Raw genomic sequence first — 115,343 nt, 5'->3', positions numbered from 1 at the left:
AGTCCAGGGGTGCAAAGACGATTTCGCGATGGCAACCGTCACCCTGGCCGTCCCTGGCGAATCTGTGGTAGGCCACAATCCAGTCGTCCCGGCCCGGCACACGGGTGATGCAGTGGTGCCCAGTGGCCAGAATCCCCTTGGCATGATCGGCCTTTATCAGAATCTGGGGCGCGGTCCAGGGCCCATCCAGCGATGGCGCGCTGGACCAGCGGATCCGGTAGCTCGGATCCCTGGTATCGTTCTCCGACCAGGAGGCATAGTAGGTGTCCCCACGTCGGCAGATGGTGACGGCCTCGCGGAAGTTGTCAGGCACGGCGGAGCGCACTGAGCCGTCTTCCAGACGCAGGCCGTCCGGACTCAGCCGCGCCATGTAGGCACGGCCATTGCCCCAGAGCAGATAGGGCACATCACCGTCATCCACAAAGACCGAGGGATCGATGGGCAGGCAATCGTAGTCCCCCCGGGCGACGAATGGCTCCTGGGCCGCCCGGAAGGGACCGGTTGGCCCAGGAGCGACGGCCTGGCCTATCTGCCCGTCGGCCACAAAATACAGGATGCAGCGTCCCCGGCGCACCAACAGGCAGGGAGCCCAGGCACCCTGTCCCCCATGCCACCAGGGAACCTGGTCCAGGTCCAGGATTTTTCTGCGGGTCCAGTGGCACAGGTCCCCTGATTCATAGACGTAGAAGGCATGCGAGGACCATTCAGGCAGACCATCCTCGGTGCAATAGAGGTACCAGCGGTCCCCGATCATGACCAGATCCGGGTCCGCGCAGTAGCGATGCAGGGGGTTGCTCGCCAATCCCGTCCCCTCCGACCCTTGATGTGCGCTTGCGAATTCCTCCATGGACTTTGACTCCGATCCTTCATGAATGCGGCGGCCGGAACCTCCGACCGCCGCCATTGACTACGACCTTCCGATGGGCCGCCTTACCCCTTGACCGCGCCGGCAACCAGTCCGGAGACGATCCACTTCTGGCAGAAGATGAAGAAGACGAAGACCGGAATCAGGGCCAGGACCGTAATGGTCATGAAGCTTGGCCAATCTGTGGTGAACTGGCCGACTGCGTTGTAGACCTGCAGAACGATGGTGCGCAGGTTGGAGCTGCTGATGAAGACGTTGGCCGTCATGAAGTCGTTCCAGGTCGACATGGTCTGGAAGACCACCACCGTGGTCAGGATGGGCCTGATCAGGGGCAGCACGATGCTCCGGAAGATCCTTAGGGGGCCGGCCCCGTCGATCCTGGCGGCCTCGATGACCTCGAAGGGCAGGGACTGCATGTAGCCCACGATCAGAAAGTAGCAGAAGACCGCCCCGCCCAGGTACATGATGATCAGACCCAGGAGCGTGTTGACCAGCCCCACGCTGGACTCCATCCGGTAGAGGGGAATCAGGGTGGACTGGGTGGGAATGACGAAGGCGATCATGAGGATCACCCCGATGACCGAGGTGAAGATCGACTTGCGCAGAATCATCCCGTAGGCAGCCAGAGCTCCGATCAGCACCTGAAAGAGGACGCCGAAGAAGGTGACGATCAGGGTGTTGACCAGGCTGCGGACGATGGGCACCGTGGCGAAGGCCCGCGTGTAGTTGCGCAGCGTCCACTGCTTGGGCAGACCCAGTGGATTGGTGGCCATATCGGGCACGGTCTTGAAGGTGTTGATCAGGATGTACCAGAGGGGCACGGCGCAGATCAGAGCGATGATTAGGACCACCACGCTTCTGATCACCGAACGCCGCCGTTCCCGCTGGCTCAGAGTCAGGGTCGAGCTCTTGCTGCTGCTCATTGGAACCTCCTGGAAATCAGGCTGGCGGCCCCCATCTGAGCGAAGACCACCAGGGCCGTGGCCACGGTGAACAGGACCGCCAGGGCCGAGCCCAGCCCGTACTGGGACTGGCCGATACCCTGCTGAATGATGGATTGGGTCACCGTATAGGTGGAGTACCCGGGGCCGCCCTTGGTCATGGTGTAGGGCAGGTCGTAGACCTTGAGGCCTCCTGACATAAGCAGGAAGCTGGAGGTGACGATGCCTGGGATCAGCTGGGGCAGGGTGATGTGGACGAACTGCTGGCGGCTGCTTGCCCCGTCCACCGTGGCCTGCTCATAGAGGTCTCCGGGAATGGACTGCAGAAAGGCCAGGTAGAGTGTGGCATGCCAGCCGATCTGCGCCCAGACTGCTATGAAGATGACGCAGCACCGGGCCAGGGTCGAATTGGACAGCCAGGGCACCGGTCCCAGGCCGAAGACGCCCAGGATGGTGTTGAAGACACCTGACTTCATGGGCGAGAAGATGTACTTCCAGACCATGCCCATGATGGCCAGCGAAGGCACACTGAAGAAGAAGAACAGGGAACGGGCGAAGTTGCGGCCCCAGAACTTCCGGTTCAGGGTGACGGCCAGGGGGATGGCGAAGATGGTCACCAGGACCGTCTGGGCCACGGCATACAGGATGGTGAACACCAGACCCTGCATGGTCGAGGAATCGGTGAACACGCTGTGATAGTTCTTCCAGCCCACATAGTGCATGTTCAGGCTGTAGCCGTTGAAGTCGGTCACCGAGTAGATGATGGTCTGCACCAGCGGCACCGCGAAGAGGATGACGAAGACGGCCAGGATGGGCAGGAGGAACCAGAAAGAGGTCAGATCCTGCCGCAGGCCGACCATGCGCCGCCGATGGGCGTTGGCACGTTCTGCCGAGGATTGGGAAGCCATGTTCCAGCCCTTCCTACTTGACCGAGGCCATCTTGTCGTCAATGGCCTTGGCCCACTGATCCAGATTGATGGACCCCTGCACCAGCTGCTGGGTCTCGGACTGGCGGACCGTGGTCAGCACATCAGGCTTGGCATAGAAGTTCATCAACAGGAAGTAATGGCCCGGCTGCACGTTGGCCCGATAGACCTGCTCGTACTCGGGCTTGACCTTGGCCTTGAACCCCTGGACGGTGATGGCATCCCCGTTGTCGGCCGAACGCTGCAGGGCCCAGTGGCTGTCCATGAAGGTCAGGAACTTCCGGGCGGCCTTGAGCTTGTCGCCCTTGAGATGGGAGTAGATGGCGTAGGCGGGCGATGGCGATCCCTGGGCATAGTTGACCATGCCCTTCTCCATGAGCGGCATGGGGGCCATGCCATACTTGAGCCCGGCCTGGCCGATGGATGGCAGGTCCCAGGGGCCGGTGCAGATCATGGCCACCTGGCCATTGATGAACTGGGTCTTCATGTCGTCGCCGCTGATGCCGACCGTGTCCCGGGTGACCAGGCCCTGGTCATAGAGCTTCATCCAGGCCGCAGCCGCCTCGCGTTGGTCACTGCCGGGCTTTTGAGGGCGACGGTCGATCAGACCGGTCACATCGACCTTGTCCCTGTCGAACTGCGAGCCCATGAAGGCATCGGGAATCCTGCTGGGGCCATCGGCGATGGTCTCCAGGAAGGGCGTGACCCCGGCGGCCTTGAGCTTCTTGCACAGCTGCAGGAACCCGTCCCAGGTCTCCGGAACCTCCTTGGCGCCAGCCTTGGCCAGCAGGTCCTTGTTGTAGACGATGCCGGAGGCCCAGGAGGACACGGACATACCGTAGACCTTGCCCTCATGACTGACGAAGTCCTTGTTGGCCTGGGAGATGTTGCGCATGAAGGGCTCGTTGGTCAGGTCCCGCACGTAGCCGTTCTTGATCAGGTCAGCCTTGTTCTCGGAGGTGATGATGAACACATCCGGGGCCTGGTTGCCGACCAGTCGGGTCTGCAGGGTCTGGATGTACTCGGGGGTCGGAGGCGAGTAGCTGAAGTCCACCTTGATCCCCGGGTTCTGTTGCTCGAATTGGTCGATATATGGCCTCATGACCTGTTCATTGTTCCATGACAGGAAGGTCAACGTGGTCTTGGACCCACCAGCGCCACCAGCCCCGCAGGCACCCATGGCCGACACCAACATGCCGACCCCCAACGCCGCTGCTATGCCCTTCCATGCTCGCTTCAGCTTCATGACTCCTCCTTGCAATCAATCCTCTGAACATCCGTCCGGGCTGTTCAACGTCGAGACCCGGGAATTGACACGATTCAACTGCTGTCACAATATGGTATAGCACGTTGGTTGAATCGTGTCAATTATATGTCGACAAGGCCACCCGGGTGCCTAAGATGATGGCTGAACCCCGGGAAAGGTGCGAGATGGTGACGATGAGCGATGTGGCCAAGGAGGCGCAGGTCTCCCGGGCCACTGCCTCCTATGCCCTTCGAGGCGATAGGCGCATAGCGGATGACACCAGGCGCAGGGTCCTGCTTGCCGCCCACAAGCTCCGCTACTCGGCCAACCTGTCGGCCAGAAGCCTGCGCTCAGGCAAGAGCGGCATCATTGGCGTGGCCATCTTCGAGCTGGACAAGCCTTACCCTTCGCAGATGAGCGCGGCCATCTCCCGGCAGATCAATGCCCACGGCATGCAGGCCATCATCCAGCAGACCTCCAACTCCAAACAGGACGAGGTCTCCATCCTCCGACATGTGACCAGCCAACTCTGCGACGGCACCATCTTCAGCCCAGGCAGCATCACCAATGAGGAGATGCAGGAGCTGGCCGATGGCAAGCCTCTGGTCCTGCTGGACGACCCCTCAGCCGAGCCGGTCTTCGATTCGGTCATGACGGCCGGATTCGAGGGAGCCGCCATGGCCGTGCGGCACCTACTGGACTGCGGATGCCGACGGATAGGCGTGGTGGGTGCCGACATGGCGGACAGCACCGATCCGGTCCAACGGCACTCGGTCCGTGGCCGCAGGGTGGCCGGCTGCCTGAAGACCCTGAAGGCCGCAGGAATCAAGGCCCAATCTAAGGATTTTCTGTCCCTGGACCGCTGGGACGGGGAAATGGCCCGCGACCTGGGCCATCATCTGGCCGACACGTCCGACCTGCCCTTTGACGGCATCTTCTGCATGACCGACTCCCTGGCCCTGGGCCTGATCCGAGGACTGCACGAATGCGGCGTGGAGGTTCCCCGGGACTTGGCCGTTGTGGGATTCGACGGCATCCAGGAGGGAGAGTCCTATATACCTTCGCTGACCACCATCAGCACCGACAAGGAGGACCTGGCCCGCAAGGCGGTGGATGCCCTCCTGGCCCGTCTGCAGGGCGAGGACGATGATCGTCCTCCCACCCGGACGACTGCCGACTGCCGGCTGGTGGTCCGGGAATCCACAGCCAGGATCCGCTGACAGGATGGCAAAAGGGTCCGCACTGCCGTCTCAGCGGCTGTACGGACCCTTGCGATTCCGGCGAGAAGCTCAGTCCTGCTTGATCTCGGACTTGTCCTCGGCCCAGAGGGTGTGGAAGGCGCCTGGCTGATCCACGCGCCCATAGGTGTGGGCGCCGAAGAGGTCGCGCTGCCCCTGGATCAGGGCGGCGGGGAGCCTATCGGAACGCAGCCCGTCGTAGTAGGACAGCGAGCTGGCGAAGACGGGGATGGGGATGCCGGCCTGGGTGGCGCGGGCCACGACACGCCGCCAGGAATCCTGGGCCTGCTCGACCGCCTGCTTGAAGAAGGGGTCGAAGAGCAGTGAGCCCGGCTCACGGCCAGAGGCGTAAGCATCGGAGATCCGGTTCAGGAACTTGGCCCGGATGATGCAGCCGCCACGCCAGATGCGGGCGATGGCCCCCATGTCCAGCTTCCAGCCATAGACCTGGGCGCCCTCCTGCATCTCGTTGAATCCCTGGGCATAGGCCACGATCTTGGAAGCGTAGAGAGCCTGGCGAATATCCTCGATGAAGGACTTGCGGGCCTCGGAATCGGCGGCCAGGTCGGCCATGACGGCCTTGGGCTGCGGACCCTTCAGGCCCTCCTGGGCAGCCTGGCTGCGCAGCTCGGGCGAGGAGGACAGCCCCCGTGCGAAGACGGCCTCGCCGATGCCGGTCACGGGCACGGCCAAATCCAGCGCGGTCTGCACGGTCCAGGTGCCGGTGCCCTTCATGCCAGCCTGGTCGGTGACGATGTCAATGAAGGGCTTGCCGGTGGCGGCATCGGTGTGGTGCAGCACCTCGGCGGTGATCTGCACCAGGTAGGAGTTCAGATCCCCCTGGTTCCACTCCTCGAAGACCTGGGCGATGGCCTCGGGCTCCATGCCCAGGCCCCGGCGCATCAGGTCATAGGACTCGGCGATCACCTGCATATCGGCGTATTCGATGCCGTTGTGGACCATCTTGACGAAGTGGCCCGCCCCATCGGTGCCGATGTGGGTGACGCAGGGTTCACCATCGACCTTGGCTGCGATGGACTCCAGGATGGGCCCCAGGGTCTTCCAGGACTCATCGGTCCCACCGGGCATCATGGAGGGTCCCAAGAGGGCGCCCTGCTCACCGCCTGAGACGCCACAGCCCACGAAGTGCAGCCCACGGGCCCTGATGGCCTTTTCACGGCGGATGGTGTCCTTGAAGTAGGCGTTGCCGGCATCCACGATGATGTCGCCCGGCTCCATGAGGTCGGCCAGATCATTGATCATCTGGTCGGTGGGATCCCCGGCCTTGACCATGATGATGGCCGTGCGGGGCTTGGTCAGCGAGGCCACGAACTCCTGCAGGGTCTTGGCCGGAACAAAACGGCCCTCCTGGCCATGATCGTGGATCAGGGTCTCGGTACGCGAATAGTGGCGGTTGTAGACCGCTACAGTATTGCCGTGCCGTGCCAGGTTCCTGGACAGGCTGGCACCCATGGCGGCCAGACCCACGACTCCGATATTGGCTTGAGCTTGTGTCATCACATCACCTTTCGACGGTAGCCCGGAAAGGCCGGGCACCAGGTTCCATGCCGTCAATTCTATGGCCCGGACCCGATTTGAGCCAGGCTGGATAGGGTGAGATTCCACTCACTCAGCCCTTGTGATGCTTGCCGCCCTTGATCTTGCGGGATGGCAGGACCACGCGCGTCAGCTTGGGAACCGCCCGCGTGGAGACGAACAGGGGCTGTACTTCCACGATGGGGTTGTAGGGAGCCAGGCCGAACCACTTGATCGGCGAGCCAGCCACCTTGCGGATGGCGTACTTGACCTTCAACGAGAAGGCGCCGCGGGAGTCGATCTTGGACTCGGGCATCAGGGCCTTGTGGACCAGCACATAGGTGACTGTGCCGATCTGCGGGTCCTCGTCCACCTTGGGGTAGATGGAGGGCTGCTTGGGCAGTTCGCCGCTGTCGATCAGCTCGTGCATGATCTGGTGCAGGTAGGTGGCCACATTCTGGTCCACCTTGAAACCCAGCCTCATGCGCACGCGGAAGAGGTAGTTGGTGCCGAAGTTCTCCACCGAGTACTTGCGGGTGTAGGGGGCGTCCGTGGTCTGGACCGAGACGGCCCACCAGGCCCGGGCCCGCTTGGGTCGGTTGGCGAAGATGGAGAAGAAGATGTCGGTGTCCAGCCGCCGCATCTCCGCGTCCGAGGTCAGATAGACCAGGTTGTCCGCATAGTAAGGGACGCGGAAGTCGTTGTGGAGCATCTCCAGGGCGGGCAGGCACTCCTTGGCCGTCATATGCCGCCGCTGCGAGCGCTCCACCTTGGTGCCCACGTCCCAGGTGTACATGATGTAGAGGATGGCCGCGGTCAGCAGCATGGTGAACCAGCCACCGTGCATGAACTTGGCCATGGAGGCCATGAAGAAGAGAATCTGGATGGCCAGGAAGACCAGGGCGAAGAGCAGGGAGAGCGCCCTCTTGCCGTCGTGCCAGATATAGTCGGCCAGCAGGACGGTTGTAGTGATCATGGTCACCGTCAGGGCCAATCCGTAGGCGGCCGAAATGTGCTCGGAATCCTTGAAGATGGCCAGAACCGTCAGCGTGGCCGCGCACAGGACCCAGTTGATGGTGGGGATGTAGAGCTGGCCGCGGGTACGCGCCGGATAGCGCACCTGCAGGTGGGGCATCCAGTTGAGGCCGGTGGCCTCCGAAACCATGGTGAAGGCGCCCGTGATGAGGGCCTGTGAGGCGATGACACCGGCCGTCACCGACAGGAGGACCGCCACGTAACGCACGGTGGTGGGCATCATCTGGAAGAACGGGTTGAGCCCGTCCACACCCTGCAGGGCCTTATTGTCGCTGTTGCGCAGGATCCAGGCCCCCTGGCCGAAGTAGTTGAAGACCAGGGCGACGTTGATGAAGGGCCAGGTGGCGTAGATGTTGCCACGGCCCACGTGGCCCATATCGGAATAGAGAGCCTCGGCTCCCGTGGTCGACAGAAAGACCGTGCCCATGATGGTCAGACCCACCGGATTCTGCGGGCTGAAGAGGAAACGGATCCCGTAGACCGGATTCAGGGCCTCGAAGATGGACCAGTCGTTGCCGATGCAGTAGATGCCTATCAGGGCCAGGAAGGCGAACCAGACCATGACTACGCTGCCGAAGACCTTGCCGATCCGCTCGGTTCCACGCGACTGGACCGCAAACAGGATCAGGATGATCACGAAGGTGATGACCATGGTCAGATTTCCGTTTTCACGGAAGATCGGAGTCAGCACAGGGATGGTCTTGAGGCCTTCGACTGCCGAGGATATGGAGACCGCCGGAGTCAGCACCGAGTCAGCCAGGAAGGCTGCGCCGCCGACCATGGCAGGGATGGCCAGCCATTTGCCGTAGTGCCGGACCAGGGTGTACAGGGCAAAGATGCCGCCCTCGCCCTTGTTGTCGATGCGCATGGCCACCAGAACGTATTTGACCGTGGTGATCAGCGTGATGGACCAGAAGACCAGGGAGAGCATGCCAAGCACGGCCGCCCTGTCCACACGGGCCATGCCGCCCTGCCCGGCCACGAAGGCCTGCATGGTGTACAGGGGCGAGGTGCCGATGTCGCCGTAGACCACGCCCAGGGCCACGATGCACATGCCCAGGCTGATCCTGTCCGGCGAGGACTGCACCCGCCGCCACCAGCGGCCCAGAGGACCCTTTGGCGGGGTGCGGCGACGCTGGGCCGCCCGCTGGGCCTCGCGCCGAACCCGCTTGAGCTCGTTCTCCTCCTCGCGCGTGCGGGATTTGGCTGAGATCTTGGGAGCCTTGGTAAAGCTCTCCGGAGGAAGTATCGATTCTTTCGTCAGCCGACCCTTACGAGAGGCCGCCGTCGGCTTCGCCGCTTTTTCACCGGATAACCGGGGTGGTTCGTCAGCGCCCCTGCCATCATCCTGAGCCGCCAACTCATGCCGCTCATCCGCCATAGAGCCCTCCATCGGCCAATGCCTTCACTCATCTACTTCCGGGTGCCGTATGTTGCTGTTTGCGCACACGTGCGACGACAACCGTAGCACTCTCCCCCCACACTTGGCAGGGGCGATTCAGACCGCGACACACCATTAGCTTAATCCCGGTCCGGCACCGTCCGTCCAGCATCCCTCACAGGCCGTAAACCCGGCGCGTGGTGGCTGCCGTCGCTTTGGCCACCTGTTCCAGGGGGCGGTCCAAGGCATCGGCCATGGCACGCAGGGTGTAGGGAATCATGTAGGGGGAGTTGGTGCGTCCCCGGTAGGGCATGGGACTCAGGTAGGGTGCATCGGTCTCCACCATGATGTGGTCCATGCCGACCACGGACAGGGCCTGCCGGATTCCCTCGTTGCCCTTATAGGAGACAGTCCCCGAGAAACTCAGATACCAGCCATGCTCGGCAGCCACCTGGGCCATCCGTGCATCCCCCGAATAGGAGTGGAAGATTGTGCGCCCGGGAGCGCCGTCCTCCAGCAGGGTCTCAATGACCTGGCGGTGGGCGTCGCGGTCGTGGATCTGCATGGGCAGGTCCAGCTCCTTGGCCAGGGCGATGTGATCACGGAAGGCCTGCCGCTGGATCTCTTCGGCCCCCTGACCGGTCCGGAAGAGGTCCATGCCCGTCTCCCCGATGGCCACCACCTGATCGGGATATGCGCGAGCCAGGCGGGCGACCTCCTCAAGCGCCTGCTCGAAGGTGACCTCATGCCAGGGCTGATATTTCAGTGGCAGACCGTCCGGTCCCGGCACGCCCCGATGGCCGTGAAGAACAGCCTCATTGGGGTGGATGGCCAGGGCCGCGTGAACCACCCCGGGATGGGCCAGGGCCAGGTCCACAGCCGTCTGCAGGTGGGGCAGCTCGCAGCCCACGTCGATGGCCCCTATCACGCCCACAGCCCGGGCCCTTGCCAGCTGCTGGTCGACCGTGCGGACGGGGACCGGATCCTGCCCGCGCTCCCTAGCCTGCCAATCCATCTCCTGGGCGAAGGGGACCACGGAGGCCATGTGAGTGTGATCGTCGATGACTCCAATGCCTTCGGGCAGCGGCTCGGGGTCGGGAGCCCAGCTGCGGTCGCGATGATGCCTGCTCATGGTCCACAGTCTAGGAACCCGTGCGGCCCAAACCACGACCCGCCCGGACGGCCGCTCCGCCAAAGGGAGGGTCGGCAGCTAGAATCGCCCATGACGGCCCCGGAACGGCCGGAACGGAAGAGCGAAGAAGCGCCCGTCGTCCGTCCCGCCAGTCCCCCGCCGTTGCGGTACCGTTGCCGTAAGCAGGAAAGGTGAAACATGTCTACGGATTGGCAACCCTCGTTGGAGGCGACAAGCGCCTACCTCTTCGTCCACTTCACCGGCCACGAACAGGCTGAGACGGACGAGCAGCTCTACTTCGCCCTCAGCCGCGATGGCCTGCATTGGCATGACCTCCGGGCCCTGGGAGACCCGGTGCTGACCTGGAGCGAGGGCGAGGGCGGCGTGCGCGACCCCTATGTCGTCCGGGGACCAGACGGCCTCTTCCACATCATCGCCACCGATCTGTCCGTCTACCACAGGGGCGGCTGGCAGGAGGGCCGGGCCACCGTGAACGGATCCACCGGCCTGGTCATCTGGGATTCGCCTGATCTGGCCCACTGGGGCAGGCCCCGCCTGGTGGATGTGGCCTCGGCCATTCCCAGGGCCGGCATGGCCTGGGCACCGGAGGCCTGCTGGGATGCCGACAGGGAGCAATGGATAGTCTTCTGGGCCACGGCGGCGGCCGACAGCGCCGAAGATCCGGCTGCAGCCGATCTGGCCAACGAGCTGGGTGACGGCATCAACATGTACTACGCCACCAGCACCGATCTGATCACCTTCTCCCGCCCGGTCAAGTGGATCGACCGCAGCGACGGAATCATCGACACGACCATGCTCAAGGCACCCGACGGCTGGTGGTACCGGGCCTCCAAGGATGACCAGATCACCCTGGAACGCACGCACAACCCCTATGCGGTCACCCATGAGCTGGTGCGCACGGACGACGATCAGGCCTGGTCATATCTGTCCAACCTGACCGACATCTTCGGCCAGGGACGCTACTCCTCACGCTATCTGGAGGGCCCCGAGCTCTTCCTCTACAACGATGCCGATGCCGCTGGACCTGACGGACGGGCCATGCCCTTCGGCCTGATCTGCGACCAGTTCGCGGAGGGCCGGGGCTACCTGCCCTTCCGCTCGGCGGATTTGTCATCCAGGCGGCGACAGGACTGGGCCTTGGTCACGGACATGGACTTCGGTCGGTTGACCAAGCGCCACGGCTCCATCATGCCCATCACTCAGAGCGAGTATCGGGTTTTGAAGCGGACCCTGACCCGCTGAACGGCTTCTCGGCAGGTTCGGGCACGCGTGAGTCCGTGCCTGTCAGTCGTGCCCACATGGGCGTAACGGCAATCCCCTCTCCATCCCATGCAGGTATATGAATAAATACTCGCCGACTCAGCCGAAGTCCATGTAGTCGACGAAGGCCCGGATGTAGGATACGGTGTCGGCTACGTTGCTCAGCCCCAGGATGGCATGATCGGGTAGCCCGGGCACCTGCCTCCAGCGTGATGATCGGGAGAGATCCAGACCCATGGCATGGGACGGATTCGATACCTGCCGGCCCCTGGAATCCACCAGAACGCCCTGGCCAGCCAATCGCCGCAGGTCGCCGTCCTTCAATCCTTGCGAGGGCTTAGCCACCAGCCCGCGCTCACACAGGGTCGGAAAGAGGTCCGTGGGGGCGATCACCATGTTGATCTGACCCGCAGTGACCTGGGTCAGGGCCTTGGCCGAATCGTCGTAGCCCTGGCCATTCAGGGTCAGGGTCGCCTCCATGTCGACCAGCCGACCATCCTTGATTCCCCGGTCGCGCATGAATCCCTGTTTGAGCCGGTCGAACCCCTCCTCCTGGGCGCTCATGTTGAAGCCCTGGACTGAAATAAGCGGGTCCGGCGGCCTGGTCAGTCTGGTGACGACCAGGCTGACCAGAAGGGCCAGTACCAGACCAGCGGTCAGAATACCCGGAAGGAAGTGCTGGGCGAAGTAGGGCCAACGCTTGGCCGGCGGCAATTGCCTGAAGATGGTCCACTTGGACTGACCGGCGTGGGGATCCGCCGATGCCAGAACCCCCAGGGCATCCTCCTGGTCGGAGCTCAGCCCATACTGATCATCCTGACGCTCATCCATGCCTGACCTCCCCGTCCACGACGCTCACCAGCCCAGTTTAGATTCGGAACAAACAAGGGGCCGACGGAGGGTGGTCATCCCCCGTCGGCCCCTTAGGCATCAAGCACAGCGACCCATCCCTCAACGGGCCCTGTACCTGGTGCCGATGATGTCTGCCTCGTCGCTCACTTGATGCCCGTCATGGCGATGCCCTGCACGAAGCTCTTCTGAATGAAGAAGAAGACGATCAGCAGAGGCAGCGCCGAGATCAGGGCGCCTGCCATGACCACGCCGTAAGGCGTGACCGATGAGCCATGGCCGGTCAGCATGGCCAGACCGGCGGTGATGGTCCTGGTCTCCGGGCGGCTGGTCATGATCAATGGCCAGAGCAGGTCGTTCCAGTTGCCCATGAAGTTGAACATGGTCACCACCAGCACCGCGGACTTGGCGTTAGGCAGGATGATCTGCCAGAAGATGCGGAACTCACCGGCACCGTCGATGCGGGCCGCGTTGTCCAGATCCTTGGGCAGGGAGATGAAGAACTGCCGCAGCAGGAAGATGCCGCCCACATCAGCCAGCCTGGGGATGATGATGCCCCAGTAGGAGTTGACCAGACCCATGCTTGCCAGCAGCTTGTAGACCGGGATCAGCAGGGCCATGGCAGGAATCATCATGGTGGCGATCAGGATTCCCAGCAGGAAGCCGCGCCCCTTGAAGTCGATCCTGGAGAGCCCGTAGGCGGCCAGGGAGTCGAAGAAGACCGAGAAGACCGTCACGGCTCCGGCGAATATCACCGTGTTCATCAGCTGCTTGCCGATGGGCATCCGCTGGAAGAGCGAGGTGTAGTTGTCCAGGGTGAATGAGGAGGGAATCACCTTGGGCGGCCAGGTCTGGGTCAGCTTGTTGGGTGTGAAGGAGGTGATCAGCACAATCAACAAGGGGAAGATGATGATCACCGTCATCAGGATCAGCAGGAAGTAGGTCAGGACCCTGGCCACCATGTGCCTGGCATGGGCCCTCCTGAGCAGCTTATCGTGCTCGATTGCGGTAGGAGTCGACTGGCTCATCCGATTTCCTCCTTCTCATGCTTGTTGTTCCATACCAGCTGGATGACACCGATGATCAGCGTCATGATCAGCAGGACATAGGACAGGGCGGATGCATAGCCCATCTTGCCGTTGCCGAAGGCCTCGGTGTAGATACGGTAGACGATGGTCTCCGTGGCGCGGTCGGGGCCTCCGGAGGTCAGGATGAAGACCTGGTCGAAGACCTGGAAGGATCCGATCAGTCCGAAGATGACTACGTAGTTGAAGGTGGGCAGCAGACCGGGCAGGGTGATGTGCAGGAAGCGCTGCCAGGCGTTGGCCCCATCCAGGGAGGCCGCCTCGTACAGGTCCGGGTTGATCCCCTGCAGACCGGCCAGGAAAATGACCATGAAATAGCCGAAGTTCTTCCAGACGGTGATGAAGATGATGGTGGCCAAGGCCGTGGACTTGGTTCCCAGCAGATCCATGTGCTGGATGCCGAAGAGCACCTTGCCCCAATAAGGTATAAGACCCAGGGAGGGCGAGAGGATGAAGCTCCAGGCTATGGAGGCCACAGTCAGCGAGATGATGTAGGGCATGAACAGGCAGGTGCGGAAGAAACCGACCCCCTTGATGTCCTTGCGGTTGAGCAACAGGGCGAAAGCCAGGGCCACGATGACCACCAGCGGCGCGTAGGCGACCGCGTAGATGACCGTGTTGCGGAAGTCGGTCCAGAAGTCCGCGTTCGTGAAAAGCTCGGCATAGTTGTGCAGACCGACAAAGATGCCCTTGCGGTTGATGCGGTCTGTAGTCAGCGAGGTGAAGAAGGTCTTGATGGTCGGGTAAAAGACGAAGACCGACAGGACGATCAGGGCCGGGGCTATGAAGCTCAGCCCAATCCGGATATTGCGCCTTGAAAGGGTTTTCTTGTTGTCCTTGATGACCGCGTCGGCGCCCTGCGCGGGTGGGATCCCAGTGGTAGTGGACATAAGTACTCCAAAGTGCCGCCCGGACGCCGGGCCCGGGCGACGGTCAGCCATGAGGAGACCGGTCGGCGGCACTACTGGCCGCCAGACCGGCTCCTCAGGGGTGGATGGTCAATCAGTCCTCAGCCTTGTACTCGTCCAGATACTTCTGGATCTTGTTGGAGGCTTTGGACAGCGAGGCGGAAATGTCATCGTCGGTACGGGCGGTGTTCTGGGTCACCGAATCCAGGGTGGCCGAGATATCCCCGAAGCCGCCCTTGAGGCCGGCGATGCCGATGTAGGAGTTGTCCGTGTTCTCGGAGACCTTGGCGATCAGGGGGCGCTTGGAGAGCTCTTCGGTGGTCACGGTCTTGTTGTTCGGCGGATAGGCGGAGCCCAGGGACCACATGACCTGATTGTCATGGTTGTTGTAGTACTTGAAGAAGGCGTAGATGCCCTTCTTCTTGGCCTCGTCCTTGACCTGCGAGGTGACCCACCAATACAGGCCGGTTGAACCGGTGTTGGAGCCCTTCCTGCCGTCAGGGTAGACATAGGTGCCGTCTCCGTTGGGCACGGGGAACAGATCGTGATTGATGCCCTTGTCGGTGGCTGCCTGGTCCTCCCAGGGGCCGACGATGACCATGGCGGACTGGCCGGACTCGAAGGACTCGCGTGCAGCGGTGTCATCCATGCCGGTCTTGGAGTAACCGCCCTTGTAGAACTCGCGCATTTTCTGCAGGAAGGCCTTGTTCTGCTCGGAGTTGATGGTGACCTTGCCCTTGGTGTCGTAAAGACCTGTGCCGTTGCCCTTCATGAAGGCCGCCCATCCGGAGTCGGACAGGGCCATGCCGTACTGGGAACCGTCACCCTTGGTCAGCTTCTTGGCCACATCCAGGAGCTGGTCCCATGTCTTGGGATAGTCCTGATCGGTCAGACCGGCAGCCTTCCACATATCGGTGTTGTACCAGACGGTGGTGGGCGCGTAGCCCATGGGGACCGCGCACTGCTGCTTCTTGCCATCAATGGTGAACTCGGTCTGCTTGGTCACGTTGGGCAGGTAGTTCTTGGTCTCGTTGGAGGGATCGTCATAGAAGTCCTGCACGCACTGGAAGGTGCCGTCGATGGACCAACCCTGGCCGTTGTCGGCGCCGGTGGTGACGAAGTCGGGGCCGTCGCCCGAGGTGACCTTGGTGACCATGGTCTCGCCGATGGTGCTCCAGGGCTGCAGCTGGGCGTCGATGTGGTACTTCTTCTGCGACTTGTTGAAGTTCTCGACGATCTTCTTCAGAGTCTTGCCATCGGCCTCGGAGAATCCGTGCCACATGACGATGTTGGTGACGCCGTCCTTGCCCTTGGCATCCTTGCCACCACTGCCGGAACCGCAGGCCGAGAGCCCCACGGTGCTGAGCGTGGCAAGCGCGATTGCGGCTACCGCAGCCTTTCTGATTGCCTTCATTGTCTCTGTCCTTTCGACATCAAGCAACGGTTACAAAGGAACCGATGACGACCGGAACAACCATGTCCTGCCCATCTGGTCCAATGGCTTGCATCGCCTGGTCACGCTCCCAGATACGTGAACGTAGCCCACGCCTTTGTAAACCGACATCTTTCTAACGTTGCAAATTATATAATACTCACTTCTCCAACGATGTACAAGCGTGTCGGGCATGGCCCGGCAATGCCCTCAATGACTGCCATCGGGAGGCAGGATCCGACGGCTCGTCGGGGTCCACCGATCGTCAGGCAGAGGCCTTCCGAAGTCCGGGCCATGGTCGGTCCAGGTGACCAGTCCCACCCTGGCATGGCGGTTGGGATCGAAGAGTGGGTCCCCTTCGATATGCGTGTAGTTACGGGCATGGTAGATCATCAGGTCCTGGCTGCCGTCCTCGCTGACCGTGAAGCAATTGTGGCCGGGCCCGTACTGGTGGTTCTCCTCAGCCGTTTTGAAGACGGGATGATCGCTCTTGGTCCAGGAGGCCGGATCCAGCAGGTCGGCATCCTCACGGGCGGTCAGCATGCCCACTGCGTAGGGGACCCCGGTGCCTGAGGCTGAGTAGGTCAGATAGATCATGCCCTGGTGAAGCAGAACGGCCGGCCCCTCGTTGACCTTGAAATCGATGCATTCCCAGTCATATTCGGGTTTGGAGAGCAGGACAGGATCGGTGGCCAACGTCCAGGGATCGGCCATACGGGCGATGTAGAGATTGGAATTGCCCTCGATGGCCGGATCCTTCTGGGCCCAGATCAGGTACTGATTGCCCCCGATCACCGTTGTGGTGGCATCCAGGGAGAAGGAATCGATCGGGGTATGGATCTGCCCCTTCTCGGTCCACTCGCCATCCATGGGGTCTTCGCCGGTATTCTCCAGTACGTACATGCGGTGGGTGGGCAGATCGGCAGAGCCGAAGTCCTCCTCTGCAGCCGCAAAGTAGATGTACCAGGCCCCATTGATCCGGTGGAGTTCGGGCGCCCAGATGTACCTGCTCATGGGACCGGACTCGTGCTTGCGCCAGATGGTGCGCTCAGGGGCGGCCTGCAGGTCGTCCAGCCTGGCGGCGGCGCGCAGGATGATCCTGTCGTAGGCCGGGTAGGAGGCGGTGAAATAGTAGAGGTCCCTGTGCTTGATGACCCAGGGATCGGCCCGCTGGAGTACCAGGGGATTGTGGTATGCGCTCATCATGTGTTCCTATCACGAAGACAGAGGTACTGGTCTGTATGACCAATATACAACGTTGAATATTAACGGGCCGCCACCCTCCGCCGGGCGAACGAAGTTGAAGGCGGAGGGTGGCTTGTGCAGCGGGCCCGTTCGGGTTCAGCCCCGGGCTCGGCGAATGGCGGTGAACACCAGTGCGCCCAGCCCCAGGACAAGTGCCGCAGATGCAGCAGCGACGGGAGCCGACAGGGCCGATCCGGTCAAGGGCAGGCGACCGGCCTTGCCTTCCTTGCCGAACCGACCTGCGGGTGCAGGAGTGGGGTCCGCGGCGGGAACAGTCGCATGATTGGCATCGCCATCGGCCTCCTCTTGAACCTTGGCATCGGTCAGGGGACGCGAACCCCAGATTGCCGCGGCACCTGCTGCCCTGGAGACATCGGCACCGGCATCGGTGAAGACATCGCCGCCCAGCCCTGAGAAGAAGACGACCGGATGGCCCTGCTCATCAAGCTGTCGGCCCAGCCTGGCCCGATAGACGCCGTGCAACAGGGTGCCCGGATCCGCCGAGTCCACCTTGATGGTCAGATTGCCGGCGGTCGCCTTCCAGGAGCCCTGCACCTGGCCGCCCAGCCGACCGCCGGCCAGCAGGCTCACTGACACCGACCGGTAGATGGCCGGGCTGGACAGACCGGACCCCGCATAGTAACGGACCGGATCATGGACCACCACCTGGTAGTCGCCGACCACCTGGCTGGCGGAGACCCTGCCCACCGAGTCCCGGTATTCGAAGGGCGTCATGACCAGCCATCCGTCAGGGGTCTGCACCATCTGCTTGACCCGGACCTGATGTTCTTCCAGGTTGCCCTCAGCACGCACGAAGCGTGTGTGGTAAACGTTAAATACACGATCGTCGTCAACCAACAGAGCGTTGCCCCCCTGGGAGGTCAGCACCTGGTCCTGTCCGGGCTGGGCGAAGGAGGAGTCGATACGCAGGCCCCGGTTGGCATCCAGATCATTCATTGCACGCCCATAGACGGCCGGCTTGCCGTTCTGGTCCAGGTAGGGGCCGGTGATGGAACGGGAACGGAATTCACGCATCTGGTAGCCCCCGGTCTGCCCGAGTCCGCCGTAGGAAAGCATCAGATACCACCAGTCGCCCTGATGGACCAGGGCGGTGCCTTCGCCTGAGTTGCCGAAGCCTCCGGCGAGTTTGTGCCCGTAGTAGGCGTCGGACTTGTTGGCCTGGGTGGGGTAGGTGGTGGAGTAGTCGCGCAGCCCGGTCTTGGGGTCCAGGCGAATCATCCAGATGCCGCCGAACCAGGAGCCGAAGCTCATCCACAGGCCCCCCTGCCCGTCATCCTTGACACAGGCGTCAATCGCATTGATACCCGTATCCGTGAGGCTGGCATAGCGCGACAGATCGGCATTGGGCCCCAGCACCTTGGGCACGTCGGTGGCCGCCACGTTGGACTTCTGGAAGCCGGAGTAGACCACCGGTCCCACCAGGCTCCAGTCCCCCTCGATGTCGTCGGCGGTCAGCAGGACGATGACCGACTTCTGGAAGGGGAATCCTCCCCCGTTCAGGCTCAGGTACATGCACCACTTCTTCATGGTGGCGTTGTAGTAGACCTCGGGCGCCCACATGTTGCCGGTCACGTCCGGATTGGAGGACTGCTTGGGCCATGCCTTCCAGATGGGATCCAGAATGCGCTGGTAATCCCGGCTCAGATTGTTGGTGAACGGCTCCCAATGCTTGAGGTCGGTGCTGCGGGCCCAGGCCCGATGCGATCCGAAGACGTAGTAGCGCCCTCCGGCCTTGACCACGGAGGGGTCATGTACGGAGACGCGCGAGTAGGCGTTCTGACCGTCCTTGGAGGTGCCCCTGACAACAAGCCGGTAGTCCTGCTGGATGGCTTTGGCCTTCAGGGAGGACCTCGAGGCCCTGTTCGCCTGCAGCCGGGCCGTCAGCGTAACGGGGACATCACGCTTGCCGGGGACCACATGCGCCCTGCCCGTGGCCGCATTGACGCTGACCGTTCCGGGAGCCGAAGAGGTCCACCTTACCGATGCGACACTAGTTGAGACCGGCAGGTTGAAATCACCATCCACGGCTGCAGGGACCGCCAGTGATGTGGCCTGCTGGTCGATCAGATCCCCCAGGTCCTCCGAGGGCAGGGTGGCGACGATCTGGTCGGCATCCAGGGCCTGCGGATAGACGGCGAATGACTGCACTGAGCCATGGAAGAGCGCGTCGCCTATGCCGGGGTATCGGGACTGGCCGATTACGTTGTGGCGGTGGTCGCCGAAGGCGGCGGGATTGACCGTGGCCTTGCCCTCAGCCACCTGCAGGCCGTTGATGTAGAGCCGGACCATGTTGTTCTTGCCATCGATGGTGGCAGTCAAGGTGGAGAAGCGGTCATCGGGCAGGTTCTTGGATGCCGGCAGATAGGTCTCGCCCTGGCCGTTGGCCTTGGAAGTGATGGAGGTGTACAGGGAGGTGTGGGTGGAGACGGTCCAGGAGCCGACGGCCTGCTGGCCTGTCCCCCCCAGCGACCAGAGGTAGGTCCAGGGGCCTGAGGCGTTGAAACTGTCGTTGCGCACGCGGATGGACACCGTGGCGTTGGCGCGTCCGCTCAGTATGTCATCAGGAAGTTTGACATAGGTGGTTCCATCGAACAGGAGCGCATCGTCGGTCTTGACTGCCCCTGTCGGCCGACCATCGGCGTCCAGGATGCGGGCCGGGCCGAAGGATGAGCCTGAGACGGTATTTTCTGCCTCCTTGGCTCCTGGAGCGAGGGCCGAAAAATCGTAGCCGAGCAGGGGCTGGGGCTGACTGGCCGACATCCTGGTTGTGGCGCTGCCGTCGGCTTGGGACTGATCCGCCCAGGCTGGGGATGCGACTGTGCCGCCCGCCAGTATCATGCCCATGAGGGCCGCCGCTGCAACCCCTCCTCGACCTCGTCGTCCTGCGTCTGATGACGATTGATGACGCATGTTCACACCTTTCCATATAGGCATCGGAGCGACTGCGCTCCGACCGGCAGGCCTCCATGGTCAGCCGATGCCGCCTCAAATCATTCGAGAACGTCTTCAGTATATTACAACGTTAGAAATCAAGAAACCAGGAACACTCGAAAAAGAACATCAGCAATCAGACGGCGATTTCGTTTCCGGGCAGGGCACGGGTTGAATTGCGGACCACCAGCGAGGAGGATACCTTGCGGAAGACGTGCTCGCCTTCCTTGGTAGTCAGCGGCTGCACCCCGTTGATCCTGTCCTTGAGAACACGGACCGAGAGCCTGGCCACGGCCTTGAGCCCGGGCGAGATGCTGGTCAACGAGGGCGACAGATACTGGGAATCGTCCGAATTGTCGAAGCCGATGACCGAGATGTCGTCCGGCACCGACATACCGTGCATTTGTATGGAATGCAGGACCCCTGCCGCCAGCATGTCGTTCAGGGCCACCACACCGTCGGGGACGATGCCCTGGTCCAGCAAGGAGTTCATGGCATTGACCCCGTCGATGCGGTGCCACATGCGCGATGGGGCCACCAGCCGGGGATCGTAGTCCAGGCCGGCCTCCTCCAGACCCTGTCTGTACCCCTCCAGGCGAAGGGCGGCCGAACCCAGCTTCTCGCCGGGGTGGGTGCCGATGACCGCCACCCGACGGCAGCCTGTGCTGATCAGATAGGCGGTGGCGTGCTTGGCTCCCTCCACGTTCTCCGTGGCCACATGATCAAACTGATCACTGAAGATCCGCTCCCCCACGACCACCAGGGGGTAATCCACCCGCAGCTGGTCCAGGTCGTCCATGCCCAGCTCCAGGGGGCTGTAGATGAGGCCGTCGATCATGGATCGCTGGGAACCGTGCAGGGCCTCGATTTCACCCTCGCGCGAGTAGAGGGTGGGCTCCACCAGCACCCTCATGCCCAGTTTCTTGGCCTCCTCGATGACCAGGGAGGAGAGCTGAGCAAAGTAGGGCATGGCCAGATCCGGTATGGCCAGGGAGATCATTCCCGTGTAGCCCAACCGCAGGTTTCTGGCCGGCACGTTGACCCGGTAGCCCAACTCCTCTATGGCCTTGTTGACCTTGCCTCTGGTGGCCTCGGAGACGAATTCGTAGTCATTGACCACGTTGGAGACGGTCTTGACCGACACTCCTGCTGCCTGGGCCACATCCTTCATGGTCGGGGTGGAACCACGTCCTGTGCCGGGGGAAGCGGCTAAACTCATAAGACCCTGACCTCCAAGGTTACCGTGGCGCGGGTGGGGTCGAGCTCCTCATCCGTCTGCATATCCAATACGGGCATCCCCTCAGCAGACCAATGTACCCGCCTTACCTGACTGTCGCGGCCAAGGTAGCGGTCCTGATCATGCTCGGCATTATGGAAGACGTAGATCATGGTGTCGTCCTCGTCCTGGGACCACATACCGTGGCCGGTGCCCAGCTGCCAATGGCCATTGTACTTCCCGGACTTCTGTAATGGGTAGTCCAGCTTCTTCCACACGCCGGGATCGCATAGATCGGCCCCGACTCCGGCCGGTGCGGTCACCAGTCCGGTGGTGTAGTCGATGCCCACCAGGGAGCCGGAATAGATCAGGAAGATCCGGCCATCGTGGACCACGGCGTTGGGCCCTTCGGCAATCATGTTGTCCCAGGCGAACTCGGGGACGATGATCTGCCGTGGCGTGCTGGTCAGACGGTCGGGGCGGGCCGGGTCGAAGGCGGCGATCCAGACCGATCCCAGCTGCTGCCAGGCGTAATACCAGCGGCCGGTATCGTGCAGGACCGTCATGTCCAGGCTGATGCGCTGGATGGGATTGAGAGGAGTGCCGTCAGCCCGCAGGATGGGTCGGGGGCTGTCCCAGTTCTCAGGCCGGCGAGGGTCCAGATCCCGGCCCTGGTCGTCGCGGCGCAGCTGCATGATGTGGCAGCAGCCCGTCCACATGTCCGGCTTTCCGGCCCGATCATTGGCGGTCCCGTCCGGGTTGGTCCGCGGACCATCGAAGCAAGGCATGAAGAGGATGGAGAGCCTGCCGCCGATCAGGTGGATCTCCGGGGCCCAGAAGCAGCCGGTCATGACCCGGCCCTCGCTGTTGCGATCGCCCCTGCGCAGCAGGTCCACCTCCTTTTCATGGCCGCCGGCCTGATCGCTCAGGCCCTCGATGGTGTCGGCCACCCGCAGGGGCATGTGCGTGTGCCCGTTCAAGGGGTCGACGCAGTTGCCATCCGCATCCTCGGTGGCGATGAACATGAACAGGCGCTGGCCTCTCCAGGACCAGCGGAAAATGGAGGGATCAGCACGCTGCCGGGCGAAGGGGACCGGGTAGGCCGTCTGCCGGATCCGTCCGCCGATCAGCCTGGTCTCTCCAGAATCCAGGCGACCCTGGGCCAGGTCGCTGGTCAGACTGTCCAACTGGCTCTGGTCCCAATCCACCCCGCGCAGGGCGGTGGACCCGTCGCTGTAGAGGAGCCGTGCCTGGACCTGACGGACCGGCTCCAGGCCGTCGCCCCGGGACACCTGAACCGGATCCACCTGCACGCCGGTGTTATAGATGCGCCCGAACCGTTCCAGCAGACCCCGCTCGCAATCGGCGCTGACCCGCACCACATTGCCGGCCAGAATGCCCTTCATACCGCAGTCCTCCTCCAGGGCGCGCCGGCGATCCGGGGGCAGGGGGTCACCCTGGGCCAGGGAATCGTCATCCTCCAGGACCTTCATGTCGGCCACCATGCCCATCTGCGTCGGGTCGTCCACCGTGGCCGTGCACAGCCGCCCGCGGTCGTCGTCCCAGTAGAGTCGGCAGCCCTGGCCATCGTCCAGAAGCCGCGCCCTGGGCCGGTGGACCCCATGGGCTCCCAGGATATGGACCTGCGGCAGCCGTCGATAGGTCAACAGATCCGGGGAAAGAGCCGTCAGGAAGGAGTCGGCCTGAGAACCGTCCGGCTGGCCACCCCTGGCCGTCCTGGTGGCCAGAATGACGAAGGTACCGTCCCTCAGGGGCAGCAGGAAGGGGTCAATCAGACTCTTCAGAATCAGATCCTGCCCTGGAACCACCGCCAGTTCCTGAGCCGCCTGCGATGCCTGGTGAGCGTCCAGTCCAGGGTTGTGCCCGCCCTCTTGCGGCGCCGCCTCGCCAGGTAGGGCGGCCCCTGCCGTGCAGGCGCCACGGGCGCTATCCGGCACAGCCTTGGTGGGCACAGCCGCAGCGAAGAAGATGCCGTAGTCGCCGTTCAGGGGCTCCCAACGGCCGGTCGCCCGCGATCGCAGCGCCAGGTGCATGCTCAGGGCGACATCCTCGTTGTTGGCCTCCTGCCGATCAGTGGGATGCCGGGTGTAGCACATGAGTGCAACCCCATCCCCAGATTCTCGTCCACCGTCCAGAGCATCCTCACCCATGACGATTCCTTCCATCCGGCTTGCCGGCTTCAACGCCGGCGACTATCGTTTCTAACGATAGAAATTATACATGGAGGTCAGTCCCCCCGACGCCCGATGCCCGCATGGATGAGGCCGGGCTGTTCGCTCATCCGAACCGACTCGGCAAGGTCGGCCATGCGCCACGGGTCGTCATCGATGTCGATCGGGCTGCCTTCACGGAAAGCGAGGAACCATGAGAAGACCCAAACGCACCGGACGGGCCATGAAGGCCCTGACTGCCCTGACGGCGGGTCTGGCGATGCTGTTGTCGGGGGCCTTGGCCGCCTGCTCGAACCAGCAGCCGTCAGCCAGCGGCGCAAAAGCCTCCACCACCCAGGAACCCAAGCGCGTCTCGGTCCACGACCCCTCCGTGGTTCGCTCCGGCAAGAGCTACTACGTCTTCGGCTCGCACCGGGCCTATGCCCGCAGCACGGATCTGGTCAACTGGACCCCCTTCACCAACAACCTGAGCCGCGATTACAAGAAGATCTTTGCCAAGATATGGAAGGACTGGCCCAAGCAGTCCTCCAATCCGGATGTGACCGGCAACATGTGGGCGCCCGATGTCTACTACAACGCCACCATGAAGAAGTGGTGCATGTACCTGAGCCTGAACGGGGCCGAGCATCGTTCGGTCATCGTCCTGCTGACCGCCGACCGGGTGGACGGCGACTGGACTTATGTGGGACCGGTGGTCTACTCCGGCTTCACCCGGGCCAACTACATGAGCACCGACGTTCCCAAGGTGCTGGGCTCGGACCCGGAGCTGGACCGCTATCAGTCCTACACGGATACGGGTATCAATGCGATTGACGCCTGTGTCAAGGATGACGGGCAGGGTGGCCTGTGGATGAGCTTCGGCTCCTGGTTCGGCGGCATCTGGATGATCCGCCTGGACCCCAAGACCGGGCTGCGCGACTACTCCACCACCTACCCCACCCAGGCCAACCAGTCCGACGCCTACTACGGGCACAAACTCGCCGGAGGCTTCGGCAACTCAGGCGAAGGATCGGCGCTGCTGCACACCAACGGCCACTGGTACCTCTTCCTCTCCTACGGCAAGCTGGTGCAGACCGGGGGCTACCAGATGCGGATGTTCCGCTCGGACTCCATCACCGGCCCCTACCTGGACCAGCGGGGCAACCCGGCCATCGCCACCAGCGGCGAGGCCGACAACTGGACCAGTGAGACAGGCATCCGCCTGATGGGCTCCTACCAGTGGAGCGGAGACAAGAAGGGCGACATCGAGGTCTCGCAGGGTGGGAACACGGCCCTGCACGACAAGGACGGCCGGGACTACGTGGTCTATCACACCAGGTTCTCCGACCGCAAGGAGGAGCATCAGATCCGTGTCCGGCAGCTGATGCCCACGGCAGACGGGTGGCTGGTGGCTGCCCCCTATGAGTATCTGGGCACCAAGGCCGGCGGCCCTTACAACGCCAAGGACGAGGCCGGCACCTATGAGCTGGTGGAGCATGATCCGACCATCTTCTTCAAGGGACCGCGCAAGGTGACCGACACTCACAGCACCCGATACCGGGGCGTGGTCAAGGCCGTGGACATCCGCCTGGAGCCCGGCGGCCAGGTGACCGGAGCGCGCCAGGGCCACTGGCAGGTCGACGACCGGGGACGGTTGTCCATGGACCTCCAGGAGGAAGACGGGACCGTGACCTACCAGGGCGTCTTCGTCCGGTTGCCCAGGGACAAGGACCACCGCAAGGTCATGACCTTCAGCGCCCTGGGCAACAACGTCTGCATCTGGGGCTCCAAGCGCTGATCGCCTCAGCGGGGATCCAGAGCCACCCAGACCACGCCGTGTGCAGGCACCAGGGCCACCAGATCCCGGTCGGCACCCTGTCCTTCCAGGCTGACCTGGGCGGACTCAGTGGCCCGGCCCTGCCACAGGTCGACCGGGGTCCAGGCCCTATCCGCCCTATCCAGACCCACCAGGGAGGATAGGGCCGTCCTGACCCGCCGGGGGCGATCCCCGGTCCAGAAGACAGCCGCATAGACCCCGCCGGCATGGGCCGAGGGGGTTCCGTCGGCCCAGTCGCTGGCCAGGGCTCTCCAGACGATCTCCTCGCCTAAGGTCTTCGTGCCTTGTTCATCCCCGCCCTCGACCGGCTCCCGGATGATCTCACCGTTGTCGGCCGAACCGGCGGTAACCTCCTCCAGGGCCGGGTTGTCCAGCAGCGACAGGGTGTCCTCATCGCTGCTGGGAAGGTCGCCGCCCACCATCAACGGCGAGCGCCCCATGGCCCAAAGGGTCAGCATGGTGCGCTGCTCGTCGGCTGTCAGGAGGCTGGACCGGTCCCCGCCCCGCTCGGCCCGCAGTCCGATATGCCCAAGAGGCAGCATGTCCGCATCAGCCCAGTGGCCTGTGCTCTGCAGAGGCGCCCAGCGGGCCAGACGGGCGAACTGGGCGTAAAGGTCCTGCCAGCGATCCCAGAGGTCGTCCGAAATCCGCCAGAGCTGGGCGTGATCCCGCAGGAAGCCAAGGTGGGTGGTGGGCACCCGGGTGCCAGGTGACAGGGAGAGGGTCATGGAATGCCCATGGGCCTGCTCGGCCTTGCGTATAGCCCGGGCGTAGGCGTCGATCTCCCGGTCCATGAAGGGGGCCTGCATATCGTCCACCTTCAGGTAGTCCACCCCCCAACGGGCGAACTGGTCAACCTGGGCGTCGTACCAGGCCTGGGCTCCCGGATGGGACTGGTCCAGACCGTAATTGTCGGGATTCCACGCACAGACATGGGTGGTGTCGGCAACCTGGGCGGCTGTATAGGAGGTGCCGAGGACGGGCAGGTCCCGCTCGACCGCCAGCCTGGGGATGCCCCGCATGACATGGATGCCGAAGCGCAAACCCAGATCGTGGATCCGCGCGGCCAGAGGGGCGAACCCCTGACCGTCGGCCGCCGACGGGAACCGGACCGGATCCGGCAGCTGCCGGCCATAGTCATCCAGGACCAGAGGCGCCTTGGCGTTGTAGCCATGGGCCCTGGCGGTCGGGTCGTACCAGGCGATGTCTATGACGACCGTGTCCCAGCCCACCGGGAGCAGCCTGTCGCGCATGACCCGCGCGTTGTCAAGCACCTCCTGCTCGGTGACGGTGGTCCCGTAGCTGTCCCAGCTGTTCCACCCCATTGGTGGTCTCCAGGCCTTGTCCATGTCGTGCTCCTTTCTCAGTGCTTTGTTTCAGTCCTGCTGCGCCAGAGGGCGCAGACGTTCGTATTCCTGCCGGGTCAGGGACAGGACCCCTCCGTGCTTGGTATGGGGGCGCAGGTGGAAGTCCTGCTCCCGGGCGTAGCCGAACCCGGCATCCGGATCATCGCTGACCATGGGCCTGTAGCCCACTGAGGGGATCACATCCACCAGCAGGTACCAACGGTTACGGGCATGATCGGCGTAGAGGGCAGGACCCTCCACGCCCGAGGGGTTGCCGTCGGCGCACCAGTTGGCGCCGATCCGCTCCTGGATGGTGGTCCACCGGGCCTGTGGCAGCCACCAGCGAGGATCGTCGGTGCTGTCCAGCCAGATGCCCCTGCCATAGCCGTTGTCCTTGGTGGCCCGGTAGGTGCGCAGTCCGCCCCCAGGCAGAGGACGCTGGACCATGGTGGTGTCGATGGCATTGCGACCGGTATCGATAAGGACTCCGCCATAGCGGAAGTGCTCCTGGGTGAAGTCGGTGGTCGCCCCCCAGAGCACCCGGTCGTAGGCGGACGGATCGGCATGGTCAGGATCATCCTGGTCAAAGAGCCTGGATGACCAGTAGAGGACGAAAGCCCCCTGTCCCGGCCCCTCATAGTCGGGCACCCATAGGCACTCCGGCGCCCAGGCCATACCCAACGGGACCTTGCTGCCGTCCTGGTGCAAGGACACATCCAGTGGCCAGGGGCCCGACCAATGAATCAGGTCGTCGGTGGACCAGATCATCAGCTTGGTGCTGCCATGGCGGGACCAGTGATCCCAGCCGCTGCCCTGCGACCGATCGCCGCCGAACACCCGTAGATCTGTGGCCATGACATAGACCCGGCCGTTGCGCGGATCACGCACCATGTAGGGATCCCGCAGGCCGGTGGTGCCCAGGTGCGAGGTCAGCAGCGGCCTGCCCCCGTACAGCGGATCCCAGCTCAGAGGGTCATCGCCTCGCGACAGGTCGAAGTAGAGGCGCTCGGCATACCCCTGGGGGTCTTCGATGAAGTGCACCATCAGATACCCGTAAGGGTCGGTTCCCTCGACGTCCTTGTGAACCTTGTCGCTCAACATCTGCTCCTTTGCCCTAGTTGCCGATCCTGTCGGTCTTGACTTGTCACTCGCTATTTTACAACGATGTAATACTGCTGGTCGGGACCATCCGTGACGCATAGGTCAGTCTTCTATCGCGCAGAGGCGGCCGGATCCTGCTGAACCTGGCTGCCCTGTTCCGCATCATCGCCGGGCTGTGCCGATTGCGCCTGGTCGCCGTTGGCAGTGCGGATCATGGCATACTGGGACTCGTGCAGCCGGTAGTAGGCACCTCGCTTGGCCAGGAGCTCCTGGTGGGTGCCGTGCTCCACAATCTGCCCGTGATCGATGTAGAAGATCTGGTCCGCATTCTCGATGGTGGACAACCGGTGGGCGATGACGAAGGAGGTCCGCCCCTTGAGCAGGTGGGCCAGTCCGGCCTGGAGGGCCTCCTCGGTGCGGGTGTCGATGCTGCTGGTCGCCTCGTCCAGGATCAGGATGCGGGGGTCGGCCAGCAGAACCCTGGCAAAGGCGATCAGCTGCCGTTGACCTGCGGAGAGGGTGGATCCGCGCTCCTCGACCTTGGTATCGTAGCCGTCGGGCAGCTCCATGATGAACTCATGGGCGTGGACGGCCTTGGCGGCCTCCTCGATCTGCTGGTCGGTGGCATCCAGACGGCCATAGCGGATGTTCTCGCGCACGTTGCCGGTGAAGATGAAAGTGTCCTGAAGCATGACCCCCATCTGCCGGCGCAGGGAGGCCAGGGTCACGTCGCGCACGTCATGCCCGTCCACGCAGACGCTGCCCTCGGTCACGTCGTAGAAGCGCGAGAGAAGGTTGACGATGGTGGTCTTGCCGGCACCCGTGGGCCCCACCAGGGCGACCGTGCTGCCTGCCGGCACATGGAAGTCCACCAGGTTGAGGATGTTGCGGCCTCCGGGCTCGTACTTGAATACCACGTCGTTGAAGTCCACCCTGCCCTCGACCGGCGGCAGCTCCATGGCCCCCGGGCGGTCCTCGATCTCCGGGTGGACGTCCAGGGTCTCGAAGATACGCTCCAGGTAGGCCGAGCAGGTGATCAGCTGGTTGTAGAAGTTGCCGATGTTGATGATGGGGTTCCAGAAGTTGTTGGCATAGCCGACAAAGGCGATCAGCATGCCCGTGGTCACCTGCACGCCGCCCAGGCCGGTGATCCCCAGATAGTAGATCAGTGCGATGGTGATGGTGGAGATGTTCTGCACTCCCGGCCACATCAGGTACTGGATGTGCACGGCCCGCATCCAGGAGCTACGAACCTGCCCCTGCTGCTCCTGGAAGGTGTGGAATTGCTCGCGCTCCCTGACGAAGGTCTGCGTGGTCTTGACCCCTGCGATGGACTCATGGATGTAGGCGTTCAGATTGCTCTGCTTGTTGGACAGGCGCTGGTAGGCCCGCCGCTGGAATCGCTGGAGTACCAGCACATAGAGCACCAGCAGGGGCATGAGGACCAGGGACCAGAGGGTCAGCCTCCAGTCGATGACGAACATGACCACCAGGGTCAGCAGGAAGGTGAAGATGTCCGCGATCACGTTGATCAGACCCGAGCTCAGGGTATCCGAGAGGGTGTTGACGTAGTTGACCACCCTGATCAGGATCTTGCCGTGGGGTCTGGAATCGAAGTAGGAGAAGGGCAGGGTCTGGATGTGGGTGAAGAGGTCCCGGCGCATGTCCTTGAGCATGAGCTGGCCCACCTGGGTGATGGCCACGGTCCGGTACCGCAGGAGGAGCTCGTAGACCACGATGGCCAGCAGGAAGACCGCGCCCAGGGTGAAGAGCCGGACCGGGTCCTTGGAGGGGATGACCGTATCGATCATGGTCTTGGTCATGTAGGGAATGGCCACGGCGATGGCGCTCATGGACAGGACCGCCGCAAGGATGATCACCCCCTGGCGCAGATAGGGCTTCAGATAGGCCCCTATACGCTTGATGTCACCGAAGTCGATCTGCTCCTCCAGGTCCTCGTCCTCGCGGAAGGTGTTCCTGCGCGCGGTGCCCGCCGAACGTTGCTTTTGCTGCTTCATCGTCTCACCTTGCCATGCCTGCTGATGTGTCAGAATCCCGCCGACTGCCCGGATTGCAGCCCAAGCTGCTTGCGGTAGATCCGGTAGTAGCGGCCGTGGGCGTGGACCAGATCCTCATGGGACCCGCGTTCTACGATCCTGCCGTGGTCCAGGACCAGAATCAGGTCGGAATCCTTGATGGAGGAGATCCTGTGGGCGATGGTGACCATGGTCCTGGTGCCCTCCATCTCCTGCAGATGCCGCTGGATGGTGGCCTCGGTCTCCATGTCGACGGCCGATGTGGTGTCGTCCATGATCAGGATGGCCGGGTCGTCAGCCAGGGCCCGGGCCAGGCTGAGCCGCTGCTTCTGGCCGCCCGACAGGCCCACGCCGCGCTCGCCCACCACGGTGTCGTAGCCCTCGGGCATCCGGTTGATGAAGGAGTCGGCTCCGGCCATGGAGGCCATGGTCCTGACGTACTGCTCGTCGTCGCGCTGGGCTCCGAAGGCGATGTTGTCGCCGATGGTGTCCGAGAAGAGGAAGGTGTCCTGGGCCACGATGTTGACCTGCCGCCGCAGCAGGTCCAGGGGCCACTGCCTGGCGTCGATCCCGTCGATGAGCACATGGCCCACGGTTGGGTCGTAGAAGCGGGCCACCAGGCTGACCAGGGTGGACTTGCCCGAGCCGGTCTCCCCCAGTATGCCCAGCCGGGTGCCGGCCGCCACGTGGAAGTCGATGTCCTTGAGGATGGGGGTCTCCGGATCGTCGGGGAAGGCGAAACTGACGTGGTCGAAGCGGATGTCTCCGCGGATCCTGACCGGGTCCTCGGTCTGCTCGCCGTTGACCTTGGCACGGACCGTGGCCGCCTGGACCACGCCGGCCTGGGCGTTCTTGCGCTCGACGATCCTGGGTTCGGCCGTCAGCAGCCGACGGATCTTGACGCAGGAGGCGTTGAAGCGCTCCACGTCGTTGATCAGCCAGCCGGACTGGCGCACCGGGCCGTCGATCATCCACAGGAAGCTGTTGAAGGAGACCAGGGCTCCCAGTGTCATCTGCTGGCGGATGACCAGCCAACCGCCCAGGATCAGGGTGATCAGCTGGAGCATGTAGGAGCAGCCGTCCAGCCAGGGCATGTAGGTGCGGCTGTTGCGGGCGGAGTCCATGTTGCGCTGCATGTAGTCATCGTTGTGCCGATCGAACTTCTCGGTCTCATAAGGCTCGCGGACGAAGGCCTTGACCACCCGGTTGCCCTCGATGTTCTCCTCGACCATGGAGTTGAGGGATGCCAGTGAGTTGCGGATGGCGTAGAAGAGCGGGTGGGCGTGCTTGGAAAGCTGCCAGGTGAAGTAGAAGAGGAATGGGGTCACAGCCAGCAGGGCCAGGGCCAGCCGCCATTCGATGGCGAACATGACGGCCAAGGACCCGGCGAAGAGGCAGACGGCATCCAGGATGTTGTAGGAGACCCAGGAGACGAAGTGGCGGATGGCATCGGTGTCCGAGGTCATCCGGCTCATGATGTCGCCGTTGCGGGTGTGGTTGAAGTAGGTGAAGTCCATGTCGTGGAGCTTCTCGTACTCGTCGCTGACCAGCCGATAGATGGTGTTCTGGCCGAATCGCTCCATGAACATCTGGTAGCCATAGCGGCAGACACTGCGCCCAAGGGTGACGGCTATCATGGCGAAACAAAGCCTGGGCAGCCGATCCTCATGCCCCTGGCCAATGACCTGGTCCACGATCATGCCCGCCAAAATGGGCATAAGCATGACCAGGACCTTGTCCGCCGCAAAAAGCAGGAGGGCGGCGGCGATTCTACCGGCGTCCGGCCTGCAATAGGGGAGGATCCATCGAAGGTTGCTGCTGTGCTGATTCTTTGCAGAATCGACGTACATTGGAGGACACCCTCACGTTCCCTGTTGAACTTCTCTGATCTGGTCTCTTCTCATTGCCGTGACCGTCCGGGAGAGTGACTGACCGATGGTGACGCCCGGCTATGTTCCTCGCCTCTGCAACGCCGCGCGTGTCCGCCCTGGATTCGTCAAGCGTTGCCTATTCTATTGGAGCCTCAACCAGATGCAACCCCGGATCCCGGCGTGTCTAGGCCCGGAATCCAGAGGTCATATGTGGCGTGGATGCCCCTGGACCAGAAGGTCCAACTCAGGTCCTGACAAGCGCTTCAGATCGACACCGTCTGTTGTTACGGCAACCCGGAACCTGGTACCCCGCACCTCCAGCTCGTAGGTCAGCGAGCGCCAGGCTGAAGGCAGATGGGGGTCGATGCTCAACCCGGTTCCGCCGGTGTCACGCAGGCCCCCGAAGCCGCAGACCAGGCTGGACCAGACGCCTCCGCAGGCGGCCAGGTGGATGCCGTCGGTCGTATTGGCATGCAGGTCGTCCACGTCCGTAAACAAGGACCGACGGAAGTACTGCATGGCCAGCTGGTCATGCCCCACCTCGGCGGCGAGGATGGACTGGGAGGCTGCAGACAGGGTCGAATCCCCGGTGGTCAGCGGATCGTAATAGTCGAAGTCAGCCAGCTTCTGCTCCGGAGTGAACCAGGAGCTGAGCAGGTAGAGGGCCATGACCACGTCGGTCTGCTTGAGCACCTTGTGCCGGTAAATGACCAGCGGATGGTAGTGCAGCAGCAGGGGCCTGGCCGTGAACTGGTCGAAGTGCCAGCGGGGGCGTTGCATGAACTGGGCATCCTGGGCATGGACCCCCTCCTGATCGTCGAAGGGGACGAACATGGCCTCGGCCGCACGAGACCACTTGGCGGCCTCCTCATCGTCGAAGTGCAGCCTTTGACGGATGGCGCCGATCAGATCCGGGTGCTTCTCACACAGGTGTTGGTAGGCCTTGTAAGCGGCCAGGAGGTTGAACCGGGCCATCTGGTTGGTGTAGAGGTTGTCGTCAACCAGGACCGTGTACTCGTCCGGGCCGGTCACGCAGTGGATGTGGAAGCGGCCGTCCTCCTTGTAGCGCCCCAGGCCCATCCAGAGACGGGCCGTCTCCACCAGGACGTCGATGCCCTCGGCCTGCAGGAAGTCTTCATCGCCGGTGACCTGCACATACTGGGCCACCGCGTAGGCGATGTCGGCATCAATGTGGTACTGGGCCGTGCCCGTAGGGAAGTAGGCGGAGGCCTCCTCGCCGTCAATGGTCCTCCAGGGGAAGAGGGCACCGTTCAGGTTGAGCGCGCAGGCCCTGCGCCTGGCGGCAGGCAGCATCAGGTAGCGGTAGTGAAGGACGGCTCTTGCCCGGGCAGGCGCCGAATAGATCAGGAAGGGGAGAATGTAGATTTCAGTGTCCCAAAAGTAGTGGCCGCTGTAGCCGGATCCGCTCAGGCCCTTGGCACCCACGCCGTTCTCAATCTGGGCCGTGGACTGGGCCAGCTGGAAGAGTTCCCAACGCACCATCTGCTGGGTGCGACCGCCATCCTCGGCCTGGATGCGGATATCCTGCCGCTCCCAGAACCGGTCCAGCCATTCCCGTTGGCGTCGCTCCAGCTCATCCAGGGAAAGGGTGCTGACCTCCTCCAGCCGATCGCGGCAGTCCTCGACCAGATTCCTGGTACCCTCGCCCCGGGTCTGCACGACCAGACCGTTGCCGCTGGTGCCGGCCGGAAGAATGGGGTGGCTGCGGTAGACGGCGTAACGGACCAGTCTGGTGGAACCGCCCTTGGGCACATCCATGCGCCAGCCGGAGCCTTCAACAGGGCGTCCGTCCCTGAACTGCCTGACGCCCAGGGCCAGGCTGAGCCGTGAATTATTGCATCGGAAGACCCTGCAATCCGCACTCAGCTCGCCATAGACCGCATTGTCCAATACCTCGTGGATTCCGCAGCCGTCCACAAAGGTCGATTTGCGGGGGTCGCTGGAGTTGACATGGCGGGGGTTGTCGGCGTTGACCGGTCCCTCGACCACCACAGCCATGTCCCGGTCAGGCGACTCGACAGTCAGCGTGCAGACGCTCAGGCTGCGGTCATACAGGCAGACCATGCGGGTGAGCACGGTCTTCAGGTGGATGCCGTGGCCCAGATCGTACAGATTGGTGGTGGTCGCGATTCCTGTTCGGAAGTCCAGACGCTGCGTGGTCTTCTCCGGCCGACCCAGGGGCAGCCCCTCCACCTTGAGGGTGAAGTCCGAGGCATCGGGCACCCCCTGGATCAGCTGGCCCACCTTGGCATATCCGTAGGCACTTTCGGGATGGGCTATCCGGAAGGTGTCATGGAAGCCGCTTAAGAAAGTACCGTTGCCCAGGCAACGTTCCCCGCCGCCTTCACCTCTGACACCGACAGAACCGTTGGTGACCGAAAAGACCGTGGCGCTGACCGCGTCGGGCCGACCGACCTCGCTGAGCCCCCAGTCCTCCACAGGGAAGCGATCCTCATCCAGACCGGGATCCTCCCCCTGCCCGCGCTCGCTGGCATCGTCGTCGATCAGCTCGATCAGCTGGTCCACCACCAGGTCCGCACCCGCCTTGAGCAGCTGCTCGCGACCGGCGCCCCTGTCCACGCCCACAACCAGGCCGAACCTGCCCGCGTGACCGGCGGCCACACCAGAGATGGCATCCTCGACCACAACAGCATCCTCATTGCGCAGTCCGAGCACCTTGGCCGCATAGGCGTAGGTATCCGGGGCAGGTTTGCCCTGCAGACCCATCTCGTCCTTGAGATTGCCGTCCACCACAGTGTCGAAGTATCCGGCGATCCCGGCAGCCTGGAGGACCTGGGCCGTGTTGCGCGAACTGGACACCACAGCCAGACGCTTCTTGTCGGTGCGCAGGTGCCTGAGCAGATCCACCGTGTCCGGGTAGGGATCGATGCCCTTCTGCTTCAGCATGCGCTCAAAGGTCATGTTCTTGCGATTGCCGTATCCGCAGACGGTGTCCAGCTGCGGATCGTCATCAGGGTTGCCCCAGTCCAGCTCAATGCCCCTGCTGCGCAGCAGGGCGTCGACACCGTCATAGCGGGGCCGGCCATCCACATAGGCGTAATAGTCCTGCTCCGTGTAGGCCGGGACGTTCGCGGGCAGGACCTGATCGAACAACGCCTTCCAGGCGGCCTTGTGCAGGATGGTCGTGGGCACCAGCACCCCGTCCAGATCAAAGAGCACACAGGCGAATTGGGCAACCTTCATGGTTACACATCCTATGAGTCTTCCATGACGAAAGAACCCGGCGGTTCGAAGAACCACCGGGCGAGAAGAGAGAGAAGAAGGGGTTCAGTTATCGGGGCCGCATGACCCCCATCGGCCAGTATTTCAACCGACAGAACAAATATAACCAGCGCTACCTTGGAGGAAGTGCCCGAAAACCTCAAAGTTCTCTGTGAATCATGAACTGGGGCCCGAGCTCACATTCGGGCGCGTCGGCCGCTACTTGCCCTGGTCGCCCAACTTGGCCTGCTCAGCCTCGAACCTGGCGCGCTCCCTGGCCTTGCGACGGTCCAGCTGCTCCTGGAAGCGGTCCAGCTCCTCCTGCACGGCTTCCTTGGGGATGCGCGGGAAGATGGGTGTGGGCCGATCAATCGGCGTACCGTCCCTGAGGGGCTCGCGCGCCCAAGGATGGACCGTCTCCCCCAGCCGGTAGTCGCCGGTGATGATGGGATAGTGGAAATCGGACCGATCCAGGTCGTCAACCTCCTCGACACGGGGCAGGGGCGAGAAGGTGCCCTTGCCACCCATGGTCTCCCAGACCCGCTGAGAGGCATGAGGCAGGAAGGGGGCCAGCATGGTATTGGCGTCCAGCACGGCCTGGGCTGCGGTATGCAGGACGGCAGCCAGTCGGTTCTGGTCATCCTTGATTTTCCAGGGCTCCTGGGCAGAGATGTACTTGTTGATGTCTCCCACCAGAGCCATGGCCTCGACCAGGGCGGCCTTCTGGCGATGATTCTCGATCAGGGAGCCCACAGTATCGAAGGCCTGCAGGCTGCGGTCCAGCAGGGCATTGTCCTCCTCGGTCAGCCAGTCCTCCTCGATGCGGGGGATGCTGCCGAAGTCCTTGTTGAGCAGGTTGGCCACGCGGTTGACCAGGTTGCCCCAGGAGGCGGCCAGCTCCTCGTTGTTGTGCCGGACGAACTCAGCCCAGGTGAAGTCCGAGTCCGAAGTCTCCGGCCCGGCGATGGAAATGTAGTAGCGGACTGCATCGACCGGATAGCGTGCCAGGATGTCCTTGACGTAGATGACGATGCCCCTGGAGGAGCTGAACTTCTTGCCCTCCATGGTCATGAACTCGCTGGCCACCACCTGCTCGGGCAGGTTGAGTTCGCCGTAGGATCCCGGCTGCCCGCCCTTGGACCCCTGGCCGTTGTAGGCCAGAATCTCCGAGGGCCAGATCTGCGAGTGGAAGGTGATGTTGTCCTTGCCCATGAAGTAGTAGCCCAGGGCCTTGGGGTCATTCCACCACTTGCGCCAGGCCTCGGGGTCCCCCTGACGGCGGGCCCATTCGATGGATGCCGACAGGTAGCCGATGACGGCGTCGAACCAGACGTAAAGCTTCTTGTTGGGATCGTCGACCCAGCCGTCCACGGGCACGGGAATCCCCCAGTCGATGTCGCGCGTGATGGCCCGCGGCTTGACCTCCTTGAACAGCCCCAAGGAGAAGTTGAGCACATTGCTGCGCCAGCCCTTCCGGGTCTTCAGCCAAGCAAGGTTGGCCTCGGCCAGAGCGGGAAGATCCAGGAAGAAGTGCCTGGACTCCTCAAACCGGGGCGTCTCCCCATTGATCTTGGACACAGGGTTGATCAGCTCATCCGGATCCAGCTCGTTGCCGCAGTTGTCGCACTGGTCGCCGCGAGCGCCATCAGCGCCACAAATGGGGCAGGTCCCCTCAATATAGCGGTCCGGCAGGGTCCGGCCGGTGGAAGGAGAGATGGCCACCTTCTGCTGTCCCTCATAGATGTAGCCATTTGCACGGCACTGGCGGAAAAGCTCCTGCACCACCTTCTCATGATTGCCGGTCGTGGTCCTGGTGAAGAGGTCATAGCTGAGCCCCAGATCGCACAGATCCTTGACGATGACCCGATTATAACGGTCGGCGATCTCCTGAGGACCCACTCCTTCGGCGTCAGCCTCCACCAGGATGGGAGTGCCATGCTCGTCGGTCCCCGAAACCATAAGGACATCATTGCCCTTCATGCGTTCGTAGCGTGCATAGACGTCCGAGGGAACGCCGAACCCAGCGACGTGGCCGATGTGACGGGGCCCATTCGCGTAGGGCCAGGCGACGGAAACAAGGATATGACTCATACCAGCAAGATTATCGACTCAGGCCTACAATCCCCCCGCTCGTCCACAGGACTGCCACCGAGCAAGCGAATTATCCACAAATGCACAAATTCGGCCCTCTCCCAGGCAAATCCGGACAGGACCATTTACAGTCGAACCATGAATCGAGAACACGCGCTCGGGGGAGCGCCGTGGACGCCTACCACTGCCGTTGGCGCCAGCCACCCCCCTAGAGCTACCACCAAGCCGCCAAGTCGACCACTACAAGCCGGTGGAGCGCCGACGCATACCCGCAGCCGTCCTTCCACGGCCGAATTTGGGGTCCCGATCCCCGAACCCGAACCGCTGCCCAGTCTGATCCGAACCGAGGATCTGCCCGGTCCACTCAGCCTCAGTCTGCTGGTCAAGGAGGGAATCGTGACTTGTCTGGACCAATCCTGCTGCTATCTGAACGAACAGGCTGAGGGACTCTACGGTCGCGCCTCCATCGTCACGCCCATGGTGCCTTACGGCGCAGCGGCGTGCGGCGGTCTGGCACTCTGGATATGGATCAACGGCCAATTTCCCGATGCGCTGGACATCATCTCCAACTCCCACTTCCGCACGCCGGTTCACGGCAGGCCCCTGCGACCCCACCAGCGACAGCTGGATGCCCGCTACCTGATGAAGCTCGGGAAGCTCTGGGTGACTTCGCCGCTCTGGACGGCCTGTGATCTGGCCTGCGATTCATCGGGGCAATGCAACGGCGAGGAGACCATGACGGTCTTGCATGAACTCATGGAGCGGTATCAGGTCAGCTGCGGATCCTGCGAGAAGCTCCTGTCCTCCAACCCGCGCTGGCCTGGCCACGCTCAAGGGCTGGAGACCATAAGACGGCTCAAGGCGATCCTATGAATCAACCGATGGGAGGTGGCCAACGCGGGCATGGCCATCATCGACTCCGGGGCCGGGACCGGGACCGTCGTGGATTCTCCGCCGCTGAACGCATGGCCCGGCTCGCGACTGCCGTCAGCAACCGGCCACACCCCTGCACGGAAGACGATTTGAACCGAGATGATTCCATTGGCCTGGAACCGATGGCCGAGGTGCGCGCCCCACCGCCGGAGCCTCCCTTGGTGCCAACGGCCCTGATGGCCACAGACCCCGAGACCGACCCGAGCATCCTCTGGGCCATCGCCCGGGAGGAGCCCCGGCTGCGTCGGTGGCTAGTGGCCAATCCCGCCGCTTCGCCAGCCCTGCTGGAGACCGTCTCCCAGCTGGGTGGGCCCGGCGTGCGCAGGGCACTGGAGGTGCTGCTGGACGAGGGGAACGGGAATCAGTCCTCCTCATCCTCTTCAACAGCCAAGGCATAGATCCTTTTCCGATTGGGCAGGCTGCCATCGGCCAGGGAATGCTCGGCAGCCACCCGGGCGATGGCCTCCTTGAGGCGCAGGCCCTCGGATCGGGCCAGATCCCGTGCCAGAGCGGCCAGCTGCCGGTCATCCATGGCCTCAGGATCATTGCGCCTGGCCTCCAGGGCGGAGGCACCAGCCACGACCAGGACCATCTCTCCCCGGGGAGGGTCCTCCTGAAGGGATCGCACAACGTCCCCGATGGTGCCCCGCCGGATCTGCTCATGCTCCTTGGTCAGCTCCCGACAGAGGGCCATGAGCCTGTCGGGGCCGAAGACCTCCTGAAGGTCCTGCATAGCCTGATCAATGCGGTGGGGGGTCTCGTAGAAGACCATGGTCCGCTCCTCGCTGCGCAGGGTGCGCAGATGTCGCAGCCGTTCCTGGTGCCGGCGGGGAAGAAATCCCTCGTAGCAGAAGCGGTCGGTCGGCAGGCCGGAGAGGGCCAGGGCATCCAGCACCGCGCTGGGGCCGGGAGCACAGGTGACCGGTATGCCTCGCTCGATGGCCCGCCTGACGATGGCCATACCCGGATCGTTGATGGTGGGCATGCCCGCATCCGAGACCACCAATGCGCAAGCTCCGTCACGAACCTGATCCAGGATGGGATCGGCCATCCGCCGTTCATTGTGATCGTGATAAGCCATAACCCTGCCGCCTACGCGCACTCCCAAGCGGTTGGCCAGGTCGTAGAGCCTTCGCGTGTCCTCCGCTGCCACCAGGTCCGCCGACTGCAGGAGCTTCACCAATCGCGTCGAGGCATCGGCGACATTGCCGATAGGCGTGGCCGCCAGCACCAACGTTCCACGTGAAACACTGGATGAAATCGGCTCCTCATGACTTTCTCCGCCCTGTGTATGTCCATCGCTCCGGCCATTCATGCTGCTCATGCCTTTAGTATGGCCTAATCTAGGGGTGATGACATCTTTGGCAGGGCTTTCTTCGCAGCATCGCTCCTCCAGACACGGCAGGCACGCAGCCCACCGGTCCGGTCGCCCTGTCATGCTGTCCATCTTCAGCAAGCCAAAGGGTCAGCATACCAAGCGAGGAATCAACCGGATTCCCCGGCTCTCCCATCGGCAGAGCGGGTGGCTGGCCTGCATACTCATGGCTCTTCTGGGAGGGCTCCTGCGGTTTGTACGGCTGGGCAGCCCCCGGGCCATCGTCTTCGACGAGACATATTACGTCAAAGACGCCTGGACCATGCTGATGACCGGCGAGCCACGCAACTGGCCGAAAACAGCCGGTCCGCTGGACCTTCCCATCGACCAGATCTTCGCCCAGGGGCACACCAGCGGCTGGCTGCCCCAAGCCGAATACGTAGTCCACCCTCCGGTGGGCAAGTGGTGCATCGCCCTGGGTCTCAAGTTCTTCGGAGGAGCCGGCAACCCCTTCGCCTGGCGAGCGGCCACTGCCCTGGCCGGCACCATCGCCATCCTGCTGCTTTGCCGTGTAGCTCTGCGCCTTTTCCACAACCTGCCTATCGCCCTGACGGCAGGCTTCCTCATGGCCATAGACGGTCTGGGCATCGTCATGAGCCGTACCGGCCTGCTGGACAACTTCGTCATGGTCTTCGTCCTGGGAGCCTGGCTGTGTCTGATGGGCCATCGGGACTGGGCCCGGGCAAGGCTGCGACAATCCTGGGCCAAGGACCAGGCTGACTTCCGTCTGCATTACCGGGTGAAGGTCATTCAGTCACAGGGACATCAAGGGCAGAAAAGCCGTATCGAACTGCCCGTGGCCACCACCGGCCCCTTCATCGCCTGGTCCTGGTGGCGGACCGGAGCCGCCCTGTTACTGGGCCTGGCCACCGGCACCAAGTGGTCTGGCGCATATTTCTTTGCCGTCTTCGCGCTGATCTCGGTGCTCTGGGACGGCTGGGAGCGCCATCAGGCAGGGTATGGATCCTGGCTGCAGAGCGCCGTGTTCAGGGACGGGCTCCCGGCGGCCTTGCTTATGATTCCCGTCTGGGCGGGCACCTATCTGGCCTCCTGGACGGGATGGTTCCTGCACGGCGATTCATTCATGCACAATTGGGCGGCCCAGCACCCTGGCCAGGGCCTGACCTGGCTGCCGGAGGGGCTGCGGTCCCTGGCTGAATACCACCGGCAGATGTGGCACTTCCACACCACCCTGCATACCCGTCACCCATACATGGCCAACCCCCTGACATGGCCTCTGCAGGTCAGGCCCACCAGCTTTTACTGGCAGAAGCTCACGGGCTTCCCCGGTCTGTGCGGACTGGCCAAGGACTCACCCTGCGTGGCCGCCGTTACCTCCCTGGGCAATCCCCTGACCTGGTGGCTGGGCAGCATCTGCATGATTTTGGCCATCGTCATCGCCGTCGTGGTCAAGCACGGAGATTGGCGGATCTGGGGGGTACTGGCAGGCATGCTGGCCGGCTGGCTGCCCTGGATTCAATACATGAACCGGACCACCTTCACCTTCTACTCCATCGTCATCCTGCCCTGGATGATCCTGGCAATCTGCTACGTGGCCAACTGGCTACGGCAGAACTCCGACAGCATCCTTTACCGACAGACCATGATCATGGGCCTGACTCTGCTGGGCCTGACCTCGGTCTTCTTCTATCCACTGTGGACCGCCATGCCCATCCCCTACGATTTCTGGCGCATGCATATGTGGCTGTCCAGCTGGATCTAAGACAAAGGCGAGGCGGTCGGACAGCGATGCCCAACCGCCTCGCGGACGCGTTTATAAGCCGTCGTGCTCAGACTGCCCGGTCGCGGATGATCTGCGCGTACCGCAGACCGGAATCCTTCCAGATCCGCTTCTGGGTGTCATTGTCGACCCTAATCAGCCCAAAGTTCGATGGACGCCGGTCCTGATCCTGATGAAAAGGTCATGGCTGAGCCCCAAATCACACAAAACGCCGGCATTCGACCGGTTATAACGGTCACCTTCCGAACTTTGGCGGTTTGAGGACCCTCCAATGATCTGGCCCAAGGTTGCGGCGACCCGGCAGGCTCGTTCCAAGTGAGGGCACCGGTGTCCAACAAAACACCCTGGGAGGGGCCGAAACCGGTCATGCTCACCCCGGCAGGAAACGGAGGCAGCCGACCACAATGGTGCAAGAGGGCAACCCACCGGGAGAAGGCAAGAGCCCGGCGGGTAGCCCTCCTGTTCCGTGAATCCGACAGCACTCCGGGGGGGGGGGGGGATGCCATGCCCTCAGGCTGACTTGGGCGGGGAAGTGTCCACCCGGAGGGGAACCGGAGAACTCTGTCGAAAGACCGTGCCGAGCATCCCCCTCCGCCCTCCGAACCCGGACCATTGACGACCATGGACCCGTCCACAGAAACGGCCGAGCTCTGATGGAGCCAGTCGCCAACCCAGCCGCCTCATCGGCCTCCCCAGAGAACGTCTCGTGGGGTGGGCGAGCCCGAAGCCCGACGGACCCTGGATACCCTCCGTGAATCACTGGAGGGCCCCAGGGCACGTCTGCATCCCTCAGTTCTTGGAGTAGTACTGGTCGTAGGCCTTCTGCACCAGCTTGATGTTCTGATCCAAATTGGCCTTTTTCAGAGTCTGCACATAGTTGTCCCAATCCTGGTCCACACCACCCTTGGTCACCCACTGGGCGAACTTGGTCATAGCGGTGTTCATCAGGGTTGTGTTGTTGTTCTGCATGGTGGTCTGGTCCTCGGAGGAATACTTGAGGGCACCCGGAATGACATCCAACTTGGGATCCACATGGGCCAGAGCCGGCTCAAGAGGCTGCTCCTGGCCCTTGACCTCCTCGAGATCCGCCGGCAGCTCGATCTTGAGATTCGGACGTATCCAGTAGGGAGAGTCATCAGCCAGGGTCTCCGTCCACTTCCAGGTGGAGGGGTCCTTGGTGGAGTCAGCAGGCGGCAGGACCTTATAGGAGTCCGGCCCTGTCTTCTGCACATCCGTGCCCAGATCACCCCAGAGCATCTGCAGGGACATGTCCTGCCCATAGAAGGCATTAGCCACCTTGATGGCGGTCTCCTTGTTCTTGCTCTTGGCCGAGACCACAAGTGCGAACTCGCTGTAGTCCAACCGGTCCCCCTGGGTGTCGTAGACCAGCTCATCCGGGTTCTGATCGGCCTTGGCCTTCAGCTGGGGCATGGCCACATACTGACTGGCCAACTTGTCGCCAAAGCGGTCGGAGGCCGTCCACCCCCAGGTGAAACCGATCTTGGCCTTGTCGCCCTGTCCTCGCGCGGTGGACTGGGACTTGGAGTAGTCGTGGGTGAAAGCGTCCTTGGCGATCAACCCCTCCCCCCAGAGCCTGTTGAGGTACTGGATCAGCTCCTTGTAACGGTCATCGGTCAGGAAGGACTTGACCTTGCCCTTGTCAGCATAGAAGCCCTGGCCGCCACCTACCGACGTCACGATGCCCAGGCTCCCCAGCAGGAGGGTGGGCTGATAGTCACCGAAGCCACCGGTACCGGGAGACTGGAAGTCAAAGGGGATTTCGTCGGCCTGTCCGTTCCCATTGGGGTCCTTGGTCTTGAAGGCCTTGAGCACCTCCTCAAGCTCATCCCAGGTGGTCGGCACCTTCAGGCCCAGCGTGTCCAGCCACTGCTTGTTGATGTACATGTGGCTGACGGCCTTGGGCCAGATACCCTTCTTGACGGCGGGCAGGATGTAGATCTTCCCGTCCGGCATGGAGACCACCTGCTTGGCCGTGGGGTCGGTCTTGAACATCTTCTTGACATTCGGCATCTTGTCCAGGTCCTGGCTCAGATCCTCGAAGAGGGTGCTATAAGTGGCTATGTCCGCCAGGTTGATCCCCTTGAGAATGAGGTCGGGCACATCGCCGGCCGCAAGCATGGCCTGCTTCTTCTGGTCCCAGTCCGAGCTGGCCTCCTGCCAATGGATTTCACAGCCACACTCCTTCTCCAGCTGCTTGGGCCACTTCATCTTGGATATCTTCTTGGTCAGAGGGTGCTTGGCTACGGCTATCGTGATGATCGGCTGGCCCTGGGCATTGGTGGTGGGCTCCTTGGAACCGCCGCAACCGGCCAGCATCATCGACATGGCCATCGTCATGGCCCCTATGGCCACCAGACGGTTCCTGAACCTGTGTTTCCCGAACGAACTCATGATTCGCTCCTCCTGTTCGACAGTGAACTTCTCTGCTTACCCCGGGCCCATGCGCCGATCGCACCGGTCCAGGCGGTGTACTTAATGACGGATCCGTCACTCTCCTTTCGTTGCCATCTCGCCCTGCGCGCCCCGGCGCATCCGGATGGAAAAACCGTCGAGCCTGCCGTAGAACCAGACCGCCGACGACGACAGGAGGCAGGGCAGGGCAGGCCCGAAGACTACGGCCAGGCCGGGCCAGGACCAGCAGGCAAAGGCCATAAGGGCCAGACCGAAAGCCAGGACCACACTCATCCAGGGACGCGCCAGAACCATCTGGACCGACCTGACCAGAATCCAACCGACCCCCTGGTCGTAGAGGGCGAAGAGGACCCAGGACAGGGCAGTGGCCAGAATCATAAAGACCATGAGGCAGAAGAGGATGCCGGAGACGAAAACCCCGATCCTACCGGTCCGATGAAAGTTGACGATCCAATAATCCCCCAGCAGGAGGGCCCAGATGGCCGCCTGTGCCCAGCCGAAAATGTTGGCCCCCCTGAGCTCCTTCTTCCACAGACGATGGAAGGTCCGCCAGGTCTGAGCGATCCCCCACTCCCTGTCCTCATCTGTCAGCCACCTTCTGAAAACCCCGCAGGTTGCGGCCAGGGAGGGGAAGAAGCCTACCAGGACAAGCCCCATGATGGTGTGTGCCAGCAGGGCCAGGTTGGTGATGAAGGCCACCAGGACCAAGCGGGCCGCCTGCTCGTATCCGAGGGCGAATCTTTGCATGCTTCCTCCTTTCCCGGGTACAGCCATGACTGTCCGGCCCATATCCGACCTGTCTTTGCTCCCCGTCAGTAGGACGGTCCGGTGCGGTCAGCCTTTGATCGCCCCAATCATGACCCCCTTGTTGAAGTACTTCTGTATGAAGGGGTAGATGACCAGGAGAGGGAGGGTGGAGACGATGATCACCCCGTATTTGATCTGGTCGGCGAACTCCTGCCCGTATCCGGCACCGGCCGTCGAGCCCGACCCCCCCTGGAAAGCCTGGTTGGACAGGAGGATGTCACGCAGGACGATCTGCAGGGGTTGCTTGTCGTAGGTGCGTATGTAGACCAAGCCGGTGAAGAAGTCATTCCAGTGCTGCACCAGGTAATACAGGCCGATGACGGCGATGATGGCGGAACTCAGGGGGATGACGATCCGCGTAAAGTAGCGGAAGTACCCCACCCCGTCGATCTGAGCGGCATCGTGGAGGTCCTCGGGGATGGAGCTCTCGAAGAAGGACCGGGCGATGATCAGGTTATAGACATTCAGGGCCTGGGGAATGACGAAGACCGCCCAGGAGTCCAGGAGACCAAGCTGTTTGTAGAGGAGGTAGGTCGGGATCAGACCGCCGTTGACGAACATGGTAATCGTGAAGAAGAGCATGATCAGGCGGCGCCACTTGAACTCGGGCCGGGAGAGGGCGAAGGCCGCCGGCATGGTGACCACCAGGTTCAAGACGGTGCCTGCCACAGTGTAGATCAACGTATTCCGGTAGCCGTTCCAGATCCTGTCATCCCCGAGAATCTGCTGGAAGCCGTAGGCCGAAATGCCTTTGGGAATCCAGGTGACCTGGCCTGTGTTGACCAGGGTCTGATCAGAGACCGAAGCGATGATGATGAACCAGATTGGGTAGAGGATGGAGGCCACTATCAGCAGCAGGATGAGGACGATGATCAGGTCAGCCAGCCAGTCTCCCAGCGTCTTCCCCCCGATAAGCCGTCTGACCCTGCGGGCCCCGGAGCGTGCCATGTCTTGCGTGTTTTCCATTTTGTTGTCTTCCTCCCCCTCAGAAGATGCCGGTGTGAGACACCCTCCTGGAGATCTGATTGGCGATGACCAGGAAGACGAAGTTGATGAGCATGTTGAACAGGCCGATGGCTGTGGAATACGAGAATTGATTCTGCAGGATGCCGATCTTGTAGGTGTAGGTCGATATGACCTCGGAGGCTGGCAGGTTCAGGGTGTTCTGCATGAGGAAGACCTTTTCGAAGCCTACGTTGAGCACACCGCCCATGTTCAGGATCAGGAGGACGCCGGCCGTGGGCATGATGGCAGGTATATCGATGTAACGAATAAGCTGAAAACGGCCTGCCCCGTCCATCTTGGCTGCCTCGTAGAGGGCCACGTCGACCGAACTGAGGGCGGCCAGGTAGATAATCGAGTTCCAGCCCATATGCTGCCAGACCTCGCTGATCCAGTAGATGGGCGTAAAGGTGCTGGGATTGCCCATGAAGTTGGCGTTGTCGACGTGGAGGAAGGAGAGGAAACGGGTGAGCAGACCTGTGGAGGGGGTCAGGAAGAGGTTGATCATGGCCACAATCACCACCGTAGATATGAAGTGCGGCATGTAGGTGATGGTCTGTACGAAGCTCTTGACCTTGGTGGAATGGATCTGGTTGATCAGGAGAGCCAGGATGATGGGGGCGATGAAGCCCATGACCAGAGTCCACAGACTGATCCTGATCGTGTTGACCATGAGGGGCTTGAACATAGGTGAGGCGAAGAACTGCTTGAAATACTGGAAGCCCACCCAGTCGCCTCCGGTGAGGCCCTTGGTAAAATCATACTTCCTGAACGCCAGTTGAATGCCGTACATAGGGCCGTAGTTGAATACGGCCACGAACAGCATGGCTGGAAGCACCATGACCCATAAGGGCCAACAGCGCTTCAGGGAAGATTTATACCCCCCCCCCCGCGACGAAAGGACCTTATGTGCCTTGGCGGGTTTGGAGGAGGCGAGGCGCGCGGTTTTACCGGAAGTCTTGACCTGACGGTCGACTTCTGCATCGGTTCCGTTCATGCTCAGCCCTTCTATGACTAGTTTCGCTCCCATCCGGCTCAATCCTTGAACCTGGGGGAATCCACAGCCGGCAACTGTGCCGTCATGACAACGCAAGTTTATCTATCGTTGTAAAAATTGTCAATTCGGTCCAAAACCGCCTATTGACGCTGGTGCACGATCATCCTGGGCCCCATCGTCCCGGTCTCCCTGTCTTGTCTGCCCCTGTGGACGGCCCTACCGATTCCTTGTGGGCTCCGATGAATTCACATGTGGCAACCAAGCTGGATATGAGGGGGTTCGGAAATCAGGAAACTTCAATCATGCCGGCGGGGAGAGTCACCCCCTCCCCTGCCTGCATGATCAACCTGATTAAATGTTCAGGATCGGTGGTGCGGCCCACAGATCGCATGCGGAGCCGTTGCCGACCGCAGACCAATCGGTATCAGAGCCCTCTCAGATGGCATTGGCCTGAACAATCCGGGAGTAGCGCCTTCCTGAATCCTTCCAGATCCGCTCCTGGGTGTCATAGTCGACCCTGATCAGCCCAAAGCGCTTGGTGTAGCCCAGGGCCCACTCAAAATTGTCCAACAGGGACCAGGCGAAGTAGCCGGTCACCCGGGACCCGGCCTGGATGGCCCTGGCCACGGCTTTGACATGCTCTTCCAGATAGGCCACCCGCTTGGGGTCGTGAACGATCTTCCCGCCGGGTGCGTCCGGATCCTGACTGACCTGGTCATCCCAGGCGGAGCCGTTCTCGGTCACCATGAGTTCCATGTCAGGGAAACGTCGGCCCAGCTCGACCAGTACATCGGTCAAGCCCTGGGGCTCCTGGTTCCAGCCCATTCCCGTCAGCTCTCCCTGCGGGGCCTGCCCTTCCACGCCCTCCTGGGCTGGCATGGCGTTGGCATGGCGATCGACCAGCTTGCCCTCAGGGCCGACCGAGGCATCGACGGATTCGTCATCAGCCCTCCTGGCCTTTACATAGGTGGTGGCGTAGTAGTTCAATCCCAGGACGTCAAGGGGCTGATGGATGGTCTCCAGGTCACCGTCCCGCACGAAACGCCAGTCGGTATCCTCCCCCGCCGCCTGACTGACACCTTCCGGATAAGCACCCTCCAGCATGGGGGCCAGGAAGACCTCGTTGGCGAAGAGGTCGGCCCTCTTCTTGGCGGCACGGTCCTCCTGGCTGTCCGAGGCCGCCCGGGTAACCTGAAGGTTGAGGGTGACCGAAAGCCGGGCATCCTGCCCGACCTGGGCCCTGATGGCCTGGCAGGCCAGTCCATGGGCCAGGTTCAGATGGTGGACGGCGGCCAGGGCCTGGTCGTAGTCCTTGATCCCGGGGGCGTGGGCACCGTTCCCATAACCCAAATAGGCCGCGCACCAGGGCTCATTCAAGGTGGTCCAGGTATCCACCCGGTCGCCGAAGGAAGCGGCCAAGGCGGAGGCGTAGTCGCCGAAGCGGAGGGCTGTGTCCCTGCTGGGCCAGCCACCTGCATCCTGTAGGTACTGGGGAAGGTCCCAGTGGTATAGGGTGACGATGGGCCTGATCTCATTGTCGCGCAGCATATCAAGGACCCTCAGGTAGTGGTCCAGCCCGGCCTGGTTCACCGGACCACCGGCCATGGGGAAAATGCGGGACCAGGATATGGACATGCGGTAGGCGCCAACACCCATCTGCTTCATCAGGGCTATGTCCTCCGGATAGCGGTGATACTGATCGCAGGCCACGTCACCGTTGGACCCGTCGACGACCACGCCCGGTTGGGCACAATATGTGTCCCAGATGGAATCCGTCCTGCCGTCCTCATGTGCCGCCCCTTCCACCTGGAAGGCAGCAGTGGCCGTCCCCCAGGTGAAATCGGAGGGGAAGATGAACTTACTCTCTTGGCCCATGCCAATCCTTTCTTTCGTTGCTTCCATGTCCATGGCGCTTTACGCGCTTGCGGTCATTTGCTGTCTTCCGGCCGGTGGACGCCCCCGGTAGCCGTTGTCCCATCACAGGGGTCGTCTGACCGAGGCTGCCGGTCCTGAACCGCCTGCTCCCCACCCGTGATAAGGCCGTAGGAAGCCAGGCAGACTTCGGAATCCGGATCGATGTCACTAGGGTCCATGAACCCATGCCACTTCTCCTGGGGGAAAAGCTCGTCGGAGAAGGCGAGCCACTCGGCCACCAGGTCGGCTGACCCGTCAGCCAGCCAGCGGTATTGCAGGCCATCCATGGCCGACATGCACAGCATCCACATGTGGTGGAAGCGGTCCAGGTCGTATCCTCTGGGCAGGCACCAGTTCAGTGACTTGATGGTCTGCCAGAACTTCTGGTTGCGGCCTATGAAATAGCGGTGGGCCGGGTGTGAGGGGCTGAGGGCCTCCCCGTTCAGGATGGAGAAGAGCTTGACCATCTCCGGCCTGCGGGCATTGAAAATGACGTTGTTGGCGCAGAATCGGGGGAAGAAGAGGAGGTTGTGTCCATCCGCATCCGTCCCCGTACAGGTCTTGTAGATGAATTCGTCGGCCTCAGGGGAGTCATAGGCCTGCTCCATGACCATGCTGAACAGGTCGTTCTTGGAGTCGATGTAATGGTAGAGGGCGGCCTCGGTGATGCCCACCTGATCGGCCACGTCCTGCAGGGACATCCCCCAAAAGCCCTTGGCGGCAATCACCTTGACGGCTGCCTTGACAATCTGGTCCCTGCGTTCATCGGCGGTCATCCGCTTACGCCGTGTGAATCCCTTGCCGGTAAAGACCTGACGGGCACGGGGGTTCTCCGAGAAAGTGGACCCGCCCATCGGACCGGATCCGGTGACCTTCCTGCCGGCCCGGTACTGGTTCCAATCATCTACGCCAGTCATGAACCCCCTTTACTCAGGCACCTGGCGGGCGATGGGACCCTGTCCCTGGAGTTGCCACCCGCCCTTGCGGGTCCCCATCATGACTGCAGGCGGCTCCGACGTGCCCAATCTTCGGAGTTCGGGCCTGTTGGTCGCCGCATGAATTCAACCATTATAGGAAATCCGCACACGCTTATCTATAGGTTTATCAATGAATGCTATCATCTTAGTCAAACGATAATACAAACGCGGGTCGCAAGCCTTGGCTGTCCTTCCCGGAGCGGGGTACGACTCCGGCAGCTATTCCGGCAGGACACTGCTGCTTTCAAGGGGTTGTGACGCCCCTGGACAGTCCTGAAGGGTCGCCTACGGCCTGCCCACCTGGCCCCAACCCGACGGGCTGGGCCAAGGTCGCATTGAGGATAGGGAGAACATGCAATACGGTCATTTTGACGACGCAGCCAGAGAGTATGTCATCGACACACCCGCCACCCCGTTGCCCTGGATCAACTATCTGGGCAACCAGGACTTCTTCTCCCTCATCTCCAACACAGGCGGCGGCTATTCCTTCTATAAGGACGCCAAGCTCCAGAGGATAACCCGCTACCGCTACAACGGGGTACCAGCCGACAACGGCAGCCGCAACTACTACCTGAGCCTTATGGATCGGGACAACCCAGAGTCCGCCCCCCTGGCCACATGGTCGCCCACCTTCCTGCCCTCAAGGACTCCCCTGGACCGGTACAGCTGCCGCCAGGGGACCGGATACACCATCTTCGAATCCTCCTACAAGGGGATCGATACGGTCATGACCGCCTTCGTTCCCGTGGATGCCGATGCCGAAATCAACCGTCTAAAAATCAGGAACACCACCGACTCCCCCATCCTCCTGGATGTGACCGGCTGCGTGGAGTGGTGCCTGTGGAACGCCGTGGACGACTCCAGCAACTTCCAGCGCAATCTGTCTACAGGCGAAGTGGAGGTAGAGCAGGGCCCGGAAGCCACCATTGTCTATCACAAGACCGAGTACAAGGAACGCCGGGACCATTACGCCTTCTTCGGGGTCAACCGGCCCACCTGCGGGTTCGACACCAGCAGGGACGAGTTCCTGGGTAAGTTCAACGGCTGGGACACCCCCGAAGCCATCACCGAGGGCAGGGCCCGCAACTCCGTGGCACACGGTTGGTTCCCCATAGCCGCCAACAGGGTCAGGCTGTCCCTGGATCCCGGCCAGGAGGAGAGCCTGGTATTCATCCTGGGCTATGTCCAGCTGCCCAAGGAAGACAAGTGGGAGGACCCCGATGACCCTTCCAAGGTGGGAATCATCAACAAGGGGCCCGCGCACGCCCTCTTCGACCGCTTCAGGAGTGACGACCAGGTCGACCAGGCCTTCGCTGATCTCAAGGCCTACTGGACCGCCATCCTGGGCCGGTTCACCCTGGACAGCGGCGACCCCCGCCTGGATCGAATGGTTAACATCTGGCACCAGTACCAGTGCATGGTCACCTTCAACCTCTCGCGCTCGGCCTCCTATTTCGAGTCAGGCACGGGGAGGGGAATGGGCTTCCGCGACTCCAACCAGGACCTCCTGGGCTTTGTCCACCTGATCCCCGACCGCGCCCGTCAGCGCATCATCGACATCGCCTCAACCCAGCTGGAGGATGGGTCGGCCTGGCACCAGTACCAGCCCCTGACCAAGAGGGGGAACGCCGACATCGGCGGCGGCTTCAACGACGACCCTCTCTGGCTGGTGGCCGGCACCTACGCCTACCTGGCCGAGACCGGGGATTCCTCCATCCTGGAGGAGCCCGTCCCCTTCAACAATGTGGAGGGGACCGAGAAACCCCTCCTGGAGCACCTGCACCGGTCGATCGGGTTCACGATGAACCACCTGGGCCCGCATGACCTCCCCCTGATCGGACGGGCCGACTGGAACGACTGCCTTGACCTCAACTGCTTCTCCGATACACCGGGAGAGAGTTTCCAGACCGTAGAAAACAATGACACAGGTGTGGCCGAGTCGGTCCTGATCGGAGGCATGTTCGTCCTCTACGCCGGCCACTACGCCGACATCCTGGACCATTACGGGACGGATTGCGGGATGGCCAGGGATGCTGTGGCCCAGGAGACCGCCTCGGTCCGCCAGGCCATCGAAAAGATGACCCATGCCGTGGAGGAGGCCGGCTGGGACGGCCAGTGGTTCCTCAGGGCCTACGACGCTTACTCCCGTCCTGTCGGTTCCCACGCCGACACCGAGGGACAGATCTACATCGAACCCCAGGGGATGTGTGTGATGGCCGGTATCGGTCTCGATGACGGCAAGGCCCGACAGGCCCTGACCTCGGTCAAGGAGAGGCTGACCTCCTCCTGGGGTACGGCCATCCTGGCCCCCGCCTATTCCACCTACCGGATCGAACTGGGCGAGATCTCCTCCTATCCCAGGGGGTACAAGGAGAACGGCGGCATCTTCTGCCACGTCAACCCCTGGATCTCCATAGCCAACGCCATGGTCGGCGATGACGAGGAGGCCTTCGCGGTCTACAGGCGTACCTGCCCGGCCTACCTGGAGGAGAAGTCCGACATCCGCAAGGTGGAGCCCTACGTCTACTGCCAGATGATGGCCGGTCCCGAGTCCCCCACCCCCGGCGAAGGAAAGAACTCCTGGCTGACAGGTACGGCCGCCTGGTCCTTCGTGGATGTCTCCCAGTACCTGCTGGGGGTCAGGCCCACCTTGGACGGACTGGTCATCGAACCCCACCTGCCCGCCGAATTCAATGACCTGACCGTCGGCAGGACCTGGAGGGGGGTCACCTATCGGATCTCCATGAAACGGACCGGAAGGCGTTCGGTCAGCCTGGACGGCCACGAACTGAGTGGCGGAATGGTACCACCCCAGACCAGCGAAAATCCGGTGGACGTGACCGTGACCTTCTGAAGTGACACTGGGTCATCCGGTGATTTACAATGAGCCACGGCCTGCGGGCCCTAACTATCGAAGAGGATGAGAGCGGATGCAGTATTTTGAACAGGAGATTGAGGGGATTGACGGAAGCCGGGCCAAGTTCGTCGGCTACAGCCTGGACAACAGCGAGGAGGTAGTGCCGGACCGGGTCCGCCCATCGGTCCTGGTCATCCCCGGGGGTGGCTATGAGATGACCTCCGACAGGGAGGCCGAACCCATCGCCGTACAGTTCCTGGCGGCTGGTTGCAATGCCTTCGTCCTGCGCTATTCCTGCTGGCCCTCCGTGTACCCGACAGCCCTGGTCGAGGCGGCCGAAGCCATGAAGCGCATCCGTGAGCACGCCGACCAGTGGCACGTGGACCCCAAGGCCATCAGTATCATGGGCTTCTCAGCCGGTGGCCACCTGGCGGCCAACCTGGCCACGACCGCCGGAGACCAGGACCTCAGGGCCCACGGCTATGACCCCGACGCCGTCCGCCCCGACGGCCTCATGCTGGGTTATCCGGTCATCACCTCCGGCCCCCTCGCACACCGGGGGAGCATCGACCACCTCCTGGGCGACAAGAAGGAGGACCCTGCAGCCCTGGAAGCGGTTTCCATCGAGAAGCACATAGACAGCAAGACCCCGCCCGTATTCGTCTGGCACACCATGGAGGATGGCCTGGTCCCTCCGGAGAACACCCTCATGCTGGTAGAAGCATGCAAGCAGGCTGGGGTCAGCGTGGAAGCCCACCTCTTCCCCCACGGAGGCCACGGTCTGGGCCTGGGGACTGAAGAGACCGCCTGGCAGGGCACCAATGGAATCGAACCCTGCGTGCAGATCTGGCCCCGTCTCGCGGCCGCCTGGATCAAGCGGACCTTCAGGGGCCAGGAAGGTCCGACCGCCTGACTCCCGCCCATACCCCTGGCTCCATCCTGGCCCGGATCTCCTTGATGCCGGCCATGACAGGACCCGGATACTCAGGTTCACCGTCGGCCGGTCAGGCCAGTGCGACCAGAGCCACCCCGTAGGGCGGCAGATCCAGTGGGCCAGACACCCGGCCGCCGGCCAGGAGGTCCTCACCGCCCTTCAGGAGGGGGAGGTCGGCGGTAATTGGTGAACGGGCCGAGTTGATCACGATGGCATACCGGGTCCCATCATCCGATTGGCGGAGGGAAAGGCTGACGTCCTTGGGAGTGTCGACCGCAGGGAGCCCCAGGCTGTCAATGATGGGATCCATGAAGGCATCCATGCCGGCCTCGTCCAAGGGAGTGCCAACGAAGTAGGCCCTTCCCCCGCCGAAACCGTTCACCGTCAGGGCCGGGCTGCCGGCGTAGAAGTCGCCGCCCCCGTAGGAGGCAAGGGGCTTGGCTCCCTCGCAATGAATCAGGCAGGCCACGATCTGACCGGCAGGATGGCCGTCGACAGCTGCCAGACCTTCCACCGGCATGGTTTCATCAGGCGCCAGGGCATCGATCTCCTCGACCCAGACACCGGTCAGCTTCCTTAGAGCACCCGGATACCCGCCTGGAACCACCAGGTCGCGTTCGTCGTGGATACCGGCCATATAGCCGGTGACGAAAGTGCCCCCATCGGATACATAGGACTCCAGGTGGTCTGCCACACCAGGCAATAGGGAGATCAGGGCCGGGGCCAGGATCAGGTCGTACTTCTTCATGGTCTCGACCGGGGCCGTGCTCGGGATGAAGTCCACGGCCAGGTTGCGGCGGTAGAGGGGCCGGTAGAAGCGATGGACCTCCTTGGGGTAGGAGAATCCTGCCGTGGGGCCCACACAACCTTCCAGGGACCAGTAGCTCTGCCAGTCGAACATGATGGCCGCCCTGGCCACCACTCGGCTACCCATGAGGCGGGCCCCCACCCGGTCCAGTTCGGCCCCCAGGGCGGCGGTCTCTTTGAAGACTCGGGATTCCTCACTCCCGCTGTGGTCTATGACAGCCCCGTGGAAGCGCTCGCAGCCACCCAGGGACTGTTTCATCTGGAAGAACTGCACCGTGTCGGCCCCATGGGCCACGGCTTGCCAACTGAGCTTGCGGACCTCGCCGGGCCGCTTGACCTTGCAGAAGGGGAACCAGTTCTGCTGATTGGGTGTCTGCTCCATCAGCATGAAGGGACAGCCTCCGCCGACCCCCCGCATGAGGTCGTGGGACATTGCCGTGAAGCTGGATGGGGTGTCCATGCCCGGATAGTTGTCCCAGCTGACCAGGTCCATCTGCTGGGCCCACTCGAAGTAGTCCAGGTCCTTGAAGGTCCCCATCAGGTTGGTGGTGATTGGCGTGGACCCGTCGTGGCGGCGGATGGCGTCGCGCTCATTGGTAAAGCAGGCCAGCTGTGCCTGCTCCTGGAAGCGGCGATAATCCATCTGCAGGCCGGAGATCACGCACTTGTTTTCACCAATCCCGTCGCCGTAGGCCACGGGTGGTACCACGTCATCCCAGTCGTAGATGGTGTGGCTCCAGAAGTTGGCGCACCAGGCCTGATTGAGGGCCTGGACCGTGCCGTACTTTTCCTTCAGCCAGACCCGGAAGGCCCGGGCACAGCCCCCGCAGTAACACAGGCCACCGCCACCGCCGTACTCGTTGCCCACATGCCAGGCCACCAGGCCCGGGGTGTCGGCGTAGCGCTCGGCCAGATGGCCTGCCAGAGCCCCGGAGGCCTGTCGGAAGTATTCACTGGTGGGGCAGAAGTTGTGCCTTCCACCGGAAACGCGATGCCTTCCCTCCTGGTCGGTCCGAATCACCTCTGGGTGGGTTCTGACCATCCAGGCGGGCAGGGCCGCCGTCCCCGTAGCCATGACGATGTTGAACCGGTGCTTGACCAGGAGGGCCACAATCTTATCCAGCATGGAGAAGTCATATCTTTCTTCCGAAGGCTGCAGAAGGGCCCAGGAGAAGACGTTGATGGTGGCCTCGTTGATGTGGGCGTCCTCGAGCTTCTCGATGTCCTGTTCCCAGGTGTCCTCCGGCCACTGTTCCGGATTCCAATCGCCCCCGAACAGGAAGCTGCTGAATGTCGGTTTCATGATCGATCTCCTTCAGGTCGTCCGACGGGCACCAAGTGGCCCCATAGCGGGCGACTTCTCTTGTCGTTTTTGCGGAATATGCAGGTTGCTCAGACCCGGTAGGCCACCGAATCGAAGGTGACCCGTCCTGATCCGTGGGCGTAGACCCCCAGAAGGATTCCGGTGAAGCCGCCGGCATTGGTGAAGCTGAGGACCTTGCCCGGGGCATGACCCAGATTGTGATTCCCGTCCCGGCCCGAGGCACGGAAGGCGTAACCCATCTCGTCCCCCCTGATCTCAAGGCCTATGGGCGCCCCGGCAGGCAGGTCCGCGGACCCCACCAGGCTGACCAGACCGGCGTTGTGTACCTGGCCCCGGACGTGCACCAGACCATTCCGCGCAGGTTCCACCGCCAGATCCATGTAATGGCCGGCATTGGCATAGACGGCCAATCCGGCCTGACCATAAGTCAACTGGGCCGGATCGGGGAGGGTGGCCTCGAAGGTGCAACGAAAGTCGGTCTGCCGGGTCCCGATCATAGGCGCCCCATCGTCCAGGCCGAAGTCATGACCGGCTGCCTCCACCAGTATGCGGGCCGCCGTCGGGTCACCCGAACCGGTCACGCTGAAACGACCTGCCCTGTCCAGGGAGGGGGTGATCCAGTCAATCCGATCCTCAAGGGCCTCCCCCTCGCCCAGAAGAGGGACATCGTAGGACTGGTCGGCCAGGGTGGGCCATCCATCCTTCCAATCGAACCAGACCTCATAGGACTCCCTGCCCAGCCAACCCTGGGCGGGATACTCATGATTGTTCCGGGTTCCATGGAAGACCATCAGAGTACGGTCCTCATCGAATCCGGCACAGTCGCAGTGGCCGATGGCCTGAAGGGTCAGATGGGTGCTCCGGTTGGTGATCAGGGGGTTGCCCGGACACATCTCGTAAGGGCCTGTAGGCGAGGCGGAACGGGCCATGTTCTCCATGTGGCCGGCCTCGGTGCCTCCCTCGGCCCACATCAGATAGTAGAGGCCATCCCTCTTGTACATGTGGGGCCCCTCAGGATTTGCACCGGTGGTCCCCCCGCAGATCCTCTCCCTCTGAGACAGGACTGTCCCCGTGCCCACATCCAGACGGGACAGATAGATACCGGGGACCTCCCTATTGCCTTCCTGGTCAACCTGGTCGCTTTCGTTGCCGCAGATGTAGACGGTTCCATCATCATCGAAGAGGAGGGTGGGGTCGATACCAGGCCACCCCTTGACCCACAGAGGATCGGACCATCCTTGATGGGGGTCCGGCGTGGTCATGATCATGGTCCCCTTGTTGACGTTGGTGACGATCAGGTAGAACAGGCCGTCATGCCAGCGCAGGGTGGGAGCATAGATGCCCCCGCTGTTGCCCATGCCATCGCAGGGGAACTGGGAAGGTCGGTCCATGGCGTTCCCTATCAAGGCCCAATGCTTCCCGTCGCCACTCTCGTATACGGGAAGGCCCGGGAAATACTCGAAAGAGCTGTTGACCAGGAAGTAGCGGCCCGAAGGGGCACGGCAGATGGTCGGGTCCGGGTGGAATCCTGAGGCGATCCGGCGGGCGGGTTTGCAGTTGAACAGGGTCATCGCGGCACCTCCCTACTGGCGGTCCGCCCTGGCCTGGGCGAATAAGGAGGCCATGTCGGGGTCGAAGAAGCGGCCGGTGGTCCGGTCCAGGAAACACATCTCCTTGGTGGAGGTATCCCAGAGGACCGGGCAGGATCCGTTCTCGCGGCAGCAGTTCAGAACGGTCGATATCCACTTGAGGTTACTGGCATGGTCCTTCCCGTCCACGGCCTCGGTCAACAGACCGTATTCTCCGATGATCACGGGGATACCGGCATCGACAAAGCGGCGGCGCTGGGCGGCGAAATCCGCCTCCACTGCCTTGATGTCCGCCTCACTGCCCCACACCTGCCTGGGTTTGCACCAGGTGGTGTCGTGTGTGGCCAGGGCGAAATCGGCCGGTGAGTAATAGTGGATGGATACGATCAGCCGGTCCGCCGTGCTGTCCTTGGGCAGGTGGTAACGGGAGTCACAGGTCATGGCCGTGTCGGTGTTGTAACCGGGAATCAGCAGGAAGCGGTCGGCGTTGTGCGATCCACTGGCCCTGACCGTGTCGACGAAGATCTGGTTGAGCCTCTCCAGGAGGACATAGGCCTGGTCCCGGTCCATGTCATCGAAACCGATCTCGTTGCCACCCTCCAGGATGAGGTCCTGCCCGTAATCCTTGAACGTGTCGGCGATCTCACGCCAGAGACCGGCGAATCGCCTGCAGACCCCATCCGGGTCCTTGTCCGCCTTGCGGATCCAGGGGAGGTCGCCCTCACCACCATCATGATGGACGTTGACGATCACCTTGAGCCCTGCATCCAGACTCCAGTCGACGGCCCGGCGGACCGCGTTCATCCAGATGGAGTCCACGTGGCCCTCCCCGTCAATCCACTCCACCCAGGTGACCGGGATGCGGATGGTGTCGAACCCGGCCTGCCTGATCAGGCGGGCGCACCCAGGGGTGAAGGGCTGGTTGAACCAGAGCTTCTCCTGATCCTCCGGGGTCCAGTTCCGACCCTCCTTCACGGCCTTCTCATGCTCTCCTTGGAGGGGAAAAGCATCGAAGGTATTGCCCAGGTTCCAGCCCAGGCCCAACTCTCTGACGAATTCAAGGGCGGTCGTCATGAACCATCCACTTCCTTCTGCCGACAAGGCTATATCTATAGGGGATGCACCACCTGACGGCAGGGTCCCCAATCGGAGGGAAGCCTACGGGCAGATGCATCCATTGGCGTTTTCATTTATGCAATCCAGGTCCTCCCCGACCTGCCGGTCCGGGGAAGACCACACCTGGCAGCAGATTCCGGCTCACACGTGGAGGGGGTCTGTGCCTGGTCTGACCAGGACCGGCAGGGTGTGGTAGTCGTAGGTCTCCTGGTACCAGCGTCCGGGCTCATAGGTCTTTCCTGTCAGCATGTTGGCCCAGGGTCGGCCCGTGCCCTCATCAGGCACGTAGAAGCGGGCGGTCCCGTCCTCGTTGAAGATTGGGGCCACCAGGATGTCGTCACCCAACATGTACTGGGTGTCGATGTCCTCGCAGGTCGGGTCGCTGGGGAATTCCAGGACCATGGCCCTCATCATGGGCAGGCCCGTCTCATGGGTCTCATGCGACATCTTGATCAGATAGGGCACAAGACGCTGCTTGAGCTTGGCGAACTCACGGGTGACCTCGACGGCCTCATCCCCGTATAGCCAAGGAACCTTGTAGGCAGTGGACCCGTGGTAGCGGGAGTGCGAGGAAAGGAGGCCGAACTGGGTCCAGCGCTTGTAGATGTCGGGGGTGGGCTGGTCCTCGAAGCCGGCGATGTCATGGCTCCAGTAACCGAATCCGCTCATACCGAAGGAGAGACCGGCCCTCAGGCTTTCGGCCATGGAGGGATAGTTGGAGGTGCAGTCCCCGCCCCAGTGGACCGGATAGCACTGTCCGCCCACCGTCGCCGAGCGGGCGAAGAGGATGGCCTGGTCGGCCCCCTTCACCTCGACCAGGAGGTCATAGACGGCCTTGTTGTACAGGAGGGTGTAATAGTTGTGCATCTTGACCGGGTCGGAACCGTCGTAATAGACGACGCCCTCGGTGGGGATGCGTTCGCCGAAGTCGGTCTTGAAGCAGTCCACGCCCTGGTCCAGCAGGTGCCTGAGCTTACTCTGGTACCAGGCCGTCGCCTCGGGGTTGGTGAAATCGACGATGGCCATGCCTGCCTGCCACTTGTCCCACTGCCAGACCTGGCCATCGGTGCGCTTGATGAAGTACCCCTTCTCGGCCCCTTCCTTGAAGAGTTTGGATTTCTGGGCAATGTAGGGGTTGATCCAGGCACAGACCTTGAGGCCCTTCTGGTGGAGGCGGGCCAGCATCCCTTCGGGGTCCGGGAAGGCGGAGTGTTTCCACTCGAAGTTGCACCATTCCAGGTCGTCCATCCAGCGACAGTCGAAGTGGAAGACCGACAGGGGGATGTCCCGCTCCGCCATGCCGTCGACGAACTCGTTGACGGTCTTCTCGTCATAGTCGGTGGTGAAGGAGGTCGATAGCCACAAACCGAAGCTCCAGTCGGGGACCAGTGGGGGTTTGCCTGTCAGATCGGTATAGGTGTTGAGCACCCCTTTGAGGTCCTGGCCGCCGATCACCGAATATGTCAGCTCCTGGCCGGGGACGGAGAACTGGACCTTGGAGACCTCGTCGGAACCGATCTCGAATTCCACCTTGTCAGTGGAATCCACGAAGACCCCATACCCCCGATTGCTCATATAGAAGGGGACGTTCTTGTAGGCCTGGGCCGTGCCTGTGCCACCATCCTGGTTCCAGATGGTGACCGTCTGCCCATTCTTGACGAAGTTGGTGAAGCGCTCGCCCAGGCCGTAGATCTTCTCTCCTACGCCCAGGTTGAGGGACTCGACCATATGTGGCCTGCCATTGTCATCGGTCACCAGGGCCTTGCCCCTCCACGCCGACCTTGTCAGCGGACGGCCCTCATACTCGTACTCGAAGTCGATGGCATCACCCTTGGCGATCTTCAGGGCCAGCCTGCCACTGGTGAAGGTCCATCCCCTCTCATCCTCCTCAATCCTCACCGGGGGATCGGTCCGGTCAAGCGCGAACCGTGGGTCATGGCTGTGGTCCTGCCTGTAGTTGATGATCCGGGTGGTGATGATGTCGGGTCGGGGGGAGGTGACCTCGATGGTAAGCAGTCCTCCGTCCAGGGTCATGCCGGGATTCCTGATCACCTGGAAGGGGGCGTAGAGGGTCAGCCTTTTCTCTTCGATATCCGCGCTGTAGATATTGGCCGCATATTTGACGTCGAAACCGTCGCGCACAAGCCATTCTCCGTTGAGGAACTTCATATCTTCCTATCTTTCCTTGTTGTTGTCGGTCACTAAGTCCTCGAGCCGCTGACAGAAATCCCGCAGGGGCCGAATCTCACTCCACGTCGATCCGGATGCCCAGTGGCAGGCCGCTGGCCGTGGCTCCAACGGGGTCCTTGAGGCCCTGAACCGCCAGTCCCCGGTCCGTCAGCTCGTAGCTGACCGGTCCTGCACCCAACTGGCTGACCTGGCGGACAATCCCCTGAAAGACAGACCCTTCCTTGCCAAGTGGGGCAAAGGCCTTGATAAGGGCCCGTCCATCTGCGGCCGGCTTGAGCTGGTAGGCGTAGATGGCGCCTGATGCCGAGGTGAACCGGAAATCCTCGGAGGTGAAGACGGCCTCGGTCTGATCCGCGAAGGACCCCGCTGCCGGGTGGGTGGGACCCTCCTGGGCGACCCACCAGGGGCGGGATCCATAGATCCCCTCCCCATTCACATCCATCCACCGACCGATGGATTCCAACATCCCCTCCTCCTCGGGGTCGATGGACCCGTCGGCGCAAGGGCCCACGTTGAGCATGAGATTGCCGTTCTTGCTGACCGCGTCAAGGAGGGCGGCCAGGATTTCAGCCACCGACTTGTGGTCCAGGGTGGTCGTGTGGCACCAGGAGTTGCGGGCGATGGCAGTGTCCGTCTGCCAGACGAAAGGTGTGGGGTTGGCGAAGCCGCCGCGCTCCACGTCCACGATGCCCGAGCCCCAGGCCATGCCGTCCATCTTGTAACAGATGGCGGTCGGAATCCCCCACTCGACTGACCGGTCGTAGTAGTAAGCGGCCAGGCGCTGTAAATAAGGCTTGAAGGCCTCGTGCTGGACCCACCAGTCGAAGTAGAGGAGTTCGGGCCGGTAGGCGTCGATCACCTCGCAGACCCGCAGGAGCCAGTCATCCAGGTACTCCTTGGTGGGATAGGGCTTGCTGAAGAGGTCCTGGTTGTCGGGCTCGGGCATGGCGGGCCAGTAGAAGTCACCCCTCTTCATGGGCTGATGCACGTCGCTGTCGAACTCCTGCCCGTGGCCCATGAACCACCAGTGCTCAGCCCGGTGGTCGGACAGAGCGAAGTGAAGCCCCTCATCCAGAGTGGCCCGCCGCAGCTCACCGATCAGGTCGCGATGGGGCCCCTTGTCGAAGGCGTTCCATTCCGACAGGTCGCTGCGGTACATCTGGAATCCATCGTGGTGCTCGGCCACGGGCATGTAGTAGCGGGCACCGGCCCGGCGGAAGAGGTCCAGCCACTGGTCGGGGTTGAAACGCTCCGCCTTGAACATGGGGATGAAGTCCTTGTAACCGAACTCCTTCTGGGCTCCGTAGGTCTTCACGTGGTGGTCGAACTCCGGGTATCCCTTGATGTACATGTTGCGCGAGTACCACTCGTTGTTGTAGGCGGGCACGCTGTACAGGCCCCAGTGGGTGAAGATGCCGAACTTGGCATCGGCGAACCAGGTGGGGGGCTCCATGGCGCACAGAGAGGCCCAATCGGCCTTGAAGGCGCCACGGCTGATCTCGGCATCCACCCGGGAAAGGTCGTCGGCCCCGACCACGTCTTCACGCAGGGGACGGGGTTCCTGTTCACTTTTCGTCATCGAATGTGGTCCTTCCCCAGTCGAAGCCGACGGCTTGGAGCCAGGTCCTGGCCACCAGCATATGCCCCTCGATCCCGGGGTGACAACGGTCCATGCTGAGTATGTAGCTGCTCTGTTTCTCGAGGAAGTGATCCATGGCGGCCTGGACATCCACGTAAGTGGCCCCATGCCGGTCCGCCACCTGCCTGGCCACCTCGGCATAACGGTCGACCATGGCCCTCATCGGGTCCTCCCTGTTGGGCTCCATCATGAAGGGGCTCATGACAATCAGACCTTTGACACGGGGCTCGGTCCTGCCCATCAGATCCTCGTAGGTGTGTTCGAATTCATCCAGGGAGACCAGGTCCGCCTGGCGGAAGGGACCGTCAAAGTGACGCCAGACGTCGTTGATCCCTATCATGACGGAGACATAGTCGGGCTTCATGTCGAGCACGTCCCTGTCCCACCGGGCTGCCATCAACTTGATGTCGTCCCCGCTGACTCCCTCATTCATGATCATGAGTTCCCGGTCGGGGTAGACGGCGGTAAGAAGGGCGTGGACCAAGTTGACATAGCCATCGCCGAAGGAGCCCCAGCCGGCAGGAATGGCCTTGTAATCACGGTTGACATCGGTGACCGAGTCCCCACAGAAGACGATCCTTGAGTTCTTTTCAAATGGGAGCATGTAGCTCTCGCACCTCGTTTTCCTTTTCTGTCTTTTCTGTCATTAGCGGCACGGCCCCCTGATTGGAGGAAAGGCCGCATTCGTAGCCGGTGGCCGGAAACGCATCAACCGTGCCACCGGCATGGCAAGGGGAGCGCAACGGAGGAGGGTGGTTGACCACCCTCCCGGCTAACGCTCCCCACCGGTGCATGCCTGACGGCGGGCAGGGTCACCAGGGCTTCCCTGTCCTACCGTCCGGTGCGGAATCAGTTGCCTTCCGACGCCTCGCGGTTGGCGAACTGCTTCTTGATGTTGACGCGGGCCGTGTTCTGGTCCTTGGCGTTCTTCATGTCCACATCCAGAACCTGCTTGAAGCCCAGTCCGTCGACCTTGGAACGCATCTCGTCCATCAGGCTGTTGAACTCGTTGTCGTCCTTGGCGAAGACCGCCTTCCAAGAGGTGTTGACGATCTCGGTCTTCACCTGACCGCGCAAGGTGGAGATCTGGGAGGACTCATCGGGCTGGATGAAGCTGGAACCGGGGGCGATCATGAGCTTGTTCGCCTTCTCCAGGTACTGCATGGAGGTCTTGGCCCCGTCCATATGCTCGGACCAATCCTTGTCCAGGGCGGAGTTGCTGAACTGGTCGATGGTGGATTGCCACATGCTGGAGTCATAGGGCTCCTTGGTGTCGGGATCGATGTCGGTGGCCAGCTCGGTGGCGAAGTTCAGAGCGGATACACCGTCGGAGTAAGAGCCGCCACCGAACTGGGCGGAGACCTTGGAGGACTTGTTGCTCTGGAGCTTCTTGCCGAAGTCGGTCAGCTCGGGCTTGCCGTCCTTGATGTCGAAGTTCATGCCCTTGACGTTGCCGGCCATGGCATAGACGCCCTCCCTGGAGTAGAGCCAGTCGATGAAGTTGACCAGGCGCTGCTTGTTCTTGGCCTTGGACCCGACGGCAATGATGGAGGCGCCGCCATTGGGGGTGGCTCCGTAGGAGAAGATCTTCATGTCACCCATGGGGGCCAGCATATAGCCCTTGCCCTGGGCCTTGTTTTCCGTGGTGTTGTAAGCGGCAGGCCCCAGATAGCTCCAGAAGGAGAAGAGAATCTTGCCCTGCTGGTACTTGGCCGACATGGTGTCGTAGTTCTGGGTGGAGGACTCGGGGTCGACCAGGCCCATCTGGTTGGCCTTGTTGAAGAACTGGAGGGCCTTCTCGTACATCCCGCCCTTCTGGGTGACCGACTGGTAGTCGGAGCCGTCGGCCTTGGCCAGGACGAAGCCCATCTCGTCATAACCGAAGTAGGTCGTGGGCTGCTTGGCGTTGTTCATCATGTTGCCGTCCCAGTCCTTGAACAGGGAGAAGGCATAGACATTCTTGTCGCCGGTCTCGGCCCGGGCCTTGTCCTGCATCTGCTTGAGCACCTGCAGGAAGTCATCCAGGTTGTTGAACTTCGGGTAGCCGATCTCACGGTAGTAGTCCCAGCGGATGTAGGGACCGAAAACGGGCTCGTTGCCCTCGGAAGGGTCGGTCGGGCTCTTGGTGGAGACACTCTGCGGCACCCCCCAGACCCCGCTGCTCTGGCCCGACAACTTGTTGAGGGCGTCGGTGGCGGTCTTGTACTTCTTGATGTTCTTGGCATTCTTCAGGTACGGCGTCATATCCTCGATCAGGTGTGCCTTGATCAACTTGGTCAGTCTGCCGTTGCCGGCCCCGGTGATGACCAGATCACCCAGGTTTCCGGCCGCCGAACGGGTATCGAAGAGGGTGCTGCCGCCACCGGCCACATTGGGCGAGATCATGTTCAACTGAATGTTGAACTTGTCCTTGACCATCTTGGCGAACCAGCCCTTCTGGATGCCTTGGTAGTTGGCCAGGTCGTCATAGACATCCACCTTCATCAGGGAGCCGTCGTCCTTCTCATTGGCGGAGTTGCCTCCGCCGCCGCCACAACCGGCCAGGGCCAGCGAGGCTGACAGCACCGCTGCCGTCACCACTGCGAGTTTGCTCTTCTTCATGGTTTCCTTGTTACCTTTCTCTGTCATAGTCTGGTTTTCAGACTCCCCGGTCGGCCCGTGCGGTCGCCCGACACGGGCCGACCGGAGTGTGCAAATCTTGATGTGAGGTCCGGGTCCCCCGGGGACTCCGACGAGGGCCGGACGCTCATCCTCCGGTTCACTTCCTGTTTTCGAACTGCTTCTTGATGTCCACCCGGGCCGTGTTCTGATCCTTGGCGTCCTTCATGTCCACATCGAGAACCTGCTTGTAGCCCATCCCGTCAACCTTGGAGCGCATCTCATCAAGGAGGGCATTGAACTCGTTGTCGTCCTTGGCGAAGGAGGCCTTCCAGGAGGCGTTGACGATCTCGGTCTTCACCTGGCCGCGGAGGGTCTTTATCTGGGAGGACTCGTCCGGGGTCACGTAGCTGGAACCGGGGGCCACCATGATCTTGTCGTTCTTCTTCAGATATTCCATGGTGGTCTTGGCCCCGCCCATGTGGGCGGACCAATCAGTGCTCAGCGGGTCCGTGTTCTTGGCCAGCTGCGAGGGCCACATGCTGGCGTTGTAGGGGTAGCCCGTGGAGGGATCCTTGTCCTGAACGATCACAGTCGGGTAGTTCAAGGCCGAGACCCCGTCCTTGTATGTGCCGCCGCCCCAATCGGCCGGTACGTTGGCACCGTTGCCGAAGAGGACCTTCTCGCCGAAATCGGTCAGCTCGGGTTTGCCATCCTTGACCGTCCAGTTCAGGTTCTTGGGGCCAGCGGACCCGCCGGTCTGGGCGCCGGAGGCGTAGACTCCCTCAGGCGAGTAGAGCCAGTCGATGAAGTTGACCAGGCGTTGCTTGTTCTTGGCCTTGGAACCCAAGGCGATGAAGGTGCTGCCCCCGTCAGGCGTGGCGCCGTAGGAGAAGATCTTCATGTCCTCCAGAGGCGCGATCATGAAGCCTTTGCCCTGGGCCTTGTTGTCCGTGGTGTTGTAGGCTGCCTGCCCCAGCCAGGGCCAGAAGGAAAAGAGAATCTTGCCCTGCTGGTACTTGGCATACATGGTGTCGTAGTTCTGGGTGGTCGACTCCGGGTCCACCAGGCCGGCCTGCGATGCCTTGTTGAAGAACTGGAGGGCCTTCTCATACATTCCGCCCTTTTGGGTGATCGACTGGTAGTCGGAGCCGTCGGCCTTGGCCAGGACGAAGCCCATCTCGTCATAACCGTAGTAGCAGGTGGGCTGTTTGGCGTTGTTCATCATGTTGCCGTCCCAGTCCTTGAAGAGGGACATGGCGTAGATGTTCTTGTCGCCGGTCTCGGCCCGGGCCTTGTCCTGCATCTGCTTGAGGACATTGACCAGGTCATCCATATCGGCGATCCTGGGATAGCCCACCTCCTTGTAGATGTCCCACCGCACGTAGGGGCCGAAGGTGGGCTCCAGCCCCTCGGAGGGCTCCGTAGGTGGCAGGGAAGTGACCGAACCGGGCAGGCCCCAGACCCCGCTGGTCTGCCCAGCCACCTTGTTGAAGGCGTCGGTGGCGGACTTGTATTTCTTGATGTTCTTGGCATTCTTCAGGTAGGGCGTCATGTCGTCAATCAGATGGGCCTTGACCAACTTGGCCGCCTGTCCGGAGCCGGAACCGGTGATGACGATGTCGCCCAGATTCCCGGCTGCCGAACGGGTATCGAAGAGGGTGTTGCCCCCGCCCGCCACATTGGGGGCCACGATGTTCAACTTAAGGTTGAACTTATCCTTGACCATCTTGGCGAACCAGCCCTTCTGGATGCCTTGGTAGTTGGCCAGGCCATCGAAGACATCCACCTGCATGAGCGACCCGTCGTCCTTCTCGTTGGCGGAGTTGCCGCCGCCACAGCCCGCCAAGGCCATGGACACAGTTATGACAGCGGCAGCCACCGCCGTCAGCTTCCTGGCTTGCATGTTTCCCCTTTCCAGACACCGTCCGGCTCCTGGGCCCGGCCTGTCACCTTCGGCAGGTCGACGGACCGCAGGTCATCGGTAGGGTTCTGACTTCCGCTTACATACTTGTGGCTCGTACGACTGTCTCAACGGCCTGCGGGATCCTCCTCGGTCGATGCGCCCGGCCTTCAGACCCCTGCCCACCGCCGACGACTCCGTGAGCGGTGATGGTCAACCCAGTGGTTGATCTCCTTCGGACCGGCGGGGCCACTGCCGGCCTTGCATCTCTCATCGATTTGTCCTCCTTGATGAATCGACATGAACGCTTCCTGGCCGCCGCGTGGAATCAAGTCCATACGGCGGCGAGGTTGTACCCCCTCTCGATCAGCCCTTGACGGCGCCGAGCATCATGCCCTTGACGAAGTAACGCTGGAAGAGCGGGTAGATGAAGAGGATGGGCAGGACCACGATGACCGAGACGGTCATCCTGATCGACGACGGGGTCTGCTGGGTGGCCAGGGCCGCCATGTTCAGGGCCCCACCAGCGCTGGCCTTGACTGCACTGGCCAGGGAGCTTGCCTGGTTGATGTACTGATAAAGCAGGTACTGCAGGGAGTAGAGCTTGGAGTCAGTCATGTAGATCAAGGTGTCCTGGAAGGAGTTCCACTGCCCCACGGCCGAGAAGATGGCCACCGTGGCCAGAATCGGCGTGCACATGGGCAGGACGATTTTGAAGAAGACCGTCAGGGTGCCGGCACCGTCCACCTCGGCCGCCTCCTGGAGGGACTTGGGAATGGACTCGATGTAGGTCTTCACCAGGATGATGTTGAAGGGCTGCACGATGGCCGGCAGGATGTACACCCAGAAGTTGTTGGTCAGCCCCAGGTTCTTCATCGTGATGAACATGGGAATCAAGCCAGCATTGAAGTACATGGTCACGATGATGAAGCGGTACCAGAACTTGCGGTGCCACATGCCCTGCTGGGTGAAGAGAAAGCCCAGGAAGGCACTGGCCAGTACGGTCAGGGTCGCGCCGATCACGGTACGTCCCAGGGAGACCATGGCGGCTGTGCCCAGACCCTCCAGCTTGAAGACCTCCACATAGTTGCTCCAGTGGACCCCCTTGGGCAGGACGGTGATCTTGCCGGCGGCACTCAAGGTGTTGTCGGAGATGCTGTTGATGATCAGGTAATAGAACGGGTAGACGCAGATGAAGGCGAAAAGGATGAAGAAGGCGATGTTGAAGACATTGAACACCTTCTCGCCCTTGGTCCGCTGCAGGAGGGGGGAGACACCCTTCGATTCGATTGCCATGCTGTCACTCATGATTGTTTTCCCCTCACGCTCAGATAATTGACTCGCCACGGGTCCGCTTCGAGGCCCAATTGACCAGGAACAGGAGGACCACACTGACCAGGGATTTCAGCATCGATATGGCCGTAGCCAGAGAGAGGCTGTTCTGGCCCATGCCCACGTTGTAGACATACAGGTCAAGCACCTGGATGTGCTTGAGATTGAAGGCGTTCTGGAAGACGAAGTACTGATCCATCCCGTTGTTCAGGAAGTTGGAGACGCTCAGCATCAGCATGACCAGGTAGGTGGGCATGAGCTGTGGGACCGTGACATGGATGATCTGCTGGAAGCGGTTTGCCCCATCCACCTGAGCGGCCTCATAGAGTTCGGGGTCGATGCCGGATATGCCGGCCAGATAGAGGATGGACCCCCAGCCCAGCCCCTTCCACAGGCTCCACAGGAGCATCTTGAAATAGGTCCCGCTGTCGGAATCCAGGAAGTGGATGGGCTGTGAGATCAGGTGGATGTTCTGCAGGAGCTCATTGACCATGCCGGTGGAGGAGAACATGGCGAATGCCACGGCGTAGACCAGGACCCAGCTGATGAAGTTGGGCAGGGTGGTCAGGGTCTGAATGACGTTCTTGAAGTGCTTGTTGCGAATCTCATTGAGGCCGATGGCGAAGAACAGCGGGAAGAACGAGGTAAGAATGCCCAAGCCACTCATAACGAAGGTGTTGATCAGGACCTGGCCGACCGTGTGCAGCTGGGCCGGGTTCTGGACAATCATCTTGAACCACTGGAAGCCGACGAACTCGCTCTCCGACAGGGGTATGGGGGGCTGGTAGTCATAGAAGGCATATACCCAGCCGAGCAGGGGATAGTAACTGAAGAGGATGACCAGTATCAGAAAGGGGACGGTCAAAAGGAAGAGGTTGATACTGTGCTTCTTCTTGCCGCTTATGCCCCCTTGGCGTTTAGGCTTACCCCGCCGGGTGGCCTTTAAAGGAATGTCGCCAGTTGACATCCTGCCCTCCTGTCTTTCCCTATAAGCCCGCTCCCTTGCGTTGCCAGCCATGCGCCGTATGCTTCCACTACTTTTCGGCGCCGTGTAGACCGTAGTAGGCTTATTTATATGTTTGTAAATAGATTAGTACACCGATTTAACTTAGCTGTCAAGCCACGGTATGCTGCAAGGCATGTCACCACGTAAGACAGGACCGAACCGTCACCCGTCAATCCAACAGATTGTCCAGGTTGGGCAGGTCCGGGCACCCTCCTGACAGGCCGGTCCGGCAAATCCGGCAAATGGCCCAGCAACCGCGGTGCAGCAGACAGACACAACGTCACGGAATGCCGGCCCCACTCTCCTGCCTGCGTGCCACCGCCCCTGCCGGGAGGATCGGCGGGTAGAGTCGAAGAGAGGAAAGGCGGATCATGCACTTCAACCTCGAAAGCCCCTTCTGGCAGTTCGTGAACACCCTGCTCAGATTCACAGCCCTGAACCTGCTCTTCGTCGTCACCTGCATACCCCTGGTCACGATAGGACCCGCCCGCAGCGCCCTGTATGGAACGGTCTTCGCCTATGACGACCACGAGGACATACCCCTCTGCCGACAGTACCTGCAACGCTTCATCCGGGAGTTCAAGCAGTCCATCATCGCCTTCATCATCCACCTGGCGCTGGGTGCCATCGTCATTTACTCACTGGCCTTCTGGCTGAACATGAAAGGGGCGATGACCTATCTCGCCCTCATTATCCTTATCATCGGAACCGTCCTGCTGGTCCTCTCATACGAGTTCTTCTACCCCCTGCAATCCCGCTACACCAATACAGTCTGGGGTTTCTTCAAACTCTCCGTCGGTGTTCCCATGGGGATCCCCCTCTACGCCGTCTGCCTCCTGGCCATCGACGTGGCCTTCGCCTTCCTCATCTACTCTGTGCCCTTCCTGCGGGTCCTGGTCATCATCTTCGGTTTCTCCTGGCTGGCATACGCCAAGTCACTGATCTATCTGCGGGCCTTCGACCGTTTCGAACGCGGAACCAAGGGCGACACCAAGACTACCTACAAGAACGGTTCACTGTGAGGCCGTGAAGAAGTAGGCTTCTGGCTGACACCCCTTCGAGACGGAATACGCACAGGGCACGGTCGGGACGGTGCCATCACACCGCCACCCGACCCTCCAAACGGCAGGGCACACTTCATATGGATTGTCCGCGCATAAGCCGAGATGCGCAACGGTTGTGTCTTCCTCGCAAGGGTCTGGCGAAGACCAACCTGCTGTGGTCCAGGCTTGCTACAGTTTGGAACGGTTCGTGCTCCAACATAACAGGACGGTCTTTGGCAAATGGGATTCATACACTGGCTCATCAACCTACTCAAGGATCCACGCAGCGCCATCGCAGGGTGGATTGCCATGGGACTGGTGCCCACATATGCATTCATCTTCCTGATCATCTTCATCGAGACGGGCGTGGTCTTCATGCCCTTTCTGCCCGGCGACTCCCTCCTGTTCGCAGCCGGCGTCTTCGCACACGACCCCACCAGCGGGATGGCATTGGACATCCTCCTGCCGGTCGTCTGCCTGGCTCCGATCCTTGGTGACCAGAGCAACTACTTCATAGGACACTTTTTCGGACGGGCCATCATCAGGTCAGGCAGGGTGAAGGCCTTGACCCCGGAGCGGCTGGCCAAAACCGAGGGAATGATAGACAAGTGGGGGCCCTTGGCCGTATTCCTGGGCCGCTTCTTCCCCTTCATCAGGACCTTCATGCCCTTCATCTCGGGAATCTCGGGGATGAAGTGGAGCCGGTTCACCCCCTTCAGCGTTCTGGGGGGCCTGGTCTGGTCCACCCTCTTCACCCTCCTGGGTTACTTCTTCGGCGGCATTCCGGCCGTCCAGGAGCATTTCGAGCTGGTCATCATCCTTATTCTGCTCATATCCGTCATGCCGACCGTCATCGGACTGATCAAGGCCAGGGCAGGCAAGGGCAAAAGGGCCGAATCCGCGCAGACTGCCGCTGACCGGGACGATCTCGGGGAAAGCAAGCAGGACGGGAACCTCAGCGACTGAATACGACAACCCATCCGGCAGCCGCGGAAACCGAGCCATGGGTTTGTAACACGGGGTCTGGCACAGACCGTCCAAATTGCGTTTGTGCCCACCCTGCGATATGGTACAGTCTGTTGTTCGGCTACGGTCGGGCAACGAATGGGGCTGTAGCTCAGTTGGTAGAGCGCTTCGTTCGCATCGAAGAGGTCGGGGTTTCGACTACCCTCAGCTCCACTTTTCAACGGTGATTCCGGGCATGCATGCCTGGTCCGTCAGTTGGTTCAGCCTCCGCTATTTATTCTAATGATTGAACTATAATATTCATAAGAGATTCCGCCGCAGCTGGCGGGCTCACAGAGGCGGCATGATACGGATTATGCCGTGCAACTGCATGCTCAGAGCAGCACGCAAGAGACACCCGGCAGGTCCTGCCCTGCAGGCAGAGCCTGCCCAGTCAGGGAACGGGGGATTGAATTGACGATGAAGCGGTTCAGATCATTTATCACGAAGACATGCAAGACGGGAACGACAGGGTGGGGTCCGGCCCTGACCGCGGTCACGACGGCTCTGACCGCCATGGGGCTGGTCCTGGCACCTGCGGCCAGTGCGGACACCCAACCCCGCTCTGGAATTGCCCCAAAGAACGTCGCGGCCTCGACTACCATCCTGCCGAAGACCGGGCAGACGCCCTCTCTCCAGTTCGCCAGGGAGATGGGCAGGGGATGGAACCTGGGCAATTCCTTCGATGCAGTGGACACCAACTGGTCCTCCCCCGATCAGGGCGAACAGGCCTGGGGGAACCCCAAGGTGACCCCCGACCTGCTCAAGGCCGTCAAGGACAAGGGCTACACCAGCATCCGGATTCCCATGACCGTCTACCGGCGATACCAGGACCTGGGCTCGGCCAACAAGGACGGCTACCGTTACCTGATCAATAAGGATTGGCTCAATCGGTATCGCCAGGTGGTCGACCAGGCGACCGGACTGGGGATGCACGTCCTGGTCAACATCCACCATGACTCCTGGATCTGGCTGAAGCAGTGGAATGGTCAGGTCGGGGCCAAGGAGGAGGTCATGTTCTCGGATTTCTGGAAACAGCTGGCCAGAACCTTCGCCGACGAGTCGGACAAGGTGGCCTTCGAGACCATCAACGAACCCCAGTTCAACACCTGGGACTACCCGTCCGCCCAGGAAAAGTTGGACAGATTGAACACGGAGGCACGCTCCATCATCCGCTCCGTGCCCGGCAACGAGCACCGCATGATCGTCATGCCCACCCCTTCCACCACCCCTTCCGACGAGTACACCAGGCATCTGGCCTCCCTGATCAAGGGCTTCAACGACCCATACCTCGCTGCCACGGTCCACTACTACAGTGAGTGGCTCTACAGCGCCAACCTGGGGATCACCGGCTTCGACGAGAGGATCGGCACCGACAACCAGGGCCGCCCGACCACGGCCAGAACCTCGGCCGCCGCCACCTTCAAGACCATCCAGGACAACCTGACCAGTCAGGGCATCGGCACGGTCATTGGCGAGTACGGCCTCCTGGGTTATGACACGGGCAGCGACGTGCTCCAGGAAGGGGAGGAACTCAAGTACTACGACTACATGAACCAGATGGCCCGCCAAGACGGAATTGGGCTCATGCTCTGGGACAACGGCTCCATGATTTCACGTCAGGCCCCATATGGGTGGAAGAGCGCTCGGATCGGCTCCGAACTCCAGGCAGCCATGAGTGCCACCTCCTCCTATGCCACAGGCTCCGACACTGTTTATCTTGCCTCCAAGGCTCAATCGGGACTGACCATTCCCCTGACCCTGAACGGGAACTCCTTCAACTCGATCAAGGGCCTGAAGGCCGGTTCCGACTACACCTACGACGCTTCCTCCCAGACGGTGACCCTGACCGCCTCCTACCTGAACCGGATCCTGTCTGCCCCTAAGGCACCGGCCTACGGTCAGCTGGCCGATCTGACCCTCACGTTCACCGCCGGCGCCGACTGGCATGAGTATCTGGTTCGAGCAGGGCAGGCCACCTCCTCGCCCGCCGTGGGCCAGCGCAGCGGAATCACACTCCCCATGGACTATGAAGGGAACGCCGTCCGCAGGGTCTCCGCCAAGGAATACGGGCGGGCCGTCGGCCCCAACTCCTCCTGGTGGTCCTATCTCCAAGCCGGTTCAGCCTTCTCCAGTGACAGGAGGGCCGGCACCTTCACCCTGAATGGGAACTTCTTCGCCGACCCCAGCGTGACTGATGGAACCGTAGAAGTGACCATCGAGTTCTTCAACGGCTCCTCGATCATCATCCCGATGACCATTTCATCTGGCTCCGTACAGGCAGGGGCATCGCGCCCGGCAGACCAGTAGGCACAAGAGCGGTATGTGGTAGCGTCCGGCCCCGGACCGATACGAAGTCGGTTCGGGGCCGAACGTTGGTGCTCATGCCTGTATTAGCCTCGGGGATGGGCGAGGATGCCGGAACGGGCCACCTGACCCAGCCAGGCCAGGGAGGGCTTGGGATGACGCTCGAAGGTCTCGTGGTCCACGGATACCAGGCCGAAGGTGGGTTTGTAGGACCCCCACTCGTAGTTGTCCAGGAGTGACCAGTGTAGGTAACCCTCCACGCGCACACCCTCATCCATGACCTGATGAAGGCCGGCCAAGGCGTCAAAGGTATAGTCGATCCTCCGACTGTCATCGGCTGTGGCGATCCCATTCTCGGTGACCACGATGGGGATGTGCCCGGCGGTCCGCCAAGTATGGCGCACGGCCTCCCCCAGGGCGGCAGGATAATACTCCCAGCCGGTCAGGGTCTTCTCCGCATCCTCCGGGACCGGCCGGGGGCCGTCGTGGCCGATGAAGGTGCGCAGGTAGGCCTGCACCCCTATGAAGTCGTCGCCTCGTGCGGCCTGGGTGAAAAAGTCCTCACGAGGGTAGCGATACTCCTCCATGTCCTGATCACAGCCCGGCAGGGCCTGGAAATCCTGACAGGCAATGGTCCAACCGGACTTGATTCCCGGTCGGCGGGAAAGGACTGCCCGAGCCTTCCTGTGGGCCTTGACCAGGGATTCGGAGATGACCGGGTCGGGGGTGGGCAGGGAGGCGGCAGCCATGTCGCTGCCCTCCTGCCCCCCTTGGGTCAGAGCCACCATATTGGGCTCGTTGATCGTGCAGATCCAGGTGACACCTTCCAGAATGGGGATGAGGTGCTCCACGTACCGGCCGAAGAGGTCTGCGGAGGCAGGATCGCGCCAGCCCCCCCGCCTGGCCAGCCAGCGGGGCAGGGTCATGTGGTTCAGGGTGACCATGGGGGTCACCCCGGCCTGGAGGCAGGCTTTGATCATGGCCCGGTAGTGTAGGAGCTGGGCCTGGGAGAAGAACCCCTCCTCAGGCTCCACCCTGGCCCACTCCACTGAGAAGCGGTAGGTGTTCAATCCGCTGTCGGCCAGGAGGGATATGTCTTCCGCGTAACGGTTGTAGCTGTCGTCAGCATCCCCCGAAGGCTCGCTGAGGTCGCTGTCCGGCCGGTGCTCACGCTCCCACCAGTCGGCATTGATATTGTTGCCCTCTATCTGGTGGGCAGCCGTGGCCGCCCCCCAGAGGAAGTCCTGTGGAAACGTGTATGTAGGCCTTGGCATGTTATGTACCTTCCTTGTTGGATTTGGCGGGCTGACCCTGCCGGCACCTTCCAGACAGCTGGATTCCCTTACGCGATTCGATTGCCGGTAGGTGCACGACGCCGCGAAGATAGCGACACCGACTTCCCCGCAAATCGCAGACTGTCGCTCTGCGTGTACAGACACCCTGCCCACTTGGCCGAGAAAGGCAGGCGGACGACCTGCTGCCGAACAGCTGACCGCCCAGCCACCTCCCTTGTAGAGATGGGTGTCGGCACTTACTTTACGGTCTGTCCGTCGACTGTGAGGAAGATGTCGATATGGTCAGCTCCGGCCAACTGGCCCTGCGTCACAACCAATCCGCCCTTGCGGTAAGGCAGATCCAGGATCCGGCCCTCAAGCCTGTGTCCATCGGCCTCAACCCTCAAGCGGTCCGAACCTGTACCCTCTGAGCCGGTGTCCCCTGGTCCAGCGATCGGCCCACCAGCCACATGGTAGCGGATGGTACGCGGCTGGCCGAATAGGGTCATGGTCACCTCCAGTCCGTCATCTTCCTGGGACAGGACCGGGTCGAAGACAACCAGCCCATCGTGCAGCTGGAGGCCGAAGAGGTGCTGGACCACTTGTCGGCAGTAGATGCCGGGGCCGGAGGAATAAATCCTCCATCCTCCCCTCACACCTACGGGGTCCTTGGCCCCCTCCTTGAGTCTCGACCATTGGGAGGCGGCCGTGTATCGGTCGGGGAAGTCGGCATCCGACGAAGCGAAATAGCAGTTGCGTTGCCTGGGCTCGCTTGTAGGCAGGCGGCGGAATTGGCCCACCGGGCTGATTCTTAGGAGTTCCCTACCCAGGCGGGTCCTGCCCAGTAGGCCCAGGGCCTCCGTGTAACGCACATGGGCGTGCGTATACATCAGGCCGATCTCCCGGCCCACGTTGGCGGCCTGTTCGGCCCTCTTGAAAACCCTGGTCACTCCGTCATGGAAGGAGGCCGGGCAATCCATGAGCCTGACTCCGTCCGGATAATGAAGATTGCCTTCGATGATTCTCTCATGGTCCGCCTCCTGGTCAGGTGTGAGCAGGCCAGCGATGATGGAGCGAGTCATAGGAATCAACCTGTACCGTATCTTGGTCCTGGTATCTGAGGGGTGTATGACCGGGCGGGGTTGCCCATCGACGAAATTGACGTATCCAGCCAGGACCCCTTGGAATATAAAGTTATCGGCGAAGTCGTCCTTGATTCTGCCGGCCTCCCCGGCAAAGCGGGAGGCCAGGTCGGTCCGGCCGGCGGCCTCAAGGAGCGGTTGCAGTCCGCAGCAGGCCTGGTAGAGGAGGGCGATGGTCCATGTGGAGGCCATCTGTCTTTTCATGGACTCCTGGGCCGGTTGCAGGGTATCGTCCCAATCCCCCTCGCCATAACAGAAGAGGTCGGTGTCCGGGACCCTATGCGACTGGATATAGTCCAGCGTCCGGGCAAGATGGTCGGCCACCGTGGGCAGGCCGGAAGAGGGGCTACCTTGACTGACCGGGCTTGCATCTCCAACTGGTCCCACTGATGCGCAGGGGTGGGTGGCATCATCCCGCCAGAAAGCCACGGGCTCATCCAGGATGTCCAACCTACCGCCTGCTTCGACGTACTCAGCCAGCGCCAGCAGGGGCCAGACGGGGATGTCCCCGTGGGAATCGTGCTGGTAGAAGTCCGCATACTGGTCGAACATGAACCACTGCGGCAGGGAGCCGTCGGGGTTCTGGTGGGCGAAGACCTTGAGGAGGATGGTCCGGGCCAGATCGGTATGACCGAAGGTCAGGGCCAGTTCAAGAGGCCCCTGGCAGACATCCCGTGTACCCCAGGCGGCGCCCCCATACTGTTCCAGCCCGTGGGGTGACAGAAAATGAACCAGGGCGTTCTGCACCAGCCAGGGCAGGAGGTCGTTGAATTCGGCGAATCTTCCCTCCCCTGCCACATGCAGTCCCTGCATGAAAGAGGTCATGGCCAGGTAATGGGCATGGAGGAGCTCCCGTTCGGAGGGGGCGGGGGCCGTATCGGGTGTGCTCTCCTCGCTTGCGCCACCATTCATGGATCCGGCGATGGTGACGGACAGGGCCCGGCCCCCGTCCGACAGGAAGGTGACCATGGCCGGATCGGTGGTGTGGACCCCTGCGCCCGGCTCGAAGAGGGGACCGTCATCCCCGGCCCTTGCATCGGGCGATGAGATGACATAGCTCAGTCCCGGACAACGTTCAGCCGTCAGGCTGCCCGGTGCAGGGGTAAGGGAAATGGCCCCCACCATCCCCCGGGCGACATCGGCAGGAGCGAACCTCCGGATCCAGGTGGATGGATCGTCCAGGCTGACGGTCAACAGAGCCCGGATCGGACCGTCGGCCTCCAAATGGATGTCGATGGCGGCCCTGTCCAGGTGGGCGATGGTGGACACCGTCAGGGTCCTGCCTTCCAGACGGTAGACCCAGCGGGATCCGCCCAAATCCATGATGTAGGCCGAAGGAACACCCAGAAGGCGCCAGGTCCCATCCACCTGGACCAGGATGCGGACCCCCCGGGAGCGCAGGAGGCCCAGACCGGTCTTCTGGACGGAAACCAGCAGGTTCATGTTGGTGTTGCCCAGGACCACCTGGGAAGCGAAGACACCCCCGGCGTAGGTGGTGGCGGCCATGGTGGGCCGTGACGGGTCGGTATCCGGGTTGCCGGACAGGAGAATCTGCCCGTGGGAGCGGTCCACCTCCAGTTCCTTGCGTGCGCTTACCACATGGCAGGCATCATCTCCGAAGTAAGAGAGCAGATGACCTGTCTGGTCCGCCTCCGGCTGGCGGACGGGCCCTCCGCCCAGTTGACTGAACTCATCCTCAGGCAGAGAGTCGCCATTCAGCAGTGCGGAAGAGACCAGGAATGAGGTTGCCGGCTCAGCCTGCGGGGCAACGGGAGAGGCAGGTAAGGTGTCGTGGGAGCCGGTGGACGGACCGTCATCGGCCTCGGTCTTGTCTGCACGACTCCGACTTTGCTCAAAGGCCTCTGCACAGGCGGCGCAGGCCTTGCCCAGGTCACCCCTGTAATCGGACAGTGCCGTGTTCCACACCTGCCAGGTGAGGCCTCCCCGGGTCAACGGCGCCCTGGGAGAGAGGAGGCAGGCCATGGCGAACTCATACTGGTCTACGCCCCCCCGGTCCCAGTCGGCATCGCCGAGGGCCGCGGGCTGACCGTCCAGACGCGCACCAAGCCCGTAGAAGTCGTAACCGTCAGTCATGAATGCCCTGCACCCCTGTGAGATTCCCGTGACGTACAGGGGGAGCCGAGGGGCGCAACCCATCGTCTGCCGGGCTGACAGGACGTTGCCAGAATCGGGGACGTCCTGCACATGGTAGGCGATGTACTGGGAGATGTAGGACTCGGCGCCGGCAGCCATGGACGGCTCCACCAAGGCCAGGTCCTGGGCGGAAACCAGGTCCCACAAATCGTCAGACAAGACGGCGTCATCACATTCCTGCCTCTCAATACCAGAAGTCGAGCCACCCTGGTCGATCGTGACCGACACCTCCCAGGTCCAGGACGCCCCCCTGCCAGTCCCGCCACCTTCGCCACCTGATGGAAGAGCCAGGGAAAGCGCAGGAGATATGGCACTTGGAACAAGTCGAACCCGCCAACGGACGCCCATGTCCCTCCCCTCCCAGACTGGGCTGCCGGCTGCTGGATCGAAGGAGGCCCGGGAACTTGATCCGGTCAGTTGGATGGAATCGATCCGCCCCTCCCGATGGCGGCGGAGCCAGAGACCGGCAAGGGGACGGTCATGGATACCTGGCCTGAACTGGGTGACCTGGATGCCCCCCGCATTGATCAGTGTCAGGTCCCCGTTGAAGTTGAACGAAGCCGAGAAGTCCCCTCTCTCGACGGTCATGCCTTGGGGCCGCCGCATCCGGTCCCCGTCTCCCTCGCCGTCACCTGCGCCCCGATCGGGAGACTTGCCGCGTGGAGTCTCTGTGTTCATCTTCCCCGCTTTCATTGCTGATGGGCTTGTTCCTGCTGAAATTCACCGTTCGTTCTGTGCAGAAGTCCAGAAGTCGTCCAGGAGGGCCGCCGTCTCCTCAGGCCTGTCGATGTTGGGACAGTGGCCGGCACCCGCAATCACCTCGTAGCGCGCGCCCAGCAGGCGGGCCATCCTGGCCTGCCAGTCCTGGGGCCAGGAGAAGTCGTCGTGCTCGCCATGGAAAACCATCATGGGCAGGCCGGTGGCAGCCAGCTGTTCGGTTCTGTCATGCAGGTCGGCCAGCTGGTCTATGGTCCCGATGAGCTGGTCCCGGCTGGTCCGCTCTGCCCGAAGACGCTGGAATCTGTCTTGTGGATTCAGCTCCTCGTCCGGCAGGCTGGCCCTGTCCGGGTTATCCAGCCTCCACAGATCCCCACCAGGGTGGTCCAGGAGTCGCTGACGCAGGTCCGCCTTCCGGCCCGGCCAACCGTGGGGGCCGGACGACATGAGGGTAAGGCTGGCAAAGAGGTCAGGGTCGGCCAGGAGGGTCGCCTGGGCCACCACCCCGCCGAAGCTGTGTCCCAGGAGGTGGACCCGTTTGGCCCCGGTGTGCTCGATCAGGATACGGGCTACATCCAAGGCATCACCGGCCGTGGCCCCCCTGTCATAGGCCTTCCTCCCTTCAGGGGCCACCGAGTCTGCCTGCCCCCTCTGCGAGTAGGACCAGACATCCCAACCATCCTCTCCCAGGATGGAACTGATCTGGTAGAAGTCCTCCTTGGAACCTGTGAAGCCGGGAATCATCATGGCCACTCCCCGCGTCCCCCTTACCCCCTTGGGGGCATGGAGGGCGGTCAGGTCGCCCACGGGGGCATGTATGACCATGGGCTCGATGTTCTCCGGCAGGGGTAGGTCCCCAAAGGGCACACCCCTGTCCACGACATGGTGGGATATCATTGTTTCTCCTGTGGCTTTCTGCCCTCAGGCCTGCGTGCGCAGGCTGGGGATGGCGTCGAGCAGCTTGATCGTGTAGTCGTTTTCAGGGTGCTGAAGAACCTGGGCCGTCCGTCCCCGCTCCACCACGGTGCCCTTGTTGAGTACCATGATCGAATCGGTGATCAGTCGGGCCGACAGGAGGTCGTGGGTGATGTAGAGCATGCTCACGTTCAACCGGACCCTCAGGTCGTCAAGGAGGGCCAGGATTCCGGCCCTCAGGGTCATGTCCAGCATGGAGACCGGTTCATCGGCCACCAGGACGTGGGGGTTGCTGGCCAGCGCCCGGGCTATGACCACCCTTTGGCGTTGCCCTCCCGACAGCTGGTGGGGGAGTTTGGCGGCATACTGTTCCACAGGGGTCAAGCCCACCGTTTCCAGCAGTTCCAACATCCGTCTGCGCGCATCGTCCCCCCTCAGGTCCGTGTAATTGAGGATGGGCCTGGTCAGCGTGTACTCCACCGTGTGGAGGGGGTTGAGGGCCGAATAGGGATCCTGGAAGATCATCTGGATGTCGGAACGCAGGGACCTCAGCTCCTTGCGCCGCTTCATCTGATCAACCCGCCTGCCGCCCAGGGTGATGTTGCCTGAGGTCGGCCTTTCCACCCCGGTGAGCATTTTGGCTATGGTGGACTTGCCGGATCCGGATGCCCCGACCAGGGCCAAGGACTGACCCGGGGAGAGGGTGAAGGAGACATTGTCGACGGCGGTCACCGAATCCTCACCCCGCTTGCGGGCGGGGTAGATTTTGGAGACGCCGGTCACCGTGACCGTCATGTCTTCCTCATCGTCGGCCTGCGAAGTGGTTCCACCAACCGAGCCGGAGGCCTCGGCCTCATCGCGAGGCTTCAAGCCGGGCACTGAAACGTGTTCGGCTCTGGGATCACCATAATGGCTGAGGAGCATCTTGGTGTAGTCGTCCTGGGGATCGGTCAGGATCCGCTCGCTGGGGGCATCCTCCACGATCCGTCCGTTGTGCATGACCAGGACCCTTTGGGTGGACTCAAGGACCACACCGAGGTCGTGGCTGATCAGGATGGCGGTGAAGCCCTCCTGTTTCTGCAGCTCCCGGATGGTCCCCATCACCTCGTGCTGGACCAGGACGTCCAGTGCGGTGGTCGGCTCGTCGAAGACCATGAGCTTGGGCTCCAAGGCCAGGGCCAGGGATATGGAGACCCTCTGCCTCATGCCGCCCGACAGTTCGCCCGGGTAGGCGTCAAGCACGGAGTCCTGCAGACCTACCTTCTCTACGAGCTGCCTGGAATGCGCCTCGTAATCCTTCTTCTCCACGTTCCCGTGGGCCTTGTAGATGTCCACGAAGTGCTTGCGTACGGTCCGCACCGGGTTCAAGGCGTTCATGCCCGACTGGAGGACCATGGCGAATCCGCCGCACCGCTGTCTGCGGAGCTCCTCCTGGCTGAGGGTGGTGATGTCCTTGCCCCCGAAAAGCACACGCCCCTTGCTGATCCGGGCCGGCGGCTTTGAGAGTCGTGTGACGGCGAAGCCCAGGGTGGACTTGCCCGACCCCGACTCACCGACCAGGCCCACGAATTCACCCTGGTCCAGCGAAAAACTCACGTCCTCGACCGCCTTGACCGGTTCCTGGTCGGGGCTGTCATATTCGACGGACAGATTCTCGACACGTAGCAGTTCCATCATGCCTTCCCTTCACGCAGACGGGGGTTGCTCAGGCGGTCCACACCGAAGTTGATGAAGGTCATGGAGACCGCCAGGAGGGCGACCATGAGACCTGGCGCCAGCAGGAGTGCCCACTGGCCGGTCAGGATCACATTGTTGTTCTGGGCCCAGTAGAGCATGGTGCCCCAGCTGACCGTGGTCGAGTCACCCAGGCCCAGGAATTCCAGGCCTGCTTCCGACAGGGCGCCGGAGGTGGCCGCACCGAAGAAGTTGTTGATGATCAGGGAGAGCATGTTGGGGAAGATTTCATGGAAGATGATCCGCCAAGAGCTGTCCCCGCTGAAGGCCGCTGCAGTGACGAAGTCCCTGGAACGCAGGGACTGGGTCTGCGAGCGCAGGACCCGGGACCCCCAGGCCCATCCGGTCAGGACGATGACCAGTATGATTACGCCCATGCCTCCGTTCTGGAGGTAGGCTGCGATGATGATCATCAGGGGGAGGGAGGGGATGACCAGGAAGAGGTTGACGATGAAACCGACGAACTCCCCGGCGAATGAGCGGATGTAACCCCAGCTCAGGCCCACCAACACGGCTATGCAGGTGGATAGGAGGCCGGAGACCATGGCCACCATGACGGAGACCCTCCCGCCCCACAGGAGCTGGGAGAGGACGTCCTGCCCGTTGCTGGTGGTACCCAGCCAGTGCTGGGCGCTGGGTCCGATGCTGGCCTCGAAATCGCCGGCCTTTGGATCATAGGGGCTGAGCCAAGGGGCAAACAGGGCCGAAAGGACGATCAGAGCCAACAGGACCAGGCCGAACCTGGCCTTGGGCACCTCCCAGACCGTCTTGAACCCCTTGCCTATCACCTCCAGGGCCCGGAGGACAGGATTCTGGTCCCTGGCGGTAGGGGCCTGCGGCCCTTGAGGGTCATTCCCATTCCCGTGTGCGGAAGTCTGCATCCCTGTGCTGACGATGCTGTTCGTCATCGCCCTCACCTCCTCGTCCTCGGGTCAAGGACCCCGTAAAGAATGTCCACGATGAAGTTGGCCACAAGCACGCTGATGGTGATCATCAGGAAGATGGCCTGCATCAGGGGGTAGTCCTGGTTGGTCACGGCCTGATAGAGCAGGAGGCCGACCCCAGGATAGTTGAAGACCTGCTCGACCAGGAGGGAACCGCCGACCACGCCGCCCAGGACCAGACCAAAGGAGGTCAGGTTGGGAAGGAGGGCGTTCCTGGCCGCGTACTTGAGCATGACCGTCCGCTGGCGCAGGCCGTTGGCTTCGGCAAAGGTGACGTAATCGTCCCCCAATGTGTTGATCATGGTGTTGCGCATGCCCATCACATAGCTGCCCAGGGAGGTCAGCAGGATGGTCAGTGCCGGCAGTATGGAGTGCTCCACGGCGTCAGATATGAAGTCCATCGAGAAGTTGGGTATCGCGGTGGACGAGTAGGCGCCGGAGGTCGGGAAGATGCCGGCCCTGTAACCGAGGAAGAAAAGGAGCATGAGGGCCAGCCAGAAGGAGGGGAAGGCCGAGAGGAAGGAGCTGGAAATCGTACCGGTCACATCCACGGCGGTCCCCCGCTTCCAGGCCATGAGGGCCCCGAGTGCAGTCCCGATGATGAAGGAGATGATCGTGACCAGCCCCACCAGTGTCAGGGTCCAAGGAAGGGCAGCCCCCACCAGGTCCGATACATTCTGCGGGAAGTTGCTGTATGAGACGCCGAAGTTCAGGTGGACCACATCCCCTAGATACTGCCAGTACTGGCTGAGCAGGTTGCCCTTGGGCATGCCCAGCTGGGCTTCTATGGAAGCCCTGACCTCAGGGGTGACCGGCCCGTTCTGGGACAACTTGGCTATGGCCGCGTCGGCAGGTGATCCAGGCATCATCCTGGGCAGTAGGAAGTTGACGGTTATGGCCGCCCAGAGGGTAACGAAGAATAGACCAATTTTCCCGAAAAAATATCGCACGTGACGACCTTTCATCCGTCAGGGGCGGGGGGCGGCCCAGTAGGCAGACAAGGAGGGACCGGCCGTCCCGACGGCCCGGCAGGACCGCCACCGAACCAGCCCGCTCCTCTTCTGCCCTGATGGGCCCGGCCTCTCAGGCCTTCTTGATATGGGTTACCACCATGAGAACCGACTGGGTCCAGGTGCTGGGTGAGGTGTAGGGGTCGTCCTCACTGGGCCAACCCGTGTAGTTCCGTGTACTGAACAGGCCCCAGAGACCGCCGTAGAAGAGACCGATCACCGGCACATCGTCGTAGACGATCTGCTGGAGCTGGTCGACTATGGCCTTCTGGGACTTCTCATCGGCCGCCTGCTTGAGCTGGGCCAGGAGTTCATCGGCCTTGGGGTTCTTGTAACGCTCGAAGTTGGCGTTGGCTGACTGACCCACGGGAACCGCGAACTCACTGTTGAGCAGGCCGTTGTAGTCCTGGAAGACGCTGCCGGTGCCTCCGAAGGAGGAGATCAGGAGATCATAGTCGCCGTTGTTCTGCGCCTGCGTGTATGCGGCCGGCTGGGGCTGGGTGAGCTTGACGGCTATACCCAGCTTGGTCAACTGGCCCTGCATGGTCTGCACCCCGCGCAGCCAGTCGGTGTAGCCGCTGGGCACGGTGATGTTGACCTCGAGCTGCTTGCCGTTGGAGTCCACCAACTGGTCGCCCTGCTTCTTGTAGCCGGCCTTGGCGAAGTACTCCAGGGACTGGGCCTCGTCCTGGGAGACCTTTCCCTTGTTGGGAATGGAATCATTGACCCACTTGTCATGGTTGGGCAGGATGAGGCCGGTCTGGGTGGCACCATCCACATAGCCTTCCTCGGCGTCCTTGGCGATCTTGTCGCGATCAAGGGCATAGCTGAGGCCCTTGCGGAAGTTCACGTCGCTGAAGGGGGCTTTGGTCAGGTTCGGATAAAGGGAGACCGTGCCCCCCGGGGGGAACCAGTAGTGGTTGTGCTGCTTGTCGGCGCCCACCCATGTCTTGTCCACGTTGTTGATGAAGGAGTAGGCCCAGTCATACTTCTTATTGACCAGGTCCAGCTGCTTGTTGGAGGCGGGAAGGACGATGGTGTCGGCCGCAACCTTCCCGGCCTGCCAGTAGTCCTTGTTCTTCGCCAGGGTGTACTGATTGGGCTTGAAGGTGCCCAACTTGTAGGGGCCGGTCCCGACGGGGTTCTCATTGGTCCACTTGAGGGGATCCTTCACATCCTTCCAGATGTGCTCCGGGACGATGTTCTGCTGGCTGACAATCGACACCGCAGGCACATCGTTGTCCTTGAACTGGAAGGTCACTTTGGACCCTGAGGCCTCAAGGGAGGAGATATGCTGCCAGACCCCCAGGGAGTCCATGGCCGCATCCTTCTTGACCAGATTGAAGGTGAAGACCACGTCCTGCGCCGAGAAGGGCTTGCCGTCGCTCCACTTGACCCCGTCACGAATCTGGAACTCGACCGTCTTGGGGTCCACGATCTTGTGCCCGCTGGCCAGGAAGGGGGTTGAGGTCCCATCGAGGCTGTTGACTACTTCGAGGGGTTCGTAGATGAAGTTGATGCCTATCCTCTTGCTGGTCGAGAATGGGTTGAAATTACGGGTGAAAGTTGGACTGCCACTGTCACCGCCGAAGAGGATCTGATTGCCTGCGGCAGCCTCCTGCGTTGCTTCGGACTTACTTCCGCATGCCCCCAGTCCCAGGAGGGTGGCCCCTGCAACCAATGTTGCGAGGATCCTCACCGCCACTGTTTTCCGTCTCATATGTCTCCTTTGTCTGCATTGACATTCACGGGCCAAATCCGTCCTCTGCTATCGGGGTGTAGTCGGCACGCGCATGCACGGGTGGGTTCCCGGACCTGCACGGCATCCTCTGACCGGACCGGATCAACCATCGTGCTCTCTACTGTATGCGCTTACATTTAAATGTGCAAATCATTCCCATCAGGAGTTTTTAAGCGTGGAGATTCCTTTATTTACTTATATAGTTACCTACATTCCCAGATAAGGAGCATTGATGTTAGCGCTATCAAATCTTGCAATCAACTGCACGTTTCGATGGTATGCTGTATGGGATGTATGAAAGAAAGGAAAGCGGATGGCAAGGAAACCGACCGTATACGATGTCGCCCGCGAGGCCGGCGTATCCATAGCCACCGTCTCCAGGGTCCTGCGCACACCGGAGATGGTGAGGCCCGAGACCAGACAGACTGTGCTCAAAGCCATAAACCTCCTGGGCTACCTCCCCAGCGGCAGCGCACGGAGCCTGGCCGCCCGGCGGACCAACACCATAGGCCTTTTTCTGCCAAACATCGATCAATTGGACCAGATCAGCGACTTCGAACTGGTCAGCGAGGATGCCGCCGACATCGTCGTCGATCCACCCCACGATCAGAAAGACAATACGGATTCCCTCTACTTCGACGAGGTGTTAAGGGGGTGCGAACTGGAGTCCTGGCGGCAGGGCCTCAGCCTCATGGTCAGCATCGGCCTGAGGGGGAAGGGTGACGACATCCCCCAGCTGATCAGCACCATGTCGGAAAAGGTGGATGGTCTGATTGTCCTGGCAAGGTCCGTGCCTGACAGCGTCCTGGCCTTCCTGCGCAAACGCCTGCCCGTTGTCATGATCGCCAATGCTCCATTCAACCAGGAAAGCGAATTCGATCTGGTCCGCGTGAGCAACCGCAAGGGCATGTACACCCTGGTCAGGCACCTGTTCGAGAAACACCGGGTACAGCGGATGGCCTACATGGCGGGCATGGATGATTCCCCAGACAATGGCAAACGCTACGAAGGGTTCTGTGAGGGTCTGAGGTCAGAGGGGTTGGAACCCTCGGCCGCGCCGATCTACAGAGGGCAATTCTCGCAGTCCGTCGCCTATCAGATCGCTGCCAGCCTGGTCAGGCAGGGCACCCTCCCCCAGGCCCTGGTGTGCGCCAACGACCAGATGGGACTTGGGGTACTGAGGGCCCTGTCTGATGCGGGTGTAAGCGTTCCCGACCAGGTCATCGTCACCGGGTTCGACGGAATCAAGGAGGCCTCCGTCTCCCAGCCCCGCCTGACCACGGTCCGACAGCCCATGGTCGAACTGGGCCGGGCCGCCGTCTCCACCCTGGTCAGGCGCCTGAACTCACCGGAGGAACCGCCCATTTCCACCGAACTCCCCGTGAAGGTCCAACTCCGGGAGAGCTGCGAAGGGAACATGGCCTGACCCATGCGGTCTGACCGGTCAGCGGGACTTGACCTGACGGAAGGGATTATTGTCCCGTCTCCGTCTGCCTCCGCGGTGCCTGTGATCACCGTTGCGGTAGGTGCGACCGCCGTCGTCGAAACGACCGCCATCGTGGCGACCCCGCCCACGAGCTGTGCCCGCACGGCCACGATTGCCCCTGCCTCGATGGCCACCGGCTTGGACGGCTTGATCGGAGTCGGCATGCCCGTGCCGCCTACGCCCGTCGAAGGGGCGATCCTCGTCAAGCCCGTCAGCCCACTTGCGATGGGGATTCCTTCCATCACCGTCACGTCCCCGGCCAGAGCCCCTCGGCCGCCTGTCGAACCGATCGTACCCCCGTCTCCTACGGGCGGGCCCGCCGGATCGACGACCACGAGAACCGGCCTGCTTGCCGTCCTGTGATCCTCGGGTTTCCGCTATGGCGGCCTCCAAGGACCAGCCCTCAACCAGGGGGGCATGGGGTCCCACAAGATCGCCCACCTCCTGGGAGTTGGCCGTGACCCCGACCGGCTTGGCATCTATATGGGCCATACGCAGCATCCGCCGGGTATCTCGCCGCTGATCGGGCAGGACGACCGTCACCACGTCGCCGGAGTGGCCAGCCCTTGCCGTGCGCCCGGAACGGTGGAGGAAAGACTTGTAGTCGGCCGGAGGGTCCACCTGGACCACCAGATCCACCCCGCTGACATCCATGCCTCTGGCCGCCACATCGGTGGCCACCATGACCCGGACCAGGCCCTCCGAGAAAGCCTTGAGGTTCCGGTCCCTCTGCCCCTGGGAGAGGTTGCCATGCAACTGGACGGCAGGGATGCCATTGTCAATCAGATTCTTTGCCAGCTTCTTGGCTTGGAACTTGGTCCGGGTAAACAGGATCCTCTTGCCCTGCCCTGCGGCCAGCGTGCGGACCAGGTCGTGCTTAGCAGCCTGCGTCGTCTCGAAGATGTGGTGGGTCATCAGATCCACATGCTGGGTGGCGGAATCCACCTCGTGAATCTTGGGATCCTTGAGGAAACGCTTGACCACGGCATCCACTCCATGATCCAGAGTGGCCGAGAAGAGCATGCGTTGACCGCCCGGTCTGACCTGGGCCAGAATCCGCTCCACGGCAGGCAGGAAGCCCATGTCGGCCATCTCGTCGGCCTCGTCCAGCACGGCGATCTCCACGTCCTCCAGGCTGAGCTTGCGCTGGCGGAGCAAATCCTCCAGGCGACCGGGGCAAGCCACCACGATCTTGGCACCGCGCCGAAGCGCATCGACCTGACGGCCCTGGCCTACCCCGCCATAGACAGTGCAGGTCCGCATGCCGTAGGCCTGGGCCAGCGGATTGAGAACCTCATCAATCTGATTGGCCAGCTCGCGGGTGGGAGCCAGGACAAGACCGCGCGGGCGTGGCAGACTGCCTGATCCAGCGGCTCCACCGCGACCATGGGTGGCCCGTCCTCCCTCGTCGGCAGCCAGTCGAGCCACCAGAGGGATGCTGAAGGCCAGGGTCTTGCCGGAACCGGTCCGGCCCCGGCCCAGGATGTCACGGCCAGCCAGGGCATCGGGCAAGGTATCCCGCTGGATGGGGAAGGCGCTGGTCTTGCCGTCCTTGCGCAGGACGCGGACCAAGGGTTCAGGTACACCCAGCTGGTCGAAGGTCACGGGCTCCGCGGCGGGTTGTCCGGAATTGGATGAATTGGAATCGGGCATGGATGAAGCAGTCACAATGACCTTTCACAACAGGGAAGAAAACGGTACTGTCGGTCGACAGTTCGCAGGCCGCGTGCAAAGCAGAGAATGACGAATTTCGCGCAAGCGGTTTCCCCGTACTCAAAGCATTCAGGCGACAGTCAGCCGCAGCTCTTGGGCGAGCGGCCAACCTGTACACCATAGCACAGGCCCCTCACCTGTCTCAGGAGCGTACGCTCCAGACGATCAGCGATTTGGAATCAGTCGGATCAGCCTCGTCATGCGTCGTATCCTGCCGCCAGAGCCGGGCCCTGCTGGACCGCCTGACTTCGACAACCCGACCGTCGGCAGCGGCTGCGAACATACTGGACCCCTGTGACTGGTGGGAGCGCCGCAGCTGGCGCCTCAGCTGGCGATTCTCCTCTGCCAGGGCCAGGATCCTGGTCACACCGGCCAGGTTGATGGACTCGTCCTGACTCAGATGCTGGGCCTGGCCCAGCCGGTCCAGATCCCGCAGGGAGTATCGGCGCGCACCCCCCTCGGTCCGTTCCGGCACAATCAGACCCAGCCGGTCGTATTGGCGCAGGGTCTGCGGATGGATGTTGGCCAACTGCCCGACCTGGCCGACGGTGAAGACCGGCAACTCGATGTCCAATCCGGCATCATCGGCAGCATCCAGACTGATGCGCCCGGCCACCAGGCCGCGAGCGCAGGCCAGATAAATCCGCCTGGTCTCGGGATCCACCCTGACCATGATCATCACTCCTTCCCGCTGTTCGCTCCGACTTGATCCCGCGTTCGGATCGTCATATCTTCATGCGCTCACCGGCGATCCGCTCGTCGAAGTCACCGCTGGACTTGGCAAAGTCACGCATGGCCTTCTTCTGGGCCATGCCCAACCGACCGGGCATGCGGATCTCAAGCCGCCCCACCAGGTCGCCCTTGCCGCGCCGGTCCTGAACCCCCTTGCCGGCGATGCGGATCTCGTCGCCGCTGGAGGAGCCGGCCGGGATCTTGAAGGTGACGACCTGGTCGTCGATGTCCCGGGCCTGGACCTTGGCCCCCAGGGCAGCCTCGGAGACCGTCACCGGCAGGGTCATGACCAAGTCCCTGTCCTTCATGGCGAACCGCTGGCTGGGCTGGACGCTGATCTGCAGGTAGAGGTCGCCATTGGCGCCCCCGTCCCTGCCGGGCCGACCCTTGCCAGCCAACCTGATCCGCTGGCCGTTACGCACCCCAGCGGGGATATGCGTCTTGAAGCGCTTGCCGCCCACGCTCAGGGAGACCGTGGCCCCCTTGACCGCCTGACGGAAGGACAGGCCGATTTTCGAGTTGCGATCCTCACCCTTGACGGGCCTGGGCCTGCTCTCCTGGTAGGCGGTCCGACCGCCACTGCCGGCACCTCCACCGAAGGAGGAGAAGATATCAGCGAAGTCCGGCTGCCCCGAACCGTCGCCGAAACGGATGCGGGTGCTTCCAGGCGCCCCGGCCCCACCGAACATGGAGCCGAAGATGTCCGAGAACGCATCGGTGTTGAAGCCGCCCTGGCCTGAGCCTCCGGCGAACCGGGCTCCCCCCATGCCGAACTGGCGGATGGCATCGTACTTCTGACGCTGCTCCTTGTTGCTGAGCACGTCGTAGGCCTCGGAGATGTCCTTGAACTTCTCCTCGGCCTCCTTGGTCTTATTGAGATCGGGATGGTATTTGCGGGCAAGCTTGCGGTAGGCCTTGGTGATCTCCGCTTCGCTGGCGTCCTTGGAGACACCAAGGACCTTGTAATAGTCCTTGCTCAGCCATTCATTCTCAGCCATCCATGTCTCCTTTCCTCATAAGCTACGAATATATCGAATTGGAATCCGCCCTTTCGCGTGCGGCGGCGGGCAGGACCATACCCACCAGCCGCCGCATGCGAAGGCGTCGATTCAGCCTGCGGAAGGTCCGCAATCACCGTCCCTGCTACTGCCCGGGCGAGGTCACCACTACCCTGGCGGCCCGGATCACCCTGTCGCCGATCCGATAGCCTGCCTCGACAACCGTGTCAACGGTCTCTTTCTTGGCATCGGGGTCCGGCTTGTGCAGGATGGCCTCATGCTTGGTGGGGTCGAAGTCCTCGCCTTTTTCACCGAACTTCTCGACACCGAACTTCTCGAAGGTCTTGTCGATCTTCTTGGCCACGGCCTGGAAGGAGTCGTCCATCTGCCCGTGCTCCTTGATTCGGTCAATGTCATCAAGGGCCGGAAGAAGGGCGGTCAGCACATCCACGATGCCGTGCTGGCGGAAGATGTCCTGCTCCTTCTTGGCACGGTTGCGGAAGTTGACGAACTCGGCCCGCTCGCGCTGGAGGGCCTCCAGATAATCGGCGGCCTCCTTCTTGGCCTGGCCCAGAGGAGTCAGCCCGTCTGATCCCTTGTCGGTGCTCTCCTCCTTGGCCGAGTCGGCATCAGTCTTGTCATCAGCCTGAGCATCCGCTGACGACGCGTCCTTGGCGGAGGAATCCGACGTGGTCTGGCCGGCCGCCTGGCCCTCGTCTACTGCGCTCTTGTCGGCGTGATGTCCGCGAGCCGCTTCCTGCTCTGGTGTCGAGGCGGCGTCAGAGGCCTTGGCCTCGTTCCCGTCCGGTCCGCCGGCGGCGGCCGGGTCACCCTTCAGTGGCCCGGCATCATCCTTGTCGAAGGCCGACATGTCACTCGCCGTCCTTCTTCTTGTCGTCGTCGTCCACGACCTCGGCATCCACCACGTCGTCATCGGCGGACGAGGAAGAGCCTGCACCCGAGGCAGCACCGGCGGCACCTGCAGCGCCCTGAGCGCCTGCACCGTCAGCGGAGCCCTGCTGGGCGTAGAGGGCCTGGCCGATCTTCTGGGCAGAGGTCATCAGCTCGCTTTGGGCGTTCTTGATCTTGTCCATGTCCTCGCCCTTCAGAGCCTCTTTCAGAGCGTTGACCTTGTCGGTGACCTCCTTGGCCACCTCGTCGGAGATCTTGTCCTTGTTGTCGTTGACCAGCTTTTCGGTCTGGTAGGCAGCGGACTCGGCGGCGTTGCGGGTGTCGGCATCCTCACGACGCTGCTTGTCCTCGGCCTCGTGAGCCTCGGCCTCCTTGACCATGCGATCAATCTCGTCCTTGGGCAGGGCGGAGCCACCGGTGATGGTCATGGACTGCTCCTTGCCGGTGCCCTTGTCCTTGGCGGAGACGTGCACAATGCCGTTGGCGTCGATGTCGAAGGTGACCTCGATCTGAGGAACGCCACGCGGGGCCGGAGCGATGCCGGTCAGCTCAAAGGTCCCCAGAGGCTTGTTGTCGCGGGCGAACTCACGCTCGCCCTGGTAGACCTGGATCAGCACGGAGGGCTGGTTGTCCTCGGCGGTCGAGAAGACCTCGGACCGCTTGGTGGGGATGGCGGTGTTGCGGTCGATCAGCTTGGTCATGATGCCGCCCTTGGTCTCGATGCCCAGGGAGAGCGGGGTCACGTCGATCAGCAGCACGTCCTTGCGGTCGCCCTTGATGACGCCGGACTGCACGGCAGCACCGACAGCCACGACCTCATCGGGGTTGACGGTCTGGTTGGCTTCCTTGCCGCCGGTCAGTTCCTTGACCAGGTCCTTGACGGCGGGCATACGGGTGGAGCCGCCGACCAGCACCACATGATCGATGTCCTGAACCGAAATGCCGGCATCGTGCAGCACGTTGTTGAAGGGCGTGCGGCAGCGGCCCAACAGGTCGGAGGTCATCTCTTCGAAGTGCGCCCGGGTCAGGGTCTCGTCCAGGTGGACCGGGGTCCCGTCGGGGGTCATGGCCAGGTACTGCATGGAAATGCTGGTGGACGAGGAGGAGCTCAGCTCCTTCTTGGCCTGCTCGGCGGCCTCCTTGAGCCGCTGCAGGGCGATCTTGTCCTTGGACAGATCGACGTTGTACTTGTTCTTGACCTCGGTGACCAGCCAGTCGATGATCTTCTGATCCCAGTCATCGCCGCCCAGCTTGTTGTCGCCGTTGGTGGCCTGGACCTGGATGGTGGAGAAGCCGTCGTCATCCTTGCCGATCTCCAGCAGGGAGACATCGAAGGTGCCGCCGCCCAGATCGAAGACCAGGATGCGCTCATCCTCCTTGCCCTTCTCCAGACCGTAGGCCAGAGCTGCAGCGGTGGGCTCGTTGATGATACGCAGGACGTTCAGACCGGCGATCTTGCCGGCATCCTTGGTGGCCTGGCGCTGAGCGTCGTTGAAGTATGCAGGGCAGGTGATGACCGCGTCAGTGACGGGTTCGCCCAGGTAGGACTCGGCATCCCTCTTGAGCTTCATGAGGATCTGGGCCGAAATCTCCTGCGGGGTCCACTTCTTGCCGTCGATCTCGACGGACCAGTCGGTGCCCATGTGACGCTTGACCGAGCTGATGGTCCGGTCCACGTTGGTGACCGCCTGGCGCTTGGCCACCTCACCGACCAGAATCTCGCCGGACTTGCTGAATGCCACCACCGACGGCGTGGTCCGCGCGCCCTCAGCATTGACGATTACGGTGGGCTCGCCGCCCTCCAGGGTTGCAATGCAGGAATTTGTGGTTCCCAGATCGATGCCAACTGCACGTGCCATACTCGTTACCTCCTGATGAAATGGGGCGTAGGGTCTGACCCCGCACCTCGACGTTCACGTTCTCCGCTCGCGCTTCGTTCGTGGTCCCGATGGCCGACTTCCGTCGACCCGGACAAGCAGCCATCATGACCACTCCGAAACTTGAGCCTACATCACTCAACTTCTTCTGGCAAATATTATTCCCATTATCAAGAACGCTACTGAAAAACGAGCAAATACCGGGATGGCAGGAGTCCGGCTCACCCTTTCTGCATAATCCCGGCAAGTGCGCGGACACGGGCCATATCGAACACCTTGTCAGCACTCACTGCTTGCCCATGTTCATCAGCCAATGGAACGCGCCAATTGGGGTATTCATCGACTGTGCCAGGCTGATTCTGCGAACGAGCCTCGCCCACTCCATCAACCAACGCAGCGACCTTGAGCAGGCAGGGGGACTCGGCAATGGCACGGTGCATAGCCTGCACAATTTCCTGCATATGGCCGTCCTCATCACTGGCAGCTGCCTTATCCAACCAGCCATGGTCCTGCAGAAAGCGCAGCATGGCCGCATGCTCCTGCTTGGCGGCATGTTCAAAACTGGCGGGCGACGTGTTCAGCAGGTGCAGCTTCTCTCTGAGTCGCACATGCTCATAACGAAGATATCCAGCCGTGGGAGGCAGATCATGCGTAGTCACGGCCGCCAATGCACACTGACGGTACTGTGCCGGATCTGTAAACCGTCCATCTTGCTGCTCAAACCACTCAATGACGGTGCCCAGAATGCCACGTTCAGCCAGAGCCTGCGAAGCGTAACGGGGAACGACACCCAGATCCTCCCCGATGACCATCCCCCCGGAACGAGTCGCTTCAATGGCCCAGACCGCCAGCATGGCATCCTGATCATAGGACACGTAGGCTCCCTGGCTCGCAGGCAACCCGTCAGGAATCCACCAAAGTCGGAACAAGCCCAAGGCATGATCGATGCGGACGGCCCCGCAATGAGCGAACATGGCATGGACCAATTGCCTATAGGCCAGAAACCCGGTTCGCTGCAAGCTCATCGGGTCAAGCGGCGGCTGCATCCAATTCTGCCCCTGCTGATTGAAATCATCTGGCGGGGCGCCCACCGTGGCACCGGATGCATAAGATTCCGGATGGGTCCAGACATCGGCTCCAAGAGGATTGACACCAACAGCCATGTCTTCCATCAGACCAATAGCCATGCCAGCATCCCGGGCAGCCCTCTGCGCCCGTTCCAGCTGCTGATCAGCAACCCATTGCATCCAGACATAGAAATCGAAGTCGTCATGATGCTCCTGCAGCAGGTTACTGACGGCGACAGAATCCGGGCCGAGTCTATGAAACCATGAGTCGGGTCCGGACTCAGGTCTGCCCCAGCATTGGTATGCCAAGCACCACAAGGCGAAGTCCTTGAGCTCAACGCCACCGGAATCAATAAACTGTTCCAGCTGTCCAGCACGTTCCTGACTCAGCTCACCCTTGTCATAGATGATCCGCAAGGCTGCCTCTTTGCACTTCCAGCTATGATCCCTGTCAATGACGTCGGGATTGGTGTCATCCATTGATACCTGTTTCAGGAGCGCACGGATACCATGCTTATCCCCTGCCGACAGATTCTGGTATTCGTCGATCAGCTCAGGTCGAATATAGAGGGGATTGATAAACACACGAGAGGCCGGGAAATACGGCGAAGGCGTCATTGGAGGCACTGGCTCGGCGGCATGGATGGGATTTATCAGCATGAAATCAGCCTTGGTCTTATCAGCAGCATCCACAAGAAGCCTACGTAGATCCCCGAAATCGCCGACACCCCAGGATTGCGGCGAGCGCACCGAATACAGCTGAACCATCCAGCCCCATCGTGGATGCTCGGCAACCGCAGCCGGCAGATCAATATGTCCCGGCGCAGCAATCACCGTCGACACTGCGCTCCGCATGCCGTCCGATACGGTGAGCTCGTGGTACCCAATCGGAATCCTGCCGTCCAAAACCAGAAAGAGGGATCGACCGTCATCCGGGCCGCCTCCCGACGTGATGACCAGCGACGATGATTGATCTGTTCCGTCCTCGAGCTTCAACGAAGCTCGCACGGAACCTGCAGCTGCACGAAGCGGCACCCTGACAGCATTGCCCACGGTCTGCACGATGGTCGGCGGACACAGCTGTTCATTCCGGTCACGAAGTATGCGCTTCAGCGATAGATCGATCTGAGCATCGCTCTTGGCGGGAACGCCCATTGCCCCCAGCACCCTGACGAGCACATCGGCATCTATATGCTGCAATTCGCCTTGCTGATCCTCATATTCAGCAGCGACACCGCACAAAGCGGCAAGACGTGCCAATGCGCCTGTAGTGTCAGGCAATGACTGCACTGCTTTCGCACTCATGATTCGACCTCATTCCACCCTGCGCAACGTGTACCTTCCTGGCGTCCCAATGGCATTACCCCCGGACCGTCGCCCCGTGACATAGTTGATCTCCTTTGCTTACTTTGGCAGCAGGTCGAATACCGGGAGCAATCGCACGAGGTTCAACGGCCACCAAGATTGTTCTTGCAATCGTTGTCATTCCTTAATTGGCATTGCATCGCCTTTTCATTTACATCCGAGTCAATTTGATGGAATCGTATACATGTTTATGTATACAGGTATTTCACGGCCATCAGGATTGCGAATTGCCGGTCCGATACCTGTCAAGGGTGGGTTTCTGGATCGGCGTATGGAGCATGACAAGTGTTCCATACCCTAGAACCACGAGAAGAAAAAGCCCCTGGGGAAGACGAAGCCAGCAGACGGCCAAAAGCAGTAAATACGCCAAGTCCATGACGACCAAAGCCGCTGTGCGCGGCCAATTGACAACGCCAATGACCAGTGCATTCAGCATGGTCCTCAGGACAGTATTTTCAAAACCGGCTTGCAGCGACCAGACCCATTCGAAGACGATGGCCCATAGCAGCCCCAGGGCGAATCCAGGTATCAGCAAGAGGGGTACGCGCACCAGGAGCCATCCGCATATCAGCAGGCAACCGATCGGACCCAATATCAGCCATATGCACGTGGACTGCATAAATTCCACTCGAAAGGCATGGAAAAAATCGGCAGTTACATGGCCTCGCCCCTGAAGGGACCTTCGAGCAGCGTAATGTCCTGCCGACAAAGCCGCACCAATGGTAACCAAGGGCAGGCCCGTAACCAGCATGAGCATGTTGATCCAGATGGCATCCGCCAGATCCGACAATCCGCGCATCAACCCTGAATCGGGAGAGAGAAAACCCATCAAACCTCCATGCAATGATGCTCAGCACGGGAGCCCGCCAGGGAAGAAGATCCGGGCAGGCCCCCGTGTCTGAAACATCGGCCTACCCCTTCACTGCTCCGGCAAGCACACCTTTGATTATGTACTTCTGGCAAATCAGATAGAAGATAACAATCGGGATGATTGCCAACACCAGGCATCCCATCATGGCACCCATATCCACACTGCCATAACCGCCTTTTAGATACTGAATGGCTATGCTCATCGTTTTGAACCTGCGCATGTCCAAGGTCAAATATGGCAAGAGGAAGTCATTCCATATCCACATAGCCTCGAGGATGGCGACTGAAACGATCGAGGGCCGCATGATTGGCACCACGATTCCAAAGAAAGTACGTGGAATACTTGCTCCATCAATCATGGCTGACTCCTCCAGCTCCCGGGGAATGCCCTTGATGACGCCGGTGAAAATGAAAACGGCCAGACCAGCGCCGAATCCAAGATAGACAAGGCACAATCCCCAAGGTGTATTAAGTCCCAGCATGTCCGCCAGCTTGGACAGCGTAAACATGACCATCTGGAAGGGCACGACCATGTTGAACAGGAACAGGACATACAAGGTTCTGGCCGCCCAATTATCGACGCGGACGATCCACCATGCACACATGGAGGTGCAGATCAGAATCAACAGCACCGATCCAACCGTAATGAGCACCGTCCATCCAAAACTGGCAATCAAGTCGGTCCGTTCGATGCCACGCCGGTAATTCTCCAAACCAACGAATGCCCTACCTACAGGTATCGAGAAGGCATTGCGCGATATATATGCCTTGTTTTTGAAGGAATTGACCAGCACCAGCACAAGAGGAAACACCCACAGTATGGATACCAGAGTGAAAAAGACGCTCCATAAGCCGGATCTTTTCGTTTTCTCACTCATGCCGTCACCTCCTTGCTGGTGGTAAGCCGGTTCTGTATCAGCGCAATCAACGCCACGATAACGAAGAACACCACCGCCTTCGCCTGCCCGACGCCCTCAAACCCGGTCCTGCCATAAAACGTCCGGTAAATGTTCAGCGCCAGAAGCTCAGAGGTGTTCGAAGGCGCGCCATTGGTCAATGCCAGGTTCTGATCGAACATCTTGAACCCGTTGGTCACTGTCAGGAAGGTGCACACAGTTATCGACGGCATCATCAGGGGTAGCGTAATCAACATCAGCCGTTGCCGACTATTGGCACCATCGACCGAGGCGGCTTCCAGCACATCACCGGGAAGAGCCTGCAGACCGGCAATATAGATGATCATCATGTATCCGATTTGCTGCCAGCAGTACAGGAGCACCATTCCCCAGAATCCGTACATTCCCGAGTAGGTGATGGATCGGCCCCATCGGGAGAGCACGCCGTTGAGCAGCAGCAGCCAAATGTATCCAAGAACGATGCCGCCGATCAGGTTCGGCATGAAGAAGACGGAGCGGAACACATTCGCCCCTCGAATCGCCTTTGTCAGCATGTAGGCCACCGCGAATCCAGCTACGTTGACAACAACAGTCGTCACTATGGTGAAAGCGACGGTATAGACCAAAGCGTGCCAGAATTCCCCGTCAGCCAGCGCTGCACGGTAATTGGTCAACCCGATGAATCGTGCATCAGTCACCGTAGTAAAACGACACAGGCTCAACCACACACCCATAAGAAAGGGGACAATAAATCCGACTATGAAGGCCACTACTGTGGGCACGGTAAAAAGGACCCACCAACGCCGTATCGATCTGACTACCATGGGTCGTCCATTCCTTCCCCGACTCCATCCAAGCCCGCCATGACCATTCCTCAGAAATTCGGACAAGTCCATGACGGGCAGCTGCTCATTTCAGCAAGCGAATGGAAGAGCCGACGCTCTATATATCAGGCCTGACGATTGGCCTGATACTCCTTGGCCCAATTGTCTACGAACGCCGACTTGACCTTATCCCAGTTGCCGGTGCCCTGAGCGTACTCCAGAAGGGCGTTGCCCAGGTCATTCTTCCACTGCTCGGAGGGCATCATGGTGAAGTTCCAGCTAACCTGGGTCTTGCCGGACTTGGAGTCTTCGACTGCCTCCTGAACCAGAGGATTGTCGGATTTTACATCATCAAAGCTCTTGAAGGGGGTGGTAAAGCCCATGTCGCTGCTCATGGCTTTCTTGCCCTTTTCGGAGGTTATCATCCAAGCCAGGAATTTCTCCGTCGCCTGCTGATCATCCTTGGAGGCCTTCTTGTTGATGCACCAGTAATTCTCCGAACCTGTCGCCAGACCCTGATCCTTCTCGCCGGGAGCGCCGATGTAGATGGGCATCATGCCGATCTGATCCTTGGACATACCTGCTTTCTCCAAATCAGTCCATGCCCAGGTTCCGTTCTGATATAGAGCGGCCTCTCCAAGAGCAAATTCCGAATTGGCGTCATCACCGGTCTTGGAGCTCAGCTGCTTGGGATCAGTGGTGGAATCCTTCAGATAAAGATCGAAGATTTGCTTGAACTGAGGCAGATAAGTTCCCTTGACGGATTCTGGCTGAGTGGTGATCTTATCTTCCTTGAGTTCGTAATAGAGAGGAATATTGGCCAAATGCGTCTTGAAGCGCCAATCGGAGCTAGAGTCGAACCCCGCCGAGGTAAAGGCACCCTTGACGCCAAGCTCATCCTTGTGCTGCTGAATGCCATCAGCAACCGCCTTGAGCTTGTCAAATGAATTTATCTCCTTCACGGACTTGACCTTGGCATCAGACAACTTCATGTACTTGCCCATGATGTCTTTGTTGTAAATCAGCCCATAGGTCTCCATGGCATAAGGAACTCCCAGGACCTGCTGACCGTCATCCGACTTGAGCGCCAGGTCTTGATTGGTCAGCTGGCGATACACTTCGCTTTTGGACATGTCTGCCGTATAAGACTTCCAACTGGCTAGGCCCACGGGCCCATTCACCTGGAATAAGGTCGGAGCCTGTGATTTGGCCATCTCCGACTTCAGCGTCTGTTCGTATGTATTGGAAGCCGCCGTTTGCACATCAACCTTGACGCCGGTTTCCTTGGTATATTCTTCAGCGATCGCTTTCCACTGGTCCGCTGCTTCTGGTTTGAAATTCAGGAAGAAGACCTTGCCAGCGGCTGTCTTACCACCATCAGCCGATTGAGCCGATCCGCAGGCGCCCAAGGCTCCGGCGGACAAAGTCAGAGCCGCCAATAGACCAATTCCCTTGGTTATCGTATGATTCATCATCGAACCTTTCTTTCTTGTTCAGTCGAATTCCTCGCTGTCACTTGTGTCCAGCCAGCGACTCGTACCGAACTGAAATTCGACCTACTTCTATTGTCCACAAAAAAAGGAAAAATGCAAACGATAGCAATCAGGGATGGCAGAATACGGTTCACCAAGTCATTCCATCAAAATCTTCGTCCAATGATTCGGCTCAACATGAATCTTTTGAGCCAACAAGACGCAGCATTCTCTATAATTCAACCGTTGTCATCTACGCGCCACCTTTTCATACGGTGGCATCAACAGCGTTCGTGCGATCGATTCCAAAAGCGGTATAAAGATTGCAAACTCGCTATTTCCCAGATATCACATCTATGACAGATTAGATCTGCGTCCTGGGTTCTATAATAAAGATGAAGTAGATGAAGAAGGAAATTGCTATCGTTATCTATAAGGTAAGAGGGCAAGCTCCGTCACATCGAACTGGATCATGGAGGAGGATTCGAATGAGGTGCTGCACCATAACGGCATCCCCAGCGGACGCCTCCTCTTCGGCAATCGGAGGCGCCCAGTGAAATCCACCATCCAGGACGTTGCCAGGAAAGCTGGCGTATCGGTCTCCACCGTATCCCGATCTTTCACTCGTCCACAGCTGGTTTCCGCGAAAACCCGCGCAAAAGTCCTTAAAATCGCCAGCCAGTTGGACTTTAGCATATCAAGATCGGCAGCAGCGCTGAAGTCAGGACAATCCATGCGCATTGCCATGCTCATAAGCGACAGTGTGACCAAATGGTTCAACAGCCTTGTCTTCGCGGGCCTCAATGACGTTCTTCAACAATCGGGCTACGATATCTCCATTTACACAATGAATACATTTGAAGCACGCAGCCGATTTTTCTCCGATTTGCCGGTTCGCCGGAACGCGGATGCAGTAGTGGTTTGTTCATTCAACATAGAACCGGATGAAATCGCCAGGCTGGGAAACATGGATGTGCCTATCGTAGGCATCAACATCCCGGCCATCAAGGAATTTGACGCAGCCGTTTATATCGACGATCACGACTCCATGCGTCTGGCTGTCAACCATCTGATCGGCCTAGGCCATCGACGAATAGCATTCATTAGGGCAGGGCACGGTTCGCCCTTCCGCTATAGGGCTGACGAGCGGCTTGAAGGCTTTATGGATGCCTGTCGCAGGGCGGACATTCAGGATGAAGCCACGGCCATACAATGTCCTCTCGGGCAGGATGTCTACAACTCAGCCTTGTCCCAACTCCTGGCGCTGGAACCAGCGCCGACAGCTGTATGCTTCCAAACTGATGAATTGGCTATACCAATTCTCTACCGTCTTCATCGCTATGGCCGAGAAGTTCCTGACGATCTATCCGTTATCGGTTTTGACGACAGCACCTACAGCGACGCAATCGGACTGACCACCATACAACAGGATCCTTACGCCATGGGCCGGGCGGCAGCAGACAAGATACTCAGCCTGATCACCGGAAAGGACGCTGGGGAACTTTACCAAATGTTCCCCACGCACCTGATCCTCAGGGATACAACCAAACCTCCCCGGTGACCTTCCTGCAATCGTCAGGCCCCGCTTATCTGCGTGTCCCTGGCATCCAAATCCGGGTCAGATAATCCTCCACTGCCCGATCGGAACTGAAAGAGCCACATCGGGCGATATTGAGTATGGCTTTGCGAGCCCACTGATCGGGCTGTCTGTATGCTTGGTCAATCCTGCGCTGAGCATCCATGTAGGCTCCGAAGTCAGCCATGACCATGAATTGATCGTGCTTCAGCCAATCCTGGACAAGCTTGCGATAAGTATCACGATCACCATGCGAAAAGGCTCCTGATGCCACCATATCAATAGCAGCTCTCAGACGAGCATCCTTGTCATAATATGCCATAGGAGCATATCCCTCAGCATCCAAAGCATGCACCTGATCCACGTTCAGCCCGAAAGCAAAGAAGTTCTCTGCACCCACCTTCTCGCGTATCTCCACATTTGCCCCGTCCAAAGTTCCGACAGTCAGAGCCCCATTGAGCGCGAATTTCATGTTGCTTGTTCCACTGGCCTCCTTGCCGGCCTGCGAAATCTGCTCATCAAGGTCAGTGGCGGGAATCAGGTGTTCTGCCATGCTGATGTTGTAGTTTGCCGGGAAATACACCTTAAGCAGTCCATCGGTCCTTGGATCCGCATTGATGACTCTGGCCACATTGTTGATCAGCTGGATGGTCAGCTTGGCCATGGCGTAACCAGGAGCTGCTTTTGCACCGAAAATAACCGTTCTTGGTTGCACCCGATCATTGTCGGATCTTCCGGCGATCATATCGGCGTAATCAGCAATAACGGCCAGTATTTTCAACGACTGCCGCTTGTACTCATGCAGGCGCTTGACCATGACATCGAACATGGTTGAGGGGTCGGGGCTGAAGCCATACCGTCGTTGAGCGTAGAGAGCAAAATCCCTTTTATTGTCATCCTTGACGCGTATGAAGCGCGCCACGAAGTCGTCATCATCGGCCAGCGGTTCCAAACCAGACAGCTTGGAAAGGTCGGCAACCCAAGAATCAGTTCCCAAACCTTCCGTAATCAGATCCGAGAGCCGCGGATTGGCCAATCGCATGAAGCGTCTAGGAGTCACTCCATTGGTTACGTTGGTGAATTTGCCGGGATAAACTGTGTGAAAGTCCCTGAGCGTGACCTCTTGCAGAAGTCGGGAATGCAGTTGTGCAACACCGTTGACCTTGGTGGACCCAACCGTAGCCAGATAGGCCATGCGGATTGTAGGATCCTCACCTTGCGTGATGATACGCATGGCATCAATCCGCTCCTGATCAACCTGTTCGTCCCTCAAATATTTGACAAAATCAGCATCGATGCGCTCGATGATCTCCATATGCCTGGGCAACAATTCCGCAAGAAGCGAGCGCGGCCACTCCTCCAAAGCCTCTGGCAAGAGGGTATGACAAGTATAGTTGAAAGTCCTCTGTGTGATTTCCCACGCCTGCGTCCATTCATAGCCGAAGTCATCCAAAAGGATGCGCATCAGTTCGGCGATGCCAATGACCGGATGCGTATCGTTCAACTGGAAGCAAATATGATCAGGCAGAGTGCTCAGATCAGGATGATCCTGACCATGGTAGAAGGTCGCTATGGCATCGCCCAAGGATGCAGCGACAAAGAAATACTGCTGCTCTAATCTGAGACGCTTGCCGTCCGCAGTGGAATCCTCGGGATAAAGGATCGCGCTGATGGTATTCGCTCGCACCTGAGCCTGTACCGCACCGCCATAGTCTGACTGGTTGAAGCGTTGCAGATCAAAGCCGTCATATGCTTCAGACTGCCAGAGACGAAGCGTATTTATACGCCCGGATGCATAACCAGGGATCGGATAGTCATAAGGAACCGCCTGAACCGACCAGGCCGGGCGCCAAACCCTGTGGCCATCCTGCCCCGTAACCTGTCCTCCAAAAGCAACCCGTTGCGCTCTCTCCATCTGTCGATATCCCCAGGCATCGCCGGCAGACAACCAGTCATCGGGCTTTTCCGACTGTCTGCCATTTGCATCGAAGACCTGCTCGAATATGCCATAGCGGTACCGAATACCATACCCGATGGCCGGCAGATCAAGCGAGGCCAAAGAATCCATAAAGCAGGCTGCCAGTCTGCCCAATCCGCCGTTGCCCAAACCGGGCTCATGCTCTGCTTCGATGACGTCATCGGGGTCAAAACCCAATTCCCGCATGGCTTCATTAAATTGATCAGTCATCCCTGCGTCCAGAAGAGCATTGGGCAATTGCCGCCCCAGCAGATACTCTGCGCTCAAGTAGCCCACAGTCCTGGTCGTGCCTTCGGCCATGCGTCGATTGCTGCACTTCCAAGATGTTGCCATACGATCGCGTACCAGCTGAGAAGCTGCTTGATAAATCTGAACCGGCGATGCTGCAGCCTCATCGACTCCCCAGCGTTGAACCAGTCGTTTGCGAACCCCCTCAGCAAACTCGGCTGCTGATATTGATGCTCTTGGCTCAGTCAATTCCGTCATTGGGCAGTTCCTCCATTCTCGCCATTGATGCCAAACCTCGCCTCGGCCCGGTCTGCTTTGACAGTGGCCTTCCCCGTCCTTGCCCGGAAAGGCCATTACCAACACCGAATCGCCATCAATGACATAGCGCCAAGCGACTACTTGTATTGCACACGTTATCATAATAAGAAACTTGTTTGCCTGCAAATCATTACTCAGCCTTTACGATCACTGGAGAAACAGCAACTATCCTTCAATCTGCGGCAAGTCTTAGAGACGAAGAGATGACATATATTAATGACACCGTTTGCAATTCAAAATCAGCTCTACTGTCACAAAATCCTCCGATGATGCAGACAGGCAGACTGAGGCTCCTGCTCAGCACATACCGTCCGCGGTATTGCAACCAGGCTAGCCAAACAGCCTGTCGGAGGAATGAAAATGGTCCCCGGGCCTAAGAAAGCAGCCCAGGGACCATGGAGGAATTGCAGTTTCAGCCCTTTACAGCACCAGCCAACACTCCACTGATGATGTACTTCTGACAGATCACATAAAAAATGACTATGGGAATGATAGCCATGACCAGACATCCCATCATCGCTCCCATGTCGACAGTCCCGTAACCGCCTTTGAGATATTGCACTGCAATGCTGATGGTCCGATATTTCCGCAGGTCCAAGGTCAAATAGGGCAGCAGGAAGTCATTCCAGATTCCCATGGCTTCCAGAATCGCCACTGACACTATGGAGGGTTTCATGATGGGCACAACAATCTCAAAAAAGGTCCTGGGGACACTCGCCCCGTCAATCATGGCCGACTCCTCCAGCTCTTGGGGGATTCCCTTGACCACTCCGGTGAATATGAACACCGGAAGTCCGGAGCCGAACCCAAGATATATGATCCACAGGCCCCAAGGCGTGTTGAGCCCTATAATGTCGGCCATCTTGGACAGGGTGAACATCACCATCTGGAAGGGAACGATCATGTTGAAGAGGAAGACCAGATACAGCGATTTTGCCGTACGATTGTTCACCCGGACGATCCACCAGGCACACATCGAAGTACATAGCAGAATCAGTGCGACAGATCCTACCGTTACCACTACCGTCCATCCAAAACTGGCAAAGAAGTTGGTCTGTTCAATGCCCTTTCGGTAATTGTCGAGGCCCGCGAACATGTCGCCCAGCGGAAGGGAGAAGGCATCATGAGTGATATAGACTTTGTCCTTGAAGGAATTGATACCCACCAGCACTATCGGGAATACCCACAGTAGGCACACCAGTGTGAAGAACAGTGTCCACCAGCCTGAATGTTTGGCTTTGGCACTCATGCGGTTACCTCCTTGCGAGCGGTAAGCCTGTTCTGCAGGATAGCGACAAGGGCCACGATGACGAAGAAAATAACCGCCTTGGCCTGGCCTGCTCCCTCGAACCCAGCCCGTCCGTAAAATGTCCTATAAATGTTCAACGCAACCAGTTCTGAAGAATTGGACGGTGCTCCATTGGTCAGAGCCAAATTCTGATCGAACATTTTAAAGCCATTGGTGATCGACAAAAACGTACAAACGGTTATTGATGGCATCATCAGCGGAATGGTGATATGGAACAGGGTCTGGGCGCCGCTTGCTCCATCAACCGATGCAGCTTCGATGACATCACCGGGCAGGGTCTGCAACCCGGCGATGTAGATAATCATCATGTAACCGATCTGCTGCCAGCACATCAGCAATACCATTCCCCAGAATCCGTACGTACCTGAAAAGGTGATGGACTTACCCCAATGCTGGAGGACACCGTTGAGCAACAGCATCCAGATATAGCCGAGCACGATGCCACCTATCAGATTGGGCATGAAGAAGATCGACCGGAAAAGATTCGCTCCCCTTATCGCCTTCGTTAGCAGACTGGCGATCGCGAAGGCACACACATTGACGATTACCGTAGTGACCACCGTAAACAAGGCCGTGTACCACAAAGCATGCCAGAATTCAGGATCCGATATGGCTGCAGCGTAGTTTTTCGTTCCTATGAAATTGGCCTCTGCAATAGTCGTGAAACGACATAGACTCAGCCAAATCCCCAATATGAAGGGGATGACGAATCCAATCACGAATGCCACAAACGTAGGCAAGACGAACAAGGCCCACCAACGGGAAATCGTCTTGCCGGCCATCGATATCATTATCAACCTCCGAGACAGAATCCAATGATTCATCCATACCGGTGCGCATCCCGCCGAACAGACATCCCGTGTTCGCGCGGCATGCGTACCGTGTATATCCTTTACTCATGCACAACCGCGCCAGTTCCACTCCGATTACGGCGCAGTCAAGCTTCCCTCACGACTTGTGAACCGTGTTGTACTCGGATGTCCACCCATCGACGAAGGACGATTCAACCTTGGACCATGGTCCAGTCCCCTGTGCGTATTCCAACATCGCATCGGCCATGGTCAAAGCCCATTGAGCCGTGGGAAGCGGGCGGATGACCAAGTCATAACAGTTCCGCTTGGCATAAACATCATTGGCACGCAGTATGGGATTCTTCGTTTTGAAACCCGCCTTGGCATAGGATTTGAAAGGAGTCTCGAAGCCCATGGTGTCAGTGACGATTTTTCTGGCTCCATCGTTATCGAGCATCCAGTCCAGAAACTTCTTGGTAGCGTCTTTGTCTTTTTGCGAGGCTTTGCTGTTAATGGCGAAATAGTTGGAGCTGATCGTTAACCCGGAGTTTTCCTCACCCGGGATTCCCATATACAGCGGAAAAACTCCCATATCCTTATCCGAGACTTTCTTGCCGCGCAGCTGTGGATACGCCCACGATCCCATCTCGATGAAAGCCGCATCACCAAGCGCAAATTCCGAAATAGCATCGTCCAGGGTCGCGCCTGAAAGCTGTGTTGGCGCAACCGTCTCGTTCTTGATCATCAAATCGAATATCTTCTTGAGATTAGGCACATACTTGCCCGATACCTTTGAAGGAATCACCGTCGTGTTCTGATCTCGATATTCGTAAAACACCGGTATATGCGGCAGCATGTCGCCGTACCTAGGCCGTGAACTGGCCTCGAATCCAGCAGAGGTGAATGCTCCTTTGATGCCTAGATCGCTTTTATGAGCCTGAATCTCTTCGACCATTTTTTTGAGAGCATCAAATCCTCGGACTTCCTGTTCGGAGTGAATGCTCGCCCAGTCTGCGGCGAAATATTTTTTCAGAATCGCACGATTGTAGATAATGCCATACCGGTCAAGCACAAAAGGAATGGCCTTGACTGTATCGCCATCTTTGAGCACATAATCACGGTTCTGCAGATCCTTGTACATGCGCGTCCCGGAAAGATCATCGCAATAATCCACCCAGTTGGGAAAGTCATTGTTGTCCAGGCCAATAAGCGTCGGTGCATTTGTCTTGGCGAGTTCGCTTTTCAGGGTTTGTCCATAATTGCCTGGGGAAGCGGTCGTAATATCGAATGGTATGCCTGTATCCTTAGTGAACAGCTTTCCTAGCTGGACGAACTGTTCATTGTTTTCGCCTTTCTGATTCATGTAGTAGACCCGACCTTGCGAGCTGCTACTGGATCCTGTTCCTCCACAACCCGAGAGAACGCCCATTGTGAGTACCGCGGCTGCGATTACGGCCGTCGTTTTCCTGACTGTATTCATGCCTTCCTCCATTGGAAGCCTTGACTCATCATCACATCCTGTGTGCATGCTTAGCATAAGCGCTTAAGCAATTGTTATCAGCCTCAACGATGTTCCCCGTCATCGCATACGCCTTTACCGTTCCACAACCATCATCTCCTTACCGTATTTGATATCCAAGCATTCGAGAGTTTGAGAGAACCGTCGGTTACGAACATACCGACGGACCCACCGCTGGACCGGTACATTCTGGTGCTCAAGGCCACCCCGTCAATGTATAAGGTGGCAATCGTATCGTCCACAACGACTTGCAAGTGATGGGTGCTGCCTGCATCCAGGCGCACAGGTCTGGTCAGACCTATATTCATAGTGTTGAACCAGGGAAAGTTCGGACTTCCCTCAAACGTGCATCGGTTCTCGTCAACCTTGCACAGGAACTGATAGCCTGCTTCGGTCTCCGGATCCTCCTCCAAGACGACCCCGAAGGAGCGAGTGGAAGGGGCGAATCTGACATCGGCTTCAAAGGCAAAAGGACTGCCAAGATGGTCGGCAATCCTATGTTGCACTCTGCCATCGTCACCTTGCATGGCAAAGTCATCGATGGGCTTCCGATCGACAAAACCGTCCCAGAGCGTATTGACTGGCTTAACGCCTAAAGTATGATCCGGCCGCTGGAAGATTTCATGAGGCACGAATGTGCCGCCCCATTCATAATTGCCAGTGTCCTGATCCCCTTCCTTGGTCCCAACCCAGCCGAACAGTATACGATGGCCGTTCAGTGCGAAGGTTCGTGCGGCATAATATGCGCTTCCTTCCAGACCGTCGTCCGGCGGCTGCAGCCAAGGCCCGTTCAAGCTCCTCGACATCCTATAGGTCATCCCGTGCCTATCGCTGTACTCGGTGACTATGTGATACCACCAGTCTCCCATTTTGAACAGGTCCGGCATCTCGTGCATCGTATACAAGTCCGGGGCCCAAAAATCGCCCTCGAATTTCCAGTTCACGAAATCCGGCGATGAAAAGCAGACTGTCCTGCCGGTTCGTCTTGTCTTCGGACCGGGCTGTCGAGCGCCCAGCAAGACCAGATACCGGTCTTGCTCATCATCCCTGGTCACCCAAGGATCTCTCCAATCAGAAGGGTCATACCCATCTTGAGGCAGGAAGGGCAATGGTTCGCCCACTTTGCGCCAGTGATACAGGTCGCTGCTGACAGCATGCATCGGAACCTGAGAAAGCCCTCCTTCGTTCTCGATATTTCTGTTGTAGCCGGTGTAAATGATGTGGTAGCGATCATCGACTTTGCAAACAGAGCCGGCATAAATGAACTGATCCTGATCATGCTCACCACCGTGTGGGATTACCACGCCATGATCTTCATAATGGATGAAGTCCTTTGTAGTAACCAGGGACCACCCGAACGGCTTTCCTAACGGCTCAGGATCCCTATCGTCGCGTTGGTGGAAGATGTAAAAGGTGTCGCCCTCGCCGAAAGGCATACAATCCCCCACCCAATATCCCGGGGCTTGATAGTATAGCGTGTTCACTGAGTCAATCCAATCTGTTCTTGTCGTTTCGATCAGCCGTGATCGATGAATCTGCGATTATTCTCCCTTGTTTAATCGCTTAAGCACTATCCAGAATAGCTGCTTCCCTGTTTTTGTCAAATCACGGTCCAGCCTGTCGCAGGCGGATGTGTTGCTGAGTGCAAGGCCTACTTATTAAGTAAAACCGTCAGCGCGCCGGCACGGCAATAGAGCGCCTGACCACTGAGGGGCAAGAGACATGCACCGGCTGATATTCCTGCAAATCCTTGGGCCCTGGTCTTACAGCGGGGACACTTTCCGCATCCTTTGAGTGTTTCCTGTCCGACGACGGCTCAAGCAGCATGCGCACTCCAAGTACACCGAGATCGTATTGGGGAAGAGCCACGGTTGTCAGGCCAGGATGAAGGTGGGCCGCAATCACTTCCTGGTTGTCGAACCCAACGACCGAAAGATGATCGGGAACACGCACTCCACGCTCCCTCAAAGCGTCGTACAGGCCCATGGCCGTTCTATCGTTATGGCAGAATACCGCAGTAGCCCCTGTCTTCATCAGCGCGTCCACCGCTCCATACCCACCCTCTTGATCGGCCTTGGCAAGAATCACCAAGGAGGGGTCGAAGGAAATCTGCGCCTGTTCCAATGCCTGACGATATCCCCGCAAACGCCCAACCGAAGCAGGTGAAGATTCCGACTGATTGATGAACGCTATCCGTTTATGACCCGCAGCAATGAGCAGATTGGTTGCGGTCAAACCACCCTGTACCTCATCTGGCACGACTGCCGGGTATGTACTGTCACGGTCATAGCAATTTACCAGAACCGAATTGACCTGCCTTAATTCTTTAGGAGGGACTACTTCGTGATGCACCCAACTGGAATAGACGATGCCTTCAACCTGCCTCTCCAGCATGAATGAAAGCGCGCTGTGCTCTATACGCGAATCGCCGTTGGTATCGACCACCAACAGTATTTTGCCATTGCGCCAAGCCTCATCCTGAGCACCACGGATGACCTGACCTGCAAACGGAGAAGTAGCAACACCATCACTGATGAATCCGATTGAGTCGGACCGCCCACGCGCCAAGCCGCTTGCCAGGGCGTTTCTTCTGTACCCCATGCTCTTCGCTATACGCCTTACGCGCTTCTTGGTCTCCTCAGGAATTCTGACATCCTTATTGTCATTGACAGCCCACGAAGCGGTCGCGATCGACACCCCTGCCGCGTGTGCGACATCTTGCAATGTAACCATCCCAGTCCATCCTAATGATCCTGTGCGGTCATAGGGCTTAATCGTCACAACAACCGAAACATCAGTGGATGCATCAGCATCTCATATCATTGAATTGTTGAAGTTGCAATGATACCGGTCGATAGCGGTGTCCGACCTGTCTTTCGTCCCCGTCCATCGATGACATGCCCTCGCACTAACAAGCTTATCGGGTTCTGTGCACACCGCATCTATCTGGACAACAGACTAGAAGCATCAAATATTCGAGAGAGTCCCATTCGGATGATGACTCACACATTCCACTGCCTGAGCACGCGTTCTCCCTGGTAGATGCCAAGAACACCGTAACGCGCCGTATTCATCCTGAACAACTGGGCCTTGCTTGGGTCCAGGGCCAACCACTGCGTGGTCAGGATGCGCAGGATATGGGCGTGCGCCACCAGGAGCACATGCCGCCCCGCGTATACCTGGGGTTCAAGCCATTTGACTATCTCTCGCGCACGAGCGGCCACCTGATCCAGACTTTCACCGCGGGTCACGTGCACTGGAACACGATTGCCTGAAGGCAGAACGACCACTCGGTCACCAGTCAGTTCGTTGATGCCCAAGGCCTGAGGGCCGTCGACCCACAGTTTCCAGTCACGGCCGAGACTAGCCACCACATCTTGAGGACGATGCCCTTCGGCCGGACCATAATCCCACTCCAGAATCTCGTCCATCGGTGTCGGATCAGGAAAGCCGGCCAGTTCGGCTGTCTGCCTGGCACGTTGCAGGGGGCTTGAAAAAACACAACCAGCATCAAAGCCCTTGGGGAAGGCTTTGGCCAGCCTCCGACCAGCCTCTCTAGCTTGCTCACACCCTTGGTCAGTCAAGGGAATATCAGTGCGTCCCGTATACTGTCCTGTTTTGCTCCAAATAGTCTGACCATGCCGTAACAGCACGGCGTAGCCCTCACTCTCAGCCGAGGCATCATTGCCCGCCGCGTTTTTCACAGTATCCATGCATGGTATTTTAACCCCATGCGTGTGGGATAATGGACCTATGACGGACTCAGGACGGGAACCTGGCGGGATGGCCGACCAAGTGGTCGGCATGCTTCATCAGGTGGACGGCAAGGTGAATGACATGCGCAACTCGATTGAATCGGACCCGGACTCGCTGACAGACAAGTTGGTCAAGTTCGCGCTTCCCAGCATCGCTGCATTGCTGGCAGGCAAACTCTTCCAGGCCTTCTGGAGCGGACTGGTCCGCAAGCGCAACGGAGGCGTGGACAACCCCGAAGAGGAACAGGAGAGCGCTACCGCCGGCCTACTCTTCGGCGTTCTGTCGGCAGCCGTCACCGCGCTGGTCTCCGGCCTGTTCGAGCGTGGTTCCCAGGCTCTGATCGATCGCCGCCATCAGCGCTGAAAGCACAGGCTGCTGACTGACGCCAGGATGGGCCTGATAACGCTGATTGCGTGATTTTGACGACAAGGTCTTGCATTGGAAGGCATTGACGGTCAGAATGTCAAAATGACCTTATCAAACGCGCAGAAAACCCCGGCCACGAATCCGGCCGACAATCCCACCATACGGACCTTGCTAGAGCGACGTTCCATCCGCGGATTCACAGACGAACCCGTTGACGAACAGACCGTCGCCCTGCTTGAGCAGGCGGCCCAACACGCTGCGACCAGCCGCTACTTCCATGAATGGTCGGCCATCAGAGTAACGGATCATGATGAGGCACTTGCCATCGCCGACATGGCCCATCAGCGCTATGTAGCCGAAGCCCCGCTGCTCTACATCTTCCTGGCGGACCAGCGTCGCAATGCCGACCTGGTCCGACGATTCGCCGATGATCTGGACCCGGATACCACCCTGCTCAACTCCGGTTATGTCTTCCTGCAGTCGCAGAACGATGCTGTCCTGGCCCTGCATGCCATGGAGACCGCCGCCAACGCGCTGGGCCTGGGCGGAGTCATTCTGGGCAGCGTCATCAATGACACGAACAAATTGATCGATTTGCTGAAACTACCCAAACTGGTCTATCCGGTGCTGGGTCTTGCCATCGGTCACCCGGCCCAGGATCCGGATCCCAAGCCAAGGATGCCTCGTCAGGCACAAATCTTTACCAACACCTATCAGCTGGCCGAAGATGATGCAGACATGAAGGATGCCCTGGCCGACTTCGACCAGACGGTCACCCGCTATTATCGCGACATCCGGCACATGGACGATCCCCACCGCTCATTCAGCGCCATAATGGCCGACAAGGTTCGTAACCCTGCCTCCGGCCATGAACCCATGCTGGATTCGATCCGCCGGCAGGGCTTCGACCCGGCCTGCTAGGCAACGAAATCCCTGCCAGCCGCACAGGCGTATGGCCCACCCGACAAGCTCACCGGCCTGGTTGGTGGAGGGATAAAGTCCGATCGGCCCCGAGCAGCGAGATCAACGGAATCCAATCTTGCTGCTCGGGGCCGGCGGAATCAACCAGAATCAACCAGAATCAGCTTGGTAATCACCAGGAATGCATGGGCTGCAGGGCAATGACTGCCTCACCTGCGACGAGGCTTGTACCCACGTTTGCGGCTGTGTGGTTTCGAAGCTCGCGAGACTGCCCTCATGCGCTGGTAGGAGCCCGGCTCGTGGCTGGTCAGATGCCAGCTACCGCAGTAGTCACAGCGGTAGACCCATAGAAGAACGTCGCGTTCGACCATGCTGCGGTCGGCGGCCTGCTGGGCCTTGACCCGATCGTGATACATGATCTTGGACGTAACAGCGCAACGTCGTGGGGTGAAATAATGCATGACAGCGTACGACTACCTCGAAACCGATCCGACTATCCTTCTGTGCAACTTTTGCACTCACGGCGCCCGATGCCCAGACAGGCAAGCCCTGCCAGATGACGCGAGAAAATCAATGCAAGATCAGACTGGCAGGGCACAATCCTTCATAACCTGAAACGGTAAACCCAGGCAGACCCCGGGCGGACGTGAGCGACCATGCAAGGGGATCAGGGCAGGTCGTGACCTGCGCTGAGATAGAGGTCGTACCATTCCTGAGCTGTCAGATCCACATCCGCACCAGCGGCCATCTGGGTGATGCGCTCAGGGTTCATGGATCCCAGGAGTACCTGTATGCCGGCGGGATGCCGCAGAATCCAGGCCACAGCAATAGCGCTCTTGGCCACTCCATGCTGCTTGGCCAGTTTGTCCAGCTCGGCGTTGAGTTCAGGATAGCGGGGATTGTCCAGGAAGACACCGTCGAAGTATCCGGTCTGGAAGGGGCTCCAGGCCTGAATGGTCATGGACTTGAGCCGCGAATAGGCCAGAAGACCGCCATCATGGTCCAGGCTGGGGTCGTCGCCCATATTGACGTGAATCTCCTGGTCGACCATGCCGGTATGTCCCAGACCGAACTGCAGCTGGTTGACCTCCAGCCGCTGACTTACAGCGCTCTGCAGCAGCTCCACCTGCATGGGGTTGACATTGCTGACGCCGAAGTGTCGAACCTTCCCGCTGGACTGCAGTTCATTGAAAGCTTCTGCCAGATCATCCAAGTCGACCAGGGTGTCGGGCCGGTGCAGGAGCACGAAGTCGACGTGGTCGGTCTGCAGGTTGACCAGCTCCTCATCCAGGGCCTTCAGCAGATGATCCTTGGAGAAGTCATAGCGGGTGATCTGGTCGCTGTCCGGGTTGCGGAAGATGCCGAACTTGGTCTGGATGCCCACGCTGTCCCGGTCTACGCTCAGATCCTTCAAAGCTTGTCCCAAGGCACGGCTGCTGGCCCCGGCGTGGTAGCAATCTGCCGTGTCGAAGAAGTCCACGCCCGCATTCATGGCCGTCTCCACAATGGTCCGCGCTTCCTCGCGGCTCTTCTGATCGATCCGCATGACCCCCAGGGCCACACGGGAGGCCCGGAATCCTGACCGTCCTAAATTCATGTATCGCACAATGTCCTCCTCGTAATAGACGTCTAGGCTCGAGTCTACCCGTCCCAGCCAGCTCAAGCCCTGTGCGGTTATTCCAGCAGGTTGCTGCGCAGGGCCTCCACCTGGTCGGGTCCGAACCCTAGAGCCTGCTGGGCGTAGGCGAAGACATCGCCGTATGCCTCGAGCATGGTCTGTTGGGCATGAGCCAGGTATTCTTTCTTGACGCAGAGCGCAATCTGCAGTGCGTCCAGTGAATCCTGGTCGAAGCCTTTGGCGCGGAACTGGTCCAGCAATTGATTGTTGGCCGCGACCCTCTCCTGGTTGGTCTTCAGATAGTCAGCGAATATCCGGTCGTCGTCCACCTCCAGCAGCCAGAGCACCAGGGCCGCGGCGAACCCGGTCCGGTCCTTGCCGGCAAAGCAGTGGAAGAGCGTGGCCCCCTGGGTGTTGCCCACGACAATGCGCAGGAACTTCCCATACCCCTGCTGGGCCGCAGAATTCATGACTAGGTCATGGTAGACATTCAGCATGTGGCCGTTGACCTGATCCGCTAAACCCAGCGAGGCGAAATCGTCCAAGCTAGCGCCGTTGGTACCACTTTGCTCCAGCAGATCAATGTTGGTAAAGGTCACACCGTCGATCCTGTCGTCCGGACTTTCCTGTATCTCGAAGGGCCTTCGGAAGTCCACGACCTGCGTCACCCGGTAGCGGTCGACCAGATCCCTCCTGGTCTCCTCGTCCAGGCCGACCAGCTGCCCGGACCGGATGAACCCGTGGGGACGGACCCGGCGGCCATGGATGGTCCGCATGCCACCCAGATCCCGAAAATTGGTGATGTTCATCGACGACCTCCTTAAGATCCTCCCTGTATCCAAGCCAACCGCATCTTCCCGAAGATCACAGGGGCGCAGTGTGCAAGCGCGCGATCAGCAGCGACAAGCATTGCAACCAAGGTACCATTACCGTTACTGTATATACACGTTTCGGCTTGGCGTCGTCCGGCGTCCGAGCTGCTCTTGAAGAATTGGCAGGGTCTGTCACCGCGTCGCGGTCAGGGCCTGTCTGATGGGCGTGCCGCCTGCGATGATGTTGTAGACCCTGCCTGTGGTCTGGGGGAGGTCGACGCAGTCGGCCAAACATTGTGCAACATCCGCGATCGGTATGGGTCCGGGGCCGTCCGGCTCTACCTGGATGGCTCCTGTGCCGTCCTGTTCGGTCAGGCTGCCTGGCTCGATGATGGTGTAGGCCAGTCCGGAACTGATCAGGTACTGGTCGGCCATGTTCTTGGTCACGTAGTAATCAGCGAGGGCGTCAATGGCGGGCTTGACCTGGGGCTGCTCCCAGCGCAGCCAGTCGGCTGCGTACATGGCTCCCAGCATGACGTACCTAGTAATGCCGACCGCTTTGGCGGCCTCTATGGTCTTCATGGCTCCCAGGGCGTCGATCTGGTTGATGTCCTTGCCGCGCGAGCCTGCGGTGAAGACAACGGCATCCGCTTGCGTCTTACGGAATGCGTCGGTTATCTGGGAGAGCGGGTCGCGCAGGTCCAGTGTCATGGACTCCACCTGCTGGCTGGCCGGAATCTTCGAGGCTCCTCGTGCGCATGCCACTACCTCATGTCCGGCACGGACCAGGTCCTCGAGGACCAATGCACCCACTCTGCCGGTGGCTCCTACAAGAATGATTCTTGTGCTCATGCTCATCCACTTTCGTTGTCTATGTGTTTGCATGCCTGATTTGGCTGCTTTTCATTCTAGGTGTCCCGGGCCGTGAACAACAGGCGGCAAAGCAAACCAGGGGTTCCGGATCAATGCTTTCGAATATCAAATCGCAGACCGGTTACGTGCAAGACAGCCTGGGTACGTGCGTGCCTTTCGTATTCCGTTAAACCAGATTCCATGGATTTTCTTTGAGAATCGTGTAATGAGGAAGACTCTTAAGGCCTGTGGCAAATGCAAATATGAAAAAAGGAGGCATCTTCAGGATTTCCTCCTGAAGATGCCTCCGATATTTCCGTGTAATGGCGGCGGTGTGCTACTCTCCCACACTCTTCCGGGTGCAGTACCATTGCCGTGCTGGGTCTTAGCTTCCGGGTTCGGAATGGGACCGGGCGTCTCCCCCAGGCCATGACCGCCGCGAATCTTCAATTCTGCCGTCCCCCCTTCCGGGGGTCCGGGGTCTTCTGGTGGTTCGGGGACCGGATGGTGGACGCGTGTTCCGTTGTCGATCGCCTGTGGCCGTTCCATGCTCATTGCCGCAGGTCGTATCCGCAGTAGGGTTGATGCCGCCACCCCTCCAGGGGGGTGGGTGTTGTGTTGTCCTCGACCATTAGTGCCGGTCGGCTCCGCCCCTTGCGGGGT

At 60.6% G+C, this 115,343-nt stretch carries 82 protein-coding genes, 1 tRNA gene and 1 rRNA gene (1 of these 84 running past the window's edge); 16 read left to right on the top strand and 68 right to left on the bottom strand.

The genetic code is table 11. The features are described from left to right. From H3S97_RS06550 to H3S97_RS06535, 4 genes are all read right to left on the bottom strand, one after another. On the bottom strand, positions 1 to 847 hold the 5' portion of the coding sequence (locus H3S97_RS06550) for a family 43 glycosylhydrolase (RefSeq protein WP_198220058.1). Its footprint begins 83 nt before the window's first position; 847 of the gene's 930 nt are visible here — the first part of the coding sequence; the start codon lies at positions 845 to 847; its stop codon lies off the left edge, out of view. Positions 848 to 930: 83 nt separating this feature from the next. Further along, positions 931 to 1,788, bottom strand: coding sequence for a carbohydrate ABC transporter permease (locus H3S97_RS06545; protein WP_198220057.1), 858 nt, complete (start codon positions 1,786 to 1,788; stop codon positions 931 to 933). Next, positions 1,785 to 2,714 (bottom strand): carbohydrate ABC transporter permease, encoded by a 930-nt coding sequence (locus H3S97_RS06540; RefSeq protein ID WP_183122227.1) that lies wholly within the window; start codon positions 2,712 to 2,714, stop codon positions 1,785 to 1,787. Before H3S97_RS06540 ends, H3S97_RS06545 begins: the two co-directional genes overlap by 4 nt. 13 nt (positions 2,715 to 2,727) lie before the next feature. Continuing rightward, a complete protein-coding gene (locus tag H3S97_RS06535) occupies positions 2,728 to 3,978 on the bottom strand; it encodes an ABC transporter substrate-binding protein (protein ID WP_198220056.1) in 1,251 nt (416 codons plus the stop codon). Positions 3,979 to 4,163: 185 nt separating this feature from the next. On the opposite strand from H3S97_RS06535, the gene H3S97_RS06530 reads away from it, so the two are divergent. Continuing rightward, a complete protein-coding gene (locus H3S97_RS06530) occupies positions 4,164 to 5,198 on the top strand; it encodes a LacI family DNA-binding transcriptional regulator (protein ID WP_198183547.1) in 1,035 nt (344 codons plus the stop codon). A gap of 69 nt (positions 5,199 to 5,267) precedes the next feature. Here H3S97_RS06530 and gndA read toward each other — a convergent pair whose 3' ends face one another. The 3 genes from gndA to H3S97_RS06515 all read right to left on the bottom strand — a co-directional run bounded on the left by gndA (position 5,268) and on the right by H3S97_RS06515 (position 10,300). Then, entirely contained in the window at positions 5,268 to 6,734 is a 1,467-nt protein-coding gene (gene gndA, locus H3S97_RS06525) for an NADP-dependent phosphogluconate dehydrogenase (RefSeq protein ID WP_198176930.1), read from the bottom strand. A gap of 112 nt (positions 6,735 to 6,846) precedes the next feature. After that, on the bottom strand, positions 6,847 to 9,168 hold the full coding sequence (locus tag H3S97_RS06520) for a KUP/HAK/KT family potassium transporter (protein ID WP_198220055.1): 2,322 nt from the start codon (positions 9,166 to 9,168) through the stop codon (positions 6,847 to 6,849). 175 nt (positions 9,169 to 9,343) lie between these two features. Beyond that, on the bottom strand, positions 9,344 to 10,300 hold the full coding sequence (locus H3S97_RS06515; protein ID WP_198220054.1) for a TatD family hydrolase: 957 nt from the start codon (positions 10,298 to 10,300) through the stop codon (positions 9,344 to 9,346). A 198-nt stretch (positions 10,301 to 10,498) separates the two neighbouring features. On the opposite strand from H3S97_RS06515, the gene H3S97_RS06510 reads away from it, so the two are divergent. Beyond that, positions 10,499 to 11,563 carry an alpha-arabinofuranosidase gene (locus H3S97_RS06510; RefSeq protein WP_198220053.1) on the top strand — a complete coding sequence of 355 codons (1,065 nt, stop codon included), beginning with the start codon at positions 10,499 to 10,501 and terminating at the stop codon, positions 11,561 to 11,563. A 117-nt stretch (positions 11,564 to 11,680) separates the two neighbouring features. On the opposite strand, the gene H3S97_RS06505 is transcribed toward H3S97_RS06510, so the two are convergent. From H3S97_RS06505 to H3S97_RS06470, 8 genes are all read right to left on the bottom strand, one after another. Beyond that, the gene (locus H3S97_RS06505) at positions 11,681 to 12,412 is read right to left on the bottom strand and encodes a hypothetical protein (RefSeq protein WP_198187596.1); all 732 of its coding nucleotides are present in this window, start codon (positions 12,410 to 12,412) and stop codon (positions 11,681 to 11,683) included. 164 nt (positions 12,413 to 12,576) lie between these two features. Continuing rightward, the gene (locus H3S97_RS06500) at positions 12,577 to 13,458 is read right to left on the bottom strand and encodes a carbohydrate ABC transporter permease (RefSeq protein WP_052690653.1); all 882 of its coding nucleotides are present in this window, start codon (positions 13,456 to 13,458) and stop codon (positions 12,577 to 12,579) included. Then, positions 13,455 to 14,405, bottom strand: a complete 951-nt coding sequence (locus H3S97_RS06495) for a carbohydrate ABC transporter permease (RefSeq protein ID WP_045934946.1) — start codon at positions 14,403 to 14,405, stop codon at positions 13,455 to 13,457. Before H3S97_RS06495 ends, H3S97_RS06500 begins: the two co-directional genes overlap by 4 nt. A 112-nt stretch (positions 14,406 to 14,517) precedes the next feature. Next, the gene (locus H3S97_RS06490; RefSeq protein WP_045934945.1) at positions 14,518 to 15,837 is read right to left on the bottom strand and encodes an ABC transporter substrate-binding protein; all 1,320 of its coding nucleotides are present in this window, start codon (positions 15,835 to 15,837) and stop codon (positions 14,518 to 14,520) included. Between the two features lie 228 nt (positions 15,838 to 16,065). Then, a complete protein-coding gene (locus tag H3S97_RS06485) occupies positions 16,066 to 17,058 on the bottom strand; it encodes a glycoside hydrolase family 43 protein (protein ID WP_198220052.1) in 993 nt (330 codons plus the stop codon). A gap of 138 nt (positions 17,059 to 17,196) precedes the next feature. After that, entirely contained in the window at positions 17,197 to 20,031 is a 2,835-nt protein-coding gene (locus tag H3S97_RS06480) for a family 43 glycosylhydrolase (RefSeq protein WP_198220051.1), read from the bottom strand. Between the two features lie 157 nt (positions 20,032 to 20,188). Beyond that, entirely contained in the window at positions 20,189 to 21,271 is a 1,083-nt protein-coding gene (locus tag H3S97_RS06475; protein ID WP_198176937.1) for a LacI family DNA-binding transcriptional regulator, read from the bottom strand. Next, entirely contained in the window at positions 21,268 to 23,439 is a 2,172-nt protein-coding gene (locus tag H3S97_RS06470) for a family 43 glycosylhydrolase (protein ID WP_198220050.1), read from the bottom strand. Before H3S97_RS06470 ends, H3S97_RS06475 begins: the two co-directional genes overlap by 4 nt. Positions 23,440 to 23,653: 214 nt before the next feature. On the opposite strand from H3S97_RS06470, the gene H3S97_RS06465 reads away from it, so the two are divergent. After that, positions 23,654 to 25,237, top strand: coding sequence for a glycoside hydrolase family 43 protein (locus H3S97_RS06465; protein ID WP_198220049.1), 1,584 nt, complete (start codon positions 23,654 to 23,656; stop codon positions 25,235 to 25,237). A gap of 5 nt (positions 25,238 to 25,242) precedes the next feature. Here the strand turns inward: H3S97_RS06465 and H3S97_RS06460 are convergent, their stop codons facing one another. The 6 genes from H3S97_RS06460 to metG all read right to left on the bottom strand — a co-directional run bounded on the left by H3S97_RS06460 (position 25,243) and on the right by metG (position 36,964). After that, positions 25,243 to 26,601 (bottom strand): glycoside hydrolase family 27 protein, encoded by a 1,359-nt coding sequence (locus H3S97_RS06460; RefSeq protein WP_198220119.1) that lies wholly within the window; start codon positions 26,599 to 26,601, stop codon positions 25,243 to 25,245. A 51-nt stretch (positions 26,602 to 26,652) separates the two neighbouring features. Continuing rightward, entirely contained in the window at positions 26,653 to 27,723 is a 1,071-nt protein-coding gene (locus tag H3S97_RS06455) for a glycoside hydrolase family 43 protein (protein ID WP_198220048.1), read from the bottom strand. A 110-nt stretch (positions 27,724 to 27,833) separates the two neighbouring features. Continuing rightward, positions 27,834 to 29,741: an ABC transporter ATP-binding protein gene (locus H3S97_RS06450; protein WP_198220047.1), complete on the bottom strand. Its 1,908-nt coding sequence runs from the start codon at positions 29,739 to 29,741 to the stop codon at positions 27,834 to 27,836. A 29-nt stretch (positions 29,742 to 29,770) separates the two neighbouring features. Beyond that, positions 29,771 to 31,609: an ABC transporter ATP-binding protein gene (locus H3S97_RS06445; protein ID WP_198220046.1), complete on the bottom strand. Its 1,839-nt coding sequence runs from the start codon at positions 31,607 to 31,609 to the stop codon at positions 29,771 to 29,773. A gap of 225 nt (positions 31,610 to 31,834) precedes the next feature. Then, complete coding sequence (locus tag H3S97_RS06440) at positions 31,835 to 34,855, bottom strand: HAD-IA family hydrolase (RefSeq protein WP_198183523.1); 3,021 nt, start codon at positions 34,853 to 34,855, stop codon at positions 31,835 to 31,837. A 237-nt stretch (positions 34,856 to 35,092) separates the two neighbouring features. Beyond that, the gene (metG, locus tag H3S97_RS06435; RefSeq protein ID WP_198183521.1) at positions 35,093 to 36,964 is read right to left on the bottom strand and encodes a methionine--tRNA ligase; all 1,872 of its coding nucleotides are present in this window, start codon (positions 36,962 to 36,964) and stop codon (positions 35,093 to 35,095) included. Between the two features lie 396 nt (positions 36,965 to 37,360). On the opposite strand from metG, the gene H3S97_RS06430 reads away from it, so the two are divergent. Both H3S97_RS06430 and H3S97_RS08405 read left to right on the top strand, forming a co-directional pair. Then, positions 37,361 to 37,837, top strand: a complete 477-nt coding sequence (locus H3S97_RS06430) for a hypothetical protein (RefSeq protein WP_052690649.1) — start codon at positions 37,361 to 37,363, stop codon at positions 37,835 to 37,837. After that, positions 37,834 to 38,295 carry a variant leucine-rich repeat-containing protein gene (locus tag H3S97_RS08405; protein WP_232356345.1) on the top strand — a complete coding sequence of 154 codons (462 nt, stop codon included), beginning with the start codon at positions 37,834 to 37,836 and terminating at the stop codon, positions 38,293 to 38,295. The genes H3S97_RS06430 and H3S97_RS08405 overlap by 4 nt, the downstream gene beginning before the upstream one ends. Here the strand turns inward: H3S97_RS08405 and rsmI are convergent. Next, positions 38,259 to 39,212, bottom strand: coding sequence for a 16S rRNA (cytidine(1402)-2'-O)-methyltransferase (gene rsmI / locus H3S97_RS06420; protein WP_198183862.1), 954 nt, complete (start codon positions 39,210 to 39,212; stop codon positions 38,259 to 38,261). The two genes, H3S97_RS08405 and rsmI, sit on opposite strands and share 37 nt — an antisense overlap. Before the next feature lie 226 nt (positions 39,213 to 39,438). Between rsmI and H3S97_RS06415 the strand changes: the two genes are divergently transcribed. Next, a complete protein-coding gene (locus H3S97_RS06415; protein WP_232356360.1) occupies positions 39,439 to 40,995 on the top strand; it encodes a dolichyl-phosphate-mannose--protein mannosyltransferase in 1,557 nt (518 codons plus the stop codon). Between the two features lie 807 nt (positions 40,996 to 41,802). Here the strand turns inward: H3S97_RS06415 and H3S97_RS06410 are convergent. From H3S97_RS06410 to H3S97_RS06385, 6 genes are all read right to left on the bottom strand, one after another. Next, on the bottom strand, positions 41,803 to 43,425 hold the full coding sequence (locus tag H3S97_RS06410) for a type 2 periplasmic-binding domain-containing protein (protein WP_198176947.1): 1,623 nt from the start codon (positions 43,423 to 43,425) through the stop codon (positions 41,803 to 41,805). A 96-nt stretch (positions 43,426 to 43,521) separates the two neighbouring features. Further along, the gene (locus H3S97_RS06405; protein WP_198220045.1) at positions 43,522 to 44,193 is read right to left on the bottom strand and encodes a YesL family protein; all 672 of its coding nucleotides are present in this window, start codon (positions 44,191 to 44,193) and stop codon (positions 43,522 to 43,524) included. Between the two features lie 87 nt (positions 44,194 to 44,280). Continuing rightward, the gene (locus tag H3S97_RS06400) at positions 44,281 to 45,201 is read right to left on the bottom strand and encodes a carbohydrate ABC transporter permease (protein WP_227028615.1); all 921 of its coding nucleotides are present in this window, start codon (positions 45,199 to 45,201) and stop codon (positions 44,281 to 44,283) included. A gap of 37 nt (positions 45,202 to 45,238) precedes the next feature. Continuing rightward, positions 45,239 to 46,252, bottom strand: coding sequence for an ABC transporter permease (locus H3S97_RS06395; RefSeq protein WP_198220117.1), 1,014 nt, complete (start codon positions 46,250 to 46,252; stop codon positions 45,239 to 45,241). A 435-nt stretch (positions 46,253 to 46,687) separates the two neighbouring features. Continuing rightward, positions 46,688 to 48,127, bottom strand: coding sequence for a glycoside hydrolase family 1 protein (locus tag H3S97_RS06390; protein WP_198220044.1), 1,440 nt, complete (start codon positions 48,125 to 48,127; stop codon positions 46,688 to 46,690). A gap of 53 nt (positions 48,128 to 48,180) precedes the next feature. Then, positions 48,181 to 49,083, bottom strand: a complete 903-nt coding sequence (locus tag H3S97_RS06385) for a TetR/AcrR family transcriptional regulator (protein WP_198220043.1) — start codon at positions 49,081 to 49,083, stop codon at positions 48,181 to 48,183. Positions 49,084 to 49,495: 412 nt separating this feature from the next. Here H3S97_RS06385 and H3S97_RS06380 point away from each other — a divergent pair, with 412 nt between their 5' ends. Together H3S97_RS06380 and H3S97_RS06375 are read left to right on the top strand one after the other, a co-directional pair. Next, entirely contained in the window at positions 49,496 to 51,997 is a 2,502-nt protein-coding gene (locus H3S97_RS06380; protein ID WP_198220042.1) for a GH36-type glycosyl hydrolase domain-containing protein, read from the top strand. A gap of 76 nt (positions 51,998 to 52,073) precedes the next feature. After that, a complete protein-coding gene (locus H3S97_RS06375; protein WP_198220041.1) occupies positions 52,074 to 52,913 on the top strand; it encodes an alpha/beta hydrolase in 840 nt (279 codons plus the stop codon). Between the two features lie 91 nt (positions 52,914 to 53,004). On the opposite strand, the gene H3S97_RS06370 is transcribed toward H3S97_RS06375, so the two are convergent. The 10 genes from H3S97_RS06370 to H3S97_RS06325 all read right to left on the bottom strand — a co-directional run bounded on the left by H3S97_RS06370 (position 53,005) and on the right by H3S97_RS06325 (position 68,450). Continuing rightward, entirely contained in the window at positions 53,005 to 55,044 is a 2,040-nt protein-coding gene (locus H3S97_RS06370; protein ID WP_198220040.1) for a beta-galactosidase, read from the bottom strand. A gap of 89 nt (positions 55,045 to 55,133) precedes the next feature. Further along, entirely contained in the window at positions 55,134 to 56,636 is a 1,503-nt protein-coding gene (locus tag H3S97_RS06365) for a glycoside hydrolase family 43 protein (RefSeq protein WP_198220039.1), read from the bottom strand. A 12-nt stretch (positions 56,637 to 56,648) separates the two neighbouring features. After that, positions 56,649 to 57,728 (bottom strand): glycoside hydrolase family 5 protein, encoded by a 1,080-nt coding sequence (locus H3S97_RS06360; RefSeq protein ID WP_198220038.1) that lies wholly within the window; start codon positions 57,726 to 57,728, stop codon positions 56,649 to 56,651. Between the two features lie 183 nt (positions 57,729 to 57,911). Beyond that, positions 57,912 to 59,939, bottom strand: coding sequence for an alpha-xylosidase (gene yicI, locus H3S97_RS06355; RefSeq protein WP_198220037.1), 2,028 nt, complete (start codon positions 59,937 to 59,939; stop codon positions 57,912 to 57,914). 76 nt (positions 59,940 to 60,015) lie between these two features. Next, positions 60,016 to 61,539, bottom strand: a complete 1,524-nt coding sequence (locus H3S97_RS06350; RefSeq protein WP_198220036.1) for an alpha-L-fucosidase — start codon at positions 61,537 to 61,539, stop codon at positions 60,016 to 60,018. Then, positions 61,526 to 62,203 carry an SGNH/GDSL hydrolase family protein gene (locus tag H3S97_RS06345; protein WP_198220035.1) on the bottom strand — a complete coding sequence of 226 codons (678 nt, stop codon included), beginning with the start codon at positions 62,201 to 62,203 and terminating at the stop codon, positions 61,526 to 61,528. The genes H3S97_RS06350 and H3S97_RS06345 overlap by 14 nt, the downstream gene beginning before the upstream one ends. Positions 62,204 to 62,448: 245 nt before the next feature. After that, on the bottom strand, positions 62,449 to 64,200 hold the full coding sequence (locus tag H3S97_RS06340; protein ID WP_198220034.1) for a type 2 periplasmic-binding domain-containing protein: 1,752 nt from the start codon (positions 64,198 to 64,200) through the stop codon (positions 62,449 to 62,451). A 157-nt stretch (positions 64,201 to 64,357) separates the two neighbouring features. After that, positions 64,358 to 66,103: a type 2 periplasmic-binding domain-containing protein gene (locus H3S97_RS06335; protein WP_198220033.1), complete on the bottom strand. Its 1,746-nt coding sequence runs from the start codon at positions 66,101 to 66,103 to the stop codon at positions 64,358 to 64,360. Positions 66,104 to 66,466: 363 nt separating this feature from the next. After that, positions 66,467 to 67,396 (bottom strand): carbohydrate ABC transporter permease, encoded by a 930-nt coding sequence (locus tag H3S97_RS06330; RefSeq protein WP_198176963.1) that lies wholly within the window; start codon positions 67,394 to 67,396, stop codon positions 66,467 to 66,469. A 31-nt stretch (positions 67,397 to 67,427) separates the two neighbouring features. After that, on the bottom strand, positions 67,428 to 68,450 hold the full coding sequence (locus H3S97_RS06325; RefSeq protein WP_198220032.1) for an ABC transporter permease: 1,023 nt from the start codon (positions 68,448 to 68,450) through the stop codon (positions 67,428 to 67,430). A gap of 359 nt (positions 68,451 to 68,809) precedes the next feature. Here H3S97_RS06325 and H3S97_RS06320 point away from each other — a divergent pair, with 359 nt between their 5' ends. From H3S97_RS06320 to H3S97_RS06310, 3 genes are all read left to right on the top strand, one after another. Continuing rightward, positions 68,810 to 69,460 carry a YesL family protein gene (locus H3S97_RS06320; RefSeq protein ID WP_198178574.1) on the top strand — a complete coding sequence of 217 codons (651 nt, stop codon included), beginning with the start codon at positions 68,810 to 68,812 and terminating at the stop codon, positions 69,458 to 69,460. A gap of 261 nt (positions 69,461 to 69,721) precedes the next feature. Beyond that, entirely contained in the window at positions 69,722 to 70,447 is a 726-nt protein-coding gene (locus tag H3S97_RS06315; RefSeq protein ID WP_198220031.1) for a DedA family protein, read from the top strand. Positions 70,448 to 70,587: 140 nt separating this feature from the next. After that, positions 70,588 to 70,660 (top strand) — tRNA-Ala (locus H3S97_RS06310). A 161-nt stretch (positions 70,661 to 70,821) separates the two neighbouring features. On the opposite strand, the gene H3S97_RS06305 is transcribed toward H3S97_RS06310, so the two are convergent. Then, entirely contained in the window at positions 70,822 to 71,004 is a 183-nt protein-coding gene (locus tag H3S97_RS06305) for a hypothetical protein (protein WP_198220030.1), read from the bottom strand. Between H3S97_RS06305 and H3S97_RS06300 the strand changes: the two genes are divergently transcribed. Beyond that, the gene (locus tag H3S97_RS06300) at positions 71,003 to 72,796 is read left to right on the top strand and encodes a cellulase family glycosylhydrolase (protein ID WP_198220029.1); all 1,794 of its coding nucleotides are present in this window, start codon (positions 71,003 to 71,005) and stop codon (positions 72,794 to 72,796) included. The genes H3S97_RS06305 and H3S97_RS06300 overlap by 2 nt on opposite strands. 83 nt (positions 72,797 to 72,879) lie before the next feature. On the opposite strand, the gene H3S97_RS06295 is transcribed toward H3S97_RS06300, so the two are convergent. The 7 genes from H3S97_RS06295 to H3S97_RS06265 form a co-directional block, all read right to left on the bottom strand. Further along, a complete protein-coding gene (locus H3S97_RS06295; protein ID WP_198220028.1) occupies positions 72,880 to 74,067 on the bottom strand; it encodes a glycoside hydrolase family 1 protein in 1,188 nt (395 codons plus the stop codon). A gap of 257 nt (positions 74,068 to 74,324) precedes the next feature. Next, positions 74,325 to 78,041 carry a hypothetical protein gene (locus tag H3S97_RS06290; protein WP_198220027.1) on the bottom strand — a complete coding sequence of 1,239 codons (3,717 nt, stop codon included), beginning with the start codon at positions 78,039 to 78,041 and terminating at the stop codon, positions 74,325 to 74,327. Positions 78,042 to 78,083: 42 nt separating this feature from the next. Beyond that, positions 78,084 to 78,977, bottom strand: a complete 894-nt coding sequence (locus tag H3S97_RS06285) for an alpha/beta fold hydrolase (protein WP_198220026.1) — start codon at positions 78,975 to 78,977, stop codon at positions 78,084 to 78,086. Positions 78,978 to 79,001: 24 nt separating this feature from the next. Then, entirely contained in the window at positions 79,002 to 80,669 is a 1,668-nt protein-coding gene (locus tag H3S97_RS06280) for an ABC transporter ATP-binding protein (RefSeq protein WP_198220025.1), read from the bottom strand. Next, positions 80,669 to 81,637, bottom strand: a complete 969-nt coding sequence (locus H3S97_RS06275; protein ID WP_198220024.1) for an ABC transporter permease — start codon at positions 81,635 to 81,637, stop codon at positions 80,669 to 80,671. The genes H3S97_RS06280 and H3S97_RS06275 overlap by 1 nt, the downstream gene beginning before the upstream one ends. Before the next feature lie 5 nt (positions 81,638 to 81,642). Beyond that, on the bottom strand, positions 81,643 to 82,539 hold the full coding sequence (locus H3S97_RS06270; RefSeq protein WP_232356344.1) for an ABC transporter permease: 897 nt from the start codon (positions 82,537 to 82,539) through the stop codon (positions 81,643 to 81,645). Between the two features lie 217 nt (positions 82,540 to 82,756). Further along, on the bottom strand, positions 82,757 to 84,403 hold the full coding sequence (locus tag H3S97_RS06265; RefSeq protein WP_198176974.1) for an ABC transporter substrate-binding protein: 1,647 nt from the start codon (positions 84,401 to 84,403) through the stop codon (positions 82,757 to 82,759). A gap of 334 nt (positions 84,404 to 84,737) precedes the next feature. Here H3S97_RS06265 and H3S97_RS06260 point away from each other — a divergent pair, with 334 nt between their 5' ends. After that, on the top strand, positions 84,738 to 85,850 hold the full coding sequence (locus H3S97_RS06260; protein WP_198220022.1) for a LacI family DNA-binding transcriptional regulator: 1,113 nt from the start codon (positions 84,738 to 84,740) through the stop codon (positions 85,848 to 85,850). 18 nt (positions 85,851 to 85,868) lie between these two features. Here H3S97_RS06260 and H3S97_RS06255 read toward each other — a convergent pair whose 3' ends face one another. From H3S97_RS06255 to H3S97_RS06210, 10 genes are all read right to left on the bottom strand, one after another. Continuing rightward, positions 85,869 to 87,563, bottom strand: coding sequence for a DEAD/DEAH box helicase (locus H3S97_RS06255; RefSeq protein ID WP_232345719.1), 1,695 nt, complete (start codon positions 87,561 to 87,563; stop codon positions 85,869 to 85,871). Between the two features lie 202 nt (positions 87,564 to 87,765). Then, the gene (locus tag H3S97_RS06250) at positions 87,766 to 88,296 is read right to left on the bottom strand and encodes a heat shock protein transcriptional repressor HspR (RefSeq protein ID WP_198220116.1); all 531 of its coding nucleotides are present in this window, start codon (positions 88,294 to 88,296) and stop codon (positions 87,766 to 87,768) included. A gap of 52 nt (positions 88,297 to 88,348) precedes the next feature. Beyond that, positions 88,349 to 89,353, bottom strand: a complete 1,005-nt coding sequence (locus H3S97_RS06245; RefSeq protein WP_198220021.1) for a DnaJ C-terminal domain-containing protein — start codon at positions 89,351 to 89,353, stop codon at positions 88,349 to 88,351. Between the two features lie 145 nt (positions 89,354 to 89,498). Next, entirely contained in the window at positions 89,499 to 90,224 is a 726-nt protein-coding gene (gene grpE / locus H3S97_RS06240) for a nucleotide exchange factor GrpE (RefSeq protein WP_232356343.1), read from the bottom strand. Position 90,225: 1 nt separating this feature from the next. Continuing rightward, entirely contained in the window at positions 90,226 to 92,124 is a 1,899-nt protein-coding gene (gene dnaK / locus H3S97_RS06235; protein ID WP_046322242.1) for a molecular chaperone DnaK, read from the bottom strand. A gap of 239 nt (positions 92,125 to 92,363) precedes the next feature. Next, positions 92,364 to 94,514: a 4-alpha-glucanotransferase gene (gene malQ, locus H3S97_RS06230; protein WP_198220020.1), complete on the bottom strand. Its 2,151-nt coding sequence runs from the start codon at positions 94,512 to 94,514 to the stop codon at positions 92,364 to 92,366. A 274-nt stretch (positions 94,515 to 94,788) separates the two neighbouring features. Then, entirely contained in the window at positions 94,789 to 95,403 is a 615-nt protein-coding gene (locus tag H3S97_RS06225; RefSeq protein WP_198220019.1) for a YesL family protein, read from the bottom strand. Between the two features lie 82 nt (positions 95,404 to 95,485). Next, the gene (locus H3S97_RS06220) at positions 95,486 to 96,322 is read right to left on the bottom strand and encodes a carbohydrate ABC transporter permease (protein ID WP_198178559.1); all 837 of its coding nucleotides are present in this window, start codon (positions 96,320 to 96,322) and stop codon (positions 95,486 to 95,488) included. Continuing rightward, entirely contained in the window at positions 96,319 to 97,164 is an 846-nt protein-coding gene (locus H3S97_RS06215; RefSeq protein ID WP_198176984.1) for a carbohydrate ABC transporter permease, read from the bottom strand. Before H3S97_RS06215 ends, H3S97_RS06220 begins: the two co-directional genes overlap by 4 nt. A 125-nt stretch (positions 97,165 to 97,289) precedes the next feature. Then, positions 97,290 to 98,639 carry an ABC transporter substrate-binding protein gene (locus tag H3S97_RS06210; RefSeq protein ID WP_198220018.1) on the bottom strand — a complete coding sequence of 450 codons (1,350 nt, stop codon included), beginning with the start codon at positions 98,637 to 98,639 and terminating at the stop codon, positions 97,290 to 97,292. Between the two features lie 469 nt (positions 98,640 to 99,108). On the opposite strand from H3S97_RS06210, the gene H3S97_RS06205 reads away from it, so the two are divergent. After that, positions 99,109 to 100,197 (top strand): LacI family DNA-binding transcriptional regulator, encoded by a 1,089-nt coding sequence (locus H3S97_RS06205; RefSeq protein ID WP_198176986.1) that lies wholly within the window; start codon positions 99,109 to 99,111, stop codon positions 100,195 to 100,197. Between the two features lie 25 nt (positions 100,198 to 100,222). Here H3S97_RS06205 and H3S97_RS06200 read toward each other — a convergent pair whose 3' ends face one another. From H3S97_RS06200 to H3S97_RS06170, 7 genes are all read right to left on the bottom strand, one after another. Beyond that, a complete protein-coding gene (locus H3S97_RS06200) occupies positions 100,223 to 102,676 on the bottom strand; it encodes a glycogen/starch/alpha-glucan phosphorylase (protein WP_198220017.1) in 2,454 nt (817 codons plus the stop codon). A 472-nt stretch (positions 102,677 to 103,148) separates the two neighbouring features. Continuing rightward, positions 103,149 to 103,985: a carbohydrate ABC transporter permease gene (locus H3S97_RS06195; protein WP_198187657.1), complete on the bottom strand. Its 837-nt coding sequence runs from the start codon at positions 103,983 to 103,985 to the stop codon at positions 103,149 to 103,151. Beyond that, positions 103,982 to 104,836 (bottom strand): carbohydrate ABC transporter permease, encoded by an 855-nt coding sequence (locus H3S97_RS06190; RefSeq protein ID WP_198220016.1) that lies wholly within the window; start codon positions 104,834 to 104,836, stop codon positions 103,982 to 103,984. Before H3S97_RS06190 ends, H3S97_RS06195 begins: the two co-directional genes overlap by 4 nt. 157 nt (positions 104,837 to 104,993) lie before the next feature. Continuing rightward, entirely contained in the window at positions 104,994 to 106,316 is a 1,323-nt protein-coding gene (locus H3S97_RS06185; RefSeq protein WP_198220015.1) for an ABC transporter substrate-binding protein, read from the bottom strand. A gap of 131 nt (positions 106,317 to 106,447) precedes the next feature. Next, a complete protein-coding gene (locus H3S97_RS06180; protein WP_232356342.1) occupies positions 106,448 to 107,791 on the bottom strand; it encodes a glycoside hydrolase family protein in 1,344 nt (447 codons plus the stop codon). A 235-nt stretch (positions 107,792 to 108,026) separates the two neighbouring features. Then, positions 108,027 to 109,088 (bottom strand): LacI family DNA-binding transcriptional regulator, encoded by a 1,062-nt coding sequence (locus tag H3S97_RS06175; protein ID WP_198220013.1) that lies wholly within the window; start codon positions 109,086 to 109,088, stop codon positions 108,027 to 108,029. Between the two features lie 269 nt (positions 109,089 to 109,357). Next, entirely contained in the window at positions 109,358 to 110,068 is a 711-nt protein-coding gene (locus H3S97_RS06170) for a histidine phosphatase family protein (protein WP_198176990.1), read from the bottom strand. A 40-nt stretch (positions 110,069 to 110,108) separates the two neighbouring features. Between H3S97_RS06170 and H3S97_RS06165 the strand changes: the two genes are divergently transcribed. After that, positions 110,109 to 110,474 carry a DUF4235 domain-containing protein gene (locus H3S97_RS06165; RefSeq protein WP_198220012.1) on the top strand — a complete coding sequence of 122 codons (366 nt, stop codon included), beginning with the start codon at positions 110,109 to 110,111 and terminating at the stop codon, positions 110,472 to 110,474. 105 nt (positions 110,475 to 110,579) lie between these two features. Then, positions 110,580 to 111,398 carry a nitroreductase family protein gene (locus H3S97_RS06160; RefSeq protein WP_198220011.1) on the top strand — a complete coding sequence of 273 codons (819 nt, stop codon included), beginning with the start codon at positions 110,580 to 110,582 and terminating at the stop codon, positions 111,396 to 111,398. A 209-nt stretch (positions 111,399 to 111,607) separates the two neighbouring features. Here the strand turns inward: H3S97_RS06160 and H3S97_RS06155 are convergent, their stop codons facing one another. From H3S97_RS06155 to rrf, 5 genes are all read right to left on the bottom strand, one after another. Further along, positions 111,608 to 111,859, bottom strand: a complete 252-nt coding sequence (locus H3S97_RS06155) for a hypothetical protein (protein ID WP_198220010.1) — start codon at positions 111,857 to 111,859, stop codon at positions 111,608 to 111,610. A 206-nt stretch (positions 111,860 to 112,065) separates the two neighbouring features. After that, positions 112,066 to 113,004, bottom strand: coding sequence for an aldo/keto reductase (locus H3S97_RS06150; protein WP_198220009.1), 939 nt, complete (start codon positions 113,002 to 113,004; stop codon positions 112,066 to 112,068). A 68-nt stretch (positions 113,005 to 113,072) separates the two neighbouring features. Then, complete coding sequence (locus tag H3S97_RS06145; protein WP_198178550.1) at positions 113,073 to 113,825, bottom strand: tyrosine-protein phosphatase; 753 nt, start codon at positions 113,823 to 113,825, stop codon at positions 113,073 to 113,075. A gap of 195 nt (positions 113,826 to 114,020) precedes the next feature. Then, positions 114,021 to 114,680, bottom strand: a complete 660-nt coding sequence (locus H3S97_RS06140) for an SDR family oxidoreductase (RefSeq protein ID WP_198220008.1) — start codon at positions 114,678 to 114,680, stop codon at positions 114,021 to 114,023. A gap of 324 nt (positions 114,681 to 115,004) precedes the next feature. Beyond that, positions 115,005 to 115,121, bottom strand: a 5S ribosomal RNA gene (gene rrf / locus H3S97_RS06135). Positions 115,122 to 115,343: the final 222 nt, after the last annotated feature.

It is taken from the genome of Bifidobacterium choladohabitans (assembly GCF_016102005.1).
Lineage (GTDB): Bacteria > Actinomycetota > Actinomycetes > Actinomycetales > Bifidobacteriaceae > Bombiscardovia > Bombiscardovia choladohabitans.
The sequence above is the reverse complement of the archived record's forward strand: the minus strand, read 5'-3'. Positions and strand labels throughout refer to the sequence as shown.

What these genes read in the sequence shown, in the direction of transcription:
- H3S97_RS06545 (WP_198220057.1), bottom strand. Translation starts at nt 1,788, where the DNA reads ATGAGCAGCAGCAAGAGCTCGACCCTGACTCTGAGCCAGCGGGAACGG.
- H3S97_RS06540 (WP_183122227.1), bottom strand. Translation starts at nt 2,714, where the DNA reads ATGGCTTCCCAATCCTCGGCAGAACGTGCCAACGCCCATCGGCGGCGC.
- H3S97_RS06535 (WP_198220056.1), bottom strand. Translation starts at nt 3,978, where the DNA reads ATGAAGCTGAAGCGAGCATGGAAGGGCATAGCAGCGGCGTTGGGGGTC.
- H3S97_RS06530 (WP_198183547.1), top strand. Translation starts at nt 4,164, where the DNA reads ATGGTGACGATGAGCGATGTGGCCAAGGAGGCGCAGGTCTCCCGGGCC.
- gndA (WP_198176930.1), bottom strand. Translation starts at nt 6,734, where the DNA reads ATGACACAAGCTCAAGCCAATATCGGAGTCGTGGGTCTGGCCGCCATG.
- H3S97_RS06520 (WP_198220055.1), bottom strand. Translation starts at nt 9,168, where the DNA reads ATGGCGGATGAGCGGCATGAGTTGGCGGCTCAGGATGATGGCAGGGGC.
- H3S97_RS06515 (WP_198220054.1), bottom strand. Translation starts at nt 10,300, where the DNA reads ATGAGCAGGCATCATCGCGACCGCAGCTGGGCTCCCGACCCCGAGCCG.
- H3S97_RS06510 (WP_198220053.1), top strand. Translation starts at nt 10,499, where the DNA reads ATGTCTACGGATTGGCAACCCTCGTTGGAGGCGACAAGCGCCTACCTC.
- H3S97_RS06505 (WP_198187596.1), bottom strand. Translation starts at nt 12,412, where the DNA reads ATGGATGAGCGTCAGGATGATCAGTATGGGCTGAGCTCCGACCAGGAG.
- H3S97_RS06500 (WP_052690653.1), bottom strand. Translation starts at nt 13,458, where the DNA reads ATGAGCCAGTCGACTCCTACCGCAATCGAGCACGATAAGCTGCTCAGG.
- H3S97_RS06495 (WP_045934946.1), bottom strand. Translation starts at nt 14,405, where the DNA reads ATGTCCACTACCACTGGGATCCCACCCGCGCAGGGCGCCGACGCGGTC.
- H3S97_RS06490 (WP_045934945.1), bottom strand. Translation starts at nt 15,837, where the DNA reads ATGAAGGCAATCAGAAAGGCTGCGGTAGCCGCAATCGCGCTTGCCACG.
- H3S97_RS06485 (WP_198220052.1), bottom strand. Translation starts at nt 17,058, where the DNA reads ATGAGCGCATACCACAATCCCCTGGTACTCCAGCGGGCCGATCCCTGG.
- H3S97_RS06480 (WP_198220051.1), bottom strand. Translation starts at nt 20,031, where the DNA reads ATGCGTCATCAATCGTCATCAGACGCAGGACGACGAGGTCGAGGAGGG.
- H3S97_RS06475 (WP_198176937.1), bottom strand. Translation starts at nt 21,271, where the DNA reads ATGAGTTTAGCCGCTTCCCCCGGCACAGGACGTGGTTCCACCCCGACC.
- H3S97_RS06470 (WP_198220050.1), bottom strand. Translation starts at nt 23,439, where the DNA reads ATGGGTGAGGATGCTCTGGACGGTGGACGAGAATCTGGGGATGGGGTT.
- H3S97_RS06465 (WP_198220049.1), top strand. Translation starts at nt 23,654, where the DNA reads ATGAGAAGACCCAAACGCACCGGACGGGCCATGAAGGCCCTGACTGCC.
- H3S97_RS06460 (WP_198220119.1), bottom strand. Translation starts at nt 26,601, where the DNA reads ATGGGGTGGAACAGCTGGGACAGCTACGGGACCACCGTCACCGAGCAG.
- H3S97_RS06455 (WP_198220048.1), bottom strand. Translation starts at nt 27,723, where the DNA reads ATGTTGAGCGACAAGGTTCACAAGGACGTCGAGGGAACCGACCCTTAC.
- H3S97_RS06450 (WP_198220047.1), bottom strand. Translation starts at nt 29,741, where the DNA reads ATGAAGCAGCAAAAGCAACGTTCGGCGGGCACCGCGCGCAGGAACACC.
- H3S97_RS06445 (WP_198220046.1), bottom strand. Translation starts at nt 31,609, where the DNA reads ATGTACGTCGATTCTGCAAAGAATCAGCACAGCAGCAACCTTCGATGG.
- H3S97_RS06440 (WP_198183523.1), bottom strand. Translation starts at nt 34,855, where the DNA reads ATGAAGGTTGCCCAATTCGCCTGTGTGCTCTTTGATCTGGACGGGGTG.
- metG (WP_198183521.1), bottom strand. Translation starts at nt 36,964, where the DNA reads ATGAGTCATATCCTTGTTTCCGTCGCCTGGCCCTACGCGAATGGGCCC.
- H3S97_RS08405 (WP_232356345.1), top strand. Translation starts at nt 37,834, where the DNA reads ATGAATCAACCGATGGGAGGTGGCCAACGCGGGCATGGCCATCATCGA.
- rsmI (WP_198183862.1), bottom strand. Translation starts at nt 39,212, where the DNA reads ATGAATGGCCGGAGCGATGGACATACACAGGGCGGAGAAAGTCATGAG.
- H3S97_RS06415 (WP_232356360.1), top strand. Translation starts at nt 39,439, where the DNA reads ATGGCTCTTCTGGGAGGGCTCCTGCGGTTTGTACGGCTGGGCAGCCCC.
- H3S97_RS06410 (WP_198176947.1), bottom strand. Translation starts at nt 43,425, where the DNA reads ATGAGTTCGTTCGGGAAACACAGGTTCAGGAACCGTCTGGTGGCCATA.
- H3S97_RS06405 (WP_198220045.1), bottom strand. Translation starts at nt 44,193, where the DNA reads ATGCAAAGATTCGCCCTCGGATACGAGCAGGCGGCCCGCTTGGTCCTG.
- H3S97_RS06400 (WP_227028615.1), bottom strand. Translation starts at nt 45,201, where the DNA reads ATGGCACGCTCCGGGGCCCGCAGGGTCAGACGGCTTATCGGGGGGAAG.
- H3S97_RS06395 (WP_198220117.1), bottom strand. Translation starts at nt 46,252, where the DNA reads ATGAACGGAACCGATGCAGAAGTCGACCGTCAGGTCAAGACTTCCGGT.
- H3S97_RS06390 (WP_198220044.1), bottom strand. Translation starts at nt 48,127, where the DNA reads ATGGGCCAAGAGAGTAAGTTCATCTTCCCCTCCGATTTCACCTGGGGG.
- H3S97_RS06385 (WP_198220043.1), bottom strand. Translation starts at nt 49,083, where the DNA reads ATGACTGGCGTAGATGATTGGAACCAGTACCGGGCCGGCAGGAAGGTC.
- H3S97_RS06380 (WP_198220042.1), top strand. Translation starts at nt 49,496, where the DNA reads ATGCAATACGGTCATTTTGACGACGCAGCCAGAGAGTATGTCATCGAC.
- H3S97_RS06375 (WP_198220041.1), top strand. Translation starts at nt 52,074, where the DNA reads ATGCAGTATTTTGAACAGGAGATTGAGGGGATTGACGGAAGCCGGGCC.
- H3S97_RS06370 (WP_198220040.1), bottom strand. Translation starts at nt 55,044, where the DNA reads ATGAAACCGACATTCAGCAGCTTCCTGTTCGGGGGCGATTGGAATCCG.
- H3S97_RS06365 (WP_198220039.1), bottom strand. Translation starts at nt 56,636, where the DNA reads ATGACCCTGTTCAACTGCAAACCCGCCCGCCGGATCGCCTCAGGATTC.
- H3S97_RS06360 (WP_198220038.1), bottom strand. Translation starts at nt 57,728, where the DNA reads ATGACGACCGCCCTTGAATTCGTCAGAGAGTTGGGCCTGGGCTGGAAC.
- yicI (WP_198220037.1), bottom strand. Translation starts at nt 59,939, where the DNA reads ATGAAGTTCCTCAACGGAGAATGGCTTGTGCGCGACGGTTTCGACGTC.
- H3S97_RS06350 (WP_198220036.1), bottom strand. Translation starts at nt 61,539, where the DNA reads ATGACGAAAAGTGAACAGGAACCCCGTCCCCTGCGTGAAGACGTGGTC.
- H3S97_RS06345 (WP_198220035.1), bottom strand. Translation starts at nt 62,203, where the DNA reads ATGCTCCCATTTGAAAAGAACTCAAGGATCGTCTTCTGTGGGGACTCG.
- H3S97_RS06340 (WP_198220034.1), bottom strand. Translation starts at nt 64,200, where the DNA reads ATGAAGAAGAGCAAACTCGCAGTGGTGACGGCAGCGGTGCTGTCAGCC.
- H3S97_RS06335 (WP_198220033.1), bottom strand. Translation starts at nt 66,103, where the DNA reads ATGCAAGCCAGGAAGCTGACGGCGGTGGCTGCCGCTGTCATAACTGTG.
- H3S97_RS06330 (WP_198176963.1), bottom strand. Translation starts at nt 67,396, where the DNA reads ATGGCAATCGAATCGAAGGGTGTCTCCCCCCTCCTGCAGCGGACCAAG.
- H3S97_RS06325 (WP_198220032.1), bottom strand. Translation starts at nt 68,450, where the DNA reads ATGGCTGGCAACGCAAGGGAGCGGGCTTATAGGGAAAGACAGGAGGGC.
- H3S97_RS06320 (WP_198178574.1), top strand. Translation starts at nt 68,810, where the DNA reads ATGCACTTCAACCTCGAAAGCCCCTTCTGGCAGTTCGTGAACACCCTG.
- H3S97_RS06315 (WP_198220031.1), top strand. Translation starts at nt 69,722, where the DNA reads ATGGGATTCATACACTGGCTCATCAACCTACTCAAGGATCCACGCAGC.
- H3S97_RS06300 (WP_198220029.1), top strand. Translation starts at nt 71,003, where the DNA reads ATGGGGCTGGTCCTGGCACCTGCGGCCAGTGCGGACACCCAACCCCGC.
- H3S97_RS06305 (WP_198220030.1), bottom strand. Translation starts at nt 71,004, where the DNA reads ATGGCGGTCAGAGCCGTCGTGACCGCGGTCAGGGCCGGACCCCACCCT.
- H3S97_RS06295 (WP_198220028.1), bottom strand. Translation starts at nt 74,067, where the DNA reads ATGCCAAGGCCTACATACACGTTTCCACAGGACTTCCTCTGGGGGGCG.
- H3S97_RS06290 (WP_198220027.1), bottom strand. Translation starts at nt 78,041, where the DNA reads ATGAACACAGAGACTCCACGCGGCAAGTCTCCCGATCGGGGCGCAGGT.
- H3S97_RS06285 (WP_198220026.1), bottom strand. Translation starts at nt 78,977, where the DNA reads ATGATATCCCACCATGTCGTGGACAGGGGTGTGCCCTTTGGGGACCTA.
- H3S97_RS06280 (WP_198220025.1), bottom strand. Translation starts at nt 80,669, where the DNA reads ATGGAACTGCTACGTGTCGAGAATCTGTCCGTCGAATATGACAGCCCC.
- H3S97_RS06275 (WP_198220024.1), bottom strand. Translation starts at nt 81,637, where the DNA reads ATGACGAACAGCATCGTCAGCACAGGGATGCAGACTTCCGCACACGGG.
- H3S97_RS06270 (WP_232356344.1), bottom strand. Translation starts at nt 82,539, where the DNA reads ATGCCTGGATCACCTGCCGACGCGGCCATAGCCAAGTTGTCCCAGAAC.
- H3S97_RS06265 (WP_198176974.1), bottom strand. Translation starts at nt 84,403, where the DNA reads ATGAGACGGAAAACAGTGGCGGTGAGGATCCTCGCAACATTGGTTGCA.
- H3S97_RS06260 (WP_198220022.1), top strand. Translation starts at nt 84,738, where the DNA reads ATGGCAAGGAAACCGACCGTATACGATGTCGCCCGCGAGGCCGGCGTA.
- H3S97_RS06255 (WP_232345719.1), bottom strand. Translation starts at nt 87,563, where the DNA reads ATGCCCGATTCCAATTCATCCAATTCCGGACAACCCGCCGCGGAGCCC.
- H3S97_RS06250 (WP_198220116.1), bottom strand. Translation starts at nt 88,296, where the DNA reads ATGGTCAGGGTGGATCCCGAGACCAGGCGGATTTATCTGGCCTGCGCT.
- H3S97_RS06245 (WP_198220021.1), bottom strand. Translation starts at nt 89,353, where the DNA reads ATGGCTGAGAATGAATGGCTGAGCAAGGACTATTACAAGGTCCTTGGT.
- grpE (WP_232356343.1), bottom strand. Translation starts at nt 90,224, where the DNA reads ATGTCGGCCTTCGACAAGGATGATGCCGGGCCACTGAAGGGTGACCCG.
- dnaK (WP_046322242.1), bottom strand. Translation starts at nt 92,124, where the DNA reads ATGGCACGTGCAGTTGGCATCGATCTGGGAACCACAAATTCCTGCATT.
- malQ (WP_198220020.1), bottom strand. Translation starts at nt 94,514, where the DNA reads ATGAGTGCGAAAGCAGTGCAGTCATTGCCTGACACTACAGGCGCATTG.
- H3S97_RS06225 (WP_198220019.1), bottom strand. Translation starts at nt 95,403, where the DNA reads ATGGGTTTTCTCTCTCCCGATTCAGGGTTGATGCGCGGATTGTCGGAT.
- H3S97_RS06220 (WP_198178559.1), bottom strand. Translation starts at nt 96,322, where the DNA reads ATGAGTGAGAAAACGAAAAGATCCGGCTTATGGAGCGTCTTTTTCACT.
- H3S97_RS06215 (WP_198176984.1), bottom strand. Translation starts at nt 97,164, where the DNA reads ATGGTAGTCAGATCGATACGGCGTTGGTGGGTCCTTTTTACCGTGCCC.
- H3S97_RS06210 (WP_198220018.1), bottom strand. Translation starts at nt 98,639, where the DNA reads ATGATGAATCATACGATAACCAAGGGAATTGGTCTATTGGCGGCTCTG.
- H3S97_RS06205 (WP_198176986.1), top strand. Translation starts at nt 99,109, where the DNA reads ATGGAGGAGGATTCGAATGAGGTGCTGCACCATAACGGCATCCCCAGC.
- H3S97_RS06200 (WP_198220017.1), bottom strand. Translation starts at nt 102,676, where the DNA reads ATGACGGAATTGACTGAGCCAAGAGCATCAATATCAGCAGCCGAGTTT.
- H3S97_RS06195 (WP_198187657.1), bottom strand. Translation starts at nt 103,985, where the DNA reads ATGAGTGCCAAAGCCAAACATTCAGGCTGGTGGACACTGTTCTTCACA.
- H3S97_RS06190 (WP_198220016.1), bottom strand. Translation starts at nt 104,836, where the DNA reads ATGATATCGATGGCCGGCAAGACGATTTCCCGTTGGTGGGCCTTGTTC.
- H3S97_RS06185 (WP_198220015.1), bottom strand. Translation starts at nt 106,316, where the DNA reads ATGAATACAGTCAGGAAAACGACGGCCGTAATCGCAGCCGCGGTACTC.
- H3S97_RS06180 (WP_232356342.1), bottom strand. Translation starts at nt 107,791, where the DNA reads ATGCCTTTCGGCGAGGGCGACACCTTTTACATCTTCCACCAACGCGAC.
- H3S97_RS06175 (WP_198220013.1), bottom strand. Translation starts at nt 109,088, where the DNA reads ATGGTTACATTGCAAGATGTCGCACACGCGGCAGGGGTGTCGATCGCG.
- H3S97_RS06170 (WP_198176990.1), bottom strand. Translation starts at nt 110,068, where the DNA reads ATGGATACTGTGAAAAACGCGGCGGGCAATGATGCCTCGGCTGAGAGT.
- H3S97_RS06165 (WP_198220012.1), top strand. Translation starts at nt 110,109, where the DNA reads ATGACGGACTCAGGACGGGAACCTGGCGGGATGGCCGACCAAGTGGTC.
- H3S97_RS06160 (WP_198220011.1), top strand. Translation starts at nt 110,580, where the DNA reads ATGACCTTATCAAACGCGCAGAAAACCCCGGCCACGAATCCGGCCGAC.
- H3S97_RS06155 (WP_198220010.1), bottom strand. Translation starts at nt 111,859, where the DNA reads ATGCATTATTTCACCCCACGACGTTGCGCTGTTACGTCCAAGATCATG.
- H3S97_RS06145 (WP_198178550.1), bottom strand. Translation starts at nt 113,825, where the DNA reads ATGAACATCACCAATTTTCGGGATCTGGGTGGCATGCGGACCATCCAT.
- H3S97_RS06140 (WP_198220008.1), bottom strand. Translation starts at nt 114,680, where the DNA reads ATGAGCACAAGAATCATTCTTGTAGGAGCCACCGGCAGAGTGGGTGCA.